General features: G+C 44.4%; 88 protein-coding genes (1 of these 88 only partly in view). 56 read left to right on the forward strand and 32 right to left on the reverse strand.

Annotation, left to right across the window (positions count from 1 at the left end; all coding sequences use genetic code 11):
• Nucleotides 1-471 carry the 5' portion of a hypothetical protein gene (locus Q8M62_RS06645; protein WP_304900800.1) on the reverse strand. It extends 897 nt beyond the left edge of the window, so only the first 471 of its 1,368 coding nucleotides appear in the window; it begins with the start codon at nucleotides 469-471; its stop codon lies off the left edge, out of view.
• Nucleotides 472-706: 235 nt separating this feature from the next.
• On the opposite strand from Q8M62_RS06645, the gene Q8M62_RS06650 reads away from it, so the two are divergent.
• The 7 genes from Q8M62_RS06650 to hisIE all read left to right on the forward strand — a co-directional run bounded on the left by Q8M62_RS06650 (nucleotide 707) and on the right by hisIE (nucleotide 5,564).
• Nucleotides 707-877, forward strand: coding sequence for a hypothetical protein (locus tag Q8M62_RS06650; RefSeq protein WP_304900799.1), 171 nt, complete (start codon nucleotides 707-709; stop codon nucleotides 875-877).
• A 340-nt stretch (nucleotides 878-1,217) separates the two neighbouring features.
• Nucleotides 1,218-2,009 carry a phenylalanine 4-monooxygenase gene (locus Q8M62_RS06655; protein ID WP_304900798.1) on the forward strand — a complete coding sequence of 264 codons (792 nt, stop codon included), beginning with the start codon at nucleotides 1,218-1,220 and terminating at the stop codon, nucleotides 2,007-2,009.
• A gap of 59 nt (nucleotides 2,010-2,068) precedes the next feature.
• The gene (locus Q8M62_RS06660; protein WP_304900797.1) at nucleotides 2,069-2,407 is read left to right on the forward strand and encodes a hypothetical protein; all 339 of its coding nucleotides are present in this window, start codon (nucleotides 2,069-2,071) and stop codon (nucleotides 2,405-2,407) included.
• Between the two features lie 92 nt (nucleotides 2,408-2,499).
• On the forward strand, nucleotides 2,500-3,096 hold the full coding sequence (hisH, locus tag Q8M62_RS06665; protein ID WP_304900796.1) for an imidazole glycerol phosphate synthase subunit HisH: 597 nt from the start codon (nucleotides 2,500-2,502) through the stop codon (nucleotides 3,094-3,096).
• Between the two features lie 147 nt (nucleotides 3,097-3,243).
• Complete coding sequence (gene hisA, locus Q8M62_RS06670; protein WP_304900795.1) at nucleotides 3,244-3,960, forward strand: 1-(5-phosphoribosyl)-5-[(5-phosphoribosylamino)methylideneamino]imidazole-4-carboxamide isomerase; 717 nt, start codon at nucleotides 3,244-3,246, stop codon at nucleotides 3,958-3,960.
• 191 nt (nucleotides 3,961-4,151) lie between these two features.
• On the forward strand, nucleotides 4,152-4,907 hold the full coding sequence (gene hisF / locus Q8M62_RS06675; protein WP_304900794.1) for an imidazole glycerol phosphate synthase subunit HisF: 756 nt from the start codon (nucleotides 4,152-4,154) through the stop codon (nucleotides 4,905-4,907).
• Nucleotides 4,908-4,967: 60 nt separating this feature from the next.
• Nucleotides 4,968-5,564, forward strand: a complete 597-nt coding sequence (hisIE, locus tag Q8M62_RS06680; RefSeq protein ID WP_304900793.1) for a bifunctional phosphoribosyl-AMP cyclohydrolase/phosphoribosyl-ATP diphosphatase HisIE — start codon at nucleotides 4,968-4,970, stop codon at nucleotides 5,562-5,564.
• A 37-nt stretch (nucleotides 5,565-5,601) separates the two neighbouring features.
• Here the strand turns inward: hisIE and Q8M62_RS06685 are convergent, their stop codons facing one another.
• Nucleotides 5,602-8,352, reverse strand: coding sequence for an outer membrane beta-barrel protein (locus Q8M62_RS06685; RefSeq protein ID WP_304900792.1), 2,751 nt, complete (start codon nucleotides 8,350-8,352; stop codon nucleotides 5,602-5,604).
• Nucleotides 8,353-8,664: 312 nt separating this feature from the next.
• On the opposite strand from Q8M62_RS06685, the gene Q8M62_RS06690 reads away from it, so the two are divergent.
• Both Q8M62_RS06690 and Q8M62_RS06695 read left to right on the forward strand, forming a co-directional pair.
• The gene (locus Q8M62_RS06690) at nucleotides 8,665-8,922 is read left to right on the forward strand and encodes a hypothetical protein (protein ID WP_304900791.1); all 258 of its coding nucleotides are present in this window, start codon (nucleotides 8,665-8,667) and stop codon (nucleotides 8,920-8,922) included.
• Nucleotides 8,919-9,692 carry a LexA family transcriptional regulator gene (locus Q8M62_RS06695; RefSeq protein ID WP_304900790.1) on the forward strand — a complete coding sequence of 258 codons (774 nt, stop codon included), beginning with the start codon at nucleotides 8,919-8,921 and terminating at the stop codon, nucleotides 9,690-9,692. The genes Q8M62_RS06690 and Q8M62_RS06695 overlap by 4 nt, the downstream gene beginning before the upstream one ends.
• On the opposite strand, the gene Q8M62_RS06700 is transcribed toward Q8M62_RS06695, so the two are convergent.
• Together Q8M62_RS06700 and Q8M62_RS06705 are read right to left on the reverse strand one after the other, a co-directional pair.
• A complete protein-coding gene (locus Q8M62_RS06700) occupies nucleotides 9,689-10,759 on the reverse strand; it encodes a toll/interleukin-1 receptor domain-containing protein (protein WP_304900789.1) in 1,071 nt (356 codons plus the stop codon). The two genes, Q8M62_RS06695 and Q8M62_RS06700, sit on opposite strands and share 4 nt — an antisense overlap.
• A gap of 66 nt (nucleotides 10,760-10,825) precedes the next feature.
• Nucleotides 10,826-11,590, reverse strand: a complete 765-nt coding sequence (locus tag Q8M62_RS06705; RefSeq protein WP_304900788.1) for a hypothetical protein — start codon at nucleotides 11,588-11,590, stop codon at nucleotides 10,826-10,828.
• A gap of 72 nt (nucleotides 11,591-11,662) precedes the next feature.
• Here Q8M62_RS06705 and Q8M62_RS06710 point away from each other — a divergent pair, with 72 nt between their 5' ends.
• Nucleotides 11,663-12,274, forward strand: coding sequence for a 2OG-Fe(II) oxygenase (locus Q8M62_RS06710; RefSeq protein ID WP_304900787.1), 612 nt, complete (start codon nucleotides 11,663-11,665; stop codon nucleotides 12,272-12,274).
• On the opposite strand, the gene Q8M62_RS06715 is transcribed toward Q8M62_RS06710, so the two are convergent.
• Nucleotides 12,271-12,696 carry a DUF2141 domain-containing protein gene (locus tag Q8M62_RS06715; RefSeq protein ID WP_304900786.1) on the reverse strand — a complete coding sequence of 142 codons (426 nt, stop codon included), beginning with the start codon at nucleotides 12,694-12,696 and terminating at the stop codon, nucleotides 12,271-12,273. The genes Q8M62_RS06710 and Q8M62_RS06715 overlap by 4 nt on opposite strands.
• Nucleotides 12,693-13,766 (reverse strand): AMP-binding protein, encoded by a 1,074-nt coding sequence (locus Q8M62_RS06720; RefSeq protein WP_304900785.1) that lies wholly within the window; start codon nucleotides 13,764-13,766, stop codon nucleotides 12,693-12,695. The genes Q8M62_RS06715 and Q8M62_RS06720 overlap by 4 nt, the downstream gene beginning before the upstream one ends.
• 110 nt (nucleotides 13,767-13,876) lie before the next feature.
• Between Q8M62_RS06720 and Q8M62_RS06725 the strand changes: the two genes are divergently transcribed.
• Nucleotides 13,877-14,710, forward strand: a complete 834-nt coding sequence (locus Q8M62_RS06725) for a 1,4-dihydroxy-2-naphthoyl-CoA synthase (RefSeq protein ID WP_304900784.1) — start codon at nucleotides 13,877-13,879, stop codon at nucleotides 14,708-14,710.
• A gap of 529 nt (nucleotides 14,711-15,239) precedes the next feature.
• Here Q8M62_RS06725 and hutG read toward each other — a convergent pair.
• Nucleotides 15,240-16,196: a formimidoylglutamase gene (hutG, locus tag Q8M62_RS06730; protein WP_304900783.1), complete on the reverse strand. Its 957-nt coding sequence runs from the start codon at nucleotides 16,194-16,196 to the stop codon at nucleotides 15,240-15,242.
• Between the two features lie 84 nt (nucleotides 16,197-16,280).
• On the opposite strand from hutG, the gene Q8M62_RS06735 reads away from it, so the two are divergent.
• Nucleotides 16,281-16,904, forward strand: coding sequence for a Uma2 family endonuclease (locus tag Q8M62_RS06735; protein ID WP_304900782.1), 624 nt, complete (start codon nucleotides 16,281-16,283; stop codon nucleotides 16,902-16,904).
• 156 nt (nucleotides 16,905-17,060) lie between these two features.
• On the opposite strand, the gene Q8M62_RS06740 is transcribed toward Q8M62_RS06735, so the two are convergent.
• The 3 genes from Q8M62_RS06740 to hutH all read right to left on the reverse strand — a co-directional run bounded on the left by Q8M62_RS06740 (nucleotide 17,061) and on the right by hutH (nucleotide 22,416).
• Entirely contained in the window at nucleotides 17,061-19,061 is a 2,001-nt protein-coding gene (locus Q8M62_RS06740) for a urocanate hydratase (RefSeq protein WP_304900781.1), read from the reverse strand.
• A gap of 428 nt (nucleotides 19,062-19,489) precedes the next feature.
• The gene (hutI, locus tag Q8M62_RS06745; RefSeq protein ID WP_304900780.1) at nucleotides 19,490-20,770 is read right to left on the reverse strand and encodes an imidazolonepropionase; all 1,281 of its coding nucleotides are present in this window, start codon (nucleotides 20,768-20,770) and stop codon (nucleotides 19,490-19,492) included.
• A gap of 80 nt (nucleotides 20,771-20,850) precedes the next feature.
• Nucleotides 20,851-22,416 (reverse strand): histidine ammonia-lyase, encoded by a 1,566-nt coding sequence (gene hutH / locus Q8M62_RS06750; RefSeq protein ID WP_304900779.1) that lies wholly within the window; start codon nucleotides 22,414-22,416, stop codon nucleotides 20,851-20,853.
• A 253-nt stretch (nucleotides 22,417-22,669) separates the two neighbouring features.
• Here hutH and Q8M62_RS06755 point away from each other — a divergent pair, with 253 nt between their 5' ends.
• From Q8M62_RS06755 to Q8M62_RS06765, 3 genes are all read left to right on the forward strand, one after another.
• Entirely contained in the window at nucleotides 22,670-23,536 is an 867-nt protein-coding gene (locus Q8M62_RS06755) for a LysR family transcriptional regulator (RefSeq protein WP_304900778.1), read from the forward strand.
• 214 nt (nucleotides 23,537-23,750) lie between these two features.
• A complete protein-coding gene (locus tag Q8M62_RS06760; protein ID WP_304900777.1) occupies nucleotides 23,751-24,554 on the forward strand; it encodes a helix-turn-helix domain-containing protein in 804 nt (267 codons plus the stop codon).
• A 50-nt stretch (nucleotides 24,555-24,604) separates the two neighbouring features.
• Nucleotides 24,605-25,720, forward strand: coding sequence for a glycoside hydrolase family 16 protein (locus Q8M62_RS06765; RefSeq protein ID WP_304900776.1), 1,116 nt, complete (start codon nucleotides 24,605-24,607; stop codon nucleotides 25,718-25,720).
• A gap of 17 nt (nucleotides 25,721-25,737) precedes the next feature.
• On the opposite strand, the gene menD is transcribed toward Q8M62_RS06765, so the two are convergent.
• Genes menD through Q8M62_RS06780 form a run of 3 tightly spaced genes read right to left on the reverse strand, consistent with a single transcriptional unit; the run spans nucleotide 25,738 to nucleotide 29,059 of the window.
• On the reverse strand, nucleotides 25,738-27,465 hold the full coding sequence (menD, locus tag Q8M62_RS06770) for a 2-succinyl-5-enolpyruvyl-6-hydroxy-3-cyclohexene-1-carboxylic-acid synthase (protein ID WP_304900775.1): 1,728 nt from the start codon (nucleotides 27,463-27,465) through the stop codon (nucleotides 25,738-25,740).
• Nucleotides 27,423-28,640 carry a chorismate-binding protein gene (locus Q8M62_RS06775; RefSeq protein ID WP_304900774.1) on the reverse strand — a complete coding sequence of 406 codons (1,218 nt, stop codon included), beginning with the start codon at nucleotides 28,638-28,640 and terminating at the stop codon, nucleotides 27,423-27,425. The genes menD and Q8M62_RS06775 overlap by 43 nt, the downstream gene beginning before the upstream one ends.
• Nucleotides 28,637-29,059, reverse strand: a complete 423-nt coding sequence (locus Q8M62_RS06780) for a hotdog fold thioesterase (protein ID WP_304900773.1) — start codon at nucleotides 29,057-29,059, stop codon at nucleotides 28,637-28,639. Before Q8M62_RS06780 ends, Q8M62_RS06775 begins: the two co-directional genes overlap by 4 nt.
• A 53-nt stretch (nucleotides 29,060-29,112) precedes the next feature.
• On the opposite strand from Q8M62_RS06780, the gene Q8M62_RS06785 reads away from it, so the two are divergent.
• Complete coding sequence (locus Q8M62_RS06785; RefSeq protein WP_304900772.1) at nucleotides 29,113-29,742, forward strand: histidine phosphatase family protein; 630 nt, start codon at nucleotides 29,113-29,115, stop codon at nucleotides 29,740-29,742.
• Here the strand turns inward: Q8M62_RS06785 and Q8M62_RS06790 are convergent.
• The 3 genes from Q8M62_RS06790 to Q8M62_RS06800 form a co-directional block, all read right to left on the reverse strand.
• Nucleotides 29,732-30,142 (reverse strand): hypothetical protein, encoded by a 411-nt coding sequence (locus tag Q8M62_RS06790; RefSeq protein WP_304900771.1) that lies wholly within the window; start codon nucleotides 30,140-30,142, stop codon nucleotides 29,732-29,734. The two genes, Q8M62_RS06785 and Q8M62_RS06790, sit on opposite strands and share 11 nt — an antisense overlap.
• Nucleotides 30,143-30,242: 100 nt before the next feature.
• Complete coding sequence (locus Q8M62_RS06795) at nucleotides 30,243-31,013, reverse strand: zinc ribbon domain-containing protein (protein WP_304900770.1); 771 nt, start codon at nucleotides 31,011-31,013, stop codon at nucleotides 30,243-30,245.
• Nucleotides 31,014-31,016: 3 nt separating this feature from the next.
• Entirely contained in the window at nucleotides 31,017-32,117 is a 1,101-nt protein-coding gene (locus Q8M62_RS06800) for a Nif3-like dinuclear metal center hexameric protein (RefSeq protein WP_304900769.1), read from the reverse strand.
• Nucleotides 32,118-32,157: 40 nt separating this feature from the next.
• On the opposite strand from Q8M62_RS06800, the gene lpxK reads away from it, so the two are divergent.
• From lpxK to Q8M62_RS06835, 7 genes are all read left to right on the forward strand, one after another.
• Nucleotides 32,158-33,204: a tetraacyldisaccharide 4'-kinase gene (gene lpxK / locus Q8M62_RS06805; RefSeq protein WP_304900768.1), complete on the forward strand. Its 1,047-nt coding sequence runs from the start codon at nucleotides 32,158-32,160 to the stop codon at nucleotides 33,202-33,204.
• A complete protein-coding gene (locus tag Q8M62_RS06810; protein WP_304900767.1) occupies nucleotides 33,201-35,171 on the forward strand; it encodes a putative porin in 1,971 nt (656 codons plus the stop codon). The genes lpxK and Q8M62_RS06810 overlap by 4 nt, the downstream gene beginning before the upstream one ends.
• A 152-nt stretch (nucleotides 35,172-35,323) precedes the next feature.
• Nucleotides 35,324-35,935: a tRNA-(ms[2]io[6]A)-hydroxylase gene (locus tag Q8M62_RS06815; protein WP_304900766.1), complete on the forward strand. Its 612-nt coding sequence runs from the start codon at nucleotides 35,324-35,326 to the stop codon at nucleotides 35,933-35,935.
• Nucleotides 35,936-36,105: 170 nt separating this feature from the next.
• Entirely contained in the window at nucleotides 36,106-37,350 is a 1,245-nt protein-coding gene (locus tag Q8M62_RS06820) for an ABC transporter permease (protein WP_304900765.1), read from the forward strand.
• 212 nt (nucleotides 37,351-37,562) lie between these two features.
• Nucleotides 37,563-39,254: a GMC oxidoreductase gene (locus Q8M62_RS06825; protein ID WP_304900764.1), complete on the forward strand. Its 1,692-nt coding sequence runs from the start codon at nucleotides 37,563-37,565 to the stop codon at nucleotides 39,252-39,254.
• A gap of 117 nt (nucleotides 39,255-39,371) precedes the next feature.
• On the forward strand, nucleotides 39,372-40,664 hold the full coding sequence (locus tag Q8M62_RS06830) for a prolyl oligopeptidase family serine peptidase (RefSeq protein WP_304900763.1): 1,293 nt from the start codon (nucleotides 39,372-39,374) through the stop codon (nucleotides 40,662-40,664).
• Between the two features lie 116 nt (nucleotides 40,665-40,780).
• The gene (locus Q8M62_RS06835) at nucleotides 40,781-41,854 is read left to right on the forward strand and encodes an acyl-CoA dehydrogenase (protein WP_304900762.1); all 1,074 of its coding nucleotides are present in this window, start codon (nucleotides 40,781-40,783) and stop codon (nucleotides 41,852-41,854) included.
• Nucleotides 41,855-41,907: 53 nt separating this feature from the next.
• Here Q8M62_RS06835 and Q8M62_RS06840 read toward each other — a convergent pair whose 3' ends face one another.
• Complete coding sequence (locus Q8M62_RS06840) at nucleotides 41,908-42,468, reverse strand: YdeI/OmpD-associated family protein (RefSeq protein ID WP_304900761.1); 561 nt, start codon at nucleotides 42,466-42,468, stop codon at nucleotides 41,908-41,910.
• A gap of 250 nt (nucleotides 42,469-42,718) precedes the next feature.
• Here Q8M62_RS06840 and katG point away from each other — a divergent pair, with 250 nt between their 5' ends.
• Nucleotides 42,719-44,935, forward strand: coding sequence for a catalase/peroxidase HPI (katG, locus tag Q8M62_RS06845; RefSeq protein ID WP_304900760.1), 2,217 nt, complete (start codon nucleotides 42,719-42,721; stop codon nucleotides 44,933-44,935).
• Nucleotides 44,936-45,223: 288 nt separating this feature from the next.
• Nucleotides 45,224-45,754 carry a UpxY family transcription antiterminator gene (locus tag Q8M62_RS06850; RefSeq protein WP_304900759.1) on the forward strand — a complete coding sequence of 177 codons (531 nt, stop codon included), beginning with the start codon at nucleotides 45,224-45,226 and terminating at the stop codon, nucleotides 45,752-45,754.
• 34 nt (nucleotides 45,755-45,788) lie between these two features.
• On the opposite strand, the gene xseB is transcribed toward Q8M62_RS06850, so the two are convergent.
• From xseB to ligA, 8 genes are all read right to left on the reverse strand, one after another.
• Complete coding sequence (gene xseB, locus Q8M62_RS06855) at nucleotides 45,789-45,977, reverse strand: exodeoxyribonuclease VII small subunit (protein ID WP_092730714.1); 189 nt, start codon at nucleotides 45,975-45,977, stop codon at nucleotides 45,789-45,791.
• Complete coding sequence (gene xseA, locus Q8M62_RS06860) at nucleotides 45,974-47,281, reverse strand: exodeoxyribonuclease VII large subunit (protein WP_304900758.1); 1,308 nt, start codon at nucleotides 47,279-47,281, stop codon at nucleotides 45,974-45,976. Before xseA ends, xseB begins: the two co-directional genes overlap by 4 nt.
• Nucleotides 47,282-47,288: 7 nt before the next feature.
• Entirely contained in the window at nucleotides 47,289-48,149 is an 861-nt protein-coding gene (gene dapA / locus Q8M62_RS06865; protein WP_304900757.1) for a 4-hydroxy-tetrahydrodipicolinate synthase, read from the reverse strand.
• A 298-nt stretch (nucleotides 48,150-48,447) separates the two neighbouring features.
• Nucleotides 48,448-50,790, reverse strand: a complete 2,343-nt coding sequence (locus tag Q8M62_RS06870; protein ID WP_304900756.1) for a cation:proton antiporter — start codon at nucleotides 50,788-50,790, stop codon at nucleotides 48,448-48,450.
• Nucleotides 50,791-51,036: 246 nt separating this feature from the next.
• Nucleotides 51,037-51,756 carry a LytTR family DNA-binding domain-containing protein gene (locus Q8M62_RS06875; RefSeq protein WP_304900755.1) on the reverse strand — a complete coding sequence of 240 codons (720 nt, stop codon included), beginning with the start codon at nucleotides 51,754-51,756 and terminating at the stop codon, nucleotides 51,037-51,039.
• Nucleotides 51,740-52,345 (reverse strand): sensor histidine kinase, encoded by a 606-nt coding sequence (locus tag Q8M62_RS06880; RefSeq protein ID WP_304900754.1) that lies wholly within the window; start codon nucleotides 52,343-52,345, stop codon nucleotides 51,740-51,742. The genes Q8M62_RS06875 and Q8M62_RS06880 overlap by 17 nt, the downstream gene beginning before the upstream one ends.
• A 311-nt stretch (nucleotides 52,346-52,656) precedes the next feature.
• Complete coding sequence (rhuM, locus tag Q8M62_RS06885; RefSeq protein WP_304900753.1) at nucleotides 52,657-53,352, reverse strand: RhuM family protein; 696 nt, start codon at nucleotides 53,350-53,352, stop codon at nucleotides 52,657-52,659.
• A 130-nt stretch (nucleotides 53,353-53,482) separates the two neighbouring features.
• Nucleotides 53,483-55,936: an NAD-dependent DNA ligase LigA gene (gene ligA, locus Q8M62_RS06890; RefSeq protein ID WP_304900752.1), complete on the reverse strand. Its 2,454-nt coding sequence runs from the start codon at nucleotides 55,934-55,936 to the stop codon at nucleotides 53,483-53,485.
• Nucleotides 55,937-56,312: 376 nt separating this feature from the next.
• Here ligA and Q8M62_RS06895 point away from each other — a divergent pair, with 376 nt between their 5' ends.
• The 11 genes from Q8M62_RS06895 (at nucleotide 56,313) to Q8M62_RS06945 (ending at nucleotide 75,021) form a co-directional block, all read left to right on the forward strand.
• Complete coding sequence (locus Q8M62_RS06895; protein WP_304900751.1) at nucleotides 56,313-56,999, forward strand: GNAT family N-acetyltransferase; 687 nt, start codon at nucleotides 56,313-56,315, stop codon at nucleotides 56,997-56,999.
• A gap of 60 nt (nucleotides 57,000-57,059) precedes the next feature.
• Entirely contained in the window at nucleotides 57,060-57,692 is a 633-nt protein-coding gene (locus Q8M62_RS06900; protein WP_304900750.1) for a TetR/AcrR family transcriptional regulator, read from the forward strand.
• Between the two features lie 90 nt (nucleotides 57,693-57,782).
• Nucleotides 57,783-59,843: a methionine--tRNA ligase gene (metG, locus tag Q8M62_RS06905; RefSeq protein WP_304900749.1), complete on the forward strand. Its 2,061-nt coding sequence runs from the start codon at nucleotides 57,783-57,785 to the stop codon at nucleotides 59,841-59,843.
• 578 nt (nucleotides 59,844-60,421) lie between these two features.
• The gene (locus Q8M62_RS06910; protein WP_304900748.1) at nucleotides 60,422-63,328 is read left to right on the forward strand and encodes a PAS domain S-box protein; all 2,907 of its coding nucleotides are present in this window, start codon (nucleotides 60,422-60,424) and stop codon (nucleotides 63,326-63,328) included.
• A gap of 266 nt (nucleotides 63,329-63,594) precedes the next feature.
• On the forward strand, nucleotides 63,595-68,724 hold the full coding sequence (locus Q8M62_RS06915) for a PAS domain S-box protein (protein WP_304900747.1): 5,130 nt from the start codon (nucleotides 63,595-63,597) through the stop codon (nucleotides 68,722-68,724).
• Nucleotides 68,721-69,158, forward strand: a complete 438-nt coding sequence (locus Q8M62_RS06920; protein WP_304900746.1) for a response regulator — start codon at nucleotides 68,721-68,723, stop codon at nucleotides 69,156-69,158. The genes Q8M62_RS06915 and Q8M62_RS06920 overlap by 4 nt, the downstream gene beginning before the upstream one ends.
• A gap of 210 nt (nucleotides 69,159-69,368) precedes the next feature.
• A complete protein-coding gene (locus Q8M62_RS06925; RefSeq protein ID WP_304900745.1) occupies nucleotides 69,369-70,832 on the forward strand; it encodes a potassium/proton antiporter in 1,464 nt (487 codons plus the stop codon).
• 160 nt (nucleotides 70,833-70,992) lie between these two features.
• Nucleotides 70,993-72,420, forward strand: coding sequence for a circularly permuted type 2 ATP-grasp protein (locus tag Q8M62_RS06930; RefSeq protein ID WP_304900744.1), 1,428 nt, complete (start codon nucleotides 70,993-70,995; stop codon nucleotides 72,418-72,420).
• Nucleotides 72,421-72,431: 11 nt separating this feature from the next.
• The gene (locus tag Q8M62_RS06935; RefSeq protein WP_304900743.1) at nucleotides 72,432-73,412 is read left to right on the forward strand and encodes an alpha-E domain-containing protein; all 981 of its coding nucleotides are present in this window, start codon (nucleotides 72,432-72,434) and stop codon (nucleotides 73,410-73,412) included.
• Nucleotides 73,409-74,152, forward strand: coding sequence for a peptidase (locus Q8M62_RS06940; protein WP_304900742.1), 744 nt, complete (start codon nucleotides 73,409-73,411; stop codon nucleotides 74,150-74,152). Before Q8M62_RS06935 ends, Q8M62_RS06940 begins: the two co-directional genes overlap by 4 nt.
• Nucleotides 74,153-74,154: 2 nt before the next feature.
• Nucleotides 74,155-75,021 (forward strand): transglutaminase family protein, encoded by an 867-nt coding sequence (locus Q8M62_RS06945; protein WP_304900741.1) that lies wholly within the window; start codon nucleotides 74,155-74,157, stop codon nucleotides 75,019-75,021.
• A gap of 170 nt (nucleotides 75,022-75,191) precedes the next feature.
• Here the strand turns inward: Q8M62_RS06945 and Q8M62_RS06950 are convergent, their stop codons facing one another.
• Entirely contained in the window at nucleotides 75,192-75,968 is a 777-nt protein-coding gene (locus tag Q8M62_RS06950; protein WP_304900740.1) for a DUF6503 family protein, read from the reverse strand.
• A gap of 213 nt (nucleotides 75,969-76,181) precedes the next feature.
• On the opposite strand from Q8M62_RS06950, the gene Q8M62_RS06955 reads away from it, so the two are divergent.
• The 13 genes from Q8M62_RS06955 (at nucleotide 76,182) to Q8M62_RS07010 (ending at nucleotide 94,232) form a co-directional block, all read left to right on the forward strand.
• Nucleotides 76,182-77,399, forward strand: a complete 1,218-nt coding sequence (locus tag Q8M62_RS06955) for a PepSY domain-containing protein (protein WP_304900739.1) — start codon at nucleotides 76,182-76,184, stop codon at nucleotides 77,397-77,399.
• Between the two features lie 1,036 nt (nucleotides 77,400-78,435).
• Nucleotides 78,436-79,533 (forward strand): glycoside hydrolase family 130 protein, encoded by a 1,098-nt coding sequence (locus tag Q8M62_RS06960; RefSeq protein ID WP_304900738.1) that lies wholly within the window; start codon nucleotides 78,436-78,438, stop codon nucleotides 79,531-79,533.
• Nucleotides 79,534-79,612: 79 nt separating this feature from the next.
• A complete protein-coding gene (locus Q8M62_RS06965; protein WP_304900737.1) occupies nucleotides 79,613-80,281 on the forward strand; it encodes a response regulator transcription factor in 669 nt (222 codons plus the stop codon).
• Nucleotides 80,278-81,657, forward strand: coding sequence for a HAMP domain-containing sensor histidine kinase (locus Q8M62_RS06970; RefSeq protein ID WP_304900736.1), 1,380 nt, complete (start codon nucleotides 80,278-80,280; stop codon nucleotides 81,655-81,657). Before Q8M62_RS06965 ends, Q8M62_RS06970 begins: the two co-directional genes overlap by 4 nt.
• A gap of 72 nt (nucleotides 81,658-81,729) precedes the next feature.
• Nucleotides 81,730-86,052, forward strand: coding sequence for a CusA/CzcA family heavy metal efflux RND transporter (locus Q8M62_RS06975; protein ID WP_304900735.1), 4,323 nt, complete (start codon nucleotides 81,730-81,732; stop codon nucleotides 86,050-86,052).
• Nucleotides 86,052-87,209, forward strand: coding sequence for an efflux RND transporter periplasmic adaptor subunit (locus tag Q8M62_RS06980; RefSeq protein ID WP_304900734.1), 1,158 nt, complete (start codon nucleotides 86,052-86,054; stop codon nucleotides 87,207-87,209). The genes Q8M62_RS06975 and Q8M62_RS06980 overlap by 1 nt, the downstream gene beginning before the upstream one ends.
• A gap of 451 nt (nucleotides 87,210-87,660) precedes the next feature.
• The gene (locus Q8M62_RS06985; protein ID WP_304900733.1) at nucleotides 87,661-88,755 is read left to right on the forward strand and encodes an alkaline phosphatase family protein; all 1,095 of its coding nucleotides are present in this window, start codon (nucleotides 87,661-87,663) and stop codon (nucleotides 88,753-88,755) included.
• 460 nt (nucleotides 88,756-89,215) lie between these two features.
• Entirely contained in the window at nucleotides 89,216-89,410 is a 195-nt protein-coding gene (locus tag Q8M62_RS21550; protein ID WP_370690554.1) for an ORF6N domain-containing protein, read from the forward strand.
• Complete coding sequence (locus Q8M62_RS06990) at nucleotides 89,401-90,315, forward strand: ORF6N domain-containing protein (protein WP_305668053.1); 915 nt, start codon at nucleotides 89,401-89,403, stop codon at nucleotides 90,313-90,315. Before Q8M62_RS21550 ends, Q8M62_RS06990 begins: the two co-directional genes overlap by 10 nt.
• 60 nt (nucleotides 90,316-90,375) lie before the next feature.
• The gene (locus Q8M62_RS06995) at nucleotides 90,376-90,585 is read left to right on the forward strand and encodes a UPF0158 family protein (RefSeq protein ID WP_305668054.1); all 210 of its coding nucleotides are present in this window, start codon (nucleotides 90,376-90,378) and stop codon (nucleotides 90,583-90,585) included.
• Nucleotides 90,586-90,680: 95 nt separating this feature from the next.
• Nucleotides 90,681-91,259: a YdeI family protein gene (locus tag Q8M62_RS07000; protein ID WP_304900730.1), complete on the forward strand. Its 579-nt coding sequence runs from the start codon at nucleotides 90,681-90,683 to the stop codon at nucleotides 91,257-91,259.
• A gap of 157 nt (nucleotides 91,260-91,416) precedes the next feature.
• The gene (locus Q8M62_RS07005; RefSeq protein WP_304900729.1) at nucleotides 91,417-92,253 is read left to right on the forward strand and encodes an N-acetylmuramoyl-L-alanine amidase-like domain-containing protein; all 837 of its coding nucleotides are present in this window, start codon (nucleotides 91,417-91,419) and stop codon (nucleotides 92,251-92,253) included.
• Between the two features lie 155 nt (nucleotides 92,254-92,408).
• Nucleotides 92,409-94,232 carry a Xaa-Pro dipeptidyl-peptidase gene (locus Q8M62_RS07010; protein ID WP_305668055.1) on the forward strand — a complete coding sequence of 608 codons (1,824 nt, stop codon included), beginning with the start codon at nucleotides 92,409-92,411 and terminating at the stop codon, nucleotides 94,230-94,232.
• Nucleotides 94,233-94,378: 146 nt separating this feature from the next.
• Here the strand turns inward: Q8M62_RS07010 and Q8M62_RS07015 are convergent, their stop codons facing one another.
• A complete protein-coding gene (locus Q8M62_RS07015; protein ID WP_305668056.1) occupies nucleotides 94,379-94,588 on the reverse strand; it encodes a hypothetical protein in 210 nt (69 codons plus the stop codon).
• A 41-nt stretch (nucleotides 94,589-94,629) separates the two neighbouring features.
• Here Q8M62_RS07015 and Q8M62_RS07020 point away from each other — a divergent pair, with 41 nt between their 5' ends.
• Both Q8M62_RS07020 and Q8M62_RS07025 read left to right on the forward strand, forming a co-directional pair.
• Entirely contained in the window at nucleotides 94,630-95,073 is a 444-nt protein-coding gene (locus tag Q8M62_RS07020; protein ID WP_305350705.1) for a nucleotidyltransferase family protein, read from the forward strand.
• Nucleotides 95,063-95,410 carry a DUF86 domain-containing protein gene (locus Q8M62_RS07025; protein WP_305668057.1) on the forward strand — a complete coding sequence of 116 codons (348 nt, stop codon included), beginning with the start codon at nucleotides 95,063-95,065 and terminating at the stop codon, nucleotides 95,408-95,410. The genes Q8M62_RS07020 and Q8M62_RS07025 overlap by 11 nt, the downstream gene beginning before the upstream one ends.
• Nucleotides 95,411-96,506: 1,096 nt before the next feature.
• Here Q8M62_RS07025 and Q8M62_RS07030 read toward each other — a convergent pair.
• Both Q8M62_RS07030 and Q8M62_RS07035 read right to left on the reverse strand, forming a co-directional pair.
• Entirely contained in the window at nucleotides 96,507-96,902 is a 396-nt protein-coding gene (locus tag Q8M62_RS07030; RefSeq protein WP_305668058.1) for a hypothetical protein, read from the reverse strand.
• A 196-nt stretch (nucleotides 96,903-97,098) separates the two neighbouring features.
• On the reverse strand, nucleotides 97,099-97,488 hold the full coding sequence (locus Q8M62_RS07035; protein ID WP_305668059.1) for a hypothetical protein: 390 nt from the start codon (nucleotides 97,486-97,488) through the stop codon (nucleotides 97,099-97,101).
• Nucleotides 97,489-97,763: 275 nt separating this feature from the next.
• Here Q8M62_RS07035 and Q8M62_RS07040 point away from each other — a divergent pair, with 275 nt between their 5' ends.
• Both Q8M62_RS07040 and Q8M62_RS07045 read left to right on the forward strand, forming a co-directional pair.
• A complete protein-coding gene (locus Q8M62_RS07040) occupies nucleotides 97,764-98,150 on the forward strand; it encodes an ArsR family transcriptional regulator (protein WP_371134626.1) in 387 nt (128 codons plus the stop codon).
• Between the two features lie 687 nt (nucleotides 98,151-98,837).
• Complete coding sequence (locus Q8M62_RS07045) at nucleotides 98,838-100,052, forward strand: ATP-binding protein (protein WP_305668060.1); 1,215 nt, start codon at nucleotides 98,838-98,840, stop codon at nucleotides 100,050-100,052.
• Between the two features lie 436 nt (nucleotides 100,053-100,488).
• Here Q8M62_RS07045 and Q8M62_RS07050 read toward each other — a convergent pair whose 3' ends face one another.
• Entirely contained in the window at nucleotides 100,489-100,860 is a 372-nt protein-coding gene (locus Q8M62_RS07050) for a hypothetical protein (protein ID WP_305668061.1), read from the reverse strand.
• Between the two features lie 116 nt (nucleotides 100,861-100,976).
• On the opposite strand from Q8M62_RS07050, the gene Q8M62_RS07055 reads away from it, so the two are divergent.
• Nucleotides 100,977-101,753 (forward strand): ABC transporter permease, encoded by a 777-nt coding sequence (locus Q8M62_RS07055; RefSeq protein WP_305668062.1) that lies wholly within the window; start codon nucleotides 100,977-100,979, stop codon nucleotides 101,751-101,753.
• Here the strand turns inward: Q8M62_RS07055 and Q8M62_RS07060 are convergent.
• Nucleotides 101,711-102,118, reverse strand: coding sequence for a hypothetical protein (locus Q8M62_RS07060; protein ID WP_305668063.1), 408 nt, complete (start codon nucleotides 102,116-102,118; stop codon nucleotides 101,711-101,713). The genes Q8M62_RS07055 and Q8M62_RS07060 overlap by 43 nt on opposite strands.
• A gap of 5 nt (nucleotides 102,119-102,123) precedes the next feature.
• Between Q8M62_RS07060 and Q8M62_RS07065 the strand changes: the two genes are divergently transcribed.
• Both Q8M62_RS07065 and Q8M62_RS07070 read left to right on the forward strand, forming a co-directional pair.
• Nucleotides 102,124-103,437: an RNA-binding domain-containing protein gene (locus Q8M62_RS07065; protein WP_305668064.1), complete on the forward strand. Its 1,314-nt coding sequence runs from the start codon at nucleotides 102,124-102,126 to the stop codon at nucleotides 103,435-103,437.
• Between the two features lie 34 nt (nucleotides 103,438-103,471).
• Nucleotides 103,472-103,699, forward strand: coding sequence for a type II toxin-antitoxin system MqsA family antitoxin (locus Q8M62_RS07070; RefSeq protein WP_092735093.1), 228 nt, complete (start codon nucleotides 103,472-103,474; stop codon nucleotides 103,697-103,699).
• A gap of 155 nt (nucleotides 103,700-103,854) precedes the next feature.
• On the opposite strand, the gene Q8M62_RS07075 is transcribed toward Q8M62_RS07070, so the two are convergent.
• Nucleotides 103,855-104,047 (reverse strand): hypothetical protein (locus tag Q8M62_RS07075; protein WP_305668065.1); only part of this gene is annotated, 193 nt, incomplete at its 5' end.

Genomic DNA, 104,047 nt, shown 5'->3' on the forward strand with positions numbered 1-104,047 from the left:
GACGGATTCCACTTGAAGGGGATGAATGGCAAAAATTAATGTCGCCAAAAACGCAAGGATTTGAATCTCAAATGAACTTAGGCTTGGTGAAAATCTGGAAAAAATGGAAGTAGAAATGCTAAAGACCAAGGCGGAATTGAGGAGATGAATAAGGAGGCAAGTCACGTGAAAGGCACTGGCGTTCATTCCTACCAGCCGATGGATCAATAAATAAAATAAGGAGTTGACAGGAGAATACTGTCGCTGCCAAAAATGAGTGAAATGAAAAAAAATTGTCTTGAGCGAATCATCTAAAATCAAAGGATTATCTAGCACCTGCCATGTATCATCCCAAGCCAGTTGAAAACTGTTGAAGAACGTGGGGAAATACGCAACAACGGAAATGATCCCAAGCAACACAATCACCATAGCGCGGTTGAGATATACCGATGTGTTTCTAAAAGATAATTTTAAAGAGTTGATGATTTCCATCTCAAAAATTTTGATTGGTTAAAAATAAGAGAAGAATGTTTTTAAAAATCGGACAAAATCGGACAAAATCGGACAAGCTGAATTTATCTGGGTCTCTTCAAAGGGTAATTCAAGAATCATCAATAAATAAATCAATAGGCCGAAATCGTTTTCGTTATTTTCTTTTTTTGTTTTTCAGATTATTTAGTTAATCTTATCTTGGTATATTTTATAGTTGAACACAAACTTTTTTCAAATGACCCAAAAAGCCAAATCCCGTCAGGAAATCGCCGAAGAGTTTGGAATTTCTGCCAAAACACTTTTCCGGTGGATGCTAAAAGAGAATATTCAGATTCCTCAAGGATTAATTTCTCCCAAGGATCAGGAATTGATTTATAAGAAATTTGGGAAAGTAATTAGTAAGTGACTTTGCAAATTTTTTTTCCATACTTTTTCGGGAAATCTTTTGACCTTTTGTGAAAATAAAATTGTCGATTGAAGAACAGCTTCTTAAATTCACGTCATGAATCCGACACCAAGAACCTACGTACATCATTCCTATCGTCTCCTCCATTGAGGGAATAGGAATGCTTTGGTTTTTGCTGAAGAATTAAAAAGGCCTATTCCATTGCTGGTGTAGGCCTTTTTTGGTTTAACCACTCAAAGGTTATGCTGCTTCTCCAGAAGCAGCATTTCGGTTCGATTTTAAAGTCCTGCTTCTGGAGAAGCAGGACAAAACAGTAGAGAATTATAAACCCAAGTATAAAATGACTGAAAAACCCAAAGACTGGGTCTTTACCGACCCGAGATTAAAAGAGTTGAAGCAGGATTATGCTGCTTACACGGAGGAAGATTTTAAAGTTTGGAGGATTCTATTCGAGCGGCAGATGCCTAATCTTCCCAAAGCAGCCTCTGAGGCATATTTGGAGGGAATAAAGACGGTGAAATTTGCCGCTGACCGAATTGCCAATTTTGAAGAACTTAACGAGATCCTTTCCAAAACCACCGGATGGAAGGTGCAGGTTGTGCCAGGGTTGATTGATGATGATTTGTTTTTCGGTTTGCTGCACAACAAGCGTTTTCCTTCTTCTACTTGGCTCCGCAAAATGGAACAGCTCGACTACCTCGAGGAGCCGGATATGTTTCACGATGCCTTTGCCCACATGCCGCTTTTGGTCAATCAGCATTATGTTGATTTCCTCGAAAATCTCTCTGGAATTGCATTGAAGCATATTCAGAACCCATGGGCGATTCAGTTGCTGAGCAGGATTTACTGGTTTACGATTGAGTTTGGACTGATCCGTGAACATGGGGAATTGAAAGTTTACGGAGCTGGAATCTTGAGTTCTGCTGGAGAGACGAAGTTTTCACTTTCCGACGAACCCAAGCACTTCCCTTACGATGTCCGTCAAATTATGAGTACAGAATACTGGAAAGATCGCTTTCAGGATAAATATTGGGTGATCGACAGCTACGAGCAGCTTTTTGAATCTCTGCCTGAGATTGAAGAAGTGTTGGTGGAGATGCTGGCAAATAAGACGCAAGATGCTAGACAATAGACTTTAGATTCTCTGGTCTTGGATTGAACTACTTATTAGGCACTTATAAAGGATGAAAGATGACTGATTATGAATCTGAAAAAAAGTTGAAATTAATTGGTGACTTGGTAAGTAATTCAAGAAGGATTTTAAGTAATGAAATAGCATTTCCTTTGGGAATTCACTTAATGTCTAAAATTTTCAGATGGATCAATGATATCGAGCCATTAGATTTTAGCTCAAATGACTTTTTTGAGTATGAAAATCAGCTAGACACTTATCCTTTAGGGACAGATAGGTTAAAATATGATATTGATAAACTGATTCAATATGAAAAGGAAATAAGTGAGTTGAATGAAATGTACCGACCGAAATTGATGCGATTATGCAAAGAGATAATAAATAAGTTCAGTACTTAAATAATCCCAATTTATCATTTTAATTATAAATCAGATCTTAATATTCCTTCTTCCAGTCTTGAATCTTGTGTCTAAAGTCTAGCTTCTAAAAAATGAAAATCGCAATAATCAAATACAACTCTGGAAATGTCCAATCGGTCCTATACGCGCTTGAGCGATTGGAGGTGGAAGCTGAATTGACGGATGATCCGGAGAAAATTCATGCCGCCGACAAAGTAATCTTTCCCGGTCAGGGAGAGGCAAGTACTGCCATGTCCTACCTCAAAGCCCGAAAACTGGATCAGCTGATCAAAGAGTTGAAGCAGCCATTTCTGGGGGTTTGTCTGGGTTTGCAATTGCTTTGTGAGCATTCTGAGGAGAACGATACCGAGTGCTTGGGGGTCTTTCCGGTGAAAGTGAAGCGCTTTATTCCCGAAAATTCTCAGGAATTCAAAGTGCCGCATGTGGGTTGGAATGAACTGGAAAACTTGGCTCAGAATCCCTTGCTAACCGACTTGCCTGCCAATCCCTTTGTGTACTACGTGCATAGCTTTTACGCAGAGTTGAGCGAATTCACGATTGCTACCACCCATTACATTCACGATTTCACAGCGATTTTGCACCGGGATAATTTCTGGGCGATTCAGGCTCACCCTGAGAAAAGTAGTGTGGTGGGAGAGAAACTGTTGGCGAACTTCCTTAGGATTTGATAAGCTCAATTTGTGAAAAGTTCGAATTACGAAATACGAAATACGAGCTACGAAGTCTTTTGAAATGTTTAGACTCAAAACTAGGGAAACCTTACAACCTTCTAACCTTACAACTTTCCAACATTTTCCAAATCTTCCAATCCAATAATGCACATCATCCCAGCCATCGACCTCATCGGAGGCAAGTGCGTCCGACTCAGTCAGGGCGACTACAGCAGCAAAAAAGAATACCACGACGATCCACTCGAAATGGCCAAGCGTTTCGAAGGAGTGGGAATTCGTCGACTTCATCTGGTAGATTTGGATGGGGCCAAAGCCAAAAAGATCATCAACGGCGAGGTTTTGGAGCGGATTTGTGCTGGAACTTCCCTTCAGGTTGACTTTGGAGGAGGAATACAGGCGGATGAAGAGATTGAAAAAGCTTTTGCCTTGGGAGCAAAGCAGGTAACTGGAGGAAGTATTGCGGTGAAAAATCCTGTTCTTTTCGACGAATGGATCAGCAAATACGGTTCAGAAAAAATCATTCTCGGAGCAGACGCGAAAAACAAAAAAATCGCAGTTGGTGGCTGGGAAGAGACTACTTCAGTGGATTTGATTCCATTTATCAAAAGCTATTTTGAGAAGGGGATTCGATACGTGATTTGCACTGATGTAGCCAAAGACGGTTTGTTGCAAGGGCCTTCGATGGAACTTTATCAGGAGATTCTGCAGGAAATTCCTGAATTGAAATTGATCGCGAGTGGAGGTGTATCCTCAGTAAAGGATCTGGAGGAACTGGAGAAAATTGGTGTTTACGGAACGATTGTCGGCAAGGCGTATTATGAGGGAAGAGTGACGCTGGAGGAACTGGCAGCTTTTGAATAAGTATCAAGATATTAGACATAAGTATCAAGACAGGAGAAAGATAAAGGGATGCAACTTTACCACCTTACTACATTACCACCTTTCATCCCGACTTTAATTTTCCAATCTTTCAATCTTCCAATTTTTCAATTAATAATGAATATCGAACACCGAATGTTGAATAGCGAAGTAATGAAAACCGAGATAGAAAAATGTTAACGAAACGAATCATCCCTTGCCTCGACATCAAAGACGGCCGCACAGTCAAAGGAGTCAATTTTGTCCAACTCCGAGATGCCGGTGATCCGGTAGAATTGGCGAAAATATACTCCGATGAGGGGGCTGATGAGCTGGTCTTTTTGGATATCACTGCTACGGTGGATAAGCGTAAGACTTTGGCCGAGCTTGTCACGAAAGTTGCCAAAGCGATCAATATTCCATTTACTGTAGGCGGTGGAATCTCCACCGTGGAGGATGTGAAGTTTTTGTTGAATGCCGGTGCGGATAAGATTTCTATCAATTCTGCAGCTGTTCACAATCCCAAAATAGTGGATGAAATGGCGGCGGAATTTGGTTCCCAATGTATCGTCGTAGCTATCGATACGCGGAATGTGGATGGACTGGATTTTGTGCATACCCATGGTGGTAGGAAGGCTACATTGTTGCGGACTCAAGCTTGGGCCAAGGAAGTAGCTAATCGGGGGGCCGGTGAGATTTTGCTCACGTCCATGGATCATGATGGTACGAAAGCAGGATTTGCCAATGAGATTTTAGCGGAGATTTCATCAGCTTTGTCCATTCCGGTAATCGCTTCGGGAGGAGCAGGGACGATGGCGCATTTCAAAGATGTGTTTACCTTTGGCAAAGCCGATGCGGCCTTAGCTGCCAGTATTTTCCACTTCAAAGAAATCCCCATTCCGGAGTTGAAAGAATATTTGATTAGAGAAGATATTAGTATTAGGAAATAAAGTTTGGAAAAGAGAGACCTGCCAGGTTTTCAAAACCTGGCAGGTCTTAAAACGAATATTATGAATATAGACTTCAACAAAATGAATCACCTCGTTCCTGCCATCGTCCAAGATGCCTTGAGCGGAAAGGTCCTGATGCAAGGCTTTATGAATGAAGAAGCTTTGGCAAAAACCCAAGAATCGGGAATGGTGACTTTTTTCAGCCGAAGTAAAAACCGGCTTTGGACCAAGGGGGAGACTTCAGGCAATTTCATGGAATTGGTTTCTGTAACGGTGGACTGTGATGGGGATTCGATTTTGATTAAAGCCAATCCCCGGGGACACGTTTGCCACACAGGGGCGGATACTTGTTTTTTTGAGGAAAATTCATCCAAAACGGGCTTTATCGATCAGCTTCGCACCATCATCAAAGACCGCAAGAATAATCCCAACGACACTTCATATACCGCTTCTCTTTTTGCCAAAGGCATCAATAAAATCGCCCAAAAAGTGGGCGAGGAAGCGGTGGAAATTGTAATAGAAGCTAAAGACGACAACAAAGCACTTTTTCTTGGCGAGGCAGCAGATTTACTTTTTCATTATTTGGTTTTGCTGGAAGCCAAAAACTATGAACTCGATGAGGTGATGGAAGTGCTGATGGAGCGGCATAAAAAGTAAGAGAAAAGCCCGATCAATTGACCGGGCTTTTCTGTATTTAATTGTTTTGATAGAGCTCATTATACGTATCCTCATCCATTCCTTTGCTGAAGCGTCGGAGGTTGTACGTGAATGATACCATGAAATACTGCTGTAGTACATTGGTCTGAATATCCTCAATGAATGTTTCAGTAATGTTTCTTCTTACGTTGGCATTTTGACCCAATAAATCATAAACCATAATGCTCACCTCTCCGCGTTGGTTTTTGAAAATCTTTTTCCCCAAACTCATATTGATCAGGGAGAAGTTATTGTCAAATCCGGCACTGAGTCCGGAGTTGATTTGATGATTCAAATCCAGTCGATAGATGAATCCTTCCCAAATGATCCAGTTGAAATTGACTCGGAAAAGCTGCTGAAAAAACTTATTGTTTAAGTTTGAATTTAGCGTGTTTTCCACATTGTTGAAGGATGATCTTGCCCAGATATTGAAGTCAATCTGATCACTGATACTGCTGTTTACCGAAAATCCCGCATTGAACCGTTGAGAATTGTTAAACCCGATTTGATCATTTACCTGTCCGGGCCTCTTGGTGATACTGGCACCCGCATTGAGGTTCAGTTTGGATTTGATAAAATCCAGGGGCATTCCGTAACTCAACCAGGATCTCACATCCCAATAACCATCCAGATTGACAGGCCTGTTGAGCTGAGAGCCCTTTTCCAAAATGATTCCATCCTGTATTTCAGTTGCTTCCCCTGCGATGAAAGTACTGTTTGAGATAAAATTGGACACAAAAGCGGATCTGGTAAATAGGAACCAACTTTTGTCTGTGTCGGGATTTTGACTTCTGAAACGTAGCCGAAACTCTTTAGTGTAGGACTGATCCAATTCCGGATTCCCTGTTCTCAGCTGCAGGGGGTTGGTATTGTCAATCACCGGCTGAAGCTGACGCACTTGGGGTTCGTCTGTTCGGGTATCAAAGTCAAGTTGAATATTGGTGGTTGGAGTGAATTTGTATTCGAATCTGACAGTAGGCAGCACAGCGGTAAATTTTCTATTCAAATCGAAAGCTTGGGGAAATTCCTGCTTATTGTCCAAGTTGGCATCCTGGTATTGAACTTCCGTCTGAATCCGTAGTTTTTCATTGCTGTATTGGTAGCCTACCTCAAATTCCTGGGTGAGGTAATCACTTTGGAAAGCATTGCTGAGAGCTGTATCCAACATCATGTTTCCCTGCTCAAAATCACCCCCTTCTACATTGAATACCAATTGATCAGAGTTGTTTCCCCGATTTCCTATTTCATATTCAAGTTCAAATTGCCCATTCTTTCCCACGGCCTCCGTAAATGCGATACCAGCCTCCCATCGGTTCCCCTGTCGTTCTCGAGTTGTTCTTTGATCAATGTTTTCCGTTCGTTGTCCATCACCCTCATAATAGATATTTCTAGCCTTCCTGTCGGACTCGTCATTGTCCCATCCATTGTGTAGTAAACCCCTGAAGGTGATGCTTCGACCTGCTTTTTTGAATTTATGGCCGTAAATAAGCCGGTTAAATAAGTCATATTCTTGATACTGTCCTGTTTTCAGATTATCGACTTGATTGATCAGGTTCAAACCGTCTGTAGTTTCTCCGAGGAAGGAAGAGTTTTCCGAAGATGCTTCTGCTGAAAAGCGCGGGATGTAAAGAATTCGGTTTCTTTCGTCAGGATTGTATTCCAAGCGCAGGTTTGCACGGTGTTGATTATTCACCCGCACGTCTCTGGAGGTTTCACTGTATTCCTGATTGGAGTCATCTGTCGTTACAAAATCTCTAAAACGACTTACTATCCCTACATTTTCCCTTTTGGAATAGGTATAGCTGCCAGCCACTTTGATTTTTTCTCCCCAAAGATCTGAGTAGTTTAATCCTAGAATATTGGTAGTCACTATACCTTCCTGGGGTCTTGAATTCGCTTGAGTATTGGCATCGCTGCTATAATTGAGCATGTTCACATTATTGGATAATCCCGTAAAAGTGATTCGTTGATCCTCATCAAATGCGTTGATACTTGCTCCTATGAGGTAGCGGTCGTCAGTTCCAAGCCCTGCAGTGGCTTTTCCAAATTGCCCTTTTCTTCGGTTGGGTTTAGTAATGATATTGATGGTCTTGAGCCTGACGCCGTCATCAAATCCACTCAATTGCGCCTTTTCACTTTTTTGATCAAAAATCTCGATACTTTGGATGACCTCCGCCGGAAGATTCTGAAGGGCTGCTTGTACATCAGTTCCGAAAAACGGTTTTCCATCCACCAGTATTTGAGCGATATTTTCACCCTGTGCTTGGAGCGAACCTCCTTCTGATACGACCCCCGGTAGCTTTTCAATAAGCACCTGTGCACTGGCATCCTTCATGGTTTTGAAGGCATCAGCATTGTACATGGTGGTATCACTTTTTTGAGTACCGGTAGATCTTCTTGTGGAAACTACTACCTCGCCCAGGGAAGTCGCCTCCTCCTGAATGCTGAGCGTGCCCAAGTCTAGATTTGAGTTGACCAGGATTGTTCTGAAATAGTTGCGGTAACCCAAGTATTGGATTTTGAACAAGTAGTTTCCTTCTCGGACATTGCCTATTTCAAATTCCCCATCCATTTCTGAAATGGTGCCATAGACTTGAGATGAATCAGAAGTTGAAAGCAGTAAAATATTGGCATAAGGTATAGGATCTTGTTTCCCGTATTCCAAAACTTTTCCTTTAACCATATAGGATTGGGAAAAACTGTGGCTGAATGTCAGGAAGGAAAAAAGAAAAAGGTAAAGATATTTCATTGGGAATAGTAGGTTCGAAATCGAAGGGTAGTTGGTGAGATGTAGGATAGGCTTTGATAGATTATACAAAGAAATCCATCCAAGGTTCAATTCACATCTAAGAATTAGCTGAACGGTAGATAAGACAAATGAGCTGTAGTATTCCACTGGAAAAAACGGTTTAAACTTCCATACAGAATGCTGTAAAATAGTAGTTTATGGATTTTTTATAAAAACTGACAAAAAATGTCAGAGTTACATGTTAATTTTTCGATCATACCAATGTTTATAATAGCAACATTTCTATCTTAGCTGGCGTTATATGAATCAGTTATGGAATCAGCAGAAAAAATCAGCATCACCACCAAGACTCTAGCTTCGGGCAATTGTCAGGTTAAGTTTTTTGTAGAAGATGAGCAACGGCCTCAGTATGGGTATTTGCTTGTTACGGAGCCTAAGCCTGTAGGTGATATAATTGAGGAAATAAAAAATCGCCTCGAAAAAAGAAGAATGGACACCTTGAATTTAAATCCGTTTTTCCCCTTGTCTCCTTCATCTGATGACCCTAATTTTTACCTCTTTTCAGCATGAGTTATTTAGCTTCCAATCTCCGTTTTCTGCGAAAACAAAAAAATATCACCCAAAACGATCTGGCAGATCAACTGGATGTGCAGCGTACGATGATTTCGGCCTACGAAGATGGGAGGTCTGAACCTAAGCTGGCTACTTTGCAAAAATTGGCCGACATTCTCGAAGTAGGTGTCGAAGAGCTGTTGGAACATGATATTGAAAAATCGGGTCGAAAAGCTGTTCAAAAACGGGGAATTAACATTTTGACTATTGCCGCAGATGATTCTGATAAGGAAAATATTACCCTAGTAGGTCAAAAAGCCTCAGCCGGATATCTGAATGGTTTTGCGGATCCGGAATACATGGAAACACTCCCACAGTTTCATCTACCCAATCTTTCCCGACAGGCTACTTATAGGGCTTTCGAACTTTCCGGCGACTCGATGCTTCCGCTGGTTCCCGGTACAATCGTGATCGGTGGATATGTGGATCAATTGAAGCAAATCAAAAGTGGTAAAACCTATGTCCTAGTCACTCAGACAGAAGGGGTTGTTTACAAACGGGTCTTCAATTATTTGGAAGAGAACGGAAAGCTGTTTTTAGTCTCCGACAATGAGCACTACAAGCCCTATGAAGTTCGTGGTGAACATGTTCTGGAAATATGGGAAGCAAAAGCGTTTATCAGCACCGATTTTCCCAATCCCGGTGATAAAAAGAAACCACTCACGCTGGATGATCTCGGTGAAATGATCCGGGATATTCATGCAGACTTGCGAAAGATCAAAGGCTAGTTTCGGGAAAGTGTCGCATTGGAGATTTGTTGATTGGCCTGGGTTTGTCCTTCCCAAGTCTGTCCTCCATTTAAACTTTGAAACGCGAAAGAAAAATTACCCGTGTTTTCATCCATTTCAAAGTAAGTAGTGTAGAGAATATTCTCTTCGAATCTACCACTGCCTCTTCCTACTTCTACATTGAAAAGGTAGTATTTAAAAGAAAATTCATTTCCGCTTTGGACGATATCAAAATAGCCTGACCTGATACCATCTTCTCTGAGCCACCATTTTCCTGCATAATTTGGAACATATGCCGGAGCTGAATTATTTTCTTTCTTTAATTCAAGACTTTTATAAATCTGACTGCCTTTTGGATCTACTTGTCGGATATCAGGATTTGGATCAATTAACCCCGTGACAGGCAGATCTTCCGTTGGTTGGATATATTCCTGTTCTGGGTACTCCTCCACCGGAACACACATTCCAACCAGAATCAAAAATCCCACAATTCCACCCAAAGCCCACAAGTAATTTCTTGCCCACCAACTTTTTGGCTTTGAAATAGGGGGGACAAAAGGTCTTGGAATTGGACGCGGTTCAGGTGTAGGCTCCGGTTTTTTTGTGACTAGTTTTTCCAGAACCTCAGTCAATTTGCCTACATCATAATTCCATCTCGAACTGGTTAATTCTTGGGCATGTTTGAGTGACAACTCTTTCAAATCATCCGGAAGCTCATCAGAATCAGGTATTTCCGCTCCGTTTACAAGCACTGGAATAACCCTTAGTTCTCTTTTTAAAGCCTCTGCTATTTCTTTTCTGACCCAATCGTCCGGCTTTTGAATCCGCTTTGTGCCAGTTGAGTCGCTTACTTTTAGCCAATGTGGGCCAATCATGGCCAAAAGAACCTTACTGTCATTTAGTGCTTTTGCGATCGATTGGTCAAAATTCAATCCTGCCTCCAGCGTCTCAACATCGTAAAAGATGTTCTCCTGACCGAATACCTGCTCCAACTTATCCTTAAGTCTTCCGGATTCACCTGAGGTGTCTTCCCGTCGGTAACTGATAAAAATTTTTCCGTTTGCCATAAAAAAACCTGATTTATACCTATCTAAAGATAAATAAATCAGGTAATTAAATGCAAGTATGGAGGATTATTCTCCTTCGATTAAATCAGCAAAACCCGTCCTGATTTTCTTAACGGCATCAAAGCTTGGATCAATATTCATGACTCCTTTTCCCAGTTCGTGCCAATAGCCATCTCCGCAATTGATGTAAGCCCCACGCTTAGTTCCCGCTTCTTCTTTTGCCAATTCATAATGATAGTCGGGTGTGAATACGATCTTCATCAATTGAATGGCATATTCCCAATTGACCACTCGAGAAGCTCCGTTTTTTTCAAAAATGACTTCCCGAACCGAAAAATGAACGGTTAGGCTACAGTCGGTGATTTGATCTCCTTCGACTTGTCGGTAATCGATTTTAAGTGGGGCTTCTTTTTTGACGGTTTCATAGATGGCCTGAATTAGGTCCTGTGCCATCAATTGCCATTCTTCTTGATTGGAAGGGATTTTAACACCCTCATCTTTCCCTTTTTCCAGGGGAGTCACGGTTATTCCTCCGTCTTCGATGTCTTTGCTCGACCAGCGGGTTGTTTCATACAGTTGTAGCAAAGGTTTGATCCAAACCGAATTCAAGGTGCCCTTGTGGCTGTAATCGTCATTTGGGGTAAAGCCTTCGTCAAAAATCTCCTCTTCACTCAGCTCTTCCCGTTCTGTATAGTGTAGATCCAAAACTGTGCTCAAGTCACCACTCGACCAATCTAAGGACAAACGAAAAACATGGCTGTAAGGAGGGGGGATAATTCCTGAGTCGTATTCCAAAACCAGACCCGTGATGCTGCTTTTTGTTGATGTCATTGCGTAAGCTTTGCGCAAAAGTATGGTTTTTCGGTCAATTAAGTGGTTATTTTGCGCTCCAAACAAAAATCCATGGAAGAGCAGCTCGATCATATTTCTGCAGAGATATATCAGAAATCCTATGTCATTGTCGATAATTTCGTCGACAAGGAGTTTCAAAGCGCCTTACTCGCGGAACAGATGCAGCTGCTCGGTCAAGGGAAATTCCGCCATGCTGCTGTGGGAAAAGGAGGGCAGAAGCAAGTCCGGACGGAAATCCGAGGTGATGAGGTGCATTGGATGGATGCCGATGATTTGAGCCCCTTACAGGCTGCTTATTGGGGAAAATTGGAAGAAATCCGAAAAGCCCTGAATCAACGCTGCTTTCTGGGATTGAGGTCTTTCGAAGGACATTTTGCAAGATACCCCATCGGGTCTTTTTATAAACGACACCTGGATCAGTTTCAAGCTGTTCCACACAGGGTAGTCACCGTAATATTGTATCTGAATGATTCCTGGACTCAGGAAGAGGAAGGTGCCTTGAGAATGTATATTTCTCAGGAGGATGGTTCGGAACTCATCGAAGACGTGTTGCCTGTGGGCGGCAGATTGGTAATTTTTCTCAGCGGCGAAATCCCCCACGAAGTGTTACCCACCAAAAAAGAGCGAATCAGCATCACGGGATGGTTTAGAAATATCGACTAACGGAGATTAATCACAATCGCTTTTCGGTTATCCTTTAGCTCAAAAACAGTCTTTTCGTAGTCAGGAGGTCCAAAATAGGCTTTGGCATTATTGGAGAATCCATATTTTTCGATAGGATATCCAAATGGATTGGTATTGATGCTTCCGTTTTCATCCTCATCGTGAAATACTGCAATTGAATATTTTCCAGGCTTCAGGTCACTGATTTTGATCTTGCATTTTCGTTCTGATAATGGAACGGAAAAGGATCTCAGAGCCAATTGCACTTGATCAGGATAGCCTTTTTTAGAATCGAAAACCAAAACCCTGACTACTCCTTTATCTGATTTTGCACCTTGGACCTGAAGGTCAATTTCTCCTGAATGTTGCAGAAAACTGAGGTATAGGACTATTGAAAGAATATTCAAAAGGATTGAACTCATATTTGGTTGAAAGTCATCAAGCGGTTGATTTTTCCACTTTCAGTTTCAATAAAAGCAGGAAGAAAATAGATTTTTTTTGGAGTTTCAAAATTCCCCAATCGGGATTTTATTATTTCTTGCAAAAGTTTCGCCAGTTCTTCGTTTGGCTCGGTATTTTCCAAAATCAAAATCAGTCTTTCTCCAAGTATTTCATCCTTTTCTCCAAAAAAGAAAAATCGGCTATCCGGGAAAAATTCCCGAATCAATGACTCCGATTTTTGCTCCAGCAATTCCGGATGAAGCTTTATTCCTCCGGAATTAATCACGAAATCTGCCCGACCAAGCCAATAAAAACTGGTTTTTGTGGTCAATTCCACCAGATCATTCGATTGAATTTTGTCCGGCCCACTCATCGGTGATTTGATCCAAAGTGCACCGCGATCATCCTGTCCTATTTCCACCTCGGGAAGTGTGTGATAGTGTGAGTCTCCTGTTTCGATTTTGGCTAAGGCAATATGAGATACCGTCTCAGTCATCCCGTAAGTTTGCCAAGCTGAAATGTTGTTTTCCATCAGGCGTGTTTTTAGATTTTGGGAAACTGGCGCACCACCAATGATCAGATTGGATACTTTTTTGAGTTTGACCAAAGTCTGAAAATCTTCAAGACAAGTTTCCACCTGAAGCGGAACCATAGCTATGAAATCGGGCGAAAATCCCTTTGGTAAATCCTGAAATGGATTGGACTTTGGCTCCACCAGCCAAATCGGACAATCCCAAAGCATTGCACGAACCAGCATCATTTTGCCTGCGATGTATGCTGAATTGAGGCAGCAAAGAAGTTGGGTTTCAGAATTTGTCCCAAAAAAAGCTCCTGTAGCCTTAGCGCTTGCCAGCATTTGGTTTCGGGTGAGTTCTGTTTCCTTTGGAATTCCTGTCGAACCGGAGGTTTGTTGAAGGAAAATTTCCTGCCCGGATAACCAAGCTTTGCAAAAGGTAAACGCAGCCTCCACAAATTCCGGAAAGCCTTTACCCTCCATTTCGAAATCTTCTTTTCTTTGAAAAATCTGATTATTGAAATGAAGTTGGAACATTGAAAGTTTTTGGTTTTGGACTTTTACAGACTTGGCTATACCTCTTTAACAATTTTCAGGCAAGGCTGTTATCTTGCACAAAAATCGAAATTTTAAACAAAATGAACACCATGGAGTGGATTACTGCCAAGGAATACGAGGATATCACATACAAAAAGTGTAATGGAGTCGCTCGGATTGCTTTTAACCGACCCGAAGTAAGAAATGCTTTTCGCCCAAAGACCACAGCCGAACTTTACGATGCTTTTTACAATGCGCAGGAGGACACCTCGATAGGAGTCGTTCTATTAAGTGGAGAAGGTCCTTCTTCAAAAGACGGAGGTTGGGCATTTTGCTCAGGTGGAGATCAGCGGGCCCGTGGAAATCAGGGGTACGTGGGGGAGGACGGTTATCACCGATTGAATATCCTTGAAGTACAGCGCTTGATTCGATTTATGCCAAAAGTAGTGATTGCCGTGGTTCCGGGTTGGGCAGTAGGAGGAGGGCACAGCCTTCATGTCGTGTGTGATTTGACCTTGGCCAGCAAGGAGCACGCAATTTTTAAGCAAACTGATGCGGATGTCACCAGCTTTGACGGGGGATACGGCAGTGCCTATCTGGCCAAGATGGTTGGGCAGAAGAAAGCCCGTGAAATCTTCTTTTTGGGGAGAAACTATTCCGCGCAGGAAGCCTACGATATGGGAATGGTCAATGCGGTAATTCCACATGCTGAACTCGAATCCACAGCCTACGAATGGGCGCAGGAGATTTTGGCCAAATCACCGACTTCAATCAAAATGCTGAAATTTGCCATGAACCTGACCGACGACGGAATGGTTGGCCAGCAGGTTTTTGCCGGAGAAGCGACCCGACTGGCTTATGGAACTGAGGAAGCGATCGAAGGCAGAAATGCCTTTTTGGAGAAACGAAAGCCGAACTTTAAAAACATCAAGTGGATACCCTGAGGGAAAGAAAATCATGAAGAATTTCTCTTAAAGGGCTTTTTAGTGTCACTTTGAGACTTAAATATTCCGGGAACATACAAAAAGGAAATGACGGGGTTTTGCACACCAAATAAGTCAATAAATGTAAAACTACGTTTGATTTAGCCTGCGTAAACAAAACATCGATCGGAAGGGCACGGTGGGGGACAAGCCTAAAATCTTCCGGTGGAAGATTTTAGGCTTGGGCCAGCTTGCAGGGTGGCGCAAATCTTGACCTTTTGGTTCTTTTGGGTTAAGCCAAAAGAACGAAGAAAAAGAATAACCTAACCTAAACTTAGAACCAGAATTAACAAGTTCATGGAGAGAAATCACAATTCATAAAATCAGAATATAATTTTGAATAATTAGAAAAACAAAATTTAATGCAATCTGTCATTAATGCGCCTGACCAACGAGAGTTGGGCAGTTCGAAAGGTCCTCGAACCTCTAGACTCCCGTCTGTTGGGTACTCGGACTGACACTACAAAAAAGTCAGACTCTCTTTTTTGACTTAAGAAAAAACTTTCCTCACAATATACTCTATCGATCTAGCCGCCAGTCTTGCTGTAGCATTGTCCTGATCAAACTGTGGGTTGAGTTCTACCACATCCAGACTAATCAGCTTTTTGCTTTTCACAATCAGTTCAAACACCTTGAATGCTATCTGAGGATTGAAACCCATAGGCGATGGCGCAGAGACTCCCGGTGCAAAGGCCGATGAAAACCCGTCCAGGTCAATGCTGAGGTAGATTTTATTGACTGAATCGATAAACCAGATGATCTGCTCCTCGATGTATTCCCAATTGTGCAGACGAAAATCTTCCATGACGATATACCGCGCTTTGAATTTTTCTGCTGCTTCAAAAAGTGATTTTGGATTTGCAGCACGCTGAATTCCTAGTGCTAGGTAATTGAAATCAGCTGGGTTTTCTTCCGCAAGTTGGTAAAATGGGGAGCCAGAATGACCTTTTCCTTTGATTGGTGGACGAAGGTCAAAATGAGCATCAAGATTGATGATTCCGAGTTTTTCGCCTTTTTCTTTGACATGTTTCAAAACACCTTTTCCATGGGCATAAGCCATATCGTGCCCGCCACCAAGAAGGACTGGGAAATGATTTGTTTTCAAAAGATCATAAGTGGTTTTTGAAATAACCTCATGTGAGGATTCCATGTCCTGATCCAGCGTAAAAACGTCCCCATAATCCAGTATCGGTAAGTTTTCTGGTAAATGGAGTGCCACAGAACCGAGCATTTTTCGAATGGCAGAAGGCCCTTCAATAGTTCCTGTCCGACCTTGATTTCGGATGACACCTTCTTCTCCTGAGTACCCTAAAATTCCAATTTTTTTAATCGAATCTTCCCTGAGTTTCAGGTTTGCTACAGGTTGGATGGCTTGATGCCAATATTCAATTTGATCTGATTTTCGGCCAGACCAATGAAATGGAGATGGATTTTGATGCAGGTTCATAGGTGTTGGATTTGATCAATTTTTATTTTACACTAACTTAAGGAAAGTTGTTTGTTAATTTTATTAGCGAAAAGGTAAAGCATTATGAAGCCCTATCGAATTCCCCAAAAAGAAAACATTGACCTGGATACTTTTCAGGAGCCCAATGATTCATTTGCAGGCTATACCTATGCGGATTACCTCAAATGGGATTTTGAAGAGATTGTAGAGTTGATCAAGGGAAAGGTTTTTAAAAAGGCAGCTGCACCAAGCAGAAAGCATCAAGAGGTTTCTTTGAATTTATCTCGAATTCTTGGGAATTTTTTATTGGGGCAAAAATGCAAAGTTTACGCAGCACCATTTGATGTACGCTTTTCCAGAAATTCAGAGGATAGAAAAGTTGATTCAGTGGTTCAGCCAGATATCTCTGTAATTTGCGATCCCTCAAAATTGGATGATAAAGGCTGTATTGGAGCACCGGATTTGATTATGGAAATTCTTTCTCCGGGTAACAGTCGAGTGGAACTTCAGAATAAATATGAGCTCTATGAGGAGTTTGGAGTTCGGGAATACTGGGTAATATATCCTATAGAGTGTTCACTGTTAATCTATTCTTTGATCAATGGAAAATACCAGCCCTCCCGGCTTTTTACTTCAGGCCAAAAAGTGAAATCCTTTGTACTTTCGGGCTTTGAACTGGATTTGGAGGAGGTGTTTTCGGAGGATTGATGATAGACCAAGTTCCCGCAGACCTGACTTCCGTCAGGCAAGTTTTTCGCAGAAAAGGGAACAGACCTACCCGCAGAAGGCAGATTTCCAGGGATTTTTTTACCTGAAATCATGTTGGTCGACTTTTGGTGATTTATTCAAATTTGAAATTCTCAATTACAAAAGACCATTCAAAATCTCCTCATCTACCAAGTTTGGAACTGTCACTTTCAGCCCCGGACTTCTGTCCATTTCCCGCTGAATGGCTTCCAAAGAACCCGAGTTTCTAGCCCAAGCTCTACGGGCAATTCCGTTGTTGACATCGTAGAAAAGCATGGATTTTAGTCGTCTTTCGGATTCCGCACTTCCGTCCAAAACCAATCCAAAACCTCCGTTGACGACTTCTCCCCATCCAACTCCGCCACCGTTGTGAATGGAAACCCAGGTTGCGCCGCGAAAGCTGTCCCCGATCACGTTGTGAATGGCCATATCGGCCGTGAACCGGCTGCCATCGTAGATATTGCTGGTTTCCCGATAGGGGGAGTCCGTGCCGCTGACGTCGTGATGGTCTCTGCCCAAAACGATTGGTTCTGAGATTTCTCCTGACTGGATGGCTTGGTTGAAAGCTTGGGCGATTTTTGAGCGGCCTTCCGCATCTGCATAAAGAATACGGGCTTGGGATCCGACCACCAGCTTGTTCTTTTCTGCTTCCTCGATCCAGGTGATGTTGTCCTGCATCTGTTGAGCGATGGATTCGGGCGCATCTTTCATGATTTCCTTCAAAACGGAAGCAGCTATTTGGTCTGTTTTCTGTAGATCCTCTGCTTTCCCCGAGGTGCAAACCCATCGGAAAGGCCCAAATCCGTAGTCAAAACACATCGGCCCCAAGATGTCTTGGACATAGCTGGGGAATCTAAAGTCTATCCCATTTGGAGCCATCACTTCCGCACCTGCCCGTGAGGCTTCGAGTAAAAAAGCATTGCCGTAATCAAAAAAGTAAGTTCCTTTGGCCGCATGTCGATTGATGGCAGTTGCCTGACGACGCAGTGATTGCTGCACCCTAGTCTTGAATTTTTCGGGATTTGAAGCCATGAGTCCATTGGATTCTTCGTAAGAAAGGCCTGCAGGATAGTAGCCTCCAGACCAGGGGTTGTGTAGGGAGGTCTGATCTGAACCCAATTCTACGAAGATGTTTTCGACATCAAATCGCTCCCAGACATCGACGATATTTCCCAAAAATGCGAGAGACACTGCTTCTTTCCCAAGCTTAGCCTGTTTCACTCTTGCTACCAATTCATCCAAATCCTCGATCAGTTCATCCACCCAGCCCTGTTCAAGGCGTTTTCGGGCAGCTGCAGGATTGACTTCAGCACATACAGTCACGCAACCCGCAATAGTACCTGCCTTGGGTTGTGCTCCGCTCATACCACCAAGCCCCGCTGTCAGGAAGATTTTTCCATTGGGACTTTCTCCGGGGTTTAGCTTTTTTCGAAAAGCATTCATCACTGTAATAGTGGTCCCATGGACGATACCCTGTGGGCCAATGTACATGTACGAACCTGCGGTCATTTGTCCATATTGGGTAACTCCAAGCGCATTGTACCGCTCCCAATCGTCGGGTTTGGAGTAGTTGGGAATCATCATTCCATTGGTCACGATCACTCTTGGGGCCTCCTGTGAAGAGGGGAAAAGTCCCATCGGATGCCCGGAATAAATATGTAATGTTTGTTCCGCTGTCATTTCGGACAGGTATTTCATCGTCAGCAGGTATTGCGCCCAATTTTGGAAAACGGCCCCGTTTCCACCGTATGTGATCAGTTCCTCGGGGTGCTGGGCCACCTTCGGGTCCAGGTTGTTTTGGATCATCAGCATGATCGCGGCCGCTTGCCTGGATTGGGCCGGATACTCGGCAATCGGTCGGGCATACATCGGATAATCCGGCATAAAACGGTACATGTAGATGCGCCCAAACGCTATTAATTCTTTTAAAAACTCATCGGCCAATTCAGCATGCCACTCCTTCGGAAAATAGCGCAAGGCATTTAGCAGAGCCAGTTTTTTCTCATCAGAAGAAAGAATGTCCTTTCGTTTTGGAGCATGGGAAACGGCTGGATTCCTTTCCTTCTTCTGAGGTAAAACCGATGGGATTCCTTGTATGATTTGATCTTGAAATGACATGCGAATTACGATTTACGATGCTTCGACTACGCTCAGCACAGGTTTTTGATTTACGACACTTTTATGAATTCAGTCTCACCGGAACACATCCTGATTTTACTTGACACTTTTATTTTGTTTTATTCTTTCGTTTTCACTTCACTTGTAACTATTAACCTGTGACTCGCTACATTTTTTAACCGCTAACGCGAAGGTTCGCAAAGTTTTTTTTACCACAGACCTGCCTGCGGTAGGCAGGGTTCACTGAGAAGTAAGTTTTTTTAGGAATTGAGCCAATCTGGAACTTTAAAGGTTTTGAATTTTGGGAGCCTTTTTAGAGATCGCAGAGAAAAAGCTTGCGCTTTTTGGGCCGCTGCTCCACTTACTATTTACTCTTCACTGCTTACAGTCCTTCATCGGTCATCCGGCATCGGACATCTAATACTTTTTCAACTTCCAAACTTCCCTAGCTCCAAACCTCCGAACCTCCAGCCTCCAACTTCCAGACTTCCAATCTTCCACACCATCTTCGGCTTCATTTTCCCTTGGTTGTAAAGAATTTCGCGATAATCTGAGGTCGGAAAAAGGATGAAATCAGCCAATTTGCCTGAGGATATTCTTCCACGATCACTAAGCCTCAAAGCGGCTGCCGCGCGGAAGGTGATGCCTGACAGGACTTCTGCGGTATTGAGTTTTTCGAATGTGGCCAAGATAGAGGCCTGGGCTAAGAGGTCTCCCATGGGTGCTGAGCCTGGATTCCAATCTGATGCAATTGCCAAAGCCCCGCCTTGATCGAGGATTTTTCGAGCAGGGGTAAAGGCGCAACCAAGGCCGATTGAGGCCCCGGGTAGGGCAACTGAAATGGTGTTTGAAGTGGCCAAAAGCGCAATTTCGCTGGCTGTGGAAGCCTCAAGGTGATCTGCTGAAAGCGCGCCGAATTCTACAGCCACTTTAGATCCTCCGGTTGTAAATTGATCCGCATGAACAGTTATATCAAAACCCATTTCCTTTGCTTTTTTGAAATAAGGACCAATTTCTTCCGGGGAAAATGCGCTTTTCTCCACAAAGGCATCGATGCGCTTGGTCAATTTTTCGGTTTTAAGAATTGGAAAAAGTTCGGATGAGAGGTGCTGAAGGTATTCTGAATTCGTTCCCTCGTAATCCCTCGGTTTCATGTGCGCGGCAAGACAAGTTGAAATCAGATCGGTAGGTGTTGATTGATTGGCAAGTTGGATTGCACGAAGCATTTTCAACTCTTCCTCAACCGAAAGTCCATAACCACTCTTTACTTCGATTGTAGTGACTCCATCCGAAAGGTGGCGATTTGAATTTATTACTGTTTTCTCAGCCAATTCTTCCAGCCTCAGTTTTCGGGTTTGTGTGACCGTGTCCCAGATTCCGCCGCCGGCTTGGGCGATTTCCAGATAGGTTTTGCCTGCATTGCGCATCGCAAAATCTCCGGCTCTCGAACCTCCAAAGCAGCTATGGGTATGGCAATCGATGAGACCGGGCATGGCGACAAAATTCCCTTCCAGCTCAAAAAGCTCCGCTTGAGGAAATTCTTTCTTGAGCCTTTGCCAGGAACCGACCTCCAGGATTTTCTCTCCTTCGATCAGGATCCCGGCATTTTCCAGGATTTCTAATTGCTCGTCTTTCAAAGCTCCTTTGAGAGGAAGCCTTTCCATGGTGAGGACTTGGGTGATCGGGCCGATTAGTTTTAGATTTTTCATAATGTTTTCTCACAGATGACACGGATTTCCACAGATATAAATTCAAAATCTGTGTTCATCTGAGAAATCTGTGAGCTTTTTTAATAGCTAAATAGAACGCTCCATTCCGTCTCAAAAGCCAAACCTTCCGATTCAGCCACCTGCCTTGCCAAAGCTACCAATTCTCCACTCTTGACCAGATCAATAGCAGTTTCCATGTCCTCGTAAAGAATCCGATCGGATACTACCGGATCAATGTCTTTTCGCACCCGCTCATAGATCGCTGTCAGAATTTTGCCTGACTTCATAGGCGCATGATAATCCATCGCCTGAGCAGCATAAAAGAGCTCGATCCCCAGGATTTTCTCCACATTGCCAATCACCCGCAGCGCTTTTCGGGCTCCGATACTTCCCATGCTGACATGATCTTCCTGCCCAAGGGAAGTAGGAATGGAATCTGCCGATGCAGGAAAACAAAGGCCTTTATTTTCTGAAGCCAGAGCCGCTGTAGTGTATTGAGGGATCATCAGGCCTGAATTTAACCCCGTTTCTTTCAGTAAGAGTTTGGGTACTCCAGGCGTATCACCTTCGATGGAAAGGTAAATTCGGCGATCAGAAATATTCCCGAGCTCTGAGGCAGCCAAACAGGCATAATCGAGGGGCAGAGCAATGGGTTGCCCATGAAAATTTCCGCCGGAGATGGTGTTTTCAGCATCAAAAACCACGGGGTTGTCCGTCACAGAATTTATCTCAGTTTCAATACAGTCTTTGAGGTGAAGCCATGCATTCCAACTTGCCCCATGCACCTGCGGCATGCAGCGAAGGGAGTATGGATCCTGAACACGCGCGCAATTGAGATGCGAATTGACGATTTCGGATTCGTGAAGGAGATTCAGGATAGTTTGAGCTACATGTTGGTTTCCCACAAATGGACGCAATTGATGTAATTCTGCTGTAAATGGCTTGATCGAGCCCATCAATCCTTCAATCATCATCGCGCCCGTGATATTGGCGTGGGTCAGAAGGTTGTGTAGCCTATCCACTATTTTGACACCAAAAGCTGCCATAAACTGCGTCCCGTTGATCAAGGCAAGCCCTTCTTTTGGACCCAAATGGAGCGGAGACTTCTCAAGTTTTTCCAATACCTCCCCGGCTTTTTGAATGGACCCTTTGAAGTGGACTTTTCCCAAACCGATCAGGGGCAAAAACAAATGGGAAAGCGGCGCCAAATCTCCTGATGCCCCGACAGAACCTTGTTCGGGAACAACCGGGATCACCTCATTTTCTAACATCCAAAGAATTCGTTCCAGCGTCTCCAACCGAATTCCTGAAAACCCCTGGGCTAAGGCTTGGATTTTCAGCACGAGCATCAAACGAGAGATTTCCTCAGGTATGTATTCGCCTACTCCGACAGCATGGCTTTTCAGGAGATTTTCCTGCAAAGTTGTCGTGTCTGCTGACGAAATTCTTGTGGTGCAGAGTGGACCAAAACCCGTATTGATGCCGTAGACGGCTTTTTCACCCTGAGCGATTTTTGCGACAGCATCCGATGAGGCTTTCACCTTTTGAATGGTTTCATGACTAAAAACTCCATTGATTTCTTTTCTGGCAAGCCTCAGAGCGATGGAGGAGCTGAGGAGGTCTTGGCCGTAGTTGAAGGTTTTCATGGTTGTGAGAAATCCTTTGAGGTTTTCAGAAACCTCGAAGGATTAATTACGCTGTTAGAATTTCCGAATTGTGAAGATACAAACCGGGGCAGAATCAGAACTTTTCGGTCTGTGGGGAACACATGCAAAGGCATAAATTATATTCTAAAACCTTCGAGGTCTTCAAGATCTCAATGGTTTATTCAAAGTTACTACTTCTTTTTGATGCTTATTGATACTATTTTTGTCAATATTCAATAACTGGTAAGCATCAATGGAGCTCAGGCATTTACTTTACTTTCAGGCAGTGGCCGAAGAGTTAAATTACCGGAAAGCTGCCGAACGGCTGTATATTTCCCAACCAGGACTCAGTAGACAGATCAAGCAGTTGGAGGAATTGTTGGGAGTGCAGCTTTTCGAGCGGGATAAAAAACACGTTGAATTGACCGTAGCAGGGGTATATTTTAAGGATGAAGTCGATTTTGTAATCAATCATCTGGAGTCCGCTAAAAACCAATTGAAGCTGATTAATTCAGGGAAAGTAGGGGAACTTCGAATCGGCTTTCTGGGTTCGGCGTCCAATCGGGTCTTGCCTGATCTGTTGACAAAGCTCAACTCGGAGCAACCCTTGATCACCACAAGTTTGGAGGAGCTGAGCAATTCGGCTCAAGTAGAAATGATCCAAAAGGATAAGCTGGATATGGGTTTTGTCCGATTGGCTTCTGTTCCCGATGATTTGGTGATGAAGCCGGTTTTGAGAGATTCATTTTCCTTGGTCGTTCCTGAAAGTCATCCGATTCCTGTTCAGGATTTTAAATCTATTTCCCAGTTTCGGGACGATTCTTTCATCCTGTTTTCGAGTGATTACTCCAATTATTACTACGAGCAGATTTTGAGTATTTGTAAGGATTCCGGCTTTTCGCCAAAAATCCGTCATAAATCGGTTCATGCACTGACGATATTTCGATTGGTGGAAAATGGATTGGGCGTGGCGATTGTTCCGACTTCCCTGAAAGAGGGCTATGACCTGAAGGTGCGGTTTATGGAAATTCCCGGAATCCCACAGTTTACCGAGCTTTCAGTGATTTGGAAGCCAGTAAATCGCAACCCTGCTCTGATCAAAGTACTACCTCTAATTTAAAAGATTGGGTGGCCAAATTTTCCAATCCTTGTGCTGAGCGGAGCCGAAGCATTGCAATTTTTGAATTTTCAAATTTTTCAATCGCATCGCAAATTCCCCTATTTTAACCCGAAAATCAAATGTCGGGCGAATGTCGGGTTAAAACCGACTCCTGTACGTTCAAAGTCAAAATCTAATCCCAGATCTTGCCATGGTTAATCAAAATCTACTACTTATGAAGCAACCGGAATTGGGCAGAAAAATCTCTGAACTGAGAAAAGCCAAAGGACTGACGCAGGAAGAACTCGTCGAAAAATGCAACCTGAACGTGCGCACGATTCAGCGCATCGAAGCAGGGGAGGTGACTCCAAGGAGTTATACAATAAAGGCATTGTTTGAAGCCTTGGACTTCAAGTGGGAGGAACTTAAAAATGGCTTCGTGGATGAAGACAAAAAAGTCCCGGCATACCTTTACTTTGCCTTCGCAGCAGGATTGATTTATTTTTTTCTGGCCTTTTTCGAAATAGGGATGGAATACGAATGGATCGAAAACGGACCCAATGCTGATGCTTCAGCATTTATTGGTGTAAAAATCGGCACCTTCCTCACTTATGTCGCCTTTTTATATGGATGGATTAGACTGGAATCTTTCATCCCGAATTTGATTCTGAAAATTTCGCTTTGGACGATGATCGGAGCGAATCTGATCTGGTATTCAATAGATTGCTATGGACTTATTACGGGTCAATTGACTTTGGAGGATTACTATTTAGTTAAGTTGATTTCCTTTGGCTTTTGTTATGCCTTCATGGGAATTGGATATCTCACTTACAAAAAGGGCTGGTCTAACATTCCGCAAATCGTGGGTGCTTTGGGACTTGTCGCCGGAATCTTGATATTCTCAGGAGTAGGAGTGATTTTTGGACTTATTCCATTGACACTTTTCGAAATAGGGCAATTGGGATTAATGATCTGGGCAATAAATAAAATCGGGAGATCTTCTTCTCCCGATTTCAACGCCGAGCGTATAGTCGCCTGACTTTCATCTTAAGTTATATCCGATTATATTCATGGCATAATTCACACGTCATGATTCGGGGAATTCAATTACTTAGCCTCTTTTTTAGCTTGATCTTATTTTTCTCCTGCTCAGAAGATCCCACAGATGATCCAAAAAAATTGCCTGATAACTTACTTGTTTCCGTAGATTTTCTCGGAAATGGACTTGTCAAAGCCAATTTCACAGCAGATGATGCTGTTTTTTTTAAAGTGAATTTCGGTTCTGCTGGGGAGTCATTGCGAAGAGTTGATGGAAATTCAGCTACTCATACTTACACCCAAAGAGGCGAGTTTATTCTGGTGGTTCAGGCACATTCTTCTGAGACCGATTTTGTGGTTTCTTCTCAAACAGTAAGCTTGAATGCCGCCGCCTTGGGTTTGGATCCAAATACAGGATATACCAGTCCATCTAATTATGAAGGGTATAATTTAGTTTGGGCAGATGAATTCAACGGTTCAGTGCTTTCCTCTGATTGGATATTTGAACTGGGGGATGGCTGTCCGAGTCTATGTGGATGGGGAAATCAAGAGCTGGAGTATTACAAAAAAGAAAATACAAGCCTGCAAAATGGCAATCTGACCATCACTGCCAAACGGGAAAATGCAGGGAGCAGAAATTATACCTCATCAAGGCTGATCACCAAAGGAAATAAATTCTTCACTTATGGCAGAATAGATATCCGGGCAAAACTCCCCAAAGGACAAGGTTTGTGGCCTGCGCTTTGGATGTTGGGCGAAAATATCTCTGAGGTAAGCTGGCCGAAGTGTGGAGAGATTGACATCATGGAAATGATCGGTGGCAGTAAAGACAACCAAGACGGGACAGTCCACGGGACAGTTCATTGGGACAATAACGGAAACTATGCAAATTATGGAGGGAGCACCAAGTTGCCCTTTGGGATCTTTAATGATGAGTTTCATGTCTTTTCGATCAATTGGGATCAGCAAAAAATCGTGTGGCTGCTTGATGGCGTTCAATACCATGTCATAGACATCACTCCTCCGGGCTTGGATGAATTTCACAAACCTTTCTTTTTTGTCCTAAATGTGGCCGTGGGTGGAATCTGGCCCGGTAGTCCTGATGCAAGTACAGTTTTCCCTCAGGAAATGAAAGTAGATTACATCCGGGTTTTTCAGAAGAAATAAACGAGCCGATAATTCAATCAGGATTCATCCAAGACCGCTCTAATCTTTCCTTTAATTTCCTTCAAAAGCTCCGCGTTTTTGGAACTGGAAGTTTCAATTTCAAGGATTTTTGGGTGGATAGAGGGTTCATAGAAGTCGCTCAATGAAGTTTTTAATTCCTCCATGCTCGTCACTTTGAGGTAGAAAAATCCAAATTCTTCCGCAAGATGATTTGCGGAAAGCTGCTGTTTGGTTTCAAAAAACTCCTCCAATTCAGGTTGCTTTGCCGGGCCTTCAATCAGGCGGAAGATTCCACCCGCATGATTGTTCAGGACCACAATTCGCAAATTGGGAGTAGTGTAATTGTGCCAAAAGGCATTGCGATCATAGAAGAAGGCCATGTCTCCAGTGATCAGGGTGACCGGTTCTTTGGTTGTAAAGGTGCATCCCACCGCTGTACTGTTCGAACCGTCAATTCCGCTCGTGCCCCGGTTACAGATGATTTCCTGATTTCGTTTCCCAAGAAAATTAACATAGCGGACCGCCATGCTATTAGCCAGGTGAATTTTAGAAAACGGGGGTATTTTTTTCAGTAGAAAAAATAAGGCAGGATACTCGCCAAATTCAGTGGTTTCGAATACTTGAGGGAGAGCCTGATTAACCTTAGTTTCCAAATTACTCCATTTTGAAAAAAAATCCTGACTTTGAACAGGAAGATGTAGAAGGAGCCAATTCAAAAATGAAGAAGGGGAGCAAGCCAAAATCCGGGTGAGTCGCTGGTAGGTGTCTTTGGCTTGACCATCTGGCTGAATATGCCAGTGAGAGGTGTCCGATTTTCTCAGAAATTGCTTCAGTGACTTCGAGATCACCGATTTGCCAAAGCTGATCACCAAATCTGGGGCTAATTCTTGGAGAATATTTTCATACCCAAGCCAATGATCATGGAGGTTGATGCAGTGATCTCCCTGCAGGTTGGATATAGAATCTGTAATTACTACGGCCTTTTTGTTATTTGCCAATTCATTCAAAAGCGATTGAATCTGTGCATTTGGTTTTTGTTGACCGGGAACGATTACAAGCCGCTTGACTTCATTCAGTCTGTTTTTGATATGCTTTAGACTTTCCTCGCTGAGTTGAGTTTGGCTGGTGACGCTTGTAAATTCACGCGGATGATCCGGGAAAACAAACTTCTCAGCTTCTGCAGGATAAAAGGGCTCACGAAGTGGAATATTAATGTGGACCGGACCTGCTGGAAATTGCTTGGAAAGATTAATTGCTTCATTTACGATTCGTCCGGCATGCCAAATTTGGGCTTCATTTGAAAATGAATCTGGAAATTGGAAGCTTTTTTTAACATGTTTGCCATAGACATCCGCTTGAAAAATCGTCTGTCCATCCCATTGATCAACCCATTCAGGTGGTCGGTCTGCTGTCAGAATTAAAAGTGGAACCTGTTGGAAAAAAGCCTCTGCGATTGCAGGATAATAATTTAACGCTGCCGAACCAGAAGTACAAACCAACACCACCGGCTGTCCGAGTTGCTGGGCCATCCCAAGCGCCATGAATGCAGCCGAACGTTCATCGGAGATGGTTCGAGCATGTATATCAGGATGACGTACAAATGCCAATGTCAAGGGAGCACAACGCGAACCCGGAGAAAGGATAGCATGTTCGATTCCTTTTTTTGCGCAAATTGCGACAAGGTCTAAGATGGGCTGGATAATCAAGTGGATGGTGTTTGGATGAATTTTCCGATGATCTGGCATTTGAGTTCAGTTTCCTCCCATTCTTTTTCGGGATCAGAATCTTCTGTCACTCCTGCACCCGCATAGAGAATTGCCTTTTCCCCTTTGAATGAAGCGGTTCGGAGATTTACAAAAATTGATGTTTCTCCTTCAATATTTACCGGGCCTAGAAATCCCGCAAAAAATGAGCGGTCAAAACCTTCATTTTCTTGCAAGAATTCATGTGCTTCTTTTCTCGGCATCCCGCAAACAGCAGATGTCGGATGTAATAAATCCAACATGACAGAGCCCAACTGAGGAAATCTGGTGGCCTTCATGTCTACTTTAAAGTCAGTCCTGAGATGAAGGAGATTTCCGGCCATGATTGTTTTGGGGCCATGCTCTTCGTATTCCCTCAGACGGATCTTTTTAAAGCAGTCCACAATATAGCGGCATACCAAAGCCTGTTCCTCGATTTCTTTCTGTGTCCATGCCGCTGATTTGAGAGGATGTTCACCAATTGCTTTTTGAGTTCCGGCAAGGGCCATGGTGTAAAAATGGTCACCCCCCGTTTTGATCAAGGTTTCGGGGCTGGCCCCAATCCAAGTGCCTACCTTGGGAATGTGGAAAAAATTAACAAAGGAATTGGGGTAAGCTTGAAGCATCTGTAGAAGTGCATTTCCAAGATCAAAATTTTCCGGAACTGAAATCAACTTCGTGCGGGCGGGGACTACTTTTTCAAGCTTTCCTGCATCGATCGCTTCCACTCCATGCTGAACAAGACGCATGAAATGACTCTTTTCATTAGCCTGAAGATTTTCAGAGCACGAAGCTTCAGATTTTTTTCTGACCAGGTGATTGATCGCGGCTTTTATGGAAGTCAGTGATGGATCTTCGGAAGATTTGACCCACTCAGGCAAATCCTCTTTTACTGTTTCCTGATCAAGGATAAAGCTAAAATATCGGTTTGACTTGATGAAATAGGCCTTTTTATCTTCCTGATCTGCAAACGGATGGACGATAAACCCCGGTGGAAGCTCCTCAAAACCTAAATCTACTTTGTAAGGGATTTCTTGGTCGTCCAGGAGAAATTCCAGTTTTTTAGATAGGGGTTTCCTCCAAATCGCAAATGAACCACCTGAGGTAAAACCCTTAAGAAAAAGGAAATCCAAAATTTCGGATTGAGTCGTGCCTGTTAAACTTGCCGTTTCGTTCATTTTTTTTCTAAAATGGCCATCGTCATTCTGCTAATGCAGCACAACTGGTTTGCTTCATTGAAAATTTTTATCTCCCAAACCTGTGTTGTCCTTCCGATATGAATAGGTTTAGCGACGCCTTTCACAGTTCCTTCTCTTACTGATTTGAGGTGGTTCGCATTGATTTCCAATCCAACACAGCTAAATTTTGTGAGATCTAAAGTGAGCGATGAAGCCACGCTTCCCAATGTCTCGGCCAAAACAACATTTGCTCCCCCATGTAACAATCCCATAGGCTGCTTGGTTCGATGATCTACAGGCATCGTAGCCTCAAGATAATCTTGACCAATGCCGGTAAATTCTATACCCAAATGATTCACCAAAGTTTCTTCTCTCGTGAAATTGAGTTGATCAAGGGATGGTTGAGATAGAAAAATCATTAAAATATGGGCTGAATAAAGTTTATTTGGACTCCGAACAAAAATAGAGAAACTTGAATCTAAAAAAAATTTACCTGGTCAGACACGGGCAAACTGACTTCAATCTCCAAGGAGTAGTGCAGGGTAGTGGAATAGACGCCCCAATTAATGCGACGGGCCAAGCACAGGCTAATGCCTTTTTTCAATCATACAAGGATGTCGCTTTTGATCAGATTTATCACTCTGCACTGATTAGGACTAAGCAATCCATTCAGCAATTTATTGACTTGGGAATTCCCACAAGGGCATTGTCAGAACTCAACGAGATCTCTTGGGGTGACTACGAAGGTACGCCAATGACTCCTGAAGAAGGGGAGTATTATCGCCACATGCTGCATCAGTGGCAACAGGGGAATTTGGATTATGCAATAGCTGGGGGGGAAAGCCCAAACAAGGTAGCTGAGCGAATGAGAAGGGGGATTGAAATAATCTTAAATGGTTCAGGTGAAAATATCCTCGTATGTATGCATGGAAGGGCAATGCGGATTTTCCTTAGCCTTATTCTTAACTACGACATGAGGTATATGGATCAGTTTGAGCACAATAACCTGTGCCTTTACCAGCTTGAACAGTTATCGGATAACACCTTTACGGTTAAAAAATTTAATAGCCAAGAGCACCTTATGACTTTGATTAAGACTTAGAAGTTTTTGCTGCCTTTTTCTTGGCGGTAAGTTTCTCCTCATACATGGAGAGGTATGATTGGTATAGGTTTTTGTTTTCTGTCAGATCAAAAAGTCGGAAGGCAAGGTGTTGGAGTTGGATTTTATTCCCGTCTTGGAGGTTGATAAGAAATTCCCCCAGAAAACACTTATCGAAATCGCAGCTTGGGATCTCAATTGTCAAGGCCAATTCGGAATTCCCGGAATAATGCTTGGTGGTAAAGAAAGAAGAAAATTGGGATTCAATTTCCCTGATCGTGGTTTTGCTTTCTTTTAATTCTTTGCTTTTGAAAATCACCAAAAAAGTTTTGGATTCGGGATCCTTTGCGAATACCGAAACGCAGCAGAGCATGGCAAAAAGAAGTGTTACAATTTTTTTCATAGCATCAATATAGTGTTTATGCTTACGACAAAGCAAAAAAAATGGACACAAAAAAATCCCCGAAATTTTATTTTCGGGGATTTCTATAAAATTCTATCAATTAAGCCTTAGCGGATCTTCTTTTGGTCTTTGTGTTTTCCTCCTCAACTTCATCTTCTACCCCTGCTAGGATTCGTCCACAATGCTCGCAAACGATAAGTTTTTTCTTCTCTCGGATGTCCGCTTGTCTTTGAGGTGGGACAGTGTTGAAACAACCTCCGCATGCACCTCTTTTAACCATAACTACACCAAGACCATTCTTGGCATTTGCTCTGATTTTAGTATATGACTTTACAAGTCTGTCATCTACTTTTTTCATCGCTTTGTCTCGGTCAGCCTGAAGTTTGCCTTCTTCGGATTCGCTTTCGGAGACAATGGTGTCAAGCTCATTTTTCTTTAAATCAAGATCTTTTTGGCGATCTTTCATTAAATCATTCAGCTCTTCCAAATCGACCTTCTTCTGATCGATTTTCATACCAGCTTCAGAGATTTTCTTTTTAGAAACCTGTATTTCAAGATCTTGAAGTTCCAATTCTTTGGTGATGGCATCGTACTCACGATTGTTTCGTACGTTCATCTGCTGGTCCTGATACTTTTTGATCAGCTTTTCGGACTCCTTGATGTTTTCCTTAAAACGTTTGATTTCGTCCTCGAAAGATTCAATGTCAGTTTTGAATTTGTCGAGTCGGGTTTCGTAGCCTGCTATCTCATCTTCAAGATCTTGCACTTCCTCAGGGAGCGCTCCTCTTACTTTTACGATGGCATCTAGTCTTGAATCTATGAGTTGAAGGTTGTAGATAGCTTCTAGTTTTTGTGCTACTGTACTTTCCATGTACTATCGGTAGGATGTGGGATTAGTAACTACTTTTGTCAAATAGAGTGCAATATTAGGGAAATTTTGTGACAAATGCTCCCCAAGTAATTCTTTTGTGAAAATTTCACTCTCGTAATGTCCGATATCGCAAAGGATGAGCTGACCTTCTGCGTCAAAAAACTCGTGATACTTTACGTCAGCCGTGACAAAAACGTCTGCACCGCATCGCTTGGCGTCTGAAAGAAGAAAAACTCCCGCCCCTCCGCAAACAGCCACCTTACTTATTTTTCGGTCAATCAATGCGGTATGCTTGAGTATCCTGAGGTTCATTTTTTCCTTTAGATAATCTAAAAACTCATGCCCGTCCATTGGGTTTTCCAATTGACCGATCATTCCTGCCCCAACCTCCTGATTTTCATTTTCTAAGGTGCTAAGATAGAAAGCAACCTCTTCGTAGGGATGCACTTTCTTCATGGCCGAAATTACCCGGCTGCTTTGGTAAGAGGGTAAAATCACCTCTATTCTCACTTCCTTTTCAAATTGCGGAACCCCCGGTTTTCCGATATGTGGTTTTGCATTTTCAGAAGGAGTGAAGGTGCCCATTCCTTCCACCTGGAAGGAGCAATCTTTGTATTCACCGATTTGCCCGGCTCCGGCCGCAAAAACTGCGTCCAGTACTTTTCCTTTATCTTCCAAGGGGACAAAGAATACGAGTTTGTTGAGGATTTCCTTTTTTGGCTGGAGAATTTTGGTTTTAATGAGCCCCAGCCGGTCGCAAATTCGCTTATTTACCCCCATTGCCACATGGTCCAGATTGGTGTGGATGGCAAATATGGCGATGTCATTTTTGATTGCTTTGATCACTGTCCGCTCCACGTAATTGCGTCCCGTTAAACTTTTCATCCCCTTAAACACGATCGGGTGATGGGCAATGATCAAATTTGCGCCTAAGCTAATAGCTTCGTCTACCACAGCCTCTGTACAATCAAGTGAGCAGACCATGCCCTTTAATTTAGCATTTCGATCACCACAGATCAAGCTTGCATTGTCGTAGTTTTCCTGATACGCAGATGGGGCCAACTGTTCCAAACAAGAAATAACATCCTGAATCCTGTATCCCATAATTTTTCTTTTCTTTGGTCAAAAATAGCAATTCCTGACGATGCCGTGGTATGCCTTTCTTTTTGCTCCTTTTGCACTGATATTTCGGGGTATCACTGAGATCCGTAATTTTTTGTATGATCGTCAAATTCTCAAAAGCTTCAAATCTCCCATTCCCACCCTGATCGTGGGAAACCTCAGTATAGGAGGGACAGGCAAGACTCCAATGGTTGAATTTCTGATTAAAAATCTGAGAGATGAAGTTAAATTGGCCAGTCTCAGCCGGGGTTATGGGAGAAAGACTAAAGGATTTATTCAAGCAAAAGGAGAAAGTGAGCCCTCAGAAATTGGTGACGAGCCACTCCAGATCTATCGAAAATTCGGTGCTGAAATCCCTGTTTTTGTAGGAGAAGATCGGGTCTCCGCTTTGGAGAAAATTGCGCACCGTATTCCAATGACCGACATTGTCGTATTGGATGATGCCTTTCAGCACAGAAAGTTGAAGGGGGATTTTTATTGTTTGCTGACTCCTTTTGGGTCCCTTTTTACAAATGACTTCCAATTGCCCATGGGTCGATTGAGAGAAAGTCGAAATGGCGCCAAGCGAGCTGATTTTATTGTCGTGACGAAATGCCCTGAAAAGCTGCCCCAGGCACAAAAACAAACAATCAGGCACGAGTTAAAGCCATATATTAAACCTGAAACTCCTGTTTTTTTCTCAAAGATCGGCTACGGAAATCCATACCCACTGGATCACCCTGAACCCATGCGGGAGCCAATTATCCTGATTTCGGGTTTGGCCAATGACCTTCCTTTGATTTCTTATTGCAAAAGTCGATTTAAACTGTTGGATGTTCTAACTTTTCCAGATCATCACCAGTATCAAACCAGTGACCTGAACAAAATTCAAGAACTGGGGGACAAACACAAAAGTGAAAGGCCCGTTTTACTCACTACAGAAAAAGATGCAGTCAAACTTAAATCTTTGTCAAATCGGGGATTTTTGGGGGAAATTCCGATTTTTGTGCTTCCCATCGAAGCAAAATTTGAAGCAGAAGACAAGCAAATGTTGCTCAGTCGCATCCGGGAAAAATTCATAAAAAAGTGATCAGGAAAGGTTTAGTCTTCGTGTTTCTATTTTCTTTATTGGGACTCCAGGCTCTTGTTGCCCAGCGTCCGATCCCACAACGGCCAATTCCTCAGGGCCAAAATACAGGAGTGGGCCAAAATCCCAGACAAGTTCGTGAATTGACAGAGCAGGAAGGACAAGAAGAGACTGATGGCAGAAGACCACTTTTGGACGACAGCACCCGACAGGTCTATGGGCCAAAAACGTCACTTTATTTTTTCGAAAAAGACCTTAAGCGTAACCGACTCCAACTTTACGAGCAAGACACGCTTTTGAATAATTTCCATAATTACGATCCTGTAGCTAAAACAAATTGGAAATATCAAGACCTCGGGAATATTGGAACTGCTGCAAAACCGGTATTCTATGAAGTTCCGGAGTTAATTGGACTCAGCTCTGGATTTCACGGCTATGATTTGTATTTCCGGGATCCGGCAAAACGTAGGTATTTTGATACCAAATCCCCATTCACTGAGATGTCTGCATTTTTTGGTGGAGGAAACCGGAATATGCTTGACCTCGCTTTTGCGCGAAATGTGACACCTCGCTGGAATCTTGGACTGGAATTTAACACACAAAGAGTCCGAAAAACCCTTAATCCTGTGAAAAGAGATGATAATATGGCGGAGCAAAATGCCTATTCATTTCACACCAATTACCGGTCAGAAAATGGTCGATATTGGCTATTGGGTTCATTTTCCAGAATGAAGCATGAGGTTTCCGAAATAGGAGGCATCATCCCTCCGGAAGTAGATCCTACCTCGCTTTATTTCACGTATGAGGATGCTAAAGTTTGGCTCCAAAACTCACGTGCCAGAGACTTGAGGCAGGATTATCATGTATATCATGAATACAAATTGGGCAATGGCCTTCAGATTTATCACACGCTGGACCGAAAAAACCAAAATATTCTTTTTGAGTCCGCCCTGAATTCCTCAGACTCGCTCTTTTTCAATCGGGAGAGGCTTAATGATCAGCAAGACACTACACTTAACAAAAGTGATTTTGCAGAGTGGAGAAATGAGGTCGGTGTAAAGGGTTCCTACAAGGGATTCTACTACAATGCATTCACTCGGTATAGAAATGGAAGAATGGAAAGTCCTTTTTTCCCAACTAAAAGACAGTCCTTCAACGAGCTGTACATCGGAGGGGAATTGATTGGTAAACTCTCTGAAAAGTGGTCAATCAGTGCAGATGGTGAATATTTGATTCCTGGAGCTTTTCGTATTCATGGCTTATTTGTTTCCCCTTGGCTGGAATTAGAATATACTAAGGCACTTTACAAGCCTACTTCGCTTCAGCAAATTTATTATGGCAATCACTACCAGTGGGATAATGATTTCAATAACATAGGCGTAGACCAAATCAAGGGCAGAATCAAAGTGGATTTGGATCGCCTGAGCTTGAGACCGAATGTGACCATCAATAGGGTAAACAATTACGTATTTTTTAACGAACAAAAAATTGCCACCCAATCCTCCGGGGAGGCATTTATGCTGATGCCGGGACTAATTGCCAATGTGCAGATAGGAAAGAAATTCCGACTTGATGCAGAGATAGTCTACACAGAGGTGACTGGGGCAGGAGCGGATAATTTCAGAATTCCCCGGTTTTTTGGAAATACCAGATTCTATTTCGACAGTCCGATGTTTGACGAAAATGTGTTTGTACAGCTGGGGATTGACATTCGATATAAATCTTCCTATTTCGCAGAGGCCTATAATCCTTCCTTCCAGCAGTTCCACCTGCAGAATACCTTCGAAGTATATGCCTACCCTGTGGCAGATTTATTTCTTGATTTCCGAATCAACCGAACTCGGGTGTTATTCAAATACAACCATCTCAATGCAGGGTTTATGCGGCAAGAGGGGTATTTTGTCACCCCTGATTACACTGGCTACAAATCCTTTTTGGACTTGGGGATTACTTGGTATTTGTTTGATTGAACAGAGATTTGATTTGAACAAAGGGCCACTTCTAAATTCGATATTTTGCATTCGGTTTTTGAAATTTCAGAAATAATGACATTGAATTTTGAACATCGAATATCGAAGACTTTACACTATCCGAAATCCGAATTCACAAATCCTAACTTCAGATGACTTGGGAAGAAAGCACCAGACAAAAAATGCTTCACCTGAAGCTGCCGACAGATCCACGATGGGTGGGAATAGCAGAAATGCAAATCGAAGAGATCTTGGTGGATCATGCCTATTGCGAACAAAAGGCAGCTTCATCCTGTATCAGTTTGATTCTTCGGTTCAACGATTTGGATGAATTGGTAGATACTCTGACCCCGATTGTCGCTGAAGAATGGGGACATTTTGAGCGGGTTTTGGAACAGCTAAGGAAACGTGGGATGAAATTTGGATTTCCCCGCAAAGACGATTACGTGATCAAGCTCAATGAATTTGTCAAAAAAGGGGGAAGTCGCATCCAACATCTTACGGAGCATTTGCTGATGAATGCACTGATCGAAGCGCGGAGTTGCGAACGGTTTAAACTTCTCTCCAAAAACATTGCTGATCAGGAACTTCAAAAATTCTATTATGAATTGATGATTTCAGAAGCAGGACATTTTGTGACTTTTATCGAGTTGGCAAAAAAGTACCAGGATCCCGAAAAAGTCAATGAACGATGGAAGGAATGGCTGGACTATGAGGCCAAGGTGCTGAAAAACATGGTAGTTCGGGGTGATCGGATGCATTAAGGCTAGATTCATCTGTGATGAAGAACTTTGATATATTCAACCACTTTGATGGTTTTAGTTGAGCATTTAGTTAAATATTCCTTTTCAGATCACCATTTCTACCGTATTTGCTTATTATTAATGCTGTCAAATAGCAATTTTTCCAAAAGCTGTTCTAAAACGAACAATCCATGAATCTGATCGAAAATATCCGCGAGGCGCTCAACTCTGTGAAAGTCCATTTACTTCGCACCGTACTCACAGGCGCGATTATAGCAATCGGTATATCTTCATTGGTAGGAATGCTGACAGCGATTGATGGAATCAAGGCTCAGATTTCTGAAAGTTTTGCCGGCCTGGGAGCCAATTCATTTGATATTAGAAATAAGGGCTTCAGTGGTGGCAGGGTGGTACAGGAGGGTAAAACGGAAAAAAACTACCCGAGTGTCACCTTCAGGGAAGCCCAAAAATTCAAAGAAGATTATAGCGCAATCGGAATTTCGACTGTTTTTAATGTCGTGTCCGGAGCGGCCGAAGTAAAAAGAGGGTCTAAAAAAACAAATCCAAATACCAGGATCAGAGGGGCAGATGAAAATTACCTTACTATCAAAGCAATGAAACTTGGGAAAGGCCGAAATTTCAGCAATATGGAGATCCGCTATGGTAATTCCGTTGCGATCATCGGTAAGGAACTTGAAGAACTCCTCTTCGTACCGGGAGAAGATCCAATTAATCAAAAAATTACTTTTTTGGGACGTCCTTACACGGTGATAGGGGTATTGGACAAGCAGGGAGGGGTAGGCCAAGATCAAGGCGCCGATCGGCAGATTTTAATTCCAATCGAAAATGCTTCCCGATTGGATAAAAGAGGAACCTTCAACTATCGAATCACAGGGGTGGCCTCCGATCCCGGAAAGCTGGATTATGAAATGGGCCAGGCAATTGGCATTATGCGGAAAGTCCGTCAGGACCGGGTTGCACAAGAAGATTCGTTCGAATTAACGAAAAGCCAATCCGTGGCAGATAGCTTGGAAGAGGTAGCTGGATACCTTCGAATTGGTGGTTTTGGCATCGGTTTTATCACACTCCTCGGAGCTTCGATCGGATTGATGAACATCATGCTGGTCTCGGTGACCGAGCGAACCCGAGAGATCGGGATAAGAAAGGCGCTCGGAGCGACCCCGCTTCGAATCCGTCAGCAATTTTTGATCGAGGCTATCGTAATCTGTATGATCGGAGGGATTTTTGGGATGCTGCTCGGAATAGGGATAGGAAACCTTATTGCCAATTTTATCGGCCCGGGAGGATTTTTGATCCCTTGGCTTTGGATGATCATTTCTTTTGTGATCTGTATTATTGTTGGATTGTTGGCAGGTTACATTCCTGCCTATAAAGCCAGCAAATTGGATCCAATTGAATCGCTGCGATACGAGTAGTTGGAATTATCCAAGCTTGAATCTGTTAAAGCAAAGAGCTAGTGATATATTATTCAAGCCACAATGCCGGATTCAAAAAACAAAATCCCTGACAAGACAGCAGTTTTCGGAAACCAATAACCAATAACTTCCAAACTCACATACCTCCAAACTCCCAGCTTTTTAATCGAAATTTTCTAAAAAGTCCGCGCACAAACGCTTATTTTTCTTTCATGAATTCGAATCAATACGACGCTATTGTAGTAGGCTCAGGCATTTCCGGAGGCTGGGCGGCAAAAGAACTTTGTGAAAAAGGTTTGAAAACCCTTGTACTTGAACGGGGAAGACAAGTGGAGCATCTGAAGGACTACCCAACCATGACCTCCAATCCTTGGGATATGCCACATCGCAATCAAATTCCCAAAGCAGATAAACTTGAAAATCCCGTTGTCAATCGTTGCTATGCCTACAAAGAAGACACGGAGCATTTTTTTGTCAAAGATTCCGAGCATCCTTATGTGCAGGAAAAACCTTTTGATTGGGTGCGTGGATATCAGGTAGGGGGGAAGTCATTGATTTGGGCAAGACAAACACAGCGATGGAGCAAATTTGATTTCGAAGGACCGGGTCGGGATAGCTTTGCCGTAGATTGGCCAATTCGGTATGAGGACATCGCTCCATGGTACAGTTATGTCGAAAAATTTGTCGGTATCAGCGGGAATTACGATGGGCTGGAAACCTTGCCCGATGGGGAGTTTTTGCCAGCATGGGAAATGAATTGTGTGGAGAAGGAGATTCAAAAGCGGATTTTGGACGCTTACGGCGACCGAAAATTTGTCATCGGGCGTTGTGCTCACCTGACCCAGCCTAATGATGTTCATCTGGCCCAAGGCAGGGGAAAATGTATGGCCCGAAATCAATGTTACCGTGGCTGCCCTTTTGGAGGATACTTCAGTAGCAATTCATCCACCTTGCCACAGGCCGCAAAAACCGGAAATCTCACCCTTCGCCCCGATGCTGTGGTTCATTCCCTGATTTGGGATGATCAAAAAGGGAAAGTCACCGGCGTTAGGGTTATTGATAGGGTGACAAATGTTGCTACCGAATATTTCGCCAATGTTATTTTTCTGAATGCCGCAGCGCTGAACACCAACCTCATCCTTTTGAATTCGACTTCCAACAGATTCCCAAATGGCCTGGGAAATGATTCCGGCGTATTGGGGAAATACATTGCATTTCATAATTACCGCGGCTCGCTCAGCGCTGGTTTCGAGGGATTTGAGGATAAATACTATTCAGGAAGACGGCCTACAGCGGTGATGCTTCCAAATTTCAGGAATGTGAAAAAGCAGGAAATGGACTTTCAGCGGGGGTATATGAGCTTCTATACCGCCGGGCGATCTGGATGGGGTGGGGCTCGAAATATGTCGTTTGGACCAGAATTCAAGGAAGCCAATTCAGTTCCCGGACCCTGGTCTGTTTATATGATGATGCAGGGAGAGACGATTCCAAAAGAAACCAATGCCGTTACGCTCAGCTCCGGGCAAAAAGACCAATGGGGCATTCCCCTACTGAAAATTGATGTGGCATACGATTCGAATGATGAGCGATTGCTGAAGGATTTTCTCGAACAGGCTGAGGAAATGCTCACCAAAGCGGGTTGCACCAATATCCGAAAATCAGACAGCGGTCAGGCACCGGGCTTGGATATTCACGAAATGGGCGGTGCAAGAATGGGAAGGGACCCTAAAACATCCATCCTTAATGGATTTAATCAAATGCATTTGGCTCCCAATGTTTTTGTGACTGATGGGGCTTGCATGACTTCTACCGGAACACAAAACCCCTCCATCACCTACATGGCCCTGACCGCGAGGGCGGTGGATTATGCAGTGAATGAGCTTAAGAAAGGCAATATTAAATAAGTCGGAAAACCAAAACGATAAATCTGATTTTCGCCTTTTGAATAATTTCCTGTGAGATGAATTATTCTTTCTTGAATTTCAATCACATAATCAACCAAACCCATAACCTATTATAGAATGAAAAAACACCTACTCTTGGCGCTCTTTCTGTTTCTGTCGCCTTTCCTTCTGATGGCACTGGAAAGTAATCCTCCAACTCCCGGAACCTACAAGCTGGTAATCGAAGGCTTTGACTGGGGGCCACAAGTGAACAAAGTAATCCTCAGCATGGATCAGTCTGCGAAGGAAGTAAATACCGCAGATTTTGAAGTTTTTGTGAACCGCAGCTCAAAAGAAGGGGAGATTCCAGCTGCGCAAAGTTCAGGAAAGCGAAGTGTCGTCTACGCTTTTGCTTCCGACGAAAATGGCTCAAGGAAGGATGAAGGTAATTTTGTGACTTTAGTGCTTTCCGTAAGTCCCGTCCAACCATTGGGCTCGCCAATTCAATACATGCGTATGGGCACTCGGGCCTCAAATATCTGGATAGATTATGGCCTCACCGTAGTGAGTTCAAAATCAGGAAAAGTCTGGAATCAGGAGATAGGACGGATCCGATCAATCGTCGACGAATTTGACTTGACCGGTACATTCACGCATCAAAACACCACCTTGACTTATGGCGCTTTTGCACCTAAGGGCAGCAAGGATAAGGCGCCCCTGATTATCTGGCTGCACGGGGGTGGGGAAGGAGGCACCGACCCGACCATCGCCATGATGGGGAATAAGGCGTTTAATTACGCTTCGCCGGAGATTCAGGTTCTTTTTGGAGGGGCTTATGTGCTGATTCCTCAGACTCCCACTTTCTGGATGAATGCCGGAGAAGGAATGACCCGTGGACAGACAAATGATATTTACAATGCAGCAGTTTTCGCTTTGATTCAGGAGTATGTGTCTAAAAATCCCCAAATCGACCCGGCTCGGATCTACGTAGGGGGCTGTTCCAACGGCGGCTACTTGTCACTAAAGCTGATTTTGGAACACCCAGGTTATTTTGCCGCTGGATTCATCTCCGCTTTGGCTTACAGCAATGAATTTATTACTGATGCTCAAATCCAAAAAATTAAAAATGTACCCATGTGGTTTATTCATTCCAAAGATGATAACACCACCAAACCGGATGAAACCGTTGTGCCACTTTATCACAGATTGAAGCAAGCTGGTGCAAAGAATGTAGTATTCACTTACTACGACAACGTTACTGATATCACGGGATTTTATGGGGGAGAAAATTTCAGATACAACGGACACTGGTCCTGGATTTATAGTCATGCCAATGTTGCCCGCACTGATTTTGACAGTTCGCCTGTAATGTTGGAAGGTCGTCCGGTAACGATCATGGAATGGATGGCTGCCCAGAAAAAGAAGAAATAATCCATTGAAAGCCAACTTTTCCAAAGTTCTAAGCTTTGGAAAAGTTTCTTTTTTCCAGACCGGTCAGGTTTTCAAAACCTGACCGGTCTTCTTCCGCTTTTTATTAAACTTACCTCATGATTTCTTCCGAACTAATTAATTCTATCTGGGCCCCAAAAGCTGAACAACTCGGTTTTCTAAGCCCTGAAATGTTGGACCTGATTTACCTTGAAAAGTGGTTTAAACTTTTCGTTCCAAAGGAAATGGACGGACTGGGATTGACACTGCCGGAAGCATTGCTTTTGGAGGAAGAAATCGCCCGGCTCGATGCCAGTCTCGGATGGACGGTCACCCTTTGCGCAGGAGCTGGCTGGTTTGTGGGATTTTTGGATAAAGAACTCTCTCAAGAGGTTTTTTCCGACCCTAAAGTTTGTTTGGCCGGAAGTGGTTTTGTAGGCGGAAAAGCCAATCGGCTGGGGGATACTTATCAAATCGAAGGGAGCTGGACCTATGCCTCAGGGGCTCTGCACGCCACACATTTTACAGCGAATTGTGAGATTTTGGAAAACGGCAATCCGATTTTGGACAAAAAGGGAAACCCGCTTGTCAAGGCTTTTATCCTGAAAAAAGAAGAGGTGGAAATCCTTGATGGATGGACTTACATGGGTATGGTCGCCACGGGCAGTCATGCATTCAAAGCCGAGAATCTGAGCGTGCCAATAAACAGAATATTCGAACTTCTACCCGCACAAGTAAGCAGAGATGAGCCCGTCTACCGCTATCCTTTTTTGCAATTTGCAGAGGCTACTTTGGCAGTGAACCTTTTGGGAATTACTGAGCATTTGCAAGAACTGATTCGGGAGGCGTTTTGGAAACGAAATGCTTATAGGAATTTTGCTCCAAAGCAGCTGAAGTATGCCAAAAAGATGGAAAATAAGACGGCTGAAAAACTGGAGTCTGTCCGAAAGAAGTTTTACAGGCAAGTTGAATCCTCTTGGGTAGAACTCGTAAAGAAGGGGGAAATCTCTAAAAAAAACCTGAAAGAAGTCAGCCTTGCCAGCCGAAAACTCACTCAAATCTGCCGCGATGTAAATGCCCGAATGTATCCATTAGCTGGTTTGGAAGCTGCCAAAACCCATACTGAACTCAATCGGGTTTGGCGAGACTTTAATACGGTCAGTCAACATGCCTTGTTGACTTTTCCTTTTTGAAAAACACTTCCAGGGATCACTTCGAACTTAACATAGAAGGGCTTTTCTAATTGCTACCTGTATTTGTCATTCAAGCCTATGCCTTCTTTGATCATGGGGATGATCTTCTCAATTCTGGCAAATTGGGTTGCCTCTCGCTTGGCAGTGACAAGGTACTCCACATATTCTTTTTGCTTGAATGGAGGCAGTGCATCAAAAGCAAGTTTCAGCGATTCTTCCTTTTCCAGTTTTTCCTGAAGAATGGAAGGAATTTCCAAATCAGCAGATTTCTCAGGTTTCCAGACTTTGCCCGCTTCTTCATTTTGGATTGCCTCCCGGAGGTAGTTTAAAATTTCTCCTTCATCTATTTCTCCCAAAGATTCAAATCTCCAGTGTCTCATGGCTTTGGTTTTTCCTTCTTGGGCATTGATCAAAACCTTCAAAGGATCAGAAAGGAATACCCCGTTGTAGAACCAAAGGCAAAAATGATTTTTGAAACCTATCGCCCCCACCACATTTTTCCCACGGTGTGTATAGACTCTTGTTCCCCATTTGGTAGCAGGTTCCAGTCCGGTTTTTTCAATTATAGTTTGAAGGACTTGAATCTCTTCAGTCCAAAGCTCTTCTCGGTTCATGGAGTTTCGGTTTAATTAATGATCAAAATGCTGGTATGGAAAGATACTAAATATAAGGTTTTTAGGGGTTTTCTGCTCAGTATTCCAGTCTAACAGGGGAGTTTTAAGCGTTGATTTCTTAGGGTATTGTGCCTTGGAAAAATTGTTTTCATGACAAGAGTCATAGTTTTTATCAATGGAAAAAATATTTTAATACAGATACTTTTTGGTAAATTCGTATTCTACTTTAAATCAATTAACAAGTTATACTATGAGCTCATACAACATGAATGAAGGTGACATCAGCAAATGTCCCTTTCACAATGGTCAACTCTCCCAAGCAGCAGGAGCAGGGCCAAGAAATCGTGACTGGTGGCCAAACCAGCTGAAATTAAATATTTTACGTCAGCATTCTTCACTCTCCAATCCTATGGGTGAGGACTTCAGTTACGCTGAGGAATTCAAGTCTTTGGACCTTTACGAAGTGAAAAAGGATATCGCAGAAGCGCTTCAGACTTCTCAGGACTGGTGGCCGGCTGACTACGGTCACTATGGCCCATTCATGATCCGAATGGCTTGGCACAGTGCAGGTACTTACCGTGTTCAGGATGGTCGCGGTGGTGCAGGATTCGGCACGCAGCGTTTTGCTCCCTTGAACAGTTGGCCGGATAATGCCAACCTCGACAAAGCTCGTTTATTGCTTTGGCCGATCAAGCAGAAATATGGTAAGAAACTTTCCTGGGCCGATTTGATGATCCTAACAGGTAACGTCGCTCTTGAAACAATGGGCTTCGAGACTTACGGATTTGCCGGTGGTCGTGCTGATGTATGGGAGCCTGCAGAGGATATCTATTGGGGTTCAGAAGGTCAGTGGATGGGTGATGATAAAAGGTACAGCGGACAGCGCGAGCTGGAGCAGCCCCTTGGAGCATCACACATGGGCTTGATCTATGTCAACCCTGAAGGTCCACAAGGACAGCCTGATCCACAGGGTGCAGCCCATGATATTCGTGAAACCTTCGGACGAATGGCAATGAACGATTATGAAACCGTAGCCTTGATCGCAGGTGGACATACATTTGGAAAAACTCACGGTGCAGCAGATCCTACGAAATATGTAGGTCCTGAGCCCGAAGGAGCTAGCATCGAAGAGATGGGCTTGGGTTGGAAAAATTCCTATGGAAGCGGAAAAGGAGCTGACACCATCACTTCCGGTTTGGAAGGAGCATGGACTTCTACGCCGGCCAAATGGGGTCATGACTACTTTAAGTTTTTGTTTCAATACGATTGGGAATTGGTCAAAAGCCCCGCGGGTGCACATCAGTGGGAAGCAAAGAATGCAGATGCGATCATACCTGATGCACACATTGAAGGCAAATTTCATAAGCCATTTATGCTGACCACAGACTTGGCCTTGCGCGTTGACCCGGCTTATGAGAAAGTTTCAAGACATTTCTTGGAAAACCCTGACGAGTTTGCCGATGCTTTTGCAAAAGCTTGGTTTAAGCTAACTCACAGAGATATGGGGCCAAAGTCCCGCTATTTGGGTCCTGAAGTACCATCTGAAGATCTGATATGGCAGGACCCAGTTCCTGCAGTGGATCATGAATTGGTTGACTCCAATGACGTTGCAGGATTGAAAGCAAATATTCTGGCTTCGGGCCTTACGGTATCCGAACTGGTCTCTACAGCTTGGGCCTCAGCTTCCACTTTCCGAGGTTCGGATAAGCGGGGCGGTGCTAATGGCGCACGCATTCGACTTGAGCCTATGAAAAATTGGGCAGCAAACAATCCCGCCCAACTTTCAAAAGTATTGGGAACGCTGGAAAGTATTCAGGGGGAATTCAACAGCACTGCTTCCGGAAATAAGAAAGTGTCTCTCGCAGACCTGATCGTATTGGCCGGATGTGCTGGTGTTGAAAAAGCAGCGAAAGCAGCAGGATTTGAGGTTTCAGTGCCTTTTACTCCCGGTAGAACAGACGCTGCCCAGGAAGATACAGAAATTGATTCCTTTGCATTCCTGGAGCCGAAAGCAGATGGTTTCCGGAATTATTTCAATGCAAAAAATATGGCCTCTGCCGAGGAAATGCTGGTAGATAAGGCGCAACTTCTGAATTTGACTTCTCCTGAAATGACTGTCTTGGTCGGAGGTATGCGTGTATTGAATGCCAACTTCGATAAATCAAGACATGGAGTATTTACTCAGTCTCCCGAAACTTTGACCAATGATTTCTTTGTAAATCTTCTGGACATGAACACTACCTGGAGACCTACTTCTGATTCACAAAATGTTTTTGTGGGAAGCGACAGCGTAAGCGGAGAACCAAAATGGACTGCTACGCGGGTAGACTTGATCTTCGGATCTAACTCGGAATTGAGAGCAATTTCTGAAGTATACGGATGCGAAGATGGCAAAGCAAAGTTTGTAAAGGACTTCGTGACAGCTTGGAATAAAGTGATGAACCTGGACAGATTTGACTTAGTCTAAAGCCGATTTCCGGAAGTTTATTTAAGAAGCGGTTCCAATTTGGAACCGCTTTTTTATTTTCATGTATATCCGCTTTTTTACCAGTAACCTTAATTAATAAGAAAATTGACTAAAAACGCTTGAATCTTTCCGCCGCGGCGGATCGGTCTTCGGTCATCAGGCATCCGACCCACTGACCAAAGGAATAAGGCTAACTGGCATCATTGCAGATAATCATATTTATTTTTCTCCAATCACTTCCAGCAAGGTTTTTGTATTTTTGCATTTCCCAAAAATTGGATTTTAGAGATGGTGGATTTGAAATGGTATGTGATGTACACCACATCGCGTTCCGAAAAGAAAGTAGCAGACAGACTTACAGAAAGGGGCTGGGATGTCTACCTTCCGATCGTAGAGGAACTTAGGCAATGGTCTGACCGCAAAAAAAAGGTACAACGTCCATTATTTAATGGATATGTTTTTGTCAAAACAGAGCGAAGTAAACTTTGGGAATGTCTCCAAGTGCCTGGAGCAGTGAAGTTTGTTCATTTCTCAGGGCATCATGCAACAATCCGGGATGAGGAATTAGAACTTATTCAGCGCGTGGTTACTACAGGAGTGGCAGTCGAAACAGATGGATCAGAAATAAGTCCTGGGGAAAAAGTCAAAGTCATAGGTGGTCCACTTCAGGATATGGTTGGGGAATGTATTGAAAAAGGAAATAAAGACTACTTCCTGATAAGAATCCCGGGAATTATGCAAAACATGATGATAACCATCGAAAGGAAATTTTTGCAGGTTATTGAAAGCCAAAAGGCCGAAAACTTATCCACTCGCTGAAACGGATAGATTACTCCTTGTTCTTTGACACTGATCAGGCCCCTTCAAAGGCGGCCTGAATATCAGATTCTGTAGCTTTCAGTTTGGTTTTGCAGTGCTTCACCAGTTCTGCCGCCTCTTTGACTAAGTTGGAAAGTTCATCCACTGATTTGTTTCCTTCTTCAAGTTGCAGAAGAATGGTTTCCAGTCGTATCATGGCCTCGGAATAGCTTTGATCTTTCATTTTTGCTTGATTTCAGTGATTGTACTGCTTATTTTTTGATTTTGTGTAAAGGTCTCAATTTGATCTCCGGCCTTCGCTTCAACCAAATGAATGGGCTTACCCTCCAGTTCGGTTCGGGAATAGCCTCTTTTCAGAATTGAATCGGGATCGAGCTGCCGTAGAAGTGTTTCCTGACTGGCCAGCTTTTCAATTTGCTTCATCAAAAAGGCATTCAAACTTCGTTTTAGGCCTTTTTCCAATGTTTCCAGGTTATATGTCTGAATCTTAACTTGGTTTTTTGAAGCGCTTTCTATCCGGTTTGCCCGATTTTTTATCTTTTCGATTTCCAGCGAGATCCGGTTTTTGGAAAGTGATTTTGCCCGAAGCGCATAGTGATGAATTTTATTTTCCTCCTCTCGCAGCTGCTGCCGGGTCGATCTGTCCAGTCGTTGGAGCATCATGATGAGATTTTCCTCAAATTCCCGAAATCCGGACAATATAAACTCCGCTACGGCAGTGGGAGTCTTTAGACGGGTGTGAGCTACCAAATCCGCCACGGTCTCATCCCGCTCATGCCCAATTCCGGTGAAAACAGGCAAGGGGAAATTTGCAATTGCTGCCCCCAATCGATATTCATCAAAACAGTCCAAATCCAGCTGAGCTCCGCCGCCACGGATGATCACCACTGCCTCGATGTCCAATCCATTTATTTCAGACTTCACCTTTTCAAGGGCCGAAAGCAAACTTCCTACTGCCTCATTGCCCTGCATCAGCGAATTGAACAGCTTATGATAAACTTTGTACCCATAGCTGTTCTTTTCAATCTGATTTACAAAATCACCATACCCCGCTGCCGTTGCACTGGAAATAATGGCGATTCTTTGAACAACTGCCGGAAGTTGAAACCTTCCGTTGAGTTGAATCAGTCCCTCGCGCGTTAGCCGATCAATGGTTTCTTGACGTAGCCTTGCCCGTTCCCCCAAAGAGAATGAAGGGTCAATATCCTTCACATTGATGCTCAGCCCATATACCGGGTGGTAAGTTACAGCTACCTGAGCAAGTACTTTCATCCCGTTTTTCAGGCTGATTCCGGTGACGGATTCAAATTTTGCCGCAACAGATCGGTAAGTGAACTGCCACAGATTTGCGCGAATTTTGGCTAAAATCTGGTTCCCCTGCTTTTCAACCAACTCAAAATACACATGTCCCTGTGGGGCTTGCCGAAAATCTGATAATTCTCCCACCACCCAATAGACAGGCTCGAGTTCTTGCTCCAGAGTCAGCCGGATTTGCTCGGTCAATTGGGAAATGGATAGCGGCGACATGCTTGGCTTAGTTTTGGAAAGCCGCCTTGATCTTGTTGTTAAGATCTAAACTTGCTCTGAGCATTGGAAGACGAACCTGATCACTCTCGATGATACCCATGTGGAAGAGAAGATTTTTGACCCCTACAGGATTTCCCTCCACATACATCAGGCTATTCATTTCTAACAAGGAAAATGTCACTGCCAGTGAGTCTTCCTCCTTACCATGGGTCAGTATTCTGAATTTCTCAGGAAATGCATTGGCCATCACTGAAATAACGCCGCTTCCTCCTATTCCCATCAAAGCTTTGGTAAGGATGTCATCACCTGAAAGCAGTAAAAAGTCTTTAGGCATGACCGAGGCGATTTGCATGCACTGTTCCAGATTGCCACTTGCTTCCTTCATCGCGACAATATTCGGATGATGCGAAAGCTTTAGCGTGGTGGCCGCTGTCATATTTGACATGGTTCGGCCCGGAATATTGTAAAGAACTACCGGGACAGGAGAAGCCTCTGCAATGGCGCTGTAATGGGCGATGATCCCTTCCTGACTTGGTTTGTTATAGTAGGGACTCACGGAAAGAATGGCCGCTACACCATAGAAATCAGTGTTTTTGATTTCATTCACTACCGAATGTGTATTATTCCCTCCGATTCCCAGCATCACAGGCACCCGCCCGGCATTGTGTTCCAGGCAAGCTTTGAGCACTTGTTTCTTTTCAGATGAAGTCAAAGTGGTAGCTTCTCCGGTAGTGCCAAGGACCACGAGATAATCCACTCCGCCGGATATAACATGGTCGATCAGTTTCTTCAGACTTGCAAAGTCGATAGATTGATCGTCATGAAATGGTGTTACGAGTGCTACTCCGGTGCCTTTGAATGCGTTCATTTTTAGCTGATTTTAAGGCAGCAAAGATAAGGTCTTGGATGGTTTTTAGAGCCCATTTATCCAAAAATCAGGAAAAAGAGAGGGCTTAAGGATTATTTCAGGTCTGGTCTTGTATTTTGAAAAGGAGATAGGCTATCCTTATCCGATTTATCTGAGATTAGCTCTTATGATTCGTGATGGACTGTTTCGCCGGATGACTGAACAGGCACAAGAGTTTTTAAAGCCAGATCATTTGGAAATCGAGTCCGCCGGGGCGAATTCACACCAGAGGAATTTTAATAATGCTTGATTTGGGATTTCAGTAGCCTTGTTCAGGTAATTTTCTTTTGAGCCTTGTGGCGCTCGCCTCTACTTTGAATTTTTCAGGATTCTTCTCCGCCAAAATCAATACAGATGGAATATCCGAAAGCCAATCTTTTTTACTTTCCACTAATTTTTTCCAGCTTTTGAACGAAATGACCATCAAATCCTGTGATTTCAAAAATTCTGGATTAAGGTAGTTTTCCGGTCTAAGTTGAATATGATGTGGAGCCACATGTTCAATGGCTCGGATAGCTTCTTTGATTTCCGGTCTGCTTTTTACTTGATCCCCGGTGTCGATCAAAGTGATTTGGGCACCGGAATTATTGATCCATTTTTGAGCGTATTGTACCAAGAAGTCATCCTTTGATGATATAATGGGAATGAATATCCGGTCGGCTTGCTTGAATCCCTTGTCTATCCATACTCCGACCGGCACCTGAGAAGTTCGAATAATGCTTCTTGTCATTTCATCAAAGGGGAGGTTTTCGAAAAGATTTTCCTTCCCGGTAACCTGATTTAAGATTCTGTCAGGACTTATAATGCGTGTCGTAAAGCCCAAAACTTTGCCCAATAAACTTCCCTCAAAGATTGACTGCCCCACCCCTATAAGCAGAAGATCATAATTCCCTTTGTTCGCCACCTCGATGATGTCTTCTTCGATGCCGGAGGAGGCTTTGAATAATGTAGTAACTTTTTGATTTAATTGATGCGCTTCATGGATGACGGGGCCGAAACTCTCCCGCTCATAAGCCGCTTGATTAAAGTAATTCAGTTCATCCACAGGACTTAGGTGCATCGCTGTGATGGAAGCATTTCCGTTGAGTTTACTGATCAGACTGTGAGCCAACCGGACAAGGGATCTTCCACGCTCGGGATGACCAAACGAGACCAAAATGCGATAGTTACTTTTCTGTATGATCTCCTGCGGGATTAGAGAGGGTTTGGAACGGAATGACCAATTGATCAGGTCAAGGGCCGGGCCAGTCATAAAGGTGGTCACCAGTGCCATGATCACCATCATGGCAAAAATCTCCGGAGTCAATACGCCCAAGTCATAGCCGATATTGAGGACTACCAGTTCCATCAGTCCACGTGTGTTCATCAGGGCTCCGATGGTGAGGCTGTCCTTCCAGTTTTGTCCTACAAATCGGGCCGCGATGGCACTCCCGACAAATTTCCCCACGACGGCTACCACTATGATCATTCCTGTCACCTTCCAAAGATAAAGGTCATTTAACAGGCCAATTTCTGTACGCAATCCCGTGTAAACAAAGAATAGGGGGAGCAGAAGAACGAGAGAAACATCTTCCACTTTTTCAATAAAAATGTTTCTGAATTTTGTGTTTTCCGGCATGATGGCACCCGCCATAAACGCCCCGAAAAGCGCATGGATCCCAATCACCTCAGTGGCGTAGGCCGAAATGATCAGGGTAAGGAAAAAAATTGCTACAATCGGCTTGCTGAGATTCTCCCGGGAGGTGTGCAGATCACCAATTCGCTTTAGAAAAGGCCGGACTAGCTTGATCATTACAAACACATAGGCCACAGCCAAACCGATCACATATAGTGAACTTACGAATGAACCAGCTTTCACAATCGCAATTACTGCTGCCAATAGGCACCAAGCGGTGATGTCATCGGCTGCTGCACAGGTGATCACTATTGTTCCCAATCGGGTTTTTTGCAGGCCTCTCTCCTGAACTATCCGAGCCAATACCGGAAACGCGGTGATGCTCATGGCAATCCCTAAAAATAACCCGAAAGACAAAAACTCAACACCGATTGGCGCAAATGAAGTGTAAATGAAATATGCCAGCCCAATTCCCAAGGTAAAAGGAATGACAATACTGGCATGGCTGATGACTACGGCATCGTCTGCTTTATTTCGGAGCACTTTCAAATCCAGCTCCATGCCAATGACAAACATGAATAGAATCAGTCCGATTTGACTGAGAAACTGGAGATTACCCAGAGATTCAATCGGGAAAAGAGCCAGAGAAAATTGTGGAAATACCCAGCCCAAAAGCGATGGGCCTAATACAATTCCCGCGATGATTTCTCCGATGACAGTAGGCTGACCGATTTTCTTACTGAGCCATCCAAAAACCCTCGCTACCATGATTATTGTCACGATTTGGGCTAAGAGAATAGCCAAAGGATGGGTTAAGTTGTGTGACATGGAATCAACAAATTCCTGCCACTGACTGGTTTCATTTTGTGAAATCCTGATTTTCCGCCCCACTTCAAGAATCTTGCCCTTGATGGAAATGGTGTACATCAATCCGGAAAATACCCCGATAATCAAGACGTAAAAAATTGCATTCCGGTGCTTTCCCATAAGCTGAGTGATTTATTCATTTGGTCCGGGTGATGCAGGTATCCTTTCTATCAAGCAGTGTACTTGTCACTGATTTTAATGAAACGATACCTGGCCTGGCTTGGAACAGGCAATCATCCCCGGGTGTAATCGGCCAATAGACCGTCCAATTCCCCACTAAAGTTGAGCTAATTCAGTGTAAGATTTTATCGGGATGTTGTGATTTGGATCTGAAATGTACCAAACCGGGATTTTATTGTAATGAGTTCAGTGTTTCATTTTTCTGAGGAAGTCCTCTCGGTAGCGCTCACTCAAATTCAAGACTACAGATTTCCCGGATTTATTAGTCAACAGGGTGGTGATCTGATCGTGGGAAAAAAACCTGACCATACTCAGATTGAGAATTTCCTGCTTGTTGATTCTTACAAATGATCCTTCAGGAAGTGATTTTTGAAGGTTTTCAAATGAAATGTTTTTGAGAAGGAGGGAAGTTCCGTCTTTCAGATTTGCTTCTTTGTCTCTGCTGTCTCCATACGAAGTGCCTATCCATGCCAGCTGATCTATTGGGATTAGCGCCTTTCCTTTGTCAGTATTACAGGTGAAAAATCGGGAAGGCTCTTGCCTTGCATTGATCTGAATTCTGGCTTTGTCGATTGCCTTTTTAAGACGATCAATAGAAACGGGCTTTCGCAGATAGTCCACCGCATTTAAGTCAAATGCTTCTGCAGCATATTCCTTGTAGGCCGTTGCGAAAATTATTGCCTTGCCCTGCAGAAGGTTTGCGACCTGAAGACCGTCAAACTGGGGCATCTCGATGTCAATGATACAAAGGTCAAAATCCAAGGATGGAAATTCCTCCAAAAAACGGGAGGGATCAACGAATGATTTTACGACTGAAAGCCCCGGAATCTGCTCACACAACATCTTGAGGTAAGTCAATCCTGGGAGCTCATCGTCCAGAAGCAGGCATTTAAGCTCCTTTTCCATTCAGGTCGATTTTTAGTTGAGCCAGAAAAACATCACCCTCTTTGAACCTGTCCAGGGTATATCGCCCCTTGTAGAGAATATTCAGTCGCTGATCCAGAGTCTCAGCACCCAAGCCGCTGTTAGCCTTGTGAAGCGTCGGCTTTCCAGTCACCTTATTTGATACAAGAATGGAAAATACACCCTCTTTAAGTTCGAGTATGATTCGGATAAAAGAATCCCCACTTTGAAGATCAGCATGCTTGAAGGCATTTTCGATCAGATCAATGGAAATCAGGGGTGCCAATATTTTTGAACGGTAAAGCGGGTCGTTATCCTGTATTTTGGTTTTCACACTCAATTCAAATAGAGGACTGAGCTTGATTTTGTTGATTTCGATCAGATTTAATGCAAAATCGATTTCCTCTTTTGGGCTCACATACTTTTGGCGGCTTTCGTAGAGGATGTAGTCCAACACATTGGCTAGCTTATCCAAAGCGAAATAAGTTTGGTAGGCATGCGACTGTATGGAATTCAGGATGTTTTTGAACAGATGTGGATTCAGCTTGGATTCCAGTGATTCAAGTCGCAGGGAATCTGTTTTTTGCTCCAACTGATTAAGGAGTTCTGCTGCCTTCCGATTTTCTAACGAAGTTTAATTCAATTTTTGAGAAAGGAAAAAAATCAGAACTCCCCCTCCGATCAGTAGGGCAAGTAAGACTAGGATTAAGGATTGTTCAAAAGTCACCTGACAGGATTTGGTTGGTTAATGCCCCGGAAAAATAGGTAAAAGCCTTTTAAAAATTAGGCAGATCATGAAATGGGATTTAATTCAAGTGCATTGATCCAAGAATAGAAATCCAGCATCTCAAAAAACTCCTCTTCCGAGATCAACGGCACCCCGAGTTTTGTGCTTTTTCTACTTCAATTTCCCTTGCTTTTTTGGATTTTTCCGTCAGGGGCATCTTTCCAGATTTTTAGTCCCATGTAGAGCTTGGTGGCATCGGCCTCAGTATAGATGATTTCTGCAGCGGTTTTTCCTGTGATGGCCCAATGAAGTTTGTTTTGGACCATGCCAAAGAACTCCTTGGTTTGAGGACTTTTCGGGTCATAGTCGGTACTCAGCGAATAGAGATCAGTGATCTTTTGGTAAAACCTGCGTTCACTTGCCCGTATTTCCCGGATTCGCTCTAGCAGTTCGTCGAAATAATCCTGCCCGAAGTGCTTTCCTTGCTTCATTCGCTCATCATCCATTACAAATCCCTTGATGATAAACTCGTTGAGCGTCTGCGTGGCCCACTTCCGGAAGTCCGTCGCCTGCATAGAGTTGACCCGATAGCCAACGGCAAGGATGGCTTCTAGGCGGTAAAATTCCATATTTCGGCTTACGCTTCGTTTTCCTTCCTGTCGAACTATTTCCAAAATGGAAACAGTTGCTTCCTTTTCCAATTCTCCTGTATCGAAGATATTTTTCAGGTGTTTGTTGACAGCGGGTACGTTCACCCCAAAAAGCTCCGCCATAGCCTTTTGGGTCAGCCAAAAGGTGCCGTTTTGAAAATAAACCGAGACTTTGATAGATTGGTCTGGATTATGGAAAAGTAAAATATCTCTGGGCTGCATATTTTTTTTTACTTCATCTTTTGGATTCAAGCAAGTCAAATCTTGGACTTACACCTGACTCAATTTAACCCGAATTTTGCATTGACCTGCGCAGTCTCTAATCTCGTTTCTTGTATCTAGCTTCTTGCCTCTATTCCCCAACCATCCTCAAAAACTCCTCCTCAGAAATCAACGGAACACCAAGCTTCTGCGCTTTCTCTTTTTTACTGGGGCCCATTTCTTCGCCTTCGATGATGAAGTCGAGGTTTTTGGAGACGGAGGAAATGTATTGCCCCCCATGGGCCTGCACAAAGTCCACGATCTCGTCCCGCTTGAAATTTTGGAGTTTACCGGAAGCCAATATCCGCTTGCCTGTCAGAGCGTTGCCCAGTTGTTTGGATTCCCCCTGCTCGATCTCAAACTTCAATCCATGGGCCTTCAGACGGTTGATGATTTCCAGATTTTCAGCCTGAGCAAAGAACTCCTGCATGCTAAAAACCAGTGTTTCGCCCACCCCATTGATTTCCAACAGCTGTTCGGCCGTAGCAGCTTGAAGTTTTTCGATGCTGCCAAAATGCTTTGCCAGCAATTGGGCCGTGTTTTCTCCGATATTCCGGATGCCCAACGCAAACAGCACTTTCTCAAAAGGCTGCGCCTTGGAAGCTTTGATCCCCTCCAGCATATTGGAAATCACCCCTTCCTGAAAGGTATTTGCCTTTAATTTTTTGATCCGCTCACTCAGTTCAGCAGGCAACTCAAGATTGAGATCCAGGAGAATCATGTGGACGGTTCCGTGTTTTTTGCTGGCTTCTAGAATCTGCTCAAACTCAATCCGTCTTCCCAAGAAGATTTCCAAAACCACCGCGACGGGAACATAGTCCTCCAATTTGGTTAGGTCAGCATGCCTACTTAGATGCTCGAGTAGGTATTCAACCATCCCTACATTGGCAGGTACCTTTTTCTTCCAAATTCGGATTTGGGCCTGAAATTCCCTGAGCTTTTCCCGAAGGGGTAAATGTGAAAACTCAGTCAGGAAATCCTGAATCTGCTTGAAGGAAATGGTTTCTGTCAGCGCAAAAAGTGCTTTTTCCAGAGAAATATAAAGTAAACCTGAAACCTCCCGCTCGTACTGATCCTGACTCATTTCGAGCCCCAACAACTCAGCCTGCTTGGGTTCAAGATCAAAAATATCCGCGTAGTTTCGGATAAATCCCTGATCAATCAGGGCACGAATCCGCTCTGTTCCCAGCGAATCGATGTCCATCGCCCGCTTGCTGACAAAGTGCTCAATGCGTCCCAAAACCTGCGGAGGACAGGCTGCCGCGTTGGGGCAGTAATGTTTGGCTTCCCCATCCTTCCGGATCAACTCCGTATTGCATTCAGGGCACCTGTCAATGTACCGAATCGGAAGCGTACCCGGTCTTCTTCTTTCAGTGTTGACAGCAGTAATTTTTGGGATGATCTCTCCGCCTTTTTCCACTGCGACAAAATCGCCCTCATGAATACCCAAGCGTTCGATTTCATTGGCGTTGTGAAGGGAAGCACGCTTGACCGTAGTTCCGGCAAGACTGACCGGTGCAAGATTGGCAACAGGAGTGATCGCTCCCGTTCGGCCCACTTGGTAGGTAATGGACAAAAGCTCCGTTTCTGCGCTTTCAGCCTTGTATTTATACGCAATGGCCCACCTTGGGATCTTGGCAGTGAAGCCCAATTCTTCCCGTTGATCGTAATCGTTGATCTTGAGCACGATCCCATCGGTGTCCAAGGGAAGCGTAAATCGCTTTTCCCTCCATTCTTCAATGTATTCCAAGACCTCATCGATTCCCCTGACCTTTTTATAGGTAGGAGAGACGTTGAATCCCCAGCTTTCGATCAGGTGAATCGCCTCGTCATGGGTGTTTACACCGATTTCCTCGCCCAAAAGTTGATAAAAATAGCAATTCAGACGTCGCTTGGCCACGACCGAACTGTCCTGCATCTTTAGCGTACCGGAAGCGGCATTTCTTGGGTTGGCCAGCAGTTGATCACCGGCAGCTTCTTTTTCCGTATTGATTTTTAGGAATTCTTTCAAGGGTAGAAAAATCTCGCCCCGAACTTCAAATTTTTCAGGGATATTCCGTCCTGTCACAGTCAAAGGGATGTTCCGGATCGTTCGGACATTGGCTGTGACCTCGTCACCTTTGGTTCCGTCTCCCCGGGTGACCGCACGGATAAGTTTGCCGTTTTCATACACCAAACTGATCGCCACCCCATCGAATTTCATTTCGCAGAAATACTCGTAATTGGCATGTCCGAGTCCTTTTACAACCCGCTCGTCAAAGGCGATCAGCTCTTCTTTGCTGTAGGTATTTCCTAAAGACAGCATCCTCGAACTGTGCTCCACAGTTTTAAATTCCTTGGTGATCGCGCCACCTACGCGCTGACTGGGGCTGTCCGGAAGCAGCAAATCAGGGAACTCCTGTTCCAATTTGACCAATTCCTCCAGCAGCTGATCGAATTCGTAGTCAGAGATCTCAATCCTGCTTTCCTGATAGTAAAGCTGATTGTGGTGATTGATTTCCTTGCTGAGTTGGGCGATTCGGGCAGCGGCTTCGGAGTGGGTCATGTTTTAAAAATTAGAAAGCGTAAAAATAGAAGGATTGCGTCAGATTGGAAGATTTGAAAATTGAAAGATTGGGAAATTAAGAAGGATAAATTTAGAAGTCTGAATCAAAAAACTTAAACGTTTCTCCGCAATTACACTGGCACCAAAGGGAAAGCAGAAGATTTGTGAAGTCGATATTTTTACAAAATCTCAAATCGTCTTCTTAGGTAGCTCCGTAGGAGCCAAACCATTCATGCCTGTCCAAGGTGGAACCCTGTACGAAGTGCAGGGTAGCCATTGAATTCTCTTCCTTTGAACCCTGAAAGGGTGAAACTTCAAGGCATCGCCCCTCCACAAGCATTTTTTCCTAATTTTGACTTCTCACCTGAAATTAAAAATGCCCCACCCCCTGGATAATCCCATTTGGAATGCATTAAATTCCGGAAGCGAAATGTTCTCTTCCGGAATTGGAAATTGCAAATTTGTTAATTCCGACATGGGTTTTTTCGCAGGCATGCCAAACTATGAGGCGGAAAGTATCCGGCAGCTTCACAGCATTTGCCAAACGGGTCAAAAGGTAATTCTCTTTCCTCCCGGCAGAATCGTTGTCGATAATGGTTGGAAGGTCCTAAATGACCACGAACTCCTGCAGATGGTTTATACGGCCAGTTCAAAAGGGATGACTCAGGAATCCAATCTTACCGCACTGGGAGAGGAGGATGTGCCTGCCATGCTTGAATTGGTATCGATGACCAAACCGGGACCTTTTCTTCGCCGGACGATTGACTTTGGAGGGTACTTTGGGATCTATCAGGGTGCCCAACTGGTATCCATGGCCGGAAAGCGCCTAAGCCCGGATCCTTTTGTGGAGCTCAGCGCGGTGTGTACGCATCCTGATTTTGGAGGTATGGGTCTTTCATACCAAGTCCTGCAGCGCGTAATTCATGACATTATCCAGTCGGGAAAAGTGCCCTTTCTTCATGTTTATCCCGAGAACTTGCCTGCCATAAAGCTTTACACCAAACTGGGCTTTGAGCCAAGAGCGACTTTAAGGACCTATTTTTTGGAGAAAATTAGGGTATAATTAGCCACCTAAATCAGCAATCGTAAATCGTCCTTATCTTTATACCCAGAAGATTAAGAAATGAGTAAAAAAACCAGTATCGAGGCGAAAATTCTGGAAGCGGCCTACCGGCTTTTTCTCCAAAAAGGCTATCGTCATACCACCATGGATGACATTGCCCAAGATTTGGGGATGAGCAAAAAGACTCTGTACAAGTATTACCCGGGAAAACTTGAGCTCTTGTCGGCTTCTTTCGAAGTCCTGAAAACCAAGATGACAGCAAAAGTGGAGGCAATCCTCGACAACCGCTACATCTCTTTTCCACTGAAACTGAAATCAACCCTCACGGTAATTGCTGCACACTTGGCACCGATCAATCCCGAGCTTTTCGAAGATCTCAGAGATCATGCGCCGGAGATTTGGGAAGAACTCACCGCCTACATCAATGAATCCGCATATCTGCGATTTGCCAAACTGATCGAGCAGGGCGTGTCGCAGGGGCTTGTCAATCCCAGAATTAACGTCAATCTGATCGTGTTGCTCTATGCTGCTGCGGTTCAGTCACTCTTGGACCCGAAGTTTTACAGCCAATTCCCGGATTCAATGCAAAAAGGAATGAAAATTCCTCCATCCGATATTTACGATCAGGCCATCAGCATCATTTACAATGGGATTCTGACCGATGAAGCGCGGAATGAATTTCAAAATGCCTGATCCCGCCTTCCGCTGATTTCTCTATCTTTGGCCTCGATTTGACAGATCACCATTCCTTCTCCGGTCTTCTGTCTTCTATTTATATTACTAATGAGCAATAAAAACTTCAAACGCTATACTGTCACCTCAGCACTTCCTTATGCCAATGGACCACTGCATATCGGACATTTGGCAGGATGCTACGTGCCTTCTGATATCTACGTCCGCTACCTCCGATCTCAGGGTCGGGATGTCGCTTACATCTGCGGTTCGGATGAGCATGGCGTAGCGATCACGATCAAAGCCGCCAAAGAAGGCAAGACTCCTCAGCAAGTCGTCGATCAGTACCATGAGATGATGAAGGGGAGTTTCAAGGAATTTGGGATTAGTTTTGATCACTACTCCAGAACTTCTGCCAAAATTCACCACGAGACGGCCCAGGAATTATTTCGGGATTTATATGACAAAGGAGAGTTTCTGGAGCAGACGACCGAACAGTACTATGACGAGGAAGCTGGGCAGTTTTTGGCAGATCGCTACATCGAGGGTACTTGTCCAAAGTGCGGCAACGAGCACGCCTATGGGGATCAGTGCGAAAAGTGTGGCTCCTCACTCAGCCCCACCGAACTCATCAACCCCAAATCCAAACTCAGCGGCAGAACACCGGTATTGAAGGAAACCAAGCATTGGTTCCTTGATTTGGCGCGCTACCAACCTTTTTTGAAAAAATGGATCCTGGAAGATCACGCAGAGGATTGGAAAAACAATGTATTGGGACAATGCCGATCTTGGCTGGAGGCCGGTGATGGGCTTCAGGCCCGCTCGATGACCCGTGATTTGGAATGGGGAATTCCCGTGCCGCTTCAAGGTGCCGAGGGTAAAGTACTTTACGTCTGGTTTGATGCACCGATCGGCTACATCTCCTCTACCAAAGAATGGGCAGCTGAGAAAGGGATCGATTGGCAGCCCTATTGGAAAGATCAGGAAACCAAGCTGGTGCACTTCATCGGTAAGGATAACATTGTATTCCATTGCATCATTTTCCCGGCAATTCTGAAAACACACGGCGGATTTGTCCTTCCGGACAATGTGCCTGCCAATGAATTCCTCAACCTCGAAGGTGACAAGATCTCTACCTCAAGAAACTGGGCAGTATGGCTGCATGAGTATTTGGAAGAATTTCCCGGCAAGCAGGATGTGCTTCGCTATGTCTTGACTGCCAATGCCCCGGAAACCAAAGACAATGACTTTACCTGGAAGGATTTTCAGTCCAGAAATAACTCCGAGTTGGTGGCTGTCTATGGCAACTTCGTAAATCGGGCAGTGGTATTGACCCAGAAGTTTTATCAGGGAGAAATTCCCGCGCGAGGAGAACTGACTGGTTACGATCAAGAGGTTTTGACTGCTTTGGAAGAATTCCCTGAGAAAATCGCCGCCTCGATCGAGCGGTATAGATTCCGTGAAGCCTTGAGTTATGTGATGGATTTTGCCCGCTTGGGGAATAAATACCTGGCGGACACCGAGCCTTGGAAGGAAATTAAAACCGATCCGGAGCGCACCAAAACGATCCTGAATATTGCCTTGAATATTGCGGCAAACCTTGCCATCGTTTCTGAGCCATTTCTGCCGTTCACCGCTGCCAAGCTTTTTGAAATGTTTGGTTTGGAAAAGCAAACCTGGTCTCAGGCCGGAAATGGCAAACTGCTTTCCGAAGGGAAAACCTTAGGGCAAATGGGTTTGCTCTTCGAAAAAATTGAAGACGAAACCGTAGAAAAACAAGTTCAAAAACTCCTCGACTCCAAAAAAATGAATGAAGCTGCCAATGCACCCGTTGCACCGATGAAAGAACTGATCACCTATGATGACTTTGCCAAGCTAGACATGCGTGTGGTAACAGTCCTTGAAGCCGAACGCATGCCAAAATCCAAGAAACTCCTCAAGCTGAAAGTGGATATCGGATTAGGTCATCGCACTGTACTAAGCGGAGTGGCGGAGCATTTCGAACCGGAATTCTTGGTAGGTAAGCAAGTGACCATGCTGATCAACCTTGCCCCACGAAAAATGATGGGAATTGATTCCGAAGGCATGATCCTGATGGCAGAAGACAAGGACGGAAAGCTAAAGCTCCTGATGCCACATGAGGTGACAGCGAGTGGATCGACGATATCTTGATTTTTTTTCATGCTGAGCAGAGCATTTTGTCATGCTGAGCGGAGTCGAAGCATGGTCCAGATCAGCAAGAAGCTGGCATCAAGTATCAAGACGCTAGAAACAAGAGCATAGAAATAAGAACCTGTCAGCGCTTACAGAACCTGACAGGTTTTTTTGTGGGGTTTAAATAGGGTATCCGCATTCCTGCACTAGACCATAAATGTAAAGGTTTGTTTATAAAGGAATCATCCACCAGTGCCAATACACACTTGAGTCTGGATAGAAATAAATTTCAGTGATTTTATCATTTTTGTTGGGTTTGCCGGTTTGGAATACGATTAAATATGAAAAACTAAAAGACTAAATCAGGAGAATTGAAAGGGTCTTTTATTCCTCTAAACCACCAGTTATCAGTCCCTTAAATAAGTCTTTAAAAATAACCCTTTTTAGTTTTTGTTTCCGACAGGCTTTTACAATACAGTTTATTTACAAATGTTGGATTTTTTAAATATAAATATGCTTCAAATCAGTTAGGTTAAAATTGAACCATTTTCCTTTGTTCATTGCTTTTCCCCCTTTCTTATATGCACTTTAAATTGATGAAAAAAGAGAATAAAGTTCTCTTTTTTGCACTGCTATTATTTGTAGTAAGTGCTACGTTCTTTTTTTACAACCTATACCGCTATTCCGAAGTAGTTAGTGATAACCTCACTTTCGAAAGAAAAATTACCAAGGTTGACCAAATCTACACCAATTATCTTTCCTCTGTGATCCACAAAAGGGGCTATCAATTTCAGCTGGATAAGGCCTCGCTGGACCAATATGTCCTATTCAATCAGGCGAGTCAGGCAATGATTGAGGACTTCGGTAGTGAAGTGGACAACTCAAAGATTGGGGAATTATATTCCGAACTTATAAAAAGAAATTTGGAGCGAAAGAGCCTCCTAGACAGGCATATTTCCTATCTGAATTTGATGCCTGTTGAATTGGCAATTGAAAAAATAAAGTCTGAAAATCAAGAATTTAGAGAGACTTCGGTTTCATTGGAGATTGCTTTCAGTAATTTAAATTCCTATCTCAGAGGTCAAAGCATTGAGCTCCAAAAAATCACGGAAAGGCTCACCTACTACAATTCGACAGGTTTTGTTTTACTGGGTTTTTTGGTTGTGCTATTGATTGTCGGGACTTTTAAGGAGACCCGCAAAAATACGCTGCTTGAAGCCGATAAGAAGCTCCGGGATGAGATCCACAGCATCACACGGAATTCGGAGATTGAGTTCAGAGCCACCTTTGAACTTGCGGCAATAGGCATGGCTTTGGTTACCGAAGTTGGGAGGTTCAAGGATGTAAATCCCAGCTTGTGCAACTTGCTTGGATATTCAAAGGAAGAGCTTCTGGAGCTTTCTTTCACAGAAATAACTCATCCGGACGACCTGTTGGTCGATTTGGAATACGTGAAGCAGGTTCTGGAGAAGAAGATCGAATCCTATTCCTTGGAAAAGCGCTATTTCACCAAAGCTGGAGCTACGGTTTGGATCAATCTTAACGTCTCGCCAGTTTGGAATATGGATGGAACTTTCCGGTACTTCATCAAACAGATCGTGAACATTACCCCAAGAAAGCTGGCCTATATGGCACTGGATGAGCAAAAAAGCAAAATTGAAAATATTATTCGGGGTACCCACGCCGGAACCTGGGAATGGAACGTTCGGACCGGAGCTACGGATTTCAATGAAACATGGGCGGAAATAATTGGCTATACCCTGGACGAACTCCAACCCATATCCATCGAAACCTGGGTAAAATACGTGCATCCCGAGGACCTGGAATTGTCAAATTCCCGGTTGAAAAAGTGCTTCAGCGGTGAATCGGAGTTTTATGAATGCGAATGCAGAATGCGTCACAAAAACGGTTCATGGGTATGGGTTTTGGATCGCGGCAAAGTAATCAGCCGGACACCTGAGGGTAAGCCTGAAAAGATGTATGGTACGCATCTGGATATCTCCAATTACAAGAATCTGCAACGAGAACTCCAGAAAAAGGAAATTTTCCTAAATACAATTCTAGACACGATTGACATAGGAATCCTGGTCTGCGACAAAAATGGTGAATTCACATTATTCAATAGAGCAACGCGGGAAATTCACGGCATGGAATCAAAGCCTATTCCCCCGGATCAATGGTCCCAGCACTACCAGCTGCTCAGAGAAGATGGAAAAACTTTGTTGGAGTTGGAAGAAATTCCATTATATAAGGCATGGAATGGTGAAGTGGTTGAAAACCAGACTATTTGTATCAGGAATGCCAAGGGCGAAATTCTTTACATCAATTCCTTCGGTTCACCGATTAGAGATGAAGATGGAAACGTTCAAGGTGCTGTGGTAGCGTTGAAAAATATCACCGAATCCAGAAGGGCCGCTATGGAAGTGGAAGAAAGGGAACGCAAGTTCAAAGGGATTTTTAATTCCACCTTTCAGTTTATCGGATTATTGGAGCCTGACGGAACGGTTCTGGAAGCCAATCAGACAGGTTTGGATTTTGCAGGGTTGGTACCTGAGGATGTGGTGGGGAAGAAATTCTGGGACTGCATTTGGTGGCAAATTTCTCCTGATACTCAAGAGCAACTCCGCAAATCAGTGGAAAAAGCCGCTCAGGGGGAATTTATCCAATATGAGGTGGCAATTTGGGATAAGGATAAAAATCCTGTCACAATTTTGTTTCACCTAAAACCCATCCTGAATAGTGAGGGGAAGGTAATTGCAGTCGTGCCAGAAGGAACAATTATTCAGGATATCGTAGATGCACGCAAGTCTTTGATCGAGAAAAACCAGGATTTGGAGCACTTTGCCTCCGTGGCTTCTCATGATCTGAAAGAGCCTCTGCGGATGGTCATTAATTTCTTACAACTTCTGGAGCGAAAATATAAAGGAAAACTGGATGAAAGGGCGGAACAATACATCCATTTTTCAGTAGACGCTGCCTATCGGATGAATGGATTGATTACGGATTTACTCGAATTCAGCAAGGTAGGAACAGAAGATACTGCTCCGGAACCCATCGATCTCAATGAACTGCTGGACGAGCAGGGTAAATATTATGCCGCTCTTCTTGGGGAGTGCGGAGGCACCTTGAGTTATTCCCGGTTACCGACAATTTCCGGAAGGAAAGTTCCGATCAATGTGCTATTCAGAAACCTGATCGGAAATGCCATCAAATACCGAACTCAGGAGAGGCCCCCTGAAATCACCATTGAGGGTAGCGAATTTGAAAACCACTGGAAGTTCAGTGTAGCTGACAACGGGATAGGCTTTGATCAAAACCATGCCGAAAAAATTTTCGAAATGTTCAACCGACTTCATACCCGTCAGGAATATGTAGGCACGGGACTCGGACTTTCGATCTGCAAGAAGATCGTGGAGCAACACAAGGGTAAGATCTGGGCCGAATCTGCCATGGATAAAGGGAGTGTCTTTCACTTCACAGTCAGCAAGAAATTGAAAGTATGATGCCGTACTTTCGTTGAAATATCATCCTAATCAATCCATTCAAATCTACTGAAAACCATTTTATTTACTTTTTAAAGTCATACACAAAAAACCAATCAATTATTTTAGCTTTTGAACAAAACAAAATGGTATTTCACCTTAGATTTCAATGTCACCCATTGCTTAGAAATTCTGACAAGCTTTATCACCCCAAATAAGTCTTCAGATAATCCTAACAAAAATCCACATTGGTTTTCGAATTGACCTAGCCCGGAGGATTTTAAGGAATGAAAAAAGGTATAAAAGGACCATCAGATAATCCGTCTGAGAAAGCGTATGTGTCATTTTCAAAAAATGACTCCAAACACATAGTGTTTTTCCTCATTGGGGAAGGGTTTCGGATTGAGTTTATTTCTCCCGAAAATCATTTGAGAATTTCCGAAATCCTGGGTTGGGATATCCAGCCTGGTACTTACCTGCCCGATCTACTTAGGGGAGAGGCAAAGGATTTTTTTATTGAACAATTGCAAATTGGATACCTGAATCAATGCGTTTCATTTCTGATTTCGCTTCCCGGAAATAAAGGGAAGTCAACCGAATTTGAAATACTGTTAACTCCTTCTCAGGGGATCGGCGGAAAAACCACCCAGCTCGTATTGACCATGCAAATGGAGGAAGAATCTAAAGAGTTGGGACAAAGCTTTTTAAGTGGCGAAGAAAAGCGGTTTGAAAAGTTGATCAGTGAGGGAGTAGAAATGATTGCAGTCGTAAATTCTGTGGGCGATTTTATTTTTACAAGTAGTTCACACCAGGCAATTTTGGGATTTGGTCCGCAGGAACTCTATGGGATAAATGCTTTTACACTAATTCACCCCGAGGATTTGCCCGGACTTTATGCTGAATTTGAACTCCTTTTGAATCAAAAGAAAGTCATTTCCCAGCCTTACCGGATCAGGAGAAAAGACGGAAAATACCTTTGGCTAAGATCAGTCGGGACCAACCTGCTCGATGACCCCGAAATAAAGGGAATAGTGGTAAACAGTACTGATATTTCAGAGCTGATCACTGCTGAGCAGGAATTGAAGGCCTCAGAACTGAAGTACAAATACGTTTTTGAGAACAATCCGGCCCCCATGTATGTGTGGGATCGGGACACGACCCAAATTCTTGCCGTCAATGAACGGTTTGAGCGGCTTTATGGCTATACCAAGGCGGAATTGCTCACCATGACCGTCTTTGATATCAGGCCCAAAGAAGACTACGACAGACTGCTTGCTCTGGCTAAGGACGATGAAAAGTTTTCAAACATCGGAAAGGGAGCTTACAGAGGCACTTCCAAACACATCAAAAAATCAGGTGAACTGATGGATGTGGAGGTCAATGCCCAAGCCATAGCCTATGAGGGTAAAAGAGCTTCTTTGGTGTTGGTGGAAGATGTAACCCAGAGCGTTCTCAACGATTCCCTTGATGCCTTGGAGTTTGAACTGATGGAAAGTGCCATTCAAGCTGATGCGGATCTTGTTGGTCTTCTCGAAGAGTTTTTGAAAGGATATGAAATTGCAGTCAAAGGAATCAAAACTTCTCTTTTAAAGGTAGAGGAAGGAAGGGTATTCAATTTGGCAACCCCCAGTATTGGGTCAGACTTTATTGACTTGATAGAAGGGTTGGAAATCGGATCTGAAGAAGGCGCATGCGGATCGGCAGCCTTTACCGGAAAACGGGTTTTTTCGGCAGATATTTCCACGGATCCGAAATGGGAAAAATTTAAAGATTCCGCCTCTGAACAGGGATTCAAATCCTGTATTTCATTTCCCGTCTTCAATTCCGAAAAAGAAGTCATCGCCACGTTTGCAATCTATTTTCTTGAAAAATGGGAAGAGAAACCAGAGGACTTGGAACGCTATCAGAAAGCGGCCTCGGTATTCAGCCTGATTTTGGAAAATCATATAAAAAAGGAAGAACTCAGGCTGAGTAATGAGCGATTTGAATATGTCAATTTGGCGACCAGGGACGCGCTGTATGATTGGGATATTCTCAAGGATAAACTTTACTGGGGAAAAAGCTACGAAAGGCTGCTGGGACCACATCTAACCCCCAATGGTTCTGAGGTCAAAAATTGGGAGAATCTGATTCATCCTGAAGACCGATCCCGTATTTTGGAAATACTGCACCAGGACCTTTCCAATTCTGAAAAAGAAAGTTTTCACGTAGAATACCAGTTTCGGAAAAATGACGGAGCTTACCTCCACGTGGTGGATCGTGCGATTATTATTAGGGATACCTCAGGCAAAGCTGTCCGGATGATCGGAGCACTGTCGGATGTAACCCAACAGAGACTTGAAGAGACCCGGCTGAAACTGCTGGAAAGTGTGGTCACCCATGCAAATGACGCAGTCATGATCACTGAAGCTGAGCCATTTTCCTTACAGGGCCCGAGAATCGTCTATGTCAATGAAGCTTTCACCCGAATGACAGGCTATACTGAAGAGGAGGTTTTGGGCAAAACGCCCCGTATTCTGCAAGGTCCTAACTCCGATAAAAAAGAATTGAAAAGGCTAAGGGAAGCCATAGAAAACTGGCAACCTTGTGAAATCACCACCATCAATTACAAAAAGAACGGAGAAGAATTTTGGACCAATTTTTCCATCAGTCCGGTGGCGGATTCCAAGGGTTGGTTTACCCATTGGATCTCAATTCAACGGGAGGTATCATCTCTGAAAATCGAGGAACAGAAAAAAGAATTGCTTGCCCAAGTCATTCAGGCATTTGGAGATGAAAGGCGATTTAATTTTGCTTTGGATCGAAGCCTGGAAAAACTCGTAAAGTTCAATTTACTTGATGCCGGTGAAATTTGGCTGGTCAACTCAGACAAGACAAAGCTAAATCTTGTTTCCAGGTATGCACTTTCAGATGCAGGCTCCAGATTTTTTTCGATGGTGGACAAGAAATTGAGCTTTAGAATTGGAGAGGGGCTACCCGGTCAGATTTGGGAAAGAAATGATATTTTGTCTTTTGATGATTTAACAGAATCCAACGAATTCACAAGAAGGCAGGCAATGCTTACTTCAGGCATGAACGGTGCTTTTGGATTTCCGTTACATTTCAGCGGTCAAGTCATAGGAGTAGCGTTGTTTACTACTCAAAACAAAAGTGGGTATGTGAATTCCTTATTGAAGGTATTCAGTTCTCTAAGTCAGGTACTCGGCGCAGAGATTTATCGCAAAAAGGTTGAAGACGAACTGTCTCAGATCTTTGATACGGCACAGGACATCATTTGTATTTTGGGATTTGATGGGAAGTTCAAAAAAATCAACCGGGGAGCAAGCTACCTCTTGGGCTATTCTGAGGACGAACTCCTTTCAAAAAGCTTTATGGACTTTGTGCATCCCGAAGATTGGGCAGATACCGAAAATGTGTTCGATATTTTGTGCCAAGGTCAAAATTACATGCATTTCCTAAACCGGATGATTTCCAAAGAGGGAGAATCTGTCTGGTTGGATTGGAACAGTACCGTGGTGGAAGAGGAGGAATTGATCTATTCCGTAGCCAAAGATATCACCGAAGAAAGAGAGCTTCAAAACCTCCTGGACAGTGCCAATAAAATGGCCAGAATCGGGTTCTGGGATGTAGATTTAATTCGTGGAACTCAATTTTGGAGTTCGGTAACCAAGGAAATCCATGAAGTACCGGATGATTTTGTGGCAGACATAGAGACTGGGATAAGCTTCTATGCCCCTGAGGCAAAACCCCTAATCATCGAGTCATTTTACAGATGTATTCAAACTGGAGTACCCTACGATCTTGAATTGCAGATTATTTCAGCAAAAGGAAATAAAATTTGGATTCGTACCCAGGGGCAGGCGGAGTTTCGGGATGGAGTTTGCATCAGGGTTTATGGATCTTTTCAGGATATTTCCGATCTGAAAAACACCCAAATTCACCTCAAAGAAGCCTTGCATGAAAAGGATCAAATCCTAGAAAGCATTGGAGATGGATTCTTTTCTCTGGATAAAGATTGGGTAGTGACCTACTGGAATCCTGCCGCAGAAAGACTCCTGCAAAAACCGAAGGATCAGGCAATAGGGAAAAATATCAGGAATGTCCTCTCTAAAGATATAGCGGCCAATTCCATAAGGAATTACAAGGATGCAATTTGCAAAAACAGTCCATTGGTTTACGAGGAGTTCTTTTCCGAACTGGGGATTTGGTTTGAAGTCAGTGTTTTTCCCTCACCTATAGGGATATCGGTTTATTTCAAAGACATATCCCTCCGTAAGACTACAGAAGAACTGATCCGCCAATCCAACGAGCGCTTTGAGAAAGTTGCAGAGGCCACGCATGAAGCGATATGGGATTGGGAGGTTCCTGGGAATATATTGTATTGGGGTCCTGGATATAAAACCCTCTTTGGCTTGTATCCCAATGAGGCAGGGAATTCATACGGAGATTGGGCCAGCCAAGTCCATGAAGAGGACTACGAATCAGTTGAGCATCGGGTCAAACTGGCATTGGAGAATAAGGAAATTTTTAATTTTCAAAATGAATACCGCTTTAAAAAATCAGATGGCACCTATGCTTATGTAGCAGATAAGGCGGTCATCATTCGGGATAAATCCGGTAAACCCACCAGAATGGTTGGAGCAATGCAGGACATCACCGACCAAAAAATGTATGAATCCTCCCTCAAAGACCTCAATGAAATGCTCGAAGCCAGGGCCCGCGAATTGGCAAATTCCAATGCGGAATTGGAGCAGTTTGCCTATGTGGCCTCTCATGACCTTCAGGAACCACTGCGTATGGTCAGCAGTTTTCTTACTCAACTTGAGTTGAAGTATGAAGACCAGTTGGATGAACGTGCTAAGAAGTACATCTACTTTGCCGTAGACGGCGCCAAGAGAATGCGACAGATTATTCTGGACTTATTGGAGTTTTCCAGAGTAGGAAGAATCCAGGAGGATTTGGAAAAAATTGATTTGAATGAACTGCTAGCAGAGGTCTGCAACCTGCAATCGAAACGAATCAAAGAAAAAAGCGCTGAAGTTCATTTCGCCGAAATGCCTGTAATAAAGGGATACCGCACTCCGATAATTCAAGTTTTTCAAAATCTTATCAGCAATGCCTTAAAATACAGCAAAGAATCGCTTGCCCCTGTTGTGAACATTACATGCAGAGAGTTAGCGGAATACTGGGAGTTCTCAGTTCAGGATAATGGCATAGGTATGGAACCAGGTCATTTTGATAAAATATTTGTGATCTTCCAACGATTGCATACCAAAGACAAATATTCGGGAAGTGGGATTGGACTGGCTATTGTGAAGAAAATAATAGAAAACAAAGGTGGCAAGATTTGGGTTGAGTCCGAATTGGGAAAAGGAACGACCTTCTTTTTTACCCTCAGAAAATCACCCGAATCATGAAAAAACTTCAAATTCTATTAGTAGAAGACAACGAAGGAGACATCTTGCTGACTACTGAAGCACTTGAAACAATGCAAATAGCCAACGAAATCAGTGTGGTCAAAACCGGGAATGAAGCCATAGACTACATGACTCAGTCCGGTGATTACACTCAAATCGGCCTTCCTGATTTGGTCTTATTGGATATCAACTTACCAATCAAAAACGGTTTTGAGGTATTGTCTGCCATCAGAGCTCATGAAAAATCCAAACATATTCCGGTAATCATACTGACCACTTCCTCCTCAATTTCGGATCAAAGTGTATCTAATCGTCTCAAGGCCAATCTGTTTATCACCAAACCTTCAGAATTGAATAACTATGAGCAGGTAGTTAGGATGATCGAAAAATTTTGGATGGACTTCAATCGTGACAGATATTTGAGAAATTTTTGAAGGGAAAGGCAAGAATCAAGAACCAAAGAACCCGGGATGGTTAAACTACACCTGAGTGCCACCTTTTTCCTTGAAAATTGGGAATTGACAATTGATAATTGATAATTGAAATTTTTTTTCCAACTCCGCTCGGAACCAATTTCGCTTCTATTTTCTTAACTTCTTAAATTCTACTTTTATTCGTAGGACTATAATTCCCCTATCTTTTTTATGCAAATCACTACTGAAAACATCCTTTTGGTCGGATCATTACTTTTGATCTTAAGTATAATAGCCAGCAAAACAGCAGGCAAAGCAGGTATTCCTGTTCTGCTGCTCTTCCTGGGCGTGGGAATGGTGGCAGGTACTGACGGGATCGGTAAGATTGCCTTTGATGACCCCGGTGCCGCACAGTTTTTGGGGATTTTGGCTTTGACCTATATCCTTTTTTCCGGGGGCTTGGATACCAAATGGCAATCGATCAAACCTGTATTTAAACCCGGTTTACTTCTCAGTACTGTTGGCGTTTTGCTGACAGCCGTTTCTGTAGGCCTTTTTGCCAGTTGGTTTGCCGATTTGAGTTGGAAAGAAGGTCTCCTCCTCGGTGCAATCGTCTCTTCAACAGATGCTGCGGCTGTATTTTCCATTCTGCGGAGCAAAAGTATCGGACTCAAAGGCAACCTCAGGCCACTACTGGAATTCGAATCGGGAAGTAACGATCCCATGGCATTTTTCTTGACAATAGGGATGACCTCCTGGCTAAGCGTGGAGGGTTTCAGCCCGGTAGACCTGGTCCCGATGTTTTTTAAGCAGATGATTTTCGGAGCAGCCGCAGGGATTTTGCTGGGAAAAGGCATCGTCTTTCTGATCAATAAAATCAACCTGGAATATGAAGGACTCTATCCGGTATTGATGCTGGGGCTGGTTGTCTTGGTGTATGCGGTGACGGATTTGATTGGCGGTAATGGATTTTTGGCGGTCTACCTGTCTGCCATCACAATGAATCAAAGCAGTATGCTTCACCATAAAAGTTTGATCAAGTTTTTTGACGGGATAGCTTGGCTGATGCAGATTGTGATGTTCATTGCCTTGGGATTATTGGTTTACCCTTCCCAGGTTTGGCCGGTGATTGGTTTGGGCTTTGTGATTGCGATGTTTTTAATTTTGGTGGCTCGCCCAATTGGAGTTTGGGCTTCCTTGTCTTTTTTCAACTTCTCCAACCGGAAAAAAGCATTTGTCAGCTGGGTTGGATTGAGAGGGGCAGTCCCGATAGTTTTTGCCACATTCCCTTTGATCGCAGGAGTGGAGAAAAGCAGCCTGATTTTCAATATAGTCTTCTTTATTGTCATCACATCCGTGGCACTCCAGGCCACGACCCTCGCCAAAGTCGCCAAATGGCTTCATTTGGCCGTTCCGGCCGGATTAAAGCGCAGGAGTCTGTTGGATATTGAACTGTCTGAAGACTTTAAAAATGCACTTGTGGAAGTCAATTTGCCCGAAAACTCACTTATTGACGGTAAAAAAATACTGGAATTGAACTTCCCGAAAACCTCACTCATCGTGTTGGTTAACAGAAATAACAAATATATTACACCCAATGGCGCCACTGAGTTGAAATCCGGTGATAAACTGATGGTCATGATCAACTCCGGAGTGGAAGAACACATGGTGCGTCATGCCTTGGCGCTGGAATAAGTGATTTCTGAAGTCCCGACGATCAAACTTCGATTTTTGAAAATAAATCATTATCTCGCCTGAAATGATAAAAAAATGAACTCAAAAATTGAATTTTGTTGATAAAATTTGATTTTAAGGTTTACTTTTTATCTTGTAGGGTGTTTTTAATTTACCAAATATGAAGACAGAAGGATATTCTTCCAGTGAACATTACGACGAAATGTTTACCCCGGATGGAAAAATCAGAGGGCATTACGAAGAGTTTTTTGGCTACCTGAACAAGGCTTCCTCCAAAAAAATGGGGCAACTCCAACACTCTGCCAACAAAGCTCAAAAGGCAATGGGCATGACCTTCAATGTCTACCACGATAATCAAGGCCTTGAAAAAATCCTTCATTTGGATATTATCCCTCGGATCATCCCCAATGCAGAATGGAAAAAGCTCGAAGCCGGATTGAAGCAGCGGATCTATGCACTCAATCTATTTCTTCAGGATATCTACAACGACCAAAAAATCCTGAAAGATGGGATCGTGCCTGCTGAACTTATCCTCGGATCCAAAGACTACCTCAAGCCTTGCATCGGACTGACTCCACCCAAAGGAATCTGGTGCCACATCACCGGCACAGATCTCGTACGGGACAAAGACGGGGAATATTACATTCTTGAAGATAATCTACGCTGTCCCTCCGGTGTTTCTTACATGCTCGAAAGCCGGGAAATCATTAAGCGCGCTTATCCACAGCTTTTCAATGATGAAGGCGTAATGCCGGTTTCTGATTATCCGACCAAACTGCTTCGGATGCTTCAGTTTCTGTCCAACAAATCAAAACCTGTAGTGGGTGTATTGACTCCGGGGATTTACAATTCGGCGTATTTTGAGCATTCCTACCTCGCCCTCCAAATGGGTGTAGAGCTGGTCAACGGCGTAGATCTCATCGTCAAGGATAAAATCGTCTACATGCAAACCACCAAAGGCCTACAGCAGATCGATGTGATTTACCGAAGAATCGACGATTCATTTCTTGATCCCCTGACTTTCAATCCCCACTCCATGCTTGGCGTTCCGGGGATTTTCGAAGCCTACAAAGCCGGAAATGTGGCTTTTGCCAATGCCCCCGGTACAGGAGTGGCCGATGACAAAGCGGTCTATGCCTATGTGCCCCGCATCATCAAATACTACCTGAATGAAGAGCCTATCCTCAACAACGTCCCAACTTACCTCTGTCGGGAAGAGCAGGATAGACAGTACGTTTTAGACCACATTGATCAATTGGTCGTGAAGGAAACGAATGCTGCCGGAGGATATGGCATGCTGATCGGACCAAAATCCACCAAGGAGGAACACAATAGATTTCGTGAATTGATCAAGGGAAATCCTACAAATTACATCGCTCAACCAACCTTGTCCCTCTCTACGGTCCCTTGCTTGACCGATGAGGGAATCCAAGGACGACATGTGGATTTGAGGCCTTACATATTGTATGGAGATGAGATTGAAGTGATCCCCGGGGCCCTCACTCGGGTGGCCCTGAAAAAAGGCTCATTGGTAGTAAATAGCTCCCAAGGTGGAGGAAGTAAAGATACTTGGGTACTGTACAATTAATCTAAAAAACTATGCTAAGTAGAGTAGCAAGTCATATCTATTGGCTGGGAAGATATCTGGAAAGAGCCGAAAATTACGCCCGATTCATCGATGTTAATTTCAACCTGATGCAGGATCTGCCGACAGACCTGAAGGAGCAGTGGGGACCTTTGGTCGCCGCTACCGGGGATTTGGCTTTATATGAAAAAAAATACACCGGCTTTGAGCGTCATCAGGTCATGTTCTTTTTGACTTTCGATGCGGACAATCCTAACTCAATGCTTTCTGCTGTCACCAATGCACGGGAAAACGCGAGGATTATCCGCGAAAACCTCAGCAAGGAGACCTGGGAAAAAGCCAATGAACTGTATTACATGATGCAGACAGGCCTGGAAAAGAAAGTTTGGAAAAAGGAAGATCCCCGGCAGTTTTACGAGCAGGTCAAAAATCAGATTCTTCTGCTCTATGGTCTTGCAGATGCAACCGTAGCCCGAACGGAAGGGTGGTACTTCAGGCAACTGGGACAGCTCCTGGAGCGTGCCGATAAGACTTCCCGTATTCTCGATGTGAAATATCACATTCTCCTGCCTTCGGTTTATGAAGTTGGCTCGCCTATGGATTTCCTTCACTGGATGGCGCTACTCAAATCTGTGACAGGATTCAACACCTACAGACGACTCTACGGAAATATAGATCCTTCGGGAATTGTTGAGTTTATGGTATTGAATAAGTACTTTCCCCGGTCCATTTATTATTGCATCAAGGAAGCCGAGCGTTGCCTGCACTGTATTTCAGGCAATACCGCTGATGGATTTAAAAACTCTGCCGAAAAAGCAATGGGCGAAATGCGCTCCCGTATGGAGTACTCTGAGGTCGCTGAAGTAATTTCTGGCGGACTTCATGAATATTTAGATACAGTTCAGCTAAAAATCAACCATATTTCCGACCTTATAGACATCAATTATTTTCGGGTTAAAGAAAATAATATCTCTCAATCTCAATCGCAAGCATGACGTTCTGTCTGGGAATAAAAACAAAAAATGGCCTTGTGGGGCTTTCCGATACTCGTATTACCTCCGGTAGCGAAACCACAACTTCCAAAAAAGTTTTCACCGTCAACAAGCGAAAACACACCTTCTTTATCATGACTTCCGGGCTGAGGTCAGTTAGAGATAAGGCAATTACCTATTTCTCTGAAGTGATTGACCGAAAAGACGATTCCTTTACCAAACTCTATCAGGCGGTCAATGAATTTGGAAATCAGGTGAAAATCGTGGCAAAGGAAGACAAAACCTTCCTGGAGGAAGCCGGCTTCAATTTTAATTTGTTTTCGATCATCGGAGGACAGTTGGAAGAAGATTCCGAACCCAAATTGTATTTGCTCTATCCCCAAGGGAATTGGATAGAAATAAGATCAGGTACCCCCTTTGTCATCATCGGAAATACGGGATTTGGAAACCCGGTTCTCCGGCGATCTCTCCATTACGACGATTCCCTGGAGTATGCTTTGAAGTGTGCCTTCCTGGCCTTTGATGCAACACGAATCTCTGCCAATGATGTGGACTTCCCAATTGATACCGTAGTCTTGAAAAATGACGATTACTTCATCAAGGAAAAGCGCTTTGAGCAAAAGGAATTGGAGCATGTCTCCGCGTTTTGGAATAACCGTCTGAAAAACGCAATTGCAGAACTGCCTTCTGAAGTATTGAGTAGCGCCTTCGAAGATTTTAATTTAGTCTCTCGGGAGGGTTAATTATGCTGGTTCAAGTCACCCATCACTCTAAATACGATTACAGTTCAGAAGTTGTACTTGGGATGCATAAGCTCTACTTGATCCCACAGCACCGACCCTATTTCCGGGTAGAACACCAGAAATTCAACATCCTTCCTGACCCGGACGGGCAAAACTACCGTCAGGATCTCGCAGGGAATTGGTACAAACTTGCTTGGTTCTCTGTTCCTACACAATCCCTCGACATCACCGGGGAATGGATCTTCAAGTTGCATTCCTTCAACCCTTTTGGGTTTATCATTGACCAAAATTTTGAGGAAATGGGCTGGAACAATCCCTTTTTCCAGTTCAGCTATGAGGAAAGAACCGCTTTTCTCATTCCTTTTTTGTCGGACAAGTCAGAAAATCAATTCTCGGATTTTCTTGAGCATATCAAGAAAAAATCCAATGGGCTCGTTGATTTTCTGGTGAATATGACTCAGGACATTTACCTCAACTGGAAACATGAGATTCGTCACGAACAAAATATTTGGGAGCCGGATTTCACCTTTTCGGAGCGAAAAGGCTCCTGCAGGGATATCTCCTTGATGCAAATGGAAATGTTGCGGGAATTAGGCCTTGCCGCCAGATTTGTCAGCGGATATGCCTTTAACCCGGATTTGGATGAAGGTCACGAATTGCACGCTTGGCTCGAAGTGTTTCTGCCGGGTGCCGGTTGGATTGGCTTAGACCCAAGCTTGGGTTTGCTCACTGACCATCGCTATATTCCCTTAGCTTGTCATCCCGATCCTTCACGAACCTTGCCGGTACAGGGTACATTCGGGGGCTTCTCAGATTCCGATTTGAAAACCTTCGTGGATATGAAGCTGCTCAATAAAGGGAAGCAATAGCGCAATTTTCAATGATCAATGACCAATGAGCAATGAGCAATGATCAAGATTTTGTCAATAGCTGATAGTTAATGTGCTGAAGGATTTTTTCCAAGCACTATGGCTAACTACTTACTTACTAACTACTAACCACTAACTATTAACCACTAACTATTAACCACTAACCACCTCTAATTCGCCGCTACGGCATTTTTTTCAGGCATGGCAAAAAGCGCTGCATCCATGGCTTTTTCCACCAGAAAGACATCTGAAAATGTAACCTGATAGCTAAGGCGTTTGGTTGAGTCATTCTCAAACTGGTAACCTGTCATGATTCTAGGGAAAATCAATCCACCTGCATCCCGGTAGTCCTCGTATTTGAGGGCATTCAGCTTTGTGTTATTCTTGTCAAAAAAGGTGACAGAATAGAGTACCCATGCCAGTTTTCCTGTTTCGGGATCCACCAGCATAAAATAGATGTCATTGGGACTGCTGCCCACATTCTCCTCAAAACTCACCTCAAAAGCTTCATAGGAAATCCCATTGACAAGCTTGTTTTCAGTCTTTTTGACGCTTACACCCGGATCGGTGAAGATGTATGGGATGGAAAAGAAATAGAAGTACAGGTTATGGTAAAAGCGAACTGAATTCCCCTGAAAGGCTTGCCGGTTTGGGCTGATCCATACTTTTTCACCGTCATTCCCAATTTGCCAGGCATCGGCGTCAATCCGCACTTTACGATCCGGCAGGCTGATGTAGTGGTTCTCCCAAGCCAGATTCGTTTCGTGAACCATCGCATAAGAAAACCCTTTGGCATTGACCCACTTGCTCCAGTCACCATGGGCATCCAATAATTTCTTGAAATCTTCCGGCTGATCTAGCCTTGGATCAGGAGTGGTGTCTTTTTGCTCGCAGGAGAAAGTGAATAACAAGGCTATAATCACCAGAGAGAAAGAAATTGTGCGCATTGCTGAGTCTAAATTTTCGGAAGATAAGCACAAGTAGGTTTTTTTCGAAGTAAAGTATTTATTGGCTTAGTAAATTCTTCGTCATCAGGACTACTACTCGTAAGCATATTTGTTTTTCAGGGTATTTGCAGATAATCAATTATTTTTCTTAGATCAATTCTAAATAATTAAAACTCTTCTTTAGATTTGTTCCAAATTAAAAATATACGCGCTATGTGGCAGCCGATCCGCAAGTTTTTAAATGATATCCATCTCTATGCAGGCCTCACCTGTGGCCTGATCGTAATTGCAGTTTGTCTCAGTGGTACGATCTACGTCTACAATACCGAAATCCGCGAAACGGCTGATTCTGAGCGGTATTTTGTTGAGTCGGTAGGTGAAAGGAAATCGCTGGATGAATTGAAAACTCAAGTTGAAGGGGAGCTAAAAGGTGTAGTAGTAAGCGTCAATGTTTTCCAATCAGAGGATCGCACGGTTCAGTTTGGAGTGAAAACACCAGAGGCTGAAAAGCCAAACACATACTTTGTTAATCCATATTCCGGAGAAATTCTCGCAAATAACATCGAAAAAACCGGAACTGAGGAATTTATGGGCTACATGTTCTCCCTGCACCGTTGGTTGTTGTTGGACAAAATCGAAGAACCCATCCTGGAATCCAAGACCAACATGGAGTTGGGGAGATTTATCAATGGAGTTGCAACTCTACTTTTCTTGTTGGGCGTAATCACAGGGCTGTTTATCTGGTTTCCTCAGAAAGTGAAAAACTGGAGACAAGGTCTGAAAATCAAATGGTCAGGCAATTGGAAGCGTATCAATCACGACCTGCACAATACCCTTGCATTTTATTCCATTTTGGCACTTTTTATCATGGCGGTGACAGGCCCTTTTTGGTCCTATCAGTGGTATAAGGAAGGCTGGCAGAAAACTTGGGACATCTATCAGGCACCCGCGCAGAACGGTAATCAAAGCATGGGAACTGCCGAAAAGCCTGCTGAAGTCTTGCCTTTGGAAATGCCGGCATTCTCGCTCGACGGGGTCCTTGCCTTGGGGAATTCCAGATTGAATTACGAGGGAAATCTTAGAATTACACTTCCAAATAAGCCGGGAGAAAATATCTCAATCAGTAAGTCACGCACAGGCTTTTTCGCGAAAGCAGGAGCAGATCAGTTGACAGTAGAGCCCGGTAATCTTGAAGTGAAGGAAGCGAAATTGTTTTCGGATTTGACTGTCAGACAACAAATCGGCCGATCTGTTAAGTCCCTGCATACCGGAGAAATCTTCGGGCAGTTCACCAAGTTCCTTTGGTTTGTGGCATGTCTGATTGCTACCTCATTGCCAATCACCGGAACCTTGATTTGGTGGAATAAGCACAAGAAAAAGAAACACGCTAAAGCAAAAAAGTCAGCCCTTCCAAAGGCTGAATTGGTATAAATAAAAGGTTCACTTTTCCAAAAATGGCTTCTGGGTTTCCCGGGAGCCTTTTTTTTTACATCAGCCTAGCGCAAAGTCTTCCGGACTTGTGCTTAATCAAATGCAGTCTTCAGACTGCCTAGTTGGATTTCCAGATTTCCCTGCAGAGAGAGATTTGTAAGACTTTTTCACTTTAAGGATTTGGTGATTTTTGTTTTCCCGCAGATCCCCACAGAAAAAGACACAGATAATCACAGATCTGTTTTACTGGCTGATAAATAAAAGCTTTAGCTTTTCTCTGTGCTCTCAGAAAAGGTTGAAAAAAGAATTTGGGTATGCAGTTCTTTTTAAATTTTCTGTATATCCGCTTTCATACCAGTAGCCAAATAAATTAAGTATTGAAGTTCCAAAAAACGAGCTACGCCACGGCGCACAGGTGTGGACAGTTGACTGTCGTCTCCACCACGGCGGACAAGTGTGGACGATTATCCGCCATCTTCCTGGTTCATTTTTCTTACTGGCAGAACAGCCTAGCGCAAGTCTTCCAGACTTGTGCTTAAACAAATGCAGTCTTCAGACTGCCTAAGTGGATTTCCAGATTTCCCCGTAGAGCGAAATTTAGAAGACTTCTTCATTTTAGGGATTTGGTGATTTTTGTTTTCCCGCAGATCCCCACAGAAAAAGATACAGATAATCACAGATCTGTTTTACTGGCTGATAAAAAAAGCTTTAGCTTTTCTCTGTGCTCTCAGAAAAGGTTTAAAGAAGAATTTAGGTATGCAGTTCTTTTTAAATTTATATGTGTATCCGTGAACCTGCAAATAGCCTTTGAAATTTGGATTGGAGGACAGATTTGCTAAGCTATGGACCATGGACGATGGTCGAGGATCCGCAACTTACTCTGCCAATTTTTATCCAACGTGCATCCTTGCGGATACTCATATAAATTTAGTAGAAGCCAAATAAATCTCTCTTTTTTCTCTGTGGTAAAAAAAATCTTAGAGATGTACGATACAAAAAAGCCTTTGGGTTTTCCTCGAAGCGGTTATCTTGCAACATGCGAAAATTTCACCTGATTCTTGCCTTTCTGATTTCTCTCCCTGCATTGGCCCAAGAAAAACCCTGGATGCTCGGCCCATTCCAGAGACCGGAAAACGCCCAACCCATCATTGCCCCAATTTCAGACACGGAATTCAAAGATCCCATGACCGGCAAAACCGTCAAATGGGAATCTATGGCGACCTTCAACCCCGCAGCTATCGTCCGAAACGCACAGGTGCATGTAATCTATCGTGCAGAGGAAAAACTCGGTGAAAAGGAAATTGGCGGCCACACTTCCCGACTCGGAATGGCTACTTCATCCGATGGATTTCGCTTCAAGCGGGAAAAAGTACCCTTCTTCTATCCTCAAACTGATTCTCAAAAGGAATTTGAGTGGACGGGAGGAACGGAAGACCCCCGGATCGTCGAGACAGAAGAAGGCCTATACGTGCTGACCTATACCCAATGGAACAGGGATGTGCCAAGACTTGCCGTGGCTACTTCCAGAGATTTGAAAAACTGGGAAAAGCATGGCCCGATTTTCAAAGAATGGAAAGAAGGAAAATACCATAACACTGAATCCAAATCCGGGGCCATCGTCACCGAGCTGAAAAACGGCAAACTCCTCGCCGCAAAAATCGACGGGAAATACTGGATGTATTATGGTGTGCCACACATCTGGCTAGCCACATCGGATGACCTCGTGAATTGGGTCCCTCTGGAAAACCATGAAGGAAACCGTGTCCCCGTACTCAGTCCAAGGCCTGGTTTTTTTGATTCCTGGCTCGTGGAGGCAGGACCGCCCCCGCTGCTCACCAAAGATGGAATCGTAGTCCTTTACAATGCTGGAAACTCCCGGCAAGTGGGAGTGAAAAACCTTGGAAATAGAGTTTATACCGGCGGGCAGGCGCTTTTTGACGCTGCAGAACCCTGGAAGCTTTTGGACCGTGTGACGGATCCGTTTATTCAACCCGAATTGCCTTTTGAAAAGTCAGGCCAATATCCCGAGGGAACTACCTTCTTGGAGGGCTTGGTGTATTTTCAAGGGAAGTGGCTCCTATACTATGGTACCGCTGACAGCATGGTGGGCGTGGTCAGTGCGCCTGCCAAATAAAACTTAAGTGAATCTTAAGCAAGCAATACACTGACTTTCAGCTGAATTTCTAAATTTTGCTTTTTCAATACCTTTACTCATGCGCATCCTGATAGTTGAAGACGAAGCCGGAATTTCCAATTTCCTGAAGCAGGGATTGGAGGAGGAGGCTTTTGCCGTTGATGTAGCCGATAATGGAAAGGCAGGATTGGAACTTGCCCTCTCCGGCAATTACGATCTACTTCTCCTGGATTGGATGCTGCCCGGAATCAGCGGAATCGAGCTTACCCGTCAGTTTCGCAAAGACTTCCCCCAAACTCCAATTATTTTTCTCACAGCAAAGGACACCCTCGACGAGACGGTTTTCGGGCTTCAATCCGGAGCCAATGATTACATCAAAAAGCCATTCCACTTTGAGGAATTGCTCGTGCGAATCCGCGTGCAACTGAGAGGAAAAACAGATTTGGAGGAAAAATTGAGCCTTGGACCGATCACTATTTTTCCTGACCGACACCTAGTCATGAATGAAGATGTGGTAATCCCACTCACTCAAAAGGAATTTGCCCTCCTCGAGTATCTGGTACGAAATAAAAACAAGGTATGCCGACGCACACGGATCATCGAAAGCGTGTGGGACATCCACTTTGAATACAACACCGGCGTGATTGATGTTTTCATCAACTCGCTTCGCAAAAAGTTGAACTTACATATCGAGGAAGATTACATTCAGACGATCCGGGGAGTGGGCTATATGGCGAAGGAATTATGAGCTCATCCTACAAAGAACGGATCGCAAGCCGACTTACCTTGGTCACCTCACTGATCATTTTGGTGGTTTTTGGAGTGATTTACTTCGTAGCCAATCTTACGGTGATCGATACGATTGACCGGGAACTCGGCCTCGAAACAGACAAGCACAAGGGGCAGATTTTTTTGGTAAACGGGGAGATCCGTTTCCTTCACATGGATGAGTGGGAGGAAATGGAACATAGCCAAATTCAGCTCAATCCCATTTTCATCGAAATCGTGGACCTGAATGGAAAATCCATGGACAGATCCCCAAATCTCCGCGAAAACCACCTGAGCTTTTCCCCCGAAAAATCCGCCAAAAAGGAAGCCTGGACCCTCAGACTGGGCGCAAGTGAAGTCAGACAAATGCAGATCCCGCTGATTACAGCCGGAAAACAGGAAGGATACCTTCTGGTAGCCAAATCCTTTGACGATTCCCGGGAGCTGCTTAACAATCTCCGGAATGTGCTACTGATCCTTTATCCGGGCATTCTGCTTTCGCTGTTTTTGACGATGCGATACCTGGCAGGCAAAAGTATTGAACCCATACAGCAGATCATCCGCAAAACCAATCAAATCACACAAAGTAACCTCAACGAACGGGTTCCCCTGGCCGAAGCCAATGATGAAATCGGCCAACTCACCCGATCCATCAATGAACTCCTCGAGCGTTTGGAAGCCTCGCTAAATCGGGAAAAACAATTCACCTCAGATGCCTCCCATGAGTTGCGCACGCCTCTGTCGGTTCTTCGCGGCACCCTGGAAGTGCTGATCCGCAAGCCAAGAACTGCTGAGGAATATGTCGAAAAAATCAAAACTTCCCTCTCGAGCATTGACCGGATGTCCGCCACGATCGACCAACTGCTGGCTTTGGCGAGAGAAGAAAAAGGGAAAAACCTGGTGAAGGAGGAGCTCGAACTGATCACTTTTCTGGAAGAAATAGTTGACGAAACAGCCTCCGAGCAAAATCGAAAAATTACCTTTCAGTCCCAGTCAGGGATTCCGATCTACCTCAAAGCAAACGAAAAATCCCTTCAGCTGATTCTGGGCAACTTGCTTCAAAATGCCATCAAATATTCTAAACCCGAAACTGAAATCTTTGTCAAAACGGGACTGAATGTGGGGACTCCCTACATCGAGATTTGCGACTCGGGCTCCGGAATTTCAAAGGAATATTTAGAGAAAATTTTTGACCCATTTTTCAGGGAAAAAGAAGCCGTGGATCAATTGGTTCCGGGGACAGGACTCGGTCTGGCGATCGTGAAAAAGCTTGCGCAAGAATCCGGGATAAAGGTTTCAGTAAGCAGTGAAAAGGGCAAGGGAAGTACCTTTCGATTGGATTTCCCCAATTCTTAAGCAAATCTTAAGAAAGCCCTAAGCTTGATTAAAGGCTGGTAAAGGATCTTTGGGCCAAAATCCTGCACCTTCATGCTAGACCGAATTATTCAGTGGAGTATCGCGCATAAGCTCATCATTTTTATTTTCATTGCCATTTGGTTGGGATTCGGGATTTTCTCCTTGGTCAATCTGCCGATCGGTGCAGTGCCTGACGTCACCAACAACCAAGTCCAGGTCATCACCACCTCCCGAAATCTCGCCACCGAGGATGTTGAAAAATACCTGACCTACCCCGTCGAACTGGAGATGGCCAACCTTCCCGGCGTCTTGGAAATTCGCTCTGTTTCAAAATTCGGTCTTTCGGTAGTGACCATCGTTTTCGAAGAAAGCATGGGCACATACCTGCCAAGACAGCTAATTTCTGAGCGCTTGATCATGGCTCAGGAGCGGATACCTCAGGGATTCGGCACTCCTTTTATGGGGCCCATTTCTACAGGTTTGGGGGAAATCTACCAATACATCATTGATGTCAAACCCGGCTATGAGGATAACTATTCCATCACGGATCTTCGCACCATTCAGGATTGGGTCGTCAGGAGGCAACTTGCAGGAATCCAGGGAGTGGTGGAAATCAACACCTGGGGAGGCTTTCTCAAACAATATGAAGTAGCCATCAACCCCGATCGCCTCAAGGGGATGAATATCAACTTGGCCGCAGTATACGATGTCCTGAGTAAAAACAACTCCGTAGCAGGTGGCAGCTACATCGAAAAAACCAACGAAAGCTTTTTCATCCGGGGTGAAGGTCTCGTCACCAGCCTGGAGGACATTGGAAATATCGTGGTAGAAGTCCGAAATGGAGCTCCGATTTACATCAGGGACATTGCCGAAGTCCGCTTCGGACATGCCAACCGCTTCGGTGCAATCACCGCCAACGGCGAAGGTGAAAAAGTCCTCGGTCAGGTCATGATGCTCAAAGGGGCAGATGGAAAAGGAACCATCGACCGGGTAAAGGAACGGATTGACGAAATGCAAAACACCCTGCCCGAGGGCATCGTGATCAATGGCTTTTTGGACCGCTCCGAACTGATCGATCGCACCACCTTCACCATCGCCGAGAACCTGATTTTGGGTTGCCTCATCGTAGTTTTTGTGGTGGTATTGCTCCTGGGAAATTTCCGCTCGGGCTTGGTGGTCGCCTCGGTGATTCCCCTGAGTTTGCTATTCGCACTTTCCATGATGTACATCTTTGGCGTCGATGCCAATTTGATGAGTTTGGGAGCTATTGACTTTGGAATTATCATCGATGGTGCCGTGATCATTGTGGAATACATCGCCTTCCGATTTACCAGATCAACCGCGCTCTTTGAGGGACTATCCCCTGGCGAAAGACAAATCGAAAAGGATAAAATTGCATTTTCCGGAGCTTCCAAAATGATGCATTCGGCCATTTTTGGTCAGATCATCATCATTATCGTCTTCATCCCGATTCTTTCGCTTTCTGGCGTGGAAGGCAAGATGTTTCGTCCCATGGCCGAAGTTTTCAGCTTCGCCTTGATCGGAGCGATGATTTTAGGATTAACCTATGTACCGGTTGTTTCTTCGCTTTTTCTAAAATCTGAAGCGCCGGGACCTAGAAACGTGTCGGTTCTTCTGATCAATTTTCTGAACAGGATCTACGAACCCACCATCAATTGGGCCTTAAATCATTCAAAGGCTGTTCTTTCAGGAGCAGCCGCAATATTACTTGGCGCCATTTTTCTTTTTTCCACCATGGGGTCCGAGTTTGTGCCGACTTTGGACGAGGGCGATTTTGTGATTCAGCCGGTGCTGAAAACTGGAACCACCCTCTCCAATACCGTGGAGACGGTGACCAAAATGGAGGAGATCCTCATGAAGTTCCCCGAAGTGAAGCAAGTCGTCACCCGTATCGGTGCCGCAGAAATTCCCACTGACCCCATGTCCATGGAGGAAAGTGACGTGATCGTGACCTTACATCCCCCTTCCGAGTGGACGACTGTCGAGACCAAAGACCAATTGGCAGAGGAATTCAAAAAAGCACTGGAAGCAATACCTGGTTTGGACTACGAGTTTACCCAACCCATCGAGATGCGATTCAATGAGCTGATCACCGGCGTACGGGCTGATTTGGCAATCAAAGTTTTCGGCGAAGATCTTAATGTCCTCTTGAAAACCGCCACCGAAATTGAGGCAGCAATCCAGGGAGTGGAAGGCGCAGCGGATATTATTCTGGAAAAAGTCGACGGACTCCCTCAGATGAAAATCGAATACGACCGCGCAAAAATCGCCAAGTTTGGGCTCAATGTCGAAGACCTCAATCAGGTCGTGACCATGGGTTTTGCAGGATTGAGTGCCGGAACTGTATTCGAAGGGGAAAAGCAATTTGACCTCGTGATCCGATATGCAGAACCGTTCCGAAAGGATATTTTCAACCTGGAAAATGCCGCCATTCAGCTGCCCACCGGAGGAAGTGTGCCCCTCAGCGAACTCGCAAAAATCTCCTACACCAAAGGCCCGGCAAAAATCTCCAGAGACAACACCCAACGTAGGGTGGTCATCGGTGTGAATGTGAGAAATCGGGACTTACAATCTGTGGTGGATGACATTCAGGGTATCGTTTCCAAAATTAATATCCCGGAAGGCTATCGGGTAGATTATGGTGGCCAGTTTGAGAATCTGCAGCAAGCCCGTTCCCGACTGTTGATCGCCGTTCCTGTTGCCCTGATTTTGATTTTCATTCTCCTGTATTTCGCATTTTCATCCACTAGAGATGCCTTTATGATTTACACGGCGATCCCTTTTTCGGCCATTGGCGGTATCCTCCTTCTTTGGCTCCGAGACATGCCTTTTAGCATCTCTGCCGGCGTGGGATTTATTGCGCTTTTTGGAATCGCCGTGCTCAATGGCATCGTCATGATCGAACATTTCAAATCCATGAAAGATAAATTTACATCCATCCGGGAATTGGTAATCCTGGGAGCAAAAGAACGCCTGCGTCCGGTATTGCTGACCGCCTCAGCCGCGGCGTTGGGCTTTTTGCCCATGGCCGTCTCCGGTTCTGCCGGTGCTGAGGTGCAGCGCCCCTTGGCTACCGTGGTCGTTGGAGGCCTGATCTCAGCCACCTTACTCACCCTGGTAGTGTTGCCTGTATTGTATGTGCTTTTCAATTCCAGGAAAGCAGGAGGTAGCAAAATCCAAAAAACCGCAGTCATGCTTTTGCTGCTCCTGACGGGATTGTCGGTGCCCGCTTTTTCACAAACCGAAGTCCAAACGCTTAGCCTCGAACAGGCGCTTCAAATGGCTCAGCAACAGAATTTGGGCATCCAAGCTGAACAAAAAGGTTTGGAATCCGCCGCGGCAAGAAGCAATTCGGCCTGGACTATTGGCAAAACACAGGTTTACCACGGATACGATAAAAATGACATTGCCGAAAACGGAGTTTACAACCGGGTGTGGGGAGTAAGGCAAAGCTTTGATTTCCCCTCACTCTATATGGCCCAGAAATCTGTCCTCCAGGCTGCGGAAATGCAGGAAGCAGCACAACTCCAACTGAGTGCCAGACTCCTCCAAAAGGAAGTTAGTCAGGCATTTGTCACCGCACAGTTTTGGCAGGGACTGGAGCAGCATTACCTGTTCTTGGATAGCCTCTATGGGGAATTTGCCAGAGCAGCCACCCGCAGACTCGAAACAGGCGAGTCCAATCTTTTGGAAAAGCTTACCGCGGAAAGCAAGCAGCGGGAGATTGGGCTGAAAAAAGCCGAGGCAATCCGAAATTTTGAAATTTCAAAGAACCTGCTCCGCCAACTTCTCAATATCGAAGGAGAAATCCAATTGGCAGGAGAAGCTGTATCCTTCAACAGTCTGGCCGAGCTCGATAATCACCCGGCCCTCTTGCGCTATGAATACGCGATTCTTCAGGCCGAAAGTCAGGTAAAAGTGGACCGGAGAAGCTTGCTCCCTGATATGAACCTGGATATCTTCCGCGGTACCAATCCCGCTGCCGGAGCCATTGTCTATCCCGGTTTTCAGGCGGGAATCGGTATCCCCTTGTTTTTTGGATCCCAAAGCGCAAAAATTAAAGCGGGAATAGTTCGACAGGAACAAATCCTGCTGGAGTCCCGGGCTTTTAAGCAAAAACTCGAAACCAACGCCGCAAAAATTCAATTGTCCCTGGCTCAAAACCAGCAAGTAATCCAATACTACGAATCGGAGGGGAATGTGCTCTCCACTCAACTGAGAGAGCAGGCAATCCGCTCTTTTAAAGAAGGGGAAATTGATTTCTTTCAATACGTCCAACTGATCGAAAACTCACGGAATATCACCCTGCAGTACCTGCAGGCTAGATTGGACTACCAACTCAACCAATTAGAACTTATTTATCTCAATAACTGATGGAAGCATTTCGATCAAAATTTTACCCTTTCAGCATTTTGGCCTTGGCTTTAGCTTTGGCATCAAGTTGCGGAAATTCCGAAAATTCAACTGGAGAAGGCATTCAAGTGGCAGAAGCACCCGAAGGTACCCGGGAGATTTTCCTCACCGAAGTTCAGTTCAACACCATGAAAATGGAGTGGGGGAGCCCGAAAAAGGAAAACTTCTCCACTGAAATCAATGTGCAGGGCACCGTCAAGGTTCCGGTCGAAGGCATGCAGGAAATTTCCGCCTACTTCGGAGGATATGTGAGTGACCTCAAACTGATCGAAGGACAGGCAGTACGGAAAGGGGAGACCCTGTTTTATCTTGAAAACCCTGACTTCATTCGCTTGCAGCAGGATTATCTGGAGACCAGCAGTCAGCTGACTTATTTAAAAGCTGAGTTTGAGCGCCAAAGAACACTTTCCGCAGAACAGATTTCGGCACAGAAAAACTTCCTCAAGGCCGAGGCAGATTACCAAAGCTCCCTTGCAAAATGCCAGGGCTTGAAAAAGCAGCTAAGCCTGATCAATATCAACGCCGAGGACCTGACACCTGAAACTATCCGCTCCAAAGTCCCGGTTTACTCCCCCATCAAAGGCTTTGTGGAAGATGTGTTTGTGGTGCCGGGCCAGTTTCTTCCTGCCTCCGGCAAGGCGGTTTCATTGCTGAACAAGGATCATTTACACATCGAACTGATCCTCTTCGAAAAGGATGCCTCACAAATTCATATCGGTCAGAAAGTTGCATTCGCTATGCCTGACAATCCGGAACGGGAAATTATGGCCGAAATTCATGTCGTGGGTCAATCGGTAAATGCGCAACGTCAGATCAACGTACATGCGGACTTGGAAGATGAAAAAGAAGGCCTTGGGCTTTTCCCGGGCATGTTTGTGCAGGCGAGGATACAGCTTGACCCAAAACAAGCCTGGTCCCTGCCTGAAGACGCCCTCGTGGAACTTGTCGGGGAGTATTACATTTTGCTGCAAAAGGAGAAAACCGACCTAGGCTACAAACTCGAGCGCATTAGGGTGATTCCCGGTGGAAAAAGTCGGGGAAATATTGCCATAGATCCCCTCACCGCGCTAGACGAAAATTCAGTCATTCTGGTAAAAGGAGGATTTAATTTGCTTTGATCCATGCCGAGGAACAGAACCGGCAGCTTGTTAGAACCGCACATCGAGCACAAAGCAATTTAATTCGACCAGTATGAATATGCTTTAGCCCATTTTTTACTGAATTTACAATCCCTGAATAGGAACCTGGCTTTAGCCCGTTCCCAAATTCAACATGTTACAATCAACCGGGCTTTAGCCCAATACTGAAAGAAGGAATTTTTATCTAAAGCCTATCACCTTCAATTGAATCGATTAAACTCCCCCATCTAAAGATTGGAAGGGATTCAATGTGGGAATTACACCAATAATTCCACATATTGAATTGGAATTCCTTGAATAGGAACCTGGCTTCAGCCCAATTGCAATACATTTTTTGAATAGGAACGCGGCTTTAGCCCGTTCCCCAATTCAATATGTTACTTCAACCGGGCTTTAGCCCAATAATTGAAAAATCATGCCCAATCAAAAAATGAACAGACTCCCCTTCCTTTTTCTGGCACTCTGCCTCTTGGCCTCCCAACCCGCCTTTTCCCAAAACAAAACCCACAAAACCGAAAATATCGTCCTCATCACCCTGGACGGACTCAGGTGGCAGGAGCTCTTCAAAGGTGCCGACTCCCTTTTTGTCGACGACAGCGGAATGATCAAATCCATGGGCTCACTTTTAGGGGACTTCTGGCATGAAGATTCCAAGCTTCGCCGCAAAATGCTTTTTCCATTCGTCTGGAACACAGTCGCCACACAAGGACAGATCTACGGCAACAGGGCCCATGGAAATATGGTCAACAATCAAAACAAAATGTGGTTTTCCTACCCCGGATACAATGAGGTTTTGAGCGGCTTTGCAGATGACGAGCGGATCAACTCCAACTCCAAAATCAACAACCCGAATGTGACTTTTTTGGAATATTTAAACCAAAAGCCGGAATACAAAGGCAAAGTAATGACTTTTGGTAGTTGGGACGTATTTCCATACATCGTCAATAAAGAACGAAGCGGAGTTCCGGTCAACGCAGGTTTCGATAAGGCGGAAGGAGCGGACCTAACGGATGTCGAAAAGACCCTCAACCGACTTCAATCAGAAATCCGTGGACCTTGGGGCGGGGTTCGATTGGATCCATTCACGCATCACTTTGCCATGGAAGCAATGAGAAAATACAAGCCACGCGTGACCTACATCGCCTACGGTGAAACAGACGACTGGGCCCACGACAACGAATATGACCAATACCTCTGGTCGGCACAGCAGACCGATGCCTACATCAGGGAAATCTGGGAGTTCATCCAGTCAGATCCTCAGTACAAGGACAAAACCACCATGATCATCACCACAGACCATGGCCGCGGCACCAACAAATCCTCCTGGAAAAGTCATGGTTCCAGCATACCGGATGCAGGAGAAATTTGGATGATGGCCATCGGTCCGGATACACCGGCTACCGGCGAGATGAAAACCCAAGGACAATGGCAGTCGGCCATGATCGCCCGCACCATTTTCCAATTGCTGGGAATGGATTATCCCGATGCAAAGGCTGCCCCGGCTATTAAGGAGATGGTTCGGTAGTTGTTTTTTTTGTGAAAAGTAAAATGTAAGTAGTATGTGGTGAGTGGGTTTTGCACCCTTACAACTTACTGCTTACCATTTACAATTCCACAAGGATTTCAATCCTACTTCCCCTTTAGTACTAATTTCCCGCAGACCTGAAGCCGTCAGGCAAGTTTGACACAGAAAAGAGCACCGATTTTCGCAGATTTTTTGAAACTCAAATCCGAAGAATTGATTAACAATTTCCGCTAGAGGATAATTGATGGTCCAAAGTTTGGGGGCAGCGAAAAAAGTAGTCGTTAGCTAGTCGTTTGTATTCGATTGTAGTCGTCTGTTGTCGGGTAAAGCGGGTTTTTGGGGTGCAATGGGCTTTTTTAAGTGGTGGGGAATTGGTAGGTTAGTGAAGATGTTTTGACCGGTTTACGATATGGAATTATGAATTTCAAAGGAGAACTCTACAATTTGGAAACCACAGACTATGATTTCCAATGCTCAAAATCTTTCTGAGCTATTTGGGGTCGAAATAAAAAGATTTAATGAGCTAGTCAAAAGAAGCAAAAAGCAATTTCCCAAGAGTTTCAAATTTCAACTATCTCAAAGTGAGTTGGATTATTTGCGGTCGCAAAATGCGACCGCAAACATTGATTCTTTGATAGTCACACCATGGAATTAATCAATCAGCAACATATTGAAAATAAGATATTTACTATCAGGGGTATGCATATAATGCTTGATAGTGATCTTGCAGAACTCTACCAAGTATCCACAGGCCGACTCAACGAGCAAGTGAAGAGAAATGGTGATCGCTTTCCTTCCGATTTTATGTTTCAACTGACTTGGCAGGAGTGGGAACAGCTGTCATCTCCAAGTGAGCTATCAAGTGATCAGACTTTAAGATCGCAAAATGCGATCTTAAAAGATAATCGTGGGAAACACAGGAAATATTTGCCTTATGTATTTACTGAACAGGGAGTGGCCAGTTTATCAGGAGTTTTGAAAAGTGAATATGCTGTAAAAGTGAATGTTGAGATTATGCGAGCCTTTGTTTCCATGCGTAGATTTCTTCTGCAAAATGCCACCGTCTTCCAGCGTTTGGATCAGGTGGAACTACGACTATTGCAAAATGACGAAAAGTTTGACCGATTATTTAAAGCACTAGAGTCAGGACGACCCGAACCAGACAAAGGAATATTTTTCGATGGGCAGATTTTTGATGCCTATGCTTTTGTGTCCGATTTGATTAAAAGAGCAAAAAGAGAAATTATTTTGATAGACAATTACATAGACGAAAGCGTACTTACCCTACAGACCAAGCGAAGGATCGGAGTAACAGCTATTCTCTTTACCAAAAGCGTTTCCAAAACCCTGCAACTGGATCTGGATAAGCACAACGCTCAATATCCTGGAATAACCATAAAGACCTTTACCCAAAGCCATGACCGATTTTTGCTGATCGATCAAAGCGAATTGTATCATCTTGGGGCTTCTCTGAAAGATCTGGGGAAAAAGTGGTTTGCCTTCTCCCGAATGGATAGCTTATCCGCTTTAGTGCTAAATCAACTAAACGAAGTAAGATGATTTTTAAACTGAATGAGGTATGTGAATTCATAAATGGCGGAGCCTGGAGTTACAAGGAATATGTCGAGAAGGGAATACCTGGAAAACTTTGCTCATTTCATTTCTGACCTGAAGTTCCGAGAGCGGATTTTAGACCGACTTTCCAATCGAAAGCCTTTTCAGAATTTCAAAATTCTAATTGACTCATCAGCATATCGAGAAGATTGGTTTGACTTCAAAAAGGAAGCCTACATCCAATATGTAAAAAGACTAATCGAGGAACGAGAATAGAAAGTCTGCTTTATAAAACAGGTCTAAAAAAAAACCAGTACAACTCAATACCAAACTCACCATGGGAAAATTGGCAGAAATAAAAACAAAAGAAAATGATCCAAACCGGCAATTTTGAGAAACTTGAAGTTTCCTCCAAGCCCGAGTTAAGGACATGGTTGGAAGAAAATCATGCGCAGGAGAAGAGCGTTTGGCTGGTGACATTTTTGAAAATCGTACCTGAGAAATACCTTTCCACTGATGATGTTTTGGACGAATTAATCTGTTTTGGTTGGATTGATGGCATACGTAGGAAATTTGACGATACTCGGACCATGCAGCTTATTTCACCGCGCCGAGTGCAGCATTGGGCCAAAAGCTATAAGGACAGAGCAGGCAAATTGATCGCTGAAGGTAAAATGCATCAATCCGGCTTTCTGTCAATCGAAAATTCCAAGCAATCGGGTTTGTGGGATTTTATGGATGATGTGGATCAATTGATCGTGCCTCAGGATCTGCAGGATGAACTGGAAAAGCATATTGGGGCAACCGAATTTTTCTTTGCAATTAATGATTCCAGCAAGCGTTTTGTCCTGCGTTGGCTGAAGCTCGCCAAAACCGAAAAAACCAGAAAGGCCCGGATTTTGGAGTTGGCGCAGCTTTCCGCTAGAGGAGAGAAAATGAAGGGGAGTTGAATTATTTTAGCTTTCCTTCTGAATAGGAAGGGAATTCACTTCCTTAAATCCATTAATTATTGACAAATTTGAATAGGAATGCGGCTTTAGCCCATTCCTGCCAAATGACAAAATTGCATTCAACTTTAACCAAAACCCTGAAAATAAACCCCTCCAAATGCGCCTTTTTACACTCTTCCTCTTTTTTCTCCCAATCTCACTCAGCGCCCAAACCGTCTGCACCCTGGAAAGCCGCGCACGCCTCGATGGCATCCTGACCGAACTTTCTCAAAAAGAGCTTAGCGGCAAATCAATCGACCAACTCACACTGGAAATCGGTCAAAGCTTCCTCGGCACGCCCTATGTCGAAAAAACATTGGAACTCCCCGGTGATGAGAAATTGGTCATCAACCTGACCGGCTTGGATTGCACGACTTATCTGGAGACAGTGGTGACTATGGCTCGGATTGCCAAGTCCGGAAACTTGACGTTTGAGGGTTTCGAGCAGGAATTGGAGCGGCTTCGGTATCAAGATGGGGTAAGAAAAGACTATTCCTCCCGACTGCATTACTTCTCGGACTGGATCTACCAAAATCAACAAAAAGGCATTATCCGGGACATCACTCTAGAAATCGGCGGGACGCTTTATCCGAACCAACCCACCTTCATGTCCGAAAACCCACGCTTCTACGCACAGCTTTCCAACCCGGAATTTTTGAAAGCCATCAAAGCAGACGAAGCGGAAATCGCCAAAAGAACCTATCATTTTATCCCAAAAGCAGAGATCCAGTCACTTGAAAAAAACATCCAAGCGGGGGACCTGATCGCAATCACCACCTCCATGAAAAACCTGGATATCGTCCATGTGGGTTTTGCTGTAGAGCAGGAGGGAAGGATTCACCTGATGCATGCCGGAACCGGAAATATGCAAGTTGAAATCTCTGCTAAACCCCTGAGCGAATACCTCGCTGCCAACAAATCCCAATCAGGAATTATGGTTTGTAGGCTTTTGTAGGTAAACCTTTGAGTGCGCCGCGGCGTACTCGAAGGTTTAACGGAGCAGATAACCTTTGATTTTTATTTTAGAACATCGAAAGTTTATATTTAAAATCATCAGTGAAAAAGACTTCTCCTCCCGAGAAGACTGTAAATCGATCATTTGACCCAATTATGATAAAACACCGAACTATCTTAATCTTAACACTTGGTTTATTTTTCAGCCTTACTGCTGCAATTGCCCAAGTCAAACCCATTTTTGAAAATGGAGAAGCACAGATTATCCCCGAACTGAAGGATTCCTCCAATTGGATCCGTCATGACCTTTGGGTGGAAACAGAATTCGATACCGACGGCGACGGAAAATTAGACCGGATGCATGTCGATGTCACCCGACCGCGACAGACGGAAACAGAAGGATTGAAACTCCCCATCATCTATGCCAGCAGCCCCTACTATGCAGGTACAGCAGGCAATGCCCCGATTTTTTGGGATGTAAAGCATGAATTGGGCGCCCCTGCAACACCCCGAAATACAGTGGAAGTCCAGCGAAGAGGCCAACGGCCGATCATCTCCAATGATGAAATCATGGCTTGGGTTCCCCGTGGATATATCGTGGTGCACTCTTCCTCACCGGGTACTGGCCTTTCCCAAGGTGCCCCAACTGTCGGCGGAGACAATGAATCCCTGGCCCCCAAAGCCGTCATCGAATGGCTGACGGGCAAAGACAACGGCTACACCTCCCCGGATGGAAATGAAAAAGTCATGGCCTTCTGGTCCACCGGGAAAGTCGGCATGACCGGAACCTCCTACAACGGAACCCTTCCCCTCGCCGCCGCAACCACCGGTGTCAAAGGCCTCGAAGCCATCATCCCTATCGCTCCCAACACCTCCTATTACCACTATTACCGCTCCAATGGCTTGGTTCGCTCACCCGGAGGATACCTGGGCGAAGATATCGATGTGCTCTATGATTTCATCCACAGCGGGGACGAAGCCAAAAGACCCTACAACAACAAAACCGTCCGCGACACCGAAATGGCACAAGGCATGGACCGCGCCACAGGAGACTACAATGACTTCTGGGCAGGACGCGACTACCTCAATGACATGGGATCCATGAAAGCCGCTCTGCTGATGGCCCACGGATTCAATGACTGGAACGTGATGCCCGAGCACAGCTACCGGATCTACGATGCCGCCCGCGCCAAAGGAATCCCTTCCAAAATCTATTACCACCAAAACGGGCACGGTGGCGCACCGCCATTCCCGATGATGAATCGCTGGTTTACCCGCTTCCTGCATGGAGTGGAAAATGGCGTGGAGGATGAGCCCAAAGCCTGGATCGTCCGCGAGCAGGACGAAAGATCCAAGCCCACAGCTTATGCCGATTACCCCAACCCCGAAGCCAAAAATGTAAGCCTGTACCTCAAAGCCGGAGCTCCTGCGGCAGGATCTCTCAGCACAGAAAAACTGAGTTCCGGAGCCAAAGAAACCTTGGTCGACAATTATTCCTTTTCCGGATCGGCTTTGGCACAGGCGGATTACACCGAGCATCGCCTGATCTACCTCAGTCCGGTGCTCAAGGAGGCAGTCCATATTTCAGGAATCCCAAAAATCACGGTGAAACTCGCCTCAAATAAGCCTGCCGCCAATCTTTCCGTATGGCTCGTTTCCCTGCCCTGGACCGAAGGACGAAACTCCAGAATCACCGACAACATCATCACCCGGGGTTGGGCCGATCCACAAAACCATTCCTCCCTCAGGAAAGGCGAAGCCCTCGAACCCGGAAAATTCTACGAGCTAAGTTTCGACCTGCAGCCCGACGATCAGATCATTCCTGCAGGACAGCAGATCGGACTGATGATTTTCTCCTCAGATCAGGAGTTTACCATCCTTCCAAAACCCGGAACCCAACTCACCATCGACCTGGACAGCACCCTCCTTACCCTTCCCATCGTAGGAGGAAAACCAGCCCTGGACCGAGCCATCAAGTAATTCCATGCCTATTCCCCCTTCACGTTGTCACTTTGGAGTCCAAGGGTTGTCATTCGACAATCGATAGTAAAAGCATGAGTCAAGTATTAGGATGTAACAAGTACCAAGTACAAAGTACCATGTACCAAGACAGTCGAAGCAAGAGGCTAGAAACTAGGACCAAGAAGCAAGAACGGAAACAAACTGCCCACTGCCAACTGCCCACTGCCCACTGCCCACTGCCCACTGCCAACTGCAAACTGCCCACTGTAAACTGCCCACTGCCAACTGCCCACTGTAAACTGCCAACTGCCCACTGCCAACTGCCAACTGCCCACTGCCCACTGAACATCCCGCTGCCGTGGACCATGGACCATGGACTGTTGACTAAAAATAAGTGTACCAAGTACAAAGTACCATGTACCAAGTCGAAGCATCTGTCGCTCAATACAAAACTATTACTACCAATAATTATCTTTGTCCAATGAACTTGGAAAATAAAGATATTGATAATCAAGTAAACGAGCCAGAACTTGCTTCATATGCATTGATCAATGGTCTGGGTTTAATCAATAAAGCTTTACCTGACTTGAGGAAAATTTGTAGCCGTTACCATGTTGAAAGATTGGATCTTTTTGGGTCTGCGCTGAAGGGCCCATTCTCCAAAAAATCAGATATTGATTTTTTAGTCAAGTTTACCCCGGTACCATTGGAAGACTACTTTGAAAATTTCATCAATTTCAAAATTTCCTTGGAAAAACTTTTGGGTAGAAAAGTTGACCTTCTTGAGAAACAAACACTTAAAAACAGTTATTTAATAGAATCCATTGAAAATGATCACTTGAAAGTCTATGGAAAATAAGACAGCTAAGTGGCTCTTAGATATTATTAATTCTATAGGTGAAATTACAGAATTTCAAGAAAAGGAAGATATCATCTCTTTTTCTCATTACAGAAGTAATAAATTGGTTAAGCGTGCCATTGAAAGAAACCTCTCCATAATTGGAGAAGCAGTAAATCGAATTAAGCAAAGTGATTCCGATACTTTCAGCAAAATTGAGCATGCTAGAGCGATTATTTCTTTAAGAAATCATGTCATTCATGCATATGATGGTATTTCAGATGAAAATATTTGGTCAATCCTTATCAATCACCTACCTAAATTGGAAGCAGAGGTGAAAACACTTATTGGTGAATAGTAATAACAGATAACCATTTTTCAGGTAAAGTCGAGACAAAAAACATCTGATTATCCTGTGCCCCGTGGACAGGGGACTGTCGAACGATGACAATTCAAAGTATCTAGTAGCTAGACGCAAGTAGCAAGACACTAGAACCAAGAACCAAGAAGGAAGACAAACTACCAACTGTACATCCCGCTGCCGTGGACCATGGACTGTGGACTACTGCAAACTGTAAACTGCCCACTGCCAACTGCCTACTGTAAACTGCCCACTGCCCACATCGGTAACCTTACCTCACCCCCAACCCCTCTCCTGAAGAGAGAGGGGAGCTTACGACGAGGTGAATCTTTAGTTATCGTCCAAATCATTGATGCTGCTCATATCGACCTTAACAATTCAATAATTAACCAAAGCCAAACTTAAAAAAACCTTCGCGTCCCTTTGTGCTCTTTGCGGTTAAAACAGTAGACAGTAAGCAGTAGGCAGTTTGCTGAATCAAGAGACGAGAACCAAGAAGCAAGACTGCCAAGTACCAAAGAGCGAAGCTCTTTCTTTGAGACCTTGAAAAAGTCAAGCACTGCCCAAAAGCCCTGAAGTTCTTTAAAGTCTCAACCAATATCTAACTTAAAAAAACCTTCGCGTCCCTTTGTGTTCTTTGCGGTTAAAACAGTAGGCAGTAAGCAGAAGCAAGAAACTAGAACCAACAAGCAAGACTGCCAAGTACCAAAGAGCGAAGCTCTTTCTTTGGGACCTTGAAAAAGTCAAGCACTGCCCAAAAGCCCTGAAGATCTTTACAACCTTAACCAATTCCAAACTTAAAAAAAACTTCGTGTCCCTTTGTGCTCTTTGCGGTTAAAACAGTAGGCAGTAAGCATTATGCAGAAGCAAGAGACGAGAACCAACAAGCAAGACTGCGTAGTATCGAAGAGCGAAGCTCTTTCTTTGAGACCTTGAAAAAGTCAAGCACTGCCCAAAAGCCCTGAAGATCTTTACAACCTCAACCAATTTCTAACTTAAAAAAACCTTCGCGTTCCTTCGCGTCTTTGCGGTTAAAACAGTAGGCAGTAAGCAGTATGTAGTTTGCTGAAGCAAGAACGGAGACAAAGCCCAGTTAAAGCACCCGCTGCCGTGGACCATGGACTGTGGACCGTTGACTAAAAATAAGTATCAAGTAGCAAGACGCAAGAAGCAAGACTTTAGTATCAAGTAGCAAGAAGCAAGAACGGAGACAAAACTGCCCACTGCCCACTGCCCACTGCCCACTGCCCACTGCCCACTGCCAACTGCCCACTGCCCACTGCCCACTGCCCACTGCCCACTGCCCACTGCCCACTGCCAACTGCCAACTGCCAACTGCCCACTGCCCACTGCCCACATCGGTCATCGGACAACCCTCAACCTCAACAGGCCTCACAACCTCGTACCTCCGACCTCGTACTTCCAAATCCTTCACTTTTTCCGTAAAAAACTTGCAAAACTCAAAGCCCCGAGTAAATTTGTTACTCATTGAGTAGTTTTTTGACTCACACCTGCTAATTCCCTTGGGACTGATCGGGCGAAGCTTTATAAAAGAGGCAGATTTTATTAAGAAGCAAGACTTTAGTATCAAGTAGCAAGACGCAAGTAGCAAGACACTGGAACCAAGAAGCAAGAAAGGAGACAAAACTGCCACTGCCTACTGCTCACTGCCCACTGCCTACTGCTCACTGCCTACTGCCCACTGCCAACTGCCAACTGCCAACTGCTTTCTGCCCACTGCCTACTGCAAACCGCCCACTGCCAACTGCCAACTGCCCACTGCCAACTGCCAACTGCCAACTGCCCACTGCCAACTGCCCACTGCCAACTGCTTTCTGCCCACTGCAAACCGCCCACTGCCAACTGCCAACTGCCAACTGCCCACTGCCAACTGCCCACTGCCTACTGCAAACCGCCCACTGCCTACTTCTCACTGCCAACTGAACATCCCGCTGCTGTGGACCATGGACTACTGCAAACTGCAAACTGCAAACTGCCCACTGCCTACTGCCCACTGCCAACTGCCCACTGCCTACTGCCCACTGCCAACTGAACATCCCGCTGCTGTGGACCATGGACCGTTGACAATTCAATGTGCCAAGAAATTCTCTGCACTTTACTAACCAATCAATCCTGTAAGTGGTAAAGAGTAAGTTGTAAGTAGACAAAACAACAAAAACACACAACTACTTACATCTAACCACTCACTACTGACTACTCCCAACTCCCCCTGCTCGACTCCCTCGTCACGTCTAAAACCAGAATCAAACTTCTCCTGAAGTTTTTCTCCTACGCAAACTCCGGCTATCTCCGCTCACTTGCCAAAGAATTTGATGAATCCACCAATTCAGTGCGGGTCGAACTCAACCGCCTGACTGAAGCAGGATTGCTGTTGGCAGAGGATGAGGGTAAAACCAAGGTCTACCGCGCCAACAAGCTCCATCCCTTTTTTCATGAAATCACAGGCATGGTCTCCAAATTCCTGGGATTGGAAGAACTGATGGAGAAAATCGTCAAACGCATGGGAGAGGTGGAAAAAGCCTACATCGTGGGAGATTACGCCCAAGGTATCGATTCGGGAACAGTCAACATGATCCTAATCGGTAAAAATCTCGACACCGTCTACTTGGACTACATCCTTCAAAAAACCTACCAGAAAGTCCAACGAAAAGTAGAAGTCCAAATCCTCGAAGAGGACCCGGGCAATGTGCAGGGCATTCTTGTTTTTGGTGTTTGAAGTAAGAAACAAGAACCAAGAAGCTAGACAAACTACCAACTCAACATCCCGCTGCTGTGGACCATGGACTGTGGACCGTTGACTACTGCAAACTGCAAACTGCCTACCGCCTACTGCCCACTGCAAACCGCCCACTGCCCACTGCCAACTGAATATCCCACTGCCGTGGACCGTGGACAGTCGACCGTTGACTAAAAATAGTATCAAGTAACAAGATGCAAGTAGCAAGAAACAAGAGCCAAGAAGCAAGACTGCCAAGTACCAAAGAGCGAAGCTCTTTCTTTGAGACCTTGAAAAAGTCAAGCACTGCCCAAAAGCCCTGAAGATCTTTACAACCTCAACCAATGCCTAACTTAAAAAATCCTTCGCGTCCCTTTGTGTTCTTTGCGGTTAAAACAGTAGGCAGTAAGCAATATGCAAAAGCAAGAAACAAGAATCAAGAAGCAAGACAAACTTCCAACTGAACATCCCGCTGCTGTGGACCATGGACTGTGGACCGTTGACTAAAAAAAGTGTACAAAGTACCATGTACCAAGTACCAAGACATCCCTCAACCTCAACAGTCCTCAAAACCTCGTACCTCGTACTTCCTACCTCGTACCCCGATCCAAACACTAATTTTATTTTATGCTTATAACCATAAAAACCTCTAAATTCTAGATACTTTTGTGGTTATACCCTAAAAAAATGATAAAAAGAGATACTTACATCGATAAAATCAAAAAGTTTATCGGGAAGCCTCAGATCAAAATTATCACAGGCATAAGAAGATCAGGCAAATCAACGGTCTTGAGGCTTTTGATAGATGAATTGACACAAAGGGGTGTAAATCAAAATCAAATCATCTACATCAACTTTGAGAGTTTTGCCAATTCTCATCTTACCCAGGCCAAGAGTCTCTATGAGGAAGTTAAAAGCAGAATAAATGGTCCCGGAAAATACTATCTTCTATTTGACGAGGTTCAGGAAGTAGAAAATTGGGAAAAAGCGGTGAATTCCTTTCTGGTGGATTTTGACACGGATATTTACCTCACCGGCTCCAATTCTCACCTGCTTTCATCCGAACTGTCCACCTTTTTGGCAGGTCGTTATGTGGAAATACCCATCTTTACCCTGTCCTTTACAGAATTTCTGGATTTCAAAAATTCATATTCACTTGCGGGTTCAAATCAGCCTGCACTGTTTATCGAATACCTGCGAAAAGGCGGATTCCCTGTTATCCATACCTCAGACTATGATGAAGAGACAGCCGATCAGCTAGTGCGGGACATCTATGATTCGGTCATCCTTAGGGATTCCGTTCAGCGGCACAAAATCAGAGATATCGAACTGCTCAATCGGGTCATCCGGTATGCTTTTGACAATATCGGTAATACATTCTCAGGGAAAAATGTCGCAGATTACTTCAAAAGCCAACAGCGTAAAATTGATCTCAATACCGTTTATAATTACTTACATGCCCTGGAGGGAGCATTTATCTTCTACCGGGTTTCTCGCTATGACCTCAAAGGCAAAGAAATCCTCAAGACTCAGGAAAAATTTTACCTCGCAGACATCTCCTTACTCTATGCCACGATGGGGTACAGAGATCGAATGATTGCAGGGGTTTTGGAAAATTTGGTGTTTCTGGAACTGAAACGGAGAGGATATAACGTGTATGTGGGAAAGCTTGACCAACGTGAAATTGACTTTGTAGCCGAGCGAAGGGAACAAAAACTCTATATTCAGGTAGCCTACAAACTCGAAAGCCCTGAAACAATCGATCGGGAATTTGCACCGCTGTTGCCGATCAATGACCATTTCCCCAAATATGTCATCACCATGGACGAGTTTTTTAAGGACACAATCCAAGGTGTAAGACATGTCCATATCAGCAACTTCCTGTTGGCAGAGGATTGGTGATTGAAGAAACCTTCGCGTCCCTTTGTGAGCTTTGCGGTTAAAACAGTAGGCAGTAAGCAGTAGGCAGTGAACAGTAGGCAATAAGCAGTATGCAGTGAACAGTAGGCAGTAAGCAAGGCAGTAGGCAGTAAACAGTTTGGTGAAGCAAGAACGGAGACAAAGCCCAGTTAAAGCACCCGCTGCAGTGGACTGTGGACCGTTGACTAAAAATAAGTGTACCAAGTACAAAGTACCATGTACCAAGACAGTCGAAACAATAGGCTATAACCAAGAAGCTAAAACCAAGAAGCTAGACAAACTACCAACTGAACATCCCGCTGCTGTGGACCGTGGACAGTCGACCGTTGACTACTGCAAACTGCAAACTGCAAACTGCCCACTGCCCACTGCCCACTGAACATCCCGCTGCTGTGGACCGTGGACAGTCGACCGTTGACTACTGCAAACTGCAAACTGCCCACTGCCCACTGCCCACTGCCAACTGAACATCCCGCTGCTGTGGACCATGGACTGTCGACCGTTGACTACTGCAAACTGCAAACTGCCCACTGCCCACTGCCAACTGAACATCCCACTGCCGTGGACCGTGGACAGTCGACCGTTGACTACTGCAAACTGCCCACTGCCCACTGCCGACTGCCGACTGCCTACTGCCTACTGCCAACTGCCCACTGCCCACTGCCCACTGCCCACTGCCCACTGCCCACTGCCAACTGAACATCCCACTGCTGTGGACTGTGGACCGTTGACTAAAAAAAAAGTGTACAAAGTACCAAGTACCAAGACATCCCAACATCCAAGCCTCCATACTTCCCCGCTACTTGATAATTGACCATTGAAAATTGAAAATTGATAATTAATCATCCTCCCACCCCCCTGACCCCAAAACACTACAAAGTAATCGAGGCTTCTTCCGGATGGAAAATGGTCGACTTTGCCGAACTCTGGAGATACAAGGATCTGCTCTACTTCCTCACCCTCCGCGGCATCAAAGCCCGCTACGCCCAGTCCATACTCGGCGTATCCTGGGCCATCATCCAGCCCCTGTTCACCACCCTGGTGTTCACACTGGTGTTCGGAGGACTGGCAAAAGTAGACTCCGACGGAATGCCCTACGTCCTCTTTTCCTACCTGGCACTGTGGCCCTGGAACTACTTCTCCGGCACACTCACCGAGTCGGCCAACTCCCTGATCCAAAACGCCAACATGATCACCAAGGTCTACTTCCCTAGAATGGTCCTGCCACTCTCAGCCATACTCTCCAAACTCCTGGACTTTATCATCGCCTTCGTGGTCGTGATCGTATTGCTGATCTACTTCGGGCAGGTGCCGGGATGGGGGATCCTGTTCCTGCCACTACTTATTGTGCAGCTGCTGATGACCTCCCTGGGCATAGGCATGTTCCTCTCCGCCCTGGCCGTCAAATACCGCGACGTCAAGCACGCCCTGACCTTTGTGGTCCAACTCCTGCTGTACGCCGCCCCGGTGGTGTACAGCACCAATGCCGTACCCGAACAATACCAAAAATTCTACATCCTCAACCCCATGGTGGGCGTGATCGAGGGCTTTCGTGCCGCCTTCCTCAACCGCCCCATGCCTTGGGAATGGATCTGGCCCGGCAGCATCCTGGCAGTCGTATTCTTCGTCTTTGGCATGCTTTATTTTAGACGGATGGAGAGGATTTTTGCTGATGTGGCATAGCCCCTCCCAACCTCCCCTGAAGGGGAGGAGTCTGTCACGAGTGGACCGTTGACTAAAAAAAGTGTACAAAGTACCATGTACCAAGTACCAAGAAGGAAGACAAACTTCCAACTCAACATCCCGCTGCCATGGACTGTGGACCGTGGACTACTGCCAACTGCAAACTGTAAACTGCCAACTGCCACCCGAACATCCCGCTGCTGTGGACCGTGGACTACTGCAAACTGCCCACTGCCCACTGCCCACTGCCCACTGCCCACTGCCAACTGAACATCCCGCTGCTGTGGACTGTGGACCATGGACTGTGGACTACTGCAAACTGCCCACTGCCCACATCCCGTATCCAAGTACCTTTTTACCATCATTATCCTTGACCGAAAACCATCGTATAGAATACAAGCGCCAACTTACCGATAACCTCGAAAAAGAAGTGGTTGCATTTCTCAACTATCTTGGTGGTGGTGTAATCTACTTGGGAGTGGATAGAGAAGGGGAGGTAGTCGGGATTGAAAGCCCCGATAGTGTTCAGCTTCAGGTTAAGGATCGAATCAAAAACAATATCGCTCCTTCTTGCCTTGGACTTTTCGATATCGTTTCAGAAATCAGTAAACAAAAGACCTTTCTGAAAATTATAGTGGCAAGTGGTCAGGAGCGGCCATACTACATTAAAAAATACGGAATGTCCGAAAAAGGAGCCTTTGTCAGAAAAGGAAGTGCCTCCGAACCTATGCCACCTCGAATGATTGAGGAACTCTTCTCAAAAAGAACTAGAAACTCAATTGGTAAAATCAGATCCCCAAATCAGGAACTCAAATTTGAGCAACTCCGAATCTATTATGAATCAGCTGGGAAGCCACTCAATATCCCCTTTACTAAAACTCTCGAACTCCTAAATGATGATGATCAGCTCAATTATGTTGCATATCTCCTTGCGGATAATAACAACGTTTCAGTAAATATCGCTAAATACGCCGGAGCCACCCGTGTAGATCTGATTGAAAGCAATGATTTTGGCTTTTGTTCATTGATTAAAGCCACCAAGCAAGTTTTGGATAAAATAGATCTTGAAAATAAAACCTTTACTAAAATCACCTCCAAGGAGCGTATTGAAAAAAGGCAATGGAATCCATTAGCTCTTCGCGAAGCGGTGATCAATGCGATGGTGCATAATGACTTCACCTATGAATTGGCCCCAAAGTTCGAATTCTTTTCTGATCGATTTGAAATTACTTCCTACGGCGGTTTACCTCAGGGATTGTCTCGTTCAGAATTTTTCGAGGGTATTTCCATCCCAAGAAGCAAAGAACTCATGCGCGTCTTTAGAGATATGGAACTTGTCGAGCAGCTCGGTTCGGGAGTTCCTCGTATTCTCCAATCCTATAGTAGAGAATGCTTCCACTTTTCAGATAATTACATCCGAATGAGTTTTCCGATGGAGGAAGTGCAAACTGGAATGACATTTAATGTCGGTGCAAATGTCGGTGCAAATGTCGGTGCAAATAAATTGGTTGAAATCCTTAGCAACAAACCTGGATTGAACTCAAAGCAACTAAGTGCATATTTCGATGTGACTTCCCGAACAATTGAGCGGTGGATCAAACAATTGCGTACCGAGGGAAAAATCAAGTTCAAAGGAGAACGAAAGACAGGAGGGTATTGGGTTGTCCAGGATGGCGAAAGCTGATGCATACTCCCTTCGGAATTAAAAGATAAAAAATATGGCATGTTCAATCTGCAAATTGGGAGATACAAAACCCGGACATGTCACAGTGACACTTGAAAAGGGAGAAACTATTGTCTTGCTTAAGCATGTTCCTGCTGACGTGTGTCAAAACTGTGGTCATTACTATCTCGATTCCGAAACTGCAGCCAAAATCCTTCAAACCGGAAAAGAAGCAGTATCAAAAGGTGCTGAATTGGAAATCGTAAACCTTCGTGTGGCTTAGGGAGATTAAAGCCAATTCCCACTTCACAACGTCACCCTGAGTCTTAAATATTCTGGGAACATACAAAATGGAAATGACAGGGAGCAGTTCTCTAGAAACATTAAATCAGAATAAAATACTGAAATATCAATATTTTCAAAGCAAATCATACTCTGTCATTGATAGCGCCTGTGCTGAGCGACGGTTGGTGAGCGGTGGTTGGTGAGCGAAGTCGAACCAAGTCGAAGCATTACTTTGTACCCTTGAAAAACGACTCTAGCGCCAAAAAGGATTGAAGTCCAAAACAAAGACCGCCTGAGCTTAAATAAAATCTTCTTCGTGCACTTTGCGGTAAAAAAAAATGCCAAA

It is taken from the genome of Algoriphagus sp. (assembly GCF_030694375.1).
In the GTDB taxonomy this organism is placed as follows: Bacteria; Bacteroidota; Bacteroidia; order Cytophagales; family Cyclobacteriaceae; genus Algoriphagus.

Excerpts from the sequence above, each read along its gene's own strand:
- Q8M62_RS06710 (WP_304900787.1), top strand. The coding sequence starts at position 11,663 with ATGGAAGAGCAGCTCGATCATATTTCTGCAGAGATATATCAGAAATCC.
- Q8M62_RS07005 (WP_304900729.1), top strand. The coding sequence starts at position 91,417 with ATGCGCCTTTTTACACTCTTCCTCTTTTTTCTCCCAATCTCACTCAGC.
- Q8M62_RS07010 (WP_305668055.1), top strand. The coding sequence starts at position 92,409 with ATGATAAAACACCGAACTATCTTAATCTTAACACTTGGTTTATTTTTC.
- Q8M62_RS06755 (WP_304900778.1), top strand. The coding sequence starts at position 22,670 with ATGGAGCTCAGGCATTTACTTTACTTTCAGGCAGTGGCCGAAGAGTTA.
- Q8M62_RS06815 (WP_304900766.1), top strand. The coding sequence starts at position 35,324 with ATGACTTGGGAAGAAAGCACCAGACAAAAAATGCTTCACCTGAAGCTG.
- Q8M62_RS06950 (WP_304900740.1), bottom strand. The coding sequence starts at position 75,968 with ATGCGCACAATTTCTTTCTCTCTGGTGATTATAGCCTTGTTATTCACT.
- Q8M62_RS07000 (WP_304900730.1), top strand. The coding sequence starts at position 90,681 with ATGATCCAAACCGGCAATTTTGAGAAACTTGAAGTTTCCTCCAAGCCC.
- Q8M62_RS06980 (WP_304900734.1), top strand. The coding sequence starts at position 86,052 with ATGGAAGCATTTCGATCAAAATTTTACCCTTTCAGCATTTTGGCCTTG.
- Q8M62_RS06760 (WP_304900777.1), top strand. The coding sequence starts at position 23,751 with ATGAAGCAACCGGAATTGGGCAGAAAAATCTCTGAACTGAGAAAAGCC.
- Q8M62_RS06655 (WP_304900798.1), top strand. The coding sequence starts at position 1,218 with ATGACTGAAAAACCCAAAGACTGGGTCTTTACCGACCCGAGATTAAAA.
- Q8M62_RS06715 (WP_304900786.1), bottom strand. The coding sequence starts at position 12,696 with ATGAGTTCAATCCTTTTGAATATTCTTTCAATAGTCCTATACCTCAGT.
- hisH (WP_304900796.1), top strand. The coding sequence starts at position 2,500 with ATGAAAATCGCAATAATCAAATACAACTCTGGAAATGTCCAATCGGTC.
- Q8M62_RS06960 (WP_304900738.1), top strand. The coding sequence starts at position 78,436 with ATGCGAAAATTTCACCTGATTCTTGCCTTTCTGATTTCTCTCCCTGCA.
- Q8M62_RS06915 (WP_304900747.1), top strand. The coding sequence starts at position 63,595 with ATGAAAAAAGGTATAAAAGGACCATCAGATAATCCGTCTGAGAAAGCG.
- Q8M62_RS06995 (WP_305668054.1), top strand. The coding sequence starts at position 90,376 with ATGTCGAGAAGGGAATACCTGGAAAACTTTGCTCATTTCATTTCTGAC.
- Q8M62_RS06780 (WP_304900773.1), bottom strand. The coding sequence starts at position 29,059 with ATGATTTTTCTATCTCAACCATCCCTTGATCAACTCAATTTCACGAGA.
- rhuM (WP_304900753.1), bottom strand. The coding sequence starts at position 53,352 with ATGCAGCCCAGAGATATTTTACTTTTCCATAATCCAGACCAATCTATC.
- Q8M62_RS06930 (WP_304900744.1), top strand. The coding sequence starts at position 70,993 with ATGAAGACAGAAGGATATTCTTCCAGTGAACATTACGACGAAATGTTT.
- Q8M62_RS06870 (WP_304900756.1), bottom strand. The coding sequence starts at position 50,790 with ATGGGAAAGCACCGGAATGCAATTTTTTACGTCTTGATTATCGGGGTA.
- katG (WP_304900760.1), top strand. The coding sequence starts at position 42,719 with ATGAGCTCATACAACATGAATGAAGGTGACATCAGCAAATGTCCCTTT.
- Q8M62_RS06800 (WP_304900769.1), bottom strand. The coding sequence starts at position 32,117 with ATGGGATACAGGATTCAGGATGTTATTTCTTGTTTGGAACAGTTGGCC.
- Q8M62_RS06850 (WP_304900759.1), top strand. The coding sequence starts at position 45,224 with ATGGTGGATTTGAAATGGTATGTGATGTACACCACATCGCGTTCCGAA.
- menD (WP_304900775.1), bottom strand. The coding sequence starts at position 27,465 with ATGCCAGATCATCGGAAAATTCATCCAAACACCATCCACTTGATTATC.
- dapA (WP_304900757.1), bottom strand. The coding sequence starts at position 48,149 with ATGAACGCATTCAAAGGCACCGGAGTAGCACTCGTAACACCATTTCAT.
- Q8M62_RS06955 (WP_304900739.1), top strand. The coding sequence starts at position 76,182 with ATGTGGCAGCCGATCCGCAAGTTTTTAAATGATATCCATCTCTATGCA.
- hisIE (WP_304900793.1), top strand. The coding sequence starts at position 4,968 with ATGAATATAGACTTCAACAAAATGAATCACCTCGTTCCTGCCATCGTC.
- Q8M62_RS06735 (WP_304900782.1), top strand. The coding sequence starts at position 16,281 with ATGAAGCCCTATCGAATTCCCCAAAAAGAAAACATTGACCTGGATACT.
- Q8M62_RS06985 (WP_304900733.1), top strand. The coding sequence starts at position 87,661 with ATGAACAGACTCCCCTTCCTTTTTCTGGCACTCTGCCTCTTGGCCTCC.
- Q8M62_RS06695 (WP_304900790.1), top strand. The coding sequence starts at position 8,919 with ATGAGTTATTTAGCTTCCAATCTCCGTTTTCTGCGAAAACAAAAAAAT.
- Q8M62_RS06720 (WP_304900785.1), bottom strand. The coding sequence starts at position 13,766 with ATGTTCCAACTTCATTTCAATAATCAGATTTTTCAAAGAAAAGAAGAT.
- Q8M62_RS06650 (WP_304900799.1), top strand. The coding sequence starts at position 707 with ATGACCCAAAAAGCCAAATCCCGTCAGGAAATCGCCGAAGAGTTTGGA.
- Q8M62_RS06940 (WP_304900742.1), top strand. The coding sequence starts at position 73,409 with ATGACGTTCTGTCTGGGAATAAAAACAAAAAATGGCCTTGTGGGGCTT.
- Q8M62_RS06895 (WP_304900751.1), top strand. The coding sequence starts at position 56,313 with ATGCCCCACCCCCTGGATAATCCCATTTGGAATGCATTAAATTCCGGA.
- Q8M62_RS06700 (WP_304900789.1), bottom strand. The coding sequence starts at position 10,759 with ATGGCAAACGGAAAAATTTTTATCAGTTACCGACGGGAAGACACCTCA.
- Q8M62_RS06935 (WP_304900743.1), top strand. The coding sequence starts at position 72,432 with ATGCTAAGTAGAGTAGCAAGTCATATCTATTGGCTGGGAAGATATCTG.
- Q8M62_RS07050 (WP_305668061.1), bottom strand. The coding sequence starts at position 100,860 with ATGGAGGCTTGGATGTTGGGATGTCTTGGTACTTGGTACTTTGTACAC.
- Q8M62_RS06970 (WP_304900736.1), top strand. The coding sequence starts at position 80,278 with ATGAGCTCATCCTACAAAGAACGGATCGCAAGCCGACTTACCTTGGTC.
- Q8M62_RS07020 (WP_305350705.1), top strand. The coding sequence starts at position 94,630 with ATGTACCAAGTCGAAGCATCTGTCGCTCAATACAAAACTATTACTACC.
- xseA (WP_304900758.1), bottom strand. The coding sequence starts at position 47,281 with ATGTCGCCGCTATCCATTTCCCAATTGACCGAGCAAATCCGGCTGACT.
- Q8M62_RS07035 (WP_305668059.1), bottom strand. The coding sequence starts at position 97,488 with ATGGTCCACAGCAGCGGGATGTTCAGTTGGCAGTGGGCAGTAGGCAGT.
- Q8M62_RS07030 (WP_305668058.1), bottom strand. The coding sequence starts at position 96,902 with ATGAGTAACAAATTTACTCGGGGCTTTGAGTTTTGCAAGTTTTTTACG.
- hisF (WP_304900794.1), top strand. The coding sequence starts at position 4,152 with ATGTTAACGAAACGAATCATCCCTTGCCTCGACATCAAAGACGGCCGC.
- Q8M62_RS07070 (WP_092735093.1), top strand. The coding sequence starts at position 103,472 with ATGGCATGTTCAATCTGCAAATTGGGAGATACAAAACCCGGACATGTC.
- Q8M62_RS06825 (WP_304900764.1), top strand. The coding sequence starts at position 37,563 with ATGAATTCGAATCAATACGACGCTATTGTAGTAGGCTCAGGCATTTCC.
- xseB (WP_092730714.1), bottom strand. The coding sequence starts at position 45,977 with ATGAAAGATCAAAGCTATTCCGAGGCCATGATACGACTGGAAACCATT.
- Q8M62_RS06945 (WP_304900741.1), top strand. The coding sequence starts at position 74,155 with ATGCTGGTTCAAGTCACCCATCACTCTAAATACGATTACAGTTCAGAA.
- Q8M62_RS06685 (WP_304900792.1), bottom strand. The coding sequence starts at position 8,352 with ATGAAATATCTTTACCTTTTTCTTTTTTCCTTCCTGACATTCAGCCAC.
- Q8M62_RS06725 (WP_304900784.1), top strand. The coding sequence starts at position 13,877 with ATGGAGTGGATTACTGCCAAGGAATACGAGGATATCACATACAAAAAG.
- Q8M62_RS07025 (WP_305668057.1), top strand. The coding sequence starts at position 95,063 with ATGGAAAATAAGACAGCTAAGTGGCTCTTAGATATTATTAATTCTATA.
- Q8M62_RS06965 (WP_304900737.1), top strand. The coding sequence starts at position 79,613 with ATGCGCATCCTGATAGTTGAAGACGAAGCCGGAATTTCCAATTTCCTG.
- Q8M62_RS06875 (WP_304900755.1), bottom strand. The coding sequence starts at position 51,756 with ATGGAAAAGGAGCTTAAATGCCTGCTTCTGGACGATGAGCTCCCAGGA.
- Q8M62_RS06840 (WP_304900761.1), bottom strand. The coding sequence starts at position 42,468 with ATGAACCGAGAAGAGCTTTGGACTGAAGAGATTCAAGTCCTTCAAACT.
- Q8M62_RS06900 (WP_304900750.1), top strand. The coding sequence starts at position 57,060 with ATGAGTAAAAAAACCAGTATCGAGGCGAAAATTCTGGAAGCGGCCTAC.
- Q8M62_RS21550 (WP_370690554.1), top strand. The coding sequence starts at position 89,216 with ATGATTTCCAATGCTCAAAATCTTTCTGAGCTATTTGGGGTCGAAATA.
- Q8M62_RS06765 (WP_304900776.1), top strand. The coding sequence starts at position 24,605 with ATGATTCGGGGAATTCAATTACTTAGCCTCTTTTTTAGCTTGATCTTA.
- Q8M62_RS06775 (WP_304900774.1), bottom strand. The coding sequence starts at position 28,640 with ATGAACGAAACGGCAAGTTTAACAGGCACGACTCAATCCGAAATTTTG.
- Q8M62_RS06975 (WP_304900735.1), top strand. The coding sequence starts at position 81,730 with ATGCTAGACCGAATTATTCAGTGGAGTATCGCGCATAAGCTCATCATT.
- ligA (WP_304900752.1), bottom strand. The coding sequence starts at position 55,936 with ATGACCCACTCCGAAGCCGCTGCCCGAATCGCCCAACTCAGCAAGGAA.
- Q8M62_RS06835 (WP_304900762.1), top strand. The coding sequence starts at position 40,781 with ATGATTTCTTCCGAACTAATTAATTCTATCTGGGCCCCAAAAGCTGAA.
- hutI (WP_304900780.1), bottom strand. The coding sequence starts at position 20,770 with ATGAAAAATCTAAAACTAATCGGCCCGATCACCCAAGTCCTCACCATG.
- Q8M62_RS06795 (WP_304900770.1), bottom strand. The coding sequence starts at position 31,013 with ATGGAAAGTACAGTAGCACAAAAACTAGAAGCTATCTACAACCTTCAA.
- Q8M62_RS07045 (WP_305668060.1), top strand. The coding sequence starts at position 98,838 with ATGATAAAAAGAGATACTTACATCGATAAAATCAAAAAGTTTATCGGG.
- Q8M62_RS06925 (WP_304900745.1), top strand. The coding sequence starts at position 69,369 with ATGCAAATCACTACTGAAAACATCCTTTTGGTCGGATCATTACTTTTG.
- Q8M62_RS06690 (WP_304900791.1), top strand. The coding sequence starts at position 8,665 with ATGGAATCAGCAGAAAAAATCAGCATCACCACCAAGACTCTAGCTTCG.
- lpxK (WP_304900768.1), top strand. The coding sequence starts at position 32,158 with ATGCCGTGGTATGCCTTTCTTTTTGCTCCTTTTGCACTGATATTTCGG.
- Q8M62_RS07055 (WP_305668062.1), top strand. The coding sequence starts at position 100,977 with ATGGTCGACTTTGCCGAACTCTGGAGATACAAGGATCTGCTCTACTTC.
- Q8M62_RS06790 (WP_304900771.1), bottom strand. The coding sequence starts at position 30,142 with ATGAAAAAAATTGTAACACTTCTTTTTGCCATGCTCTGCTGCGTTTCG.
- Q8M62_RS06910 (WP_304900748.1), top strand. The coding sequence starts at position 60,422 with ATGAAAAAAGAGAATAAAGTTCTCTTTTTTGCACTGCTATTATTTGTA.
- hutG (WP_304900783.1), bottom strand. The coding sequence starts at position 16,196 with ATGAACCTGCATCAAAATCCATCTCCATTTCATTGGTCTGGCCGAAAA.
- Q8M62_RS06920 (WP_304900746.1), top strand. The coding sequence starts at position 68,721 with ATGAAAAAACTTCAAATTCTATTAGTAGAAGACAACGAAGGAGACATC.
- Q8M62_RS06830 (WP_304900763.1), top strand. The coding sequence starts at position 39,372 with ATGAAAAAACACCTACTCTTGGCGCTCTTTCTGTTTCTGTCGCCTTTC.
- Q8M62_RS07015 (WP_305668056.1), bottom strand. The coding sequence starts at position 94,588 with ATGGTCCATGGTCCACGGCAGCGGGATGTTCAGTGGGCAGTGGGCAGT.
- Q8M62_RS06990 (WP_305668053.1), top strand. The coding sequence starts at position 89,401 with ATGGAATTAATCAATCAGCAACATATTGAAAATAAGATATTTACTATC.
- hisA (WP_304900795.1), top strand. The coding sequence starts at position 3,244 with ATGCACATCATCCCAGCCATCGACCTCATCGGAGGCAAGTGCGTCCGA.
- Q8M62_RS06660 (WP_304900797.1), top strand. The coding sequence starts at position 2,069 with ATGACTGATTATGAATCTGAAAAAAAGTTGAAATTAATTGGTGACTTG.
- metG (WP_304900749.1), top strand. The coding sequence starts at position 57,783 with ATGAGCAATAAAAACTTCAAACGCTATACTGTCACCTCAGCACTTCCT.
- Q8M62_RS06705 (WP_304900788.1), bottom strand. The coding sequence starts at position 11,590 with ATGACATCAACAAAAAGCAGCATCACGGGTCTGGTTTTGGAATACGAC.
- Q8M62_RS07060 (WP_305668063.1), bottom strand. The coding sequence starts at position 102,118 with ATGATGGTAAAAAGGTACTTGGATACGGGATGTGGGCAGTGGGCAGTT.
- hutH (WP_304900779.1), bottom strand. The coding sequence starts at position 22,416 with ATGAAAACCTTCAACTACGGCCAAGACCTCCTCAGCTCCTCCATCGCT.
- Q8M62_RS06740 (WP_304900781.1), bottom strand. The coding sequence starts at position 19,061 with ATGTCATTTCAAGATCAAATCATACAAGGAATCCCATCGGTTTTACCT.
- Q8M62_RS06820 (WP_304900765.1), top strand. The coding sequence starts at position 36,106 with ATGAATCTGATCGAAAATATCCGCGAGGCGCTCAACTCTGTGAAAGTC.